The sequence below is a fragment of the Sporosarcina sp. QA0331 genome (genome assembly GCF_055808055.1).
Genome location: NZ_CM147850.1, coordinates 3,642,060 through 3,755,502, shown reverse-complemented (window position 1 = coordinate 3,755,502; position 113,443 = coordinate 3,642,060). Strand labels below are relative to the sequence as shown.

Genomic DNA, 113,443 nt, shown 5'->3' with positions numbered 1-113,443 from the left:
ATTGGCTGACAGGCATGAGAAGGAAGCTCGGCTTGTTCAATGAAGAAGAGCAGGATATAAAGCTCGTGAAGGACCTGTTGAATGTAATGAAAGACAATCAAGCGGATTATACGAATACGTTCCGTGCATTGACATTGGATGATCTGGATTTACTGCCGATGTGCAAGACACCGAAGTTTAACGAGTGGCACGAACGCTGGAAGGTGCGGCTTGAAAGACAGCAGAAGTCTGAAGCAGAAGTGAATCAACTGATGCGAAAAAGTAATCCATCCATCATCCCACGCAACCACCGTGTAGAGGAAGCGTTGGATGCAGCAATCGAGGGAGACTTTGGCGTAATGGGAAAACTGCTGAATGCACTTGAAAACCCTTATGCGTACACGGCTGAACAAGAAAAATATGTCGCACCATCCGCTGCGACTACGCCATACAGAACATTCTGCGGGACATGATGGCGGCTAAGTACTTATAAATCCGTATAAGTGCTCATAAATCGGAGCGTGCGCTCATAAATCCGAATAAGTGCTCATAAATCGGAGCGTGCGCTCATAAATTCGAATAAGTGCTCATAAATCGGAGCCGAGCGCTCATAAATTTGTACAAATGCTCATAAACCGGAGCTCATAACCTACAGGAATACGCTCATTAACTCCAAAAAAGGCCAAATCCATAAGCGATTTGGTCTTTTTTAACGAAACTAAAACCATTTTCTTCCGTATATAGAATAAGCAATCAAATGGGGGTGATCATTTGTCATATATAATTCTAATCTTTTCAGCAATCGCAATCCTGGTCACTATGCATTTACTGACGAAGAACAGAAAGTTGCGGAAGCAATTTCAGCGAGAATGGGAAACCGGATTGTTTAGTAGGCAACGCGAAGCTTCGGACTCCGTGTCCTCGTACTGGGAGAATAAAAAGAACAACACATCCAACTATGATGGTGTCGATTTGCTCACATGGCATGACCTATCGATGGACCAAGTTTTCCAAAAGATAAACTATACACAAACGAGCGTCGGATCTGAGTATTTAATAAATCAACTAAGGGATATCAAACTTTCCCTTGATCATGTCGAGGAAGATGAAAAACTGTACATAGCATTGGATAACAATCAAGAACTCCGTGAGGAAATCCTACTTACGTTGTCGAAGCTTGGTAAACGGGACTATACGAATTCCTCTTCGTGTTTCTATGGCAAATCCAACAAAGCACTTAAAAACCCTAATGTTTTTCTCTTTCTGGCACTCATGCCGGTTGCTTCGATCATCTTATTGTTCTTCCAATTGAAATGGGGCCTCCTTTGTCTATTTCTTTCATTTCTCGTGAATGCATTTACATATTACCGCAATAAAAACGCATTGGAATACGGGTTGCATTCGGTTACTTATGCCGCGAGCATTATCAATACGGGGAAGAAGCTGTCGACAATGCAATACGCATCAATTTCCGAATACACGAATCGGCTGAAAGCTAATTTGAAACCGCTCAAAAGGATTTTGTTTCTTACTAATTTTGTTTCGATCGGTAATAAAGGAAGCGGTGAATTCGATGTCATTCTCGAGTATATCCGCATTTTATTCCTCATCGATTTTATTTCCTATAGCAAGATTATTGACGCTGTAACGAAGCATAAAGAAAATTATCAGGAAGTTTGGCAAGTGATCGGGAAGCTGGATGCCGCGGTGGCGGTCGCTTTTTATCGTCACACGCTCACTTCCTACTGCACGCCGAGTTTTACCGATTCGGAGGAAATCTCCTTCACCAACATGGCGCATCCATTACTTGATGATCCGGTTACTAATAGTTCCCGGTTAGGAAAATGTACGCTTATTACCGGATCGAACGCGTCCGGAAAATCGACGTACAGCAAGGCGGTCGCCATCAATGCCATTTTGGCGCAAACGATTCACACTGCACTGGCGGAAGAGTGGTCAATGAAACCAAGCTTTGTTGCAACGTCAATGGCTGTGCAGGACAATGTGCTGCAAGGGGACAGTTACTTCATTGCTGAAATTAAATCGTTGAAGCGGATTATCAAGTTTCTTGAAGAAGGGAAACCATGCATTTCTGTAATTGATGAACTTCTGAAAGGGACAAACACTATAGAACGGATCGCCGCTTCCGCAGCTATAATGGAATGGCTTTCACAAAGCAAAGGGATCAATATTACAGCTTCACATGATATTGAATTGACCGAAATGATGAAGCGTACCTATGAAAATTATCATTTCACAGAGACATTCAAAGATGGCGATATTCATTTTGACTATAAAATCCGTTCGGGCCCGTCTACCTCAAGAAATGCGATAAAGCTTCTGGAAGTGTTAGTCTACCCGGAGGAAATCACCGATCAAGCAAACCGATTAGCCGAGGATTTCATGAATGAACGCGAGTGGGAAGTGCTGATGAATTGAAGGTATTACGATCTATTACGCCCGGGGATTTCCTCCGGGCAATTTTTTACATAATTTTTGAACCTTTTCAAGTTTACGCAGTCTAATGTGTAAGAAGGGGAATGAGGTGTTGGAAATGGACGGGAAAGAGATAAGTGAAAAAGCGATACGTGGGGACGATGAGGCCTTTCTAGCGCTCATGCAACTCCATAAAGAAGCTCTCCTTCGAACAGCGATTGCATTCTTGAAAAATGAGGCGGATGCGTTGGAAGCACTTCAAGAAATAACATATCGGGCGTATAAAAAGATTCATACAGTCAGAGAACCGGCGTATGTGAAGACTTGGCTTATCCGCATTATGATGAACTATTGCCAAGATCAGTTAAAGCGAGGAAAACGGTATGTCATAACTGCAGAAGTGGACGAAACAATTGGGAGGAAAGACGAATACCGATTAGAATTGGCTGAAGCGCTGGCCAAATTGAAACCAGACGAACAGCAATTGATTTATCTAAAATACTTTCAAGATGTGAAAATAAAGGAAATCGCGGAACTATCGAGTATACCGGAAGGCACGGTCAAATCGAGGCTGCATAACATATTGCGATCATTGCGAAGCCACTTCGGGGACAAAGGAGGAATCGATCATGTTTGAGAAGGAAGAAAGAAAACTATTGGAAATGAAAGATCAGTTGGATGAAATCCATCTCCCCTTAGACGATGCAGATGAAGCAATTCGCCGAGGCTTTGACCGAGCAAGACGTGATAAGGTGAAAGCCCGGAAAAAGCGTAACAAGATTTGGTCATTAGCTGTAGCCGCGCTTCTATTCTTCACATTTGTCACATCCATCCGTGTGTCTCCGGCATTTGCCAATGCGGTTGCGTCAATTCCAGGCATGGAGAAGTTCGTGGATTTGCTACAGTTTGATAAAGGATTGGAAGGTATTTTTAAAAATGACTATTACCAGAAAGTCGATACGGTTCAAACGAAAAATGGGCTGACGTTGACGATAGACGGTGCCATTTTGGATGAAACGGGGATTAATATATATTACACACTCCAATCAAAAGATAAGTTGAAGTCACTTTCTATGAGAACAGTTGATTTAAAGCATGAAGAGGGGATTCCGCCAGGCGGCATTTCTTATGGAGGTATAGATGTTGATGATAACCCTAAGGAAGTAGCTAATCAAGTTACGTACCACTTTCAAAGTCCCATAAAATTCAAGAAATTATTATTCACACTGGATATGGATGTTTCATTCCAAGGGGAAGATATTTCGTTTTCATTGCCATTCGAATTACGGGAGAACGTAAAGCCTGGGAAGACCTTCGTTTTGAACGAAGAAGCCGAGATTGAATCACAAAAATTAACGATTGAGGAAATTACCATTTATCCTTTACGTGTAGCCGTAAAAGTTGATTTTGATGAAGCAAATACGAAAAAAATCCTTCAATTTGAAGATATGCGATTGGAGGATGAAAATGGCGAAGTGTGGGGATCTATCATGAACGGCGTGTCGGCGAGGGGCAGCGAAACCTATTTTCTGCAAAGCAATTACTTTGAGCAACCTGAAAAGCTCTACTTGCGCATCAATAAAATGCAGGCGGTGGATAAAGATGAAGCGGTGTTGGTTGTCGATACGGTGAAAGGCGAGATCATCGACGGTCCAAAAGACGATAGGTTGCAGATCTTAGAGGCTAGGCAGTCGGGATTGCATCTTGTTATGTCGGACAGGGACGGGAATCCTATGCACACCTATGACATAATTTCTACAGGCAAAGATGCGAAAGGCAAAGAGGTCCGTATTTCATCAACAGGGATGTATGTGGAAGAAGGGACGCGGCATTGGGATATGATGTTTGGAGCGACCCATTATACGAACCCACTATCCTTTGAATTGACGCATTATCCGAACTACATTACCGGTAATGTAAAAATAGAACTGAAACAATAAGGTGTTCGGCAGGAAGAAGACCAAACCATAATGGATTTGGTCTTTTTCACCCACTGGAAACAAACGTATGTTCGTACCATCTCCAAAAAAAATTACTGCTTCCGCAAATATAAGGGATCGAAGAAAATTTCATACCCTTTATAGCTCGTCGAAACGCCGAAACGGGAGTGGTAATGAACAATGGAAGCCATCAAATAATCCTCCGTTACCTCAAGATGCGTGCACACTTCCTCAACGGTTTTAAAGCCTGATTCATAGCATTCGATCAATTTATCCAACGATACGATTTTTTCATATCCCCATCTCCTTGCAGCGAGTTCCAGCTTCAAATTCGTCAGTTTCTGAAGATCGGTAATATCACCGTACGTTGTTTCGTAATGACCGATTTCCTCCGCCAAAATACAATGTTTTTCGTAATGGCTCCTATTTTTATCAATAAGTACGACATTGTCCATATAAAGGCCCGCGAGCCCAGATGGAAGCGTTTTGACTTCCTTGATGACCAAGTGGGGGTATTGGGCAATCAGGGATTCATAGGTCATAGAACCACCTCACTTTCGTTGTGACTTGATGAATTGGATATATTTTTTTATTTCCGCCAGTTCTTCTTCCGTTAAATCATCGTCGATATGGGCAGCGATCGTTTCAACCGTTGACGGCTTTTCGGGCATATTCAAGCCGAGCATCTGATCCAATGATACGTGGAACGTTTCCGCAATCGCTTTGATCATCCTTGTTTTAGGTTCGATCGAATCAGATTCCCACTTCGATACCATCCCTTTCGTAATCGAGAGACCTATCTTTTGATTGATCCGCTCTGCAAACTCCTCTTGGGACAATTTGTTTTCAGTCCGAATCCTTTTAATTTCATGGCCTATAGAAGACATCATGCAACCCCCTGTTCGTTATGGACATTATATCCTATAGTTTCTCTTGTGACAACTTATTATATTCAAAGTAGTTGTAAATGAAACATTCCCATGATAAAGTATTGACTAATAAGTTTCATTAGCGACATATAGTTTCACTAGTGAAACGAAAATAAGGGGTGATTGTCATGATGAAGGAGGAAATGGAGCAATTATTGAAGGATTACCATTGGATGATCAACAGTGTCAAAGTCATTCGGGAAGGAATGAATGAAGTCAGCGAAGGGATGACAGCGCGCTACGGATTGGATGCGGCAATGCCAAAAGCGAGTGGCGGTCGCCCGAGCGATCCGATCCATAGGGAATTCAACAGAAGGGAAAGGCGAATGAAAAAAGTGTACGAGTATGAACGGAAAATCCATCTTGTGCAGGAGCGTATTCCGCTTATCACGGAGGACCGTGAAATCGAAGTGCTGCACTGGTTGCTGGAAGGGAAGAGTTTGAGGTGGATTGGCCGGCATATGCAAGTGTCGGATCGCCAAATCGGGAGGATGAAAGATTCCATTATTGATAAGATGTCGCAAATGTCGGACGTGCCGCAAATGTCGTAGAAATGACGAGTGAAATTCTTTTGGGTTACACTGGGTGCAGGCCAAGGAAATTGGTCAGGCGCAACATAACTTGTCGCAAATGTCGCATGTGCGGCAAATGTCGTAGAAATGACGAGAGGAATTTTTCCAGGTTACAATGAGTGCAGGCCAAGTAAATCGGCCACATGTAACACAATAAGAGGAATTTCAAAGGGGCGTCCAATGGGCGTTCTTTTTATTTTCCTGAAAAAAGGAGGATTGGCATGGCTATTAAAGAGCTGCTAGGTTATTTTTTGACACAGGGCCCGTTTGCCGTCCTGTTTGTATGGCTTTTTTGGTATCAAGTGAAAAGTAGTGAATCTAGGGAGAAGAGTTATCAGAAATTATTAGAAACGATGTCGGAAAAATACGACGTCATTGTAGAAGAAATACGAGAAGTGAAAGAGCGATTGCCAAAGAAATAGGCATCGCTTTTTTTATTGGCGAAGCGGATGGTTTGGAAGTCCCGAAGTGATCAAAACGAAGCAAAACTCACCAACGCCGAACGGAAAGGAGGTGATACCGGAAGAATACGACATCGAAAGGAGGTGGTTGTCATGTAGATGATCAAAAACGGCGGAATCGTATAGTCACGGAATAAAAAACTAAAAAACGAGAGGAAGATGAAAAATGGTTAAAATTTATATCGATCCAGGACATGGTGGAACAGACCCGGGAGCTTCTGCAAATGGTTTGAAGGAGAAAGATGTAACGCTCGCAATCGCAACGCGTGTCAAAAATATTCTCGTGAATGAATATTCTAATGCGACGGTGCGAATGAGCCGGACAGGCGATCAAACAGTCAGCTTGGCCCAGCGAACGAATGATGCAAATGCTTGGGGAGCCGCCTACTATTTGAGCATCCATATTAACGCTGGCGGTGGAACAGGATATGAGGACTATATCCATAATGCGCTGTCGGATTCTTCGACGACCGCCCAATTGCGAAATACGATTCACGCGGAAATCGTGAAATTGATTGATATGCCGAATCGTGGGAAGAAGAAAGAAAACTTCCATGTATTGCGTGAAAGCAATATGCATGCGATGTTGACGGAGAACGGGTTTATCGACAATGCGACTGATGCTGCAAAAATGAAAACATCTGCATGGCTTGACAAGGCAGCGAGAGGTCATGTGAATGGACTAGCCAAGGCACTTGGTCTGCAAAAAACAAGCAATCCGCCACCGACAGGCAATGTGTTATACCGCGTCGTCACCGGTTCCTTTACGACGAGAGCTAATGCGGATCAGCAAATTGCTGCACTCAGGGCAAAAGGATTTGACAGCTTCATTGACATCTTCGTCCTGAATGGTACAACTTATTACAGAGTTATCACCGGTTCATTTGCGGACAAGTCAAATGCGGACAAGCAAGTGGCTGATTTGAAAGCCGCAGGTTTTGATGCGTTTATCATTGTCGTTAATCTGTAACGGGAAAGTGGATTTTTATAAATCCAAAACAGACAAACGCCTGTGCAATCGATTCATGCACAGGCGTTTTTACATATTGGAATCAATCACCAAAATATTCATTCGTCAAATCACCGTTCACTCCAATCGCGGCTGCACTTCCGGATCCCGCAGCAATGACAAGCTGGGCAGGGACGATATGAGCGGCGTCCCCTGCAGCATATACATTCCACACATTTGTCCTGCCGTATTCGTCAGTTTGGATGCCGCCGTATTCATTCAGCTCACAGCCGAGCTCTTCCGCGAATTGATTGCTATGACTCCATAGAGGCGTAACGAATCCGCCAGAGCGGTCAATGAGAGTTCCATCTTCAAGACAGACACCTTTCAGCTGCCCGTTTTCACCTTCCAGTGCAGCGATGTTATCTTCGTAAACTTTGATACCTTTCTCGATCAATTTATTACATTCATCCGCCTCAAGCCGCCCTTCGCCATTCGTGAACACTGCCAAATCCTTGCTCCATACAAAAACTTCTTTCGCAAGTTTGTATACGTTTTTATCCGCAATGACGGCGAGCGGTTTATCACGTAGCTCCCAACCGTCACAATATGGGCAGCTGAACAGGCTTGTACCGTAGAATTTTTCGATGTTCGGGATATTCGGCTGTTCGTCCTTCAACCCTGTCGCCAAAATGATTTTTATCGTTTGAAAGCTGTTGCCTTCCGCTGTTTCCAGTTCAAAATGTATTTTATCTTGCTTTTTAATAGAAGCAACCTTTTCGCTTTTGATTTCTACAGATGGATAGCGGGCGATATCACTGCGAGCAAGGCGCCGAAACTCATCTGGCAAGATGCCGTCACGGGTAATGAACCCATGGGCCTCGCGCGTCACACGATTTCGGGCTTGGTTATCATCGAACAGCAACACCCTTCTTCTCGCTCTTCCAAGTACAAGGGCGGCATTTAGTCCAGCTGGTCCACCGCCGATAATGATACAGTCATACATCATGGAATGATTCATCCTTTTTAGTGCAAGTTTACCCTGACAGAATGAAAATAAGCTTCCTGCACAACGAACGACAAAATTTCATTTCATGAAAGAAGGTTGGCGAACCTATACTGAACTATGGAGGGATGGGGTGGAAAAAAGGATGGTAGAGCGAGGCATTGGCCTCGGATCTTGTTTAGCTGTCGTCATTTCTTGGAGTGTGCATAAATCAATACTTTGGGCTATTTTTCATGGAATCCTTGGATGGCTGTATGTTTTGTATTACGCGTTGACGAGATGATCCAAAGGTTTATGATGGACGCTTTTTTGGGAATACTATATGTATCAACTGAAGGAGTGATTATCATCATGAAAAGCTATGCTGGCGATAAAGACGAAAAGCCAAATGGGCTTCCGAAAGACTCTGCGGGACTGGCGAACGATGCGGCAAGAAAAGCGGAGGAGCAGTTAGAGTCGATCAAACAAGAAGCGCGTAATGAGATGAAAAGACAGCAGAAGGAATAGATTTCTAAAGGATGCCCGAGGATTTTGTGGGCATCCTTTTCATTTGTCGCAAACTTTGCGAGTTATGCTCGAGTTTAGGGTGGTTTTGGTGCAATCTCGGCAAGTTATGCGCGAGTTCGTGGAAGTTATGGCGCAATCTTTGCAAATTATGCTCATCTTGCGACCTTATGCCTAACGAATTGACGACATCCACCTCGAAAAATAATGAATGACTTTACCCTCCCCGTGTATTATGATGTTGCTAACTACACATAATAGGGGGTTAGGTCAATGAAACTTCGCGTTTCTGCTGTGCAATACCATCTGCATGCAATCAGCTCTTTCGAGGAGTTTGCGGCGCAATGTGAGCACTATATCCGCAATGCCCAGGAATACGGGGCGGAGTTTGTTTTATTTCCGGAATTCTTCACGACGCAGTTGCTTTCCATTGGTGATGAAAACGGAAAAGCGCTATCGATTGAGGCGCTGCCAGGCTTTACGAATCAATACATCGAATTGTTCACATCGTTAGCTAAAGAAACGAGCATGCATATTATCGGCGGCACTCATGTTGTCCAGCGTGAGGGGCGCCTTTATAATGTCGCTCATCTTTTCTTCCCGGATGGCACAGTGGAGGAGCAAGCGAAGTTGCACATAACCCCTTTCGAAATAGAAGGCTGGAATATGGCAGCAGGCGACGAGCTGAAAGTGTTCGACACGGAAAAAGGCAGGATCGCCATTTTGACGTGCTATGACATCGAATTCCCCGAAATCGTCCGGATGGTGAAGGCGGCGGGAGCGGATGTCATTTTCTGTCCATCTTGCACGGACGACCGTCACGGGTTTCATCGCGTCCGGTATACGAGCCACGCGCGAGCGATTGAAAACCAAGTATATGTCGTGTTGACGGGGACGGTCGGTTCCTTAAACACTGTCGATTTCATGCGCGCGAACTTCGGGCAAGCCGCAATCATTACACCGAACGACATTCCATTCCCACCGAAAGGGTTGGCAGCGGAAGGCGAGCTGAATCACGACATGCTCGTTACGGCGGACCTCGATTTGAGCCTGTTATACGAAGTGCGTGAGAAAGGTTCAGTGACCACTTGGCGTGATCGCAGAACCGATCTGTACACGGATTGGGGTACTACTAGCCCGGTCGGGAGTGAGAGCAGTGGCATATCGCAGTGAGGTGATGGTCTCCCATAATGGGAGCTTCATTCCTGTTGTCATCCGCAATTATACACATGCGGATTTCGATGCCATGATCGCATTGCAGGCGGAATGCTTTCCGCCACCTTTTCCGGAAGACCTATGGTGGAGTCGGGAACAGTTGGAGAACCATGTAAGCCTGTTTCCGGAAGGGGCCATCTGTGTTGAATACAACGGTCGGATCATCGGTTCCATCACGACGCTGCTTGTGAATTTTAATCCCGATGAACCTAAGCATACTTGGGAAGATGTGACGGATGGCGGGTTTATTCGCAATCATAACGCGTACGGGAATACACTTTATATCGTGGATATCTGTATTAGCCCTGAGTTCCGGAAAGCGGGGCTTGGCAAGTGGATGTTGCAGGCGGTTTATCAGCTCGCGGTCAAGCTTGATGTGGAACGGGTCCTTGGCGGGGGTCGCATGCCTGGCTTCGGAAAGGTCGCAGGGGAATTGACCGCGCAGCAATATGTCGATGAAGTTGTTAAAGGGACATTAAAGGATCCCGTCATTTCGTTTTTGCTTCGCTGCGGCCGTATGCCTGTCACGTTGATCGAAAACTATTTGGAAGATGAAGAGTCGCATAACTATGCGTTATTAATGGAATGGAAGAATCCGTTCAATAGGGGGAAATAGAGATGGAATTTATTCGCGTAAACAATATTGAAGATCCGCTATTTGCAAAAATGCACACATTATTAGGGGAGATTTTTCCGCCAGAAGAAGTTTTGGAGTTCGACTTATGGAAAGAACCGCTCGAAGACCCGAGCATCCGCGTTTTTGTTGCGGTTCATGAAGGGGAAGTCGTCGGTGCAACTGAATACCGTTATTATCCAGTCTGGAATATTGCGATGACCGATTTCACGATCATCGGGCAGTCGGGGCTCGGCATCGGTCGTTTCTTGGCGAAAAAGCGCGAAGAGGATCTACAGAGGCTGGCGCAAGAAAATGGCAAGACATTGTTCGGCATGTTCGCTGAAATCTACGATCCATATGAACGCGAAGATTTCGCTTTCGGTGGCGTGATGGCGATGAATCCGTACGTCCGGAGGGAAGTGCTCTCCCATCTCGGCTATAAGCGCCTTGATTTCACATATGTACATCCGTCGTGGAAAAACGATGGGGAAGCAGTGGAAGGCCTCGATTTCTGCTTCATGCCGACAGATGAGCAAGTGACGGAGATTCCCTCTAGTCTGGTCGTTGATTTTTTAAAGGATTACTATTCAGTCTTGCCGAATAAACCACAGCAATGGCTCGATATGGTAGATGCATTGGAACAAAAAGAGACAGTTGCATTGCGACCGTTATAAAAACGAAATAGACTGCCTAGGAAAGCCGTTGATAACGGACTTTCTACGGCAGTCAATTTTTATTATATAGGCACGAACGCCTCCCGCGTCCAAAGTGAGTCATCGCACGTCCAAAGCGAGTCACCGCGCGTCCAAAGCGAGTCGTCGCGCGTCCAAAACGAGTCGTCGCGCGTCCAAAGCGAGTCGTCGCGCGTCCAAAGTGAGTCGTCGCACGTCCAAAGCGAGTCATCGCGCGTCCAAAGTGAGGTGTCCCGCGTCCAAAGTGAGGTGTCCCGCGTCCAAAGCGAATCGTCGCGCGTCCAAAGCGAGGTGTCGTGCGTCCAAAGTGAGTCGTCGCGCGTCCAAAGCGAGTCATCCCGCGTCCAAAGTAAGGTGTCGCGCGTCCAAAGTGAGGTGTCCTGCGTCCAAAGCGAGTCGTCGCGCCCCCAAAGGATCGCTTACCAGATTTAACCCTTCATCATTACAAAACTCAAATGTCGTCCCGCTTTCTTATCTTGACGGTACGAGAAACCATCCGGACTAACATAGGTGCATGTCCGATCGATCGTAATCCGATTTTCTGGGACACCCGCGAGTTCCAATTGCTTCATCACTGTTTTCTGGTTGTCGATATGGTATTTATTCGTTGTTTCATTGAAATACATGAATTCATCCGCATAGCCGAGAGCCTTGAACTTTACATATACATCCTCGTCGACTTCGAACTTTTCTTGACTTAACGCCATCCCGATTTGCACATGGAAATCACCAGGCTTACATCCCTCAACATCTTTCAAATGCTCAAAGACCTTCAACGTGATTTCCTTGACGGTTCCTTGCCAGCCCGAATGAATGACGCCGATGAGATCGTTTGTTTCATTCCAAAAAATGACTGGAACACAATCGGCTGTGAAGCTGCAGAGCAACACATTCGGTTCAACGGTGTAAAGAGCATCAGTATTCGGAATCGCAGTCGCCCCTACTTCAGCGCCGCGTCCTTTGTCGGCAAGGGTCACCTTATGAAAATTCGCGCTATGTGTTTGGCTGGCGCTGACGAAACTCTCCAGCTCGCATTGCAGGGTGCCCGCCAATCGTTTTCGATTTACGAGGACGTTTTCGGGCTTCTCACATGCGTGAAACGCCATATTATTATGCTCGGGCAAACTTTCATCCCGCAATGTCGTCCCTGCAACGAATGTATCATTGTCAATATATATTTTTGTTTTCATATCATCACCTGTTCTTACTATACTCGATTACACTATGGACAACCATGACAACTGTTCCGTTTTCGATTAAGTTTTATTTTTTCAATGAAAACAATCAGTTATCTGTTGAATAGATGAAAGTATCTATCGAATCCGGAAAGTTATCTATTGAATAAGTAAACTTATCACCAAAACATGACTTTTCTACTGCGTGTATATGCTTTATCCACACTCCGTTTTAAATGACAGCAAACTAGTTATAGCCGCAGCATTTTCACTTCCCTACGATAGCCCGCAATGATTTTCGTAAAGAACACAATCCATACAAGGATACTAAGCGCTAAAAAGAAGCGTATGAAGCCTCTAAAGGACCATTCAAGAAAAGGATCATGCACTACCATAATGTTTACGTAGAGTGATTGAAAGCTGACGAGCAGGATGAAGGCTCCCATGCTTACATTCATGGCGAACGCCCTTCTTACATAGCGCACTTTTTCCTTCGGATCATAGCTGAATGCAGGGGCTTCTTCACCTTTCTCATACGGCATTGCCCAAATGGAATAATTGAGCCATGTAATATTTGATGTGAATTTTAGTTTCCACCCGATTTCTTGATGGAAAGAATAAAAGTCAGTATTCACTTTCGGCTCAAAATTCACTTCATAGCTGATGAGTTGAGCTTTCGTCTCCCGAAATGTAAAAACTGCTGCCGTGACGGATTCGAGTTCAAGTCCCTCTTTCGCCAATCTTTCGAGCCATTCCTTTGTTTGCAATGGCTGGTACATCCATCCGGGCCGCATTTTACGTACCTTGCGTCCATTGCTCATCTTTTCAATCTTCGCACCCATCTCTCTAACCTCAAATTTACGATAGGCTCGAAATATGAATATCGTAAGAGAAGCCAAAAACAAGAAAATAAGAAGGGGAATTAATATTGGCATTATGAGTAATTTCCCTGTCGACACGCTGCTGGCAATCCCCCAAATGAAAAAGAAAGGTAATTGGAGCGAAAGCCAAAGCGTTGTGAGCGTCAAAAAGACATATGCATGCAATCGAGTTCGTTTTAGGATAGCATCGCGCATTGGTCTGGAAGTGATATCCCGTGTTTCGTTCTTCAAAATCCTCCATTTTCCTGAGGTGGTTGCAACTTCCCACCCTGACGCGAGCAGCCCAGAAGTCATATCGCTTTTCTCATATTGCATGGCATATGTAGCTGCGGTACTCGGTCCTTCCTGGAATGAAAACACCCGTAACAACGGATTGATGCTAGTTAGATGATAGCCGTCCCTCGCCATTTGTGATAGCCATTGTTCGGTTTGGTCGATTCGATAACTCCAAAACAAACGAGTTCTTTTCATAAGAAGTCCCCCTCAAATCGCAATACATTTGCGTGCAATTCCTTTAGCCGTTCCATTTCAGCTTGCATGACTAGCTTTCCGCTAGCGGTTACTTCGTAAATTGTTTTCCGTTTTTCATCCGCAAAAACAGTTATCATTGAATCCTTTTGCATTTTAGTCAATGTGCCGTAAATGGTACCGGAACCAAGTCGAAGTCGGCCTTCCGTCAATTCCTCGACACGCTTAATAATCCCATATCCATGGCGAGGTTCAGTAAGAGATAGCAGTATGTAAAAGGCAGTTTCTGTCATGGGTACATATTTCTTTATTAACTTCTCCACGTAATTTCTCCAACTTTCACATCAATATGTCATGGCTCGACTATATCACGGTGCGACATATACATGCAACAGCTATTATTTCAATTTCGACAAAAGCGATCGCAGAATCATTTTCGAAGGCAATTTAAACGTATTTTTTATTTTCCATTAGAAATGAACTTTTTCACGGTATGATGACTCTTATAGGGGAGAGGTGAGGTCGTGAAGGTCGTTCGGTTAGTGAAGAAAGCAAAAAAGGGGAGCAAAGAGGCATTGCTTCAACTGATCATGGATCAGCGGGACGACTATTATCGTCTTGCCCTAACATATATGGGAAATGAAAATGATGCGATGGACGCGATGGAAGAGATGATTGTCAGTTTGTATATGAATATTCACCAGCTACAGAAGGATGTAGCGTTTTACAGCTGGAGCAAAACCATTCTTGTAAATAGCTGCAAGCAGATGCTGAAGAAGCGACAAAAAATTGTATTGTTGGATGAATGGGAACCTGAGGAGTCGGGTCATAATCCTTATTTCCAAAGTGAACAGCAAATGGAAATCCAAGAAATGCTCACGTTTGTGAATGAATATCAGAAAGAGGCAATCCAGTTGAAGTACTTTCACGATTTGGATTACGAGACGATTGCCGCACTGACGAATGTTTCGGTCGGAACGGTGAAGTCAAGAGTTTTTCAAGGATTGAAAAAAATAAGAGAAGCTTACAGGGGTGAATCCCATGAAAGATATTGAGAAACGATTGGTTGAGGAGCAGGAGCGTTTAAATAAAATAACCGCGCCAGTGGAATTGGAAGGGCGACTTAGGCAGGCGCTGGACACTGTCCCTCGTAAAAAGAAACGGAAGCCTATTTGGCCAATGGCTGTCATTGCACTCTTATTCTTATCTGTTGTCGGTTTTAACTATAATGGGTTTGCCTATTATGGAAAGAAAATAATGGGGTTCGATGAATTGATGAGTGGCACGCTTGCTAATTTAAATGAAGAAGGTCTGGGGCAGACAATAGGGGAGAGTGTTGTACTTGAGGACGGAACTGAGTTTACTGTAGACGGCATTATGACAGATGCGAATCAGTTGATTCTTTATTACACACTTTCGAATCTCGATGAAATTGAAGATATTCAGCTGCCAAGGATTACTGGTTTTTTAACAAATTCGCATAGGGGAAGCGGAACGTCCATCATCAATGAGAATGCTTCTGAAATAAAAGGAGAAATGTCTTTTGCTCCGGTTAGCCCATTTGCGAAAAAATTAACATTGGAATATGAAAAACGAGCAATGAACGGAAAATGGATGACAGGAAGTATTTCATTTCCTTATGATCCGAATAAAGCGATGCAAACCGAAATTAGACAAAAGATCAAGGAAACGGTGAAAGTCGACAAAGGAATAATCACATTCAAATCACTCACAGCTACACCTACAGTAACCATCATCAAAGGAACAATGGATGTGGAAAATTTTGATCGAATTCATCTTCCGTATGAAAAAGTGGAGTTGCATGCGAACGGAAAGGCTATTGATCTGTTAGGCAGCGGCAGTGGCAGCTCATTGCGCGGCTCTGAATTCGAATTGCGTTTTGATGCTTTGCCAAAGGACCTAGATACGTTAAAGTTGGTAGTTAAGGAATTTGTCGGCTATACGATCGTTGATGAGAAGATTCAGCTTAGCCAGATCAATGAACAACCTATCCTGCTCAAGGGTGAGGATATTTGGGTGAGGGATGTCTTGGAAACTGAAGATGGAGTCGAAATTACAATTGCTTCGGACGATGACGTCCTTTTTGACGGTGTAACAATTGAAGGCCAAGGAAGTTCATCCCCGCTTGTAACAACTGTGAGACAAGACTTTGAAAAACTTTATAACGGAAGGATTTTGAAGGTGCGCACATTGGTATTTTCATCGGAGACGCCACCGGAATATATGACAATTAAAGGAATGCATCATATGAAGCCGGTTGATTACGAGATTGAAATTCCTGTGAAGTAGGAAATGAATCGTCATAGATGGCGGTTATACAGCTCTCTGAAATCAGTCGGTTAATTTTCGACAGGTCGGGAAAACTGATTATAGATTGACGGAAAGGAGCGTTTTTCTATGAATCAGAAAAAGGAACCTCATGAAAGACTGACTGAAAGAAATAATGGCTTAAGCTCGACGCAAGAAGTGTTGTATGCAAAAGAGTTTAAAAGTGCCGACAAAGCTGCTAAAGAAGATGAGAATAAAAAACGTGAAAAAGAGCAATAATGAGATGGCCACGACTGATTGCATCCCCCCTGCAATCAGCCGTGGCTTTTTTTGTGCCGGGATTAGAAAAAAACAACTTGAATTATCGTCAAACTGAAAAACATTTTCTACAAAAAAATTAACTAACATTTACATATATAATCTCAATTTATTATCCGATATAATAAGAGCAGGCATATTGAATGCTGAGAGACTATAAAGGGAATGAGAAAAATAAAAATAAATTGGAAGAAGTTATTGGTTCTGTTTTCAACCGTCTTCCTAGTGATACAGGTCGCGGGCAGCTTCTTTTTCTATGAGCTGGCAGTGAAGCGCGGCCCGAAAGAGTACTTGCAGGGAAATGCCGATTTGGAAGTTGCGGATGAGACGATGGAGCTTTACTTGAACGGTGACTGGAAAAAGTGGGTCGCCGCTCAGAAGTTCGAAACACTCAATCTGACTTCGAGGGATGGCCTTAATTTAACGGGCTACTATTTACCTGCCTCCAAACCGACGAACAAGCTCGTCATTTTGACGCATGGCTATTTAGGTCATGCGAAGCAAATGGGGCTATTCGGACAGTATTATCATAATGATTTAGGTTATAACATCTTCATGCCGGATGCACGAGGACATGGAAAAAGCGAAGGTGATTATTATGGATTCGGCTGGCCAGATCGGTTTGATCTAATCGATTGGACGAATCTATTAGTGCAAAAGCTTGGTCCTAAGACGGAAATTGCATACCACGGTTTATCGATGGGAGCTGCGACAGTGTTAATGGCAAGCGGTGAAAAGGAGCTTCCGCGTCAAGTGAATGCCATTATTGCGGATAGTCCGTACCAATCCGTCTACCAATTGTTCACCTACCAAATGAACCGGATGTTCCATCTTCCGGCATTCCCTTTATTGGATAGCACGAGCGCATTGACGAAAGTCCGTGCCGGTTATTCATTCAGGGAGGCAAGCGCTTTGAAGCAAGTGAGAAAAGCGAGTGTGCCGATCTTTTATATCCATGGGATGAATGATACATTCGTGCCTACGGAAATGGCTGGAGAATTGGAACGCAACACTTCAAGTGATACAGATATATTCCTCGTTCCGAACGCGAACCACGGAGAGGCGTTTGCGCTTGCAGGTGAAACCTATAAAGTGAAGGTCGGTCATTTCCTTGACCATTATATGAAATGAAAAGCCGGTCCCCGTCATGGGAACCGGTTTTTCATTTACCAGTCGGCTTGTTAGCTTTTCTGATTTTCGCAGGGTCCGTGTCACTATATTGTGCAGTTTCTATACCGCCGGTGCGGGCAAGAACTTCCTTCACTTCATTGTAGCTTAGCCCCGAGTTTGCATTTTGTCGTTTGACTTCTTCGATATCAGTTCCGGCTTCAGTGAATTTTTTTGAAATCTTCATTGTCTCCACCTCCATTGCATTAGGATTCCTGACAAAGGGTTTTTTATTCTTTTGTCGAATTTTGTTATGACGTTGCTAATGTTTTCTTTGAATTCAGCAAGGGAAAACAAGAATGGAGGTGGTTGAAATGGATAAGACAATTTACATTGTTCGTCATTGCTCGGCAGAGGGACAGTCGCCGCATGCGGATTTGACGGCAGAAGGCATTGTGCAGGCCGAAAAGCTGGCGGGATTTTTTTCAGAGTTGGCAGTGGAACGGGTCATTTCAAGTCCGTTCGTTCGTGCCAGGAGGACAGCAGAAGCGATTGCTGACGAAAAAAAGATCCACATTGAAGAGGATAGCCGATTGGCGGAGCGGACGTTGAGTTCGCATGCATTTGAAGATTGGCTATTGAAATTGGAGGATACGTTCCTCGATGTCCATTTGAAATATGAAGGCGGAGAATCTTCCCACGAAGCGATGGAGCGTGTTTGTAATGTTGTGGAAGAACTGCCCGACGATTCAAGGGTTGTACTCGTGACACATGGAAATCTGATGACGCTTTTGTTGAGATGTTATGATGAGCAGATCGGTTTTCAAGAATGGCAGGCATTGACGAATCCGGACGTATATCGTGTCCGACTTACGAGTGATAGCGTACAAGTGGAACGGATGTGGAAGGAAGAAGCTTTGCAATGAGTGAATCCGTCGTTGAAAGAATTTTGGAATTATAGTATAATGAAATTCATCTGAAGAGGAAGGGAATGACGTGTGGACGATGTACAACTAATCTTGGAGTTCCGGAAAAAGAAAAGTTTTATTCTTACGGATAACAGGATTGGTCTGTCCATTTTAATGTCATTTCCTCAAACGGCGCACGCACGTCCCTATGTATAGGGGTTTTTTGAGGTTTTTTAAAATTGGATAATGTTTACCGATCCTTCCGTTATCATCCGGAGGGATTTTTTTATGCCCTCCACCAGGGGAGGAATCACTATGTTACTAGGAAATATTCATCATCTAACGTACTCGATTGGAGATACGGTCATTTTGGAACACGTTTCGGCGGAGCTTCGGGAAGGGGCTTGCATTGCGATTGTTGGTCCGAATGGAGCGGGGAAATCTACATTTATGTCATTGCTTGCGGGGGAATTAAAACCGACGTACGGCTCCATTGAATGGATCGGGAAGAAGCCAAGCATTACGTATTTCAAACAGGAGCAAGAAGATGAAGGCAACATTGACTGGGAACAGTCGGAAACATCTTTGTACCGCTCAAAATGGAATGTCCCGGAGCAAGCTGAATATGCATCTGCCAGTGGCGGAGAACGAATGAAGATGCGCTTGTCAGCTGCGCTCTCTTCGAAAAGTGCTGTTGTTTTACTGGATGAACCGACGAACCATCTTGATACGAAGAGTTTGGACGAATTAGTGAGGATCATTAATGACAAGAAAACGACATATTTAATTGTATCTCATGATCGGCATTTCATTGACCAGACGGCAGATTTTGTTTTTGAAATTGAACATGGAAAGCTGACGGTGTATACGGGGAATTACTCGGCGTATTGGAAGAAAAAAGAGATGAACCGAGCGATTCAAGAACAGCATTTCATTCAACAGCAACGGAAGATTGCAAAAGTGGAAGAGCAGATGGCACAGCTTGCGGATTGGTCCGAGAAAGCGCATCGGGAATCTACGAAAAAGGGCGGCGGTGCGATGGGTGCAAAAGAATATTGGCGAATGAAGGCGAAAAAGAGGGATGTTCAAATCCGTTCGAAGCGGACGCGGTTGGAGGCGGAGCTTGAGAAGGAAAGGATTGAGAAGCCGGAGGAAGAAGTGGCTGTCGAATTCGATGTGAAAGGGAAACGGAAAAAAGGACATCGTGTGATGGAATTGAAGGATGTGCAAAAGGCGTTTGGAAGCAATGATTTGTTCAAAGATGTGTCCTTCACCGTTCAAGCGGGTGAGCGGATTGCACTTGTCGGTATGAACGGAAGCGGGAAGTCGACGCTTTTCCGAATGATGATGGGGCAGGAGAATTTTGAAGGAGATCTATGGCTGACGAAGGGCATGTCGATCGGCTATATGAGCCAGGCTGTGCTCGATTTGCCGGATGATGTGACGATTGCAGACCATTTCCATGCAAATACATTCCAAGAGCAAGGGATGATCCGGACACAGTTGACGAATCTCGGTTTTGGCAAGAAGCATTGGCAGTTGCCGTTAGGGCAGTTGAGCCAAGGCGAAAAGGTAAAGGTGAAGCTCATGCAGTTCATACTCGAAGGGACGGATGTGCTGCTATTGGATGAGCCGACGAATCATTTGGATTTGCCATCGAGGGAACAGCTCGAAAAGACGTTGTCGACTTTTCCCGGAACGCTGCTCTTCGCCTCGCATGACCGTTACTTCACCGAGCGGATGGCGGATAGCTTGCTCGTATTTGAAAAAGGAAGCATCCGAAAATTACCGATGACACTGCAGGAATGGGAGGAGCAGAAGACCGCTCCGCCGAAGGAACCGTCCATCGATGATCGCTTGCGTCTAGAGACCGAATTGCAGGCTGTCTTAGGAAAATTAAGCATGCTGAAGCCCGGCGACAGGGAATACGCGAAATTGGATCAGAAATTTCAAGAGCTTAGCAGGAAATTGAGAGAGCTGAAATAATGCAAACCCGCTTCGGACACATGCCGGAGCGGGTTTTATTATAGGGTACTTTTAAAGATGTAGCGTTATCTATTGAATGTGGAGAGTTATCTATCGAGTTCACAAAGTTATCTATTGAATAAATGAATTTATCACCAAAAAGGGACTTTCCTCCCGAACCGAAAAATGCTTCGGAAGTGAAGATCGCATTGTTTCGCAACCCGGCAACAAGGGCATTGACAATAAAAAGCCGCGCAATGTTTAGGTGGTCTGTCAATGCAGCAAAATGAAAGTAGGAGGCGATCTGTATGCTATTTGAAATTAAATCAGTAAAGCATGAGCATGACCTAATTTCATTCACATGGAATGACGTCGGTGGATTTTACAATGTGTATAAAGATGGCGAGCATTTGTATGAAGGGTCCTATCCAGAATTTCAGGATGGTGACTTTAAACATGGCAAGCTATATCACTATATGATTGAGCGGGTTGAAAATAATCAAGTCGTCGATGTGATTGCAATGCAGACATCGGCTTTCGCGGAAGAGAAAAATGTCGAAAACCCGTTGCAATTGCTTGTAATGACGACGATCGTCGCGCGGACGCAAATTGCGCTGGCGTGGGAGGGAATAAAAGACGTCACGGAGTATGAAATTTACCGGGACGGAGAATTTGTCGCGGAAATTGACACGAATCGCTTTATCGACCGTGACATCGATGTGGATCAATCATACGTCTATACAATTCGATCAAAGCGTCCGTTGAAGAAATCCGAAGAACGAATGACATCCGTGAAATCTGCACTTTCCAACCTATTTGGCATGTTGAATCCCGCTACGTCTACGTCAGAATCAGCTGTTGAGTCGTTCACGACGGTTAAATCAATCGGCAAAATAAGTGAAATGCTGAAGCCGATCAATGAACGGGAGCGGGAAATTTCGAATGTTGACCGGTGGAAATTCCGCTATACGACGTTTCTAAAGGATGAGTGGATCCGCAATCCAAATCCGCTGTCGCCGAATCATTTTTTCAAAGGGGACGGTCGGGGGTTCGATCCAAACGGAGAAAACTTCCGAACACGTGTGGACATTGAGTTGGCCTATGATGAAAAAGGAGAACCGATGACCTTCACGAAAGAAGTCGGAATGACCGTCGCTTATAATCATTTGAAACACTTCAAGGAAAAAGCGAGGGCTTCCGCTGACGGCATAACGATGAAGAGAACTGACCACAAAAAAGGAGAAAGTGGTTTTCTGCTGGAGCATACTGTCGGCAATCCGTTGGCCACTGCGCCGAAAATTGACTATGAAGTAAATGCCGTCTTCAGGAGGCATGGCACATTCGACATGTCGGGCTATTTCGATCCGGCTCCCCATCACGAAATTTATTTGATGAGAGGGAGAGGAGAAGCATGGCAGCCTATTATTCAAGTCGAAAGCAGGGGGCTTGCGTTTATGTCGGAGGCGATTGCCTACCATTATTGGCGCTGCTCGAATTTTGAATGAAACATCGTTTTTGACAACATAATCTGGTTCTGTTATTATTATCTTGAATTCGAGATATAGTGGGCAACAGTTTATATTGCCTCTGCGATAAATTTGTGAACGGTTAAGGTCTTCATTCACATAATTCAAGATATTAGGGGGAAAAATTATGAAACATATTTTCAAGCAAGGTACTGACAAGTCTAAGCCGACCCTTCTTCTGCTTCATGGTACAGGTGGGACGGAACAGGATTTATTGCCGCTTGCGGGATTGATCGATCCGGACGCTTCTGTATTAAGTGTACGGGGGAATGTGCTGGAAAACGGAATGCCGCGGTTTTTCCGTCGCCTTGCGGAAGGTGTTTTCGACGAGGAGGACTTGATTTTCCGAACGGAAGAATTGCACACATTTCTAGACGAGGCAGCGGAAGAGCATGGGTTTGACAGATCGAACATTGTCGCTATCGGTTATTCGAACGGGGCCAATATCGCAGGAAGCCTGTTGTTCCATTACGCAAATTCGTTGAAAGGTGCCATTTTGCATCATCCGATGGTGCCAAGACGAGGAATCAGACTGCCTGATTTGGCGGGAATTCCGGTGTTCATCGCAGCAGGGAAGAATGATCCGCTTTGTTCAGCACAAGAGTCGTCGGACTTGCAGGAGTTGTTAGCTGGAGCTGGCGCTTTGACAGAAGTTCATTGGGAAATGAACGGACATTCGTTGACGCGTACAGAAGTGGAAGCGGCTGCGGAATGGTATCGTAAGAACTTTTAATGTGAAAAAAGCCGATCCTCTATGGGTCGGCTTTTTGGATTTATGCGTGATTTTCTCATATTATGCGGGTTTCTTAGTGTTTATGGACTTTTATGAGGAGTTATGCGTTTCTGTGGGGAGTTATGAGCTTTTGCTGGATTTTATGCGTTTTTGAGCCGATTTATGCGTGATTACAATGAAATATGCGTTTCTGAAAGCCGTTCCTCTTAAATGGAACGGCTTTTTGGTGGTCGCGGCCATATGAAATAGGAAACGGAGATGGCGAAATCGATTCCGAGGACAATCGCCCATACTTTCAACATGCCGGAGAGGGCTTCCGTTTTGGATGGATCATCGATCAGGTAAATCATCAGGAACAAGAAAGTGCCGCCAATGATGAATGCAAGCACATGCTGCAGCGAGCCTTTCATCGAGTGTTTTGCATAGGCGAGCCCATATTTCCGAACCGGTTTCGAGCCTTGCTTTTTGACATAATACAAAAATCTTTCGTCCGCCCAGCGGATCATGCTCTTTCCGAATGCGATTGAAACGCCAAGGTAGATGGCGGCGATCCCATGGACTTGCGTGGCGGTGGCGCCGTTGTAAAGATCGTTCGCCGTGACGATTAGCAATAGAAGATCAATGACTGGAGTTAAGGCGAGAAAAAATAGACCGAGACGTTTTTTATTAAAGATATACCGTGTGACAAGCCCAGCAGCAATGACAACCCAAAATCCGATTTCACAAGCAATGATGATCCAAGCAATAAAATTCATAGAAACACCTCTTTTTAAAATCCGTTAAATTAATTGTATCGTACCATAGAATGGAAAATTTGTATTTCTAACATATGTGGAGTAGAGGAGAGATTTGTCTGGAAAGAGAAAAAAGGTCTGCCAATCGGTTGTTTCCCGGTTGACAGACCGTGTTCATTGTTGAGATAGGCTCCATAACAAACTCATTCATTCGGCAGCTCAATCTTGAATTTCGTCCCTGCGCCTTTTTCACTCTCTACGGCAATTGTTCCACCGTGCAACGTGACCAATTGTTTTACGATTGATAATCCTAACCCGAACTCGCCATACGGATTCGTCGTCCGTGAGTCGATCGCTTTGTAGAAACGGCTCCAAATCTTCTCGATTTCACTTGGATCCATCCCAATACCTGTGTCCTCGATTTCAATGATTGTGCTCTCCTCCGACGTATAGCCCCGGAGCCAAATTGTACCGTTTTCTGTGAATTGGATGCTGTTCTTTGTAATGTTGATGAGCACTTGGGTGAGTCGATCATAATCGGCGAAGACAGTAGCTTTTTCATCGACCTCGACGATAATTGCATCTGCCCGCTCGGCGGCAGCTTCCTCCAATTGATCTTGAATGATACTGAGCAGCTCCATTAGTTGAATCTCCTGTTTCAAAAGAGTCACTTGGTTGGAGCGGATTTTTTCGTAATCGAGATTTTCATTCACGAGGCGGATGAGGCGCATCGTTTCGCTGCTTGCAAGCTGGAGGCCTCGCTCTTTTTCTGATTCTGAAATCATGTCATTTCGTAATCCTTCGATAATGCCGCGGATTGTTGTGAGCGGCGTCCGGAGTTCATGCGATACGTCCGCCATGAATTGCCTCCGGCGATTTTCTAGACTTTCGATTTCTTCTGCTGATTTTTCGAGCTTCTCGACCATCTTGTTGAAGTCCCCTGCAAGCTCTCCAATTTCATCAACACCCGCTGTCGGAATCCGTACGGAATAGTCGCCTTGAGCTACATTCGCCGTCGCTGAACGAAGCCGATTGATGCGTCTTCCGTGGAACGTCGATAGAAGGCCGCTCAATAGCAATGTAATTGCGAGGGCGATGAAGGTCGTATAGATTAAATAGCTGTTCATTTGCGAAATGACTTCCCGAGATCCTTTGATCGGGGAGGTTAATAACACACCGCCGACGAACTGGTTTCGGTGGAAATAGGGGAGAAGGACGAAAGTGACTGCCTGTTCGAAACGTTTGTATTCTTGTTTCACAGTAATCGTTTTTCCGTTTTGTAATTCACGCCATTCTTCCTCATTCAATTCGATCAAAGGCGTTTTCAGACCTGTTGAATAAATGATGGCTGACTTTTCGTCGAATAAAGAGTATTGGATATCTCGGCCTTCCAATACATATCCGTATGATTTTAAAATGGACCGTGAATTCCTTTGATCCTGCTCGATATCGGTCAATATCGATTGCCCGTATGAAGCGAGTTCCTCGGTTTTATTGTCATAGACGAATTGCTCGACGAAGTGTGAAAACAGCAGGCTAAGGATTAGAAAGGCGATGATGATGACACTGATATGACTTGCCAGTTGCTGATGGAAATATTTGATTTTCATTCTGCATCACCGGTCGTTTCGTCAAATCGATAGCCGACACCCCATACTGTATGGAAAAATGGTTGATCTGCTTTCGAGACCTTCGATCGTAGTCGTTTAATATGCACGTCTACCGTCCGGTCATCGCCGTAAAAATCGTAGCCCCACACTCGATCCAACAGCTGTTCACGCGAAAACACCTGCTTTGGATGTTGGATGAAAAATTGGAGCAAGTCGAATTCCTTCGGCGTCAAGTTCGGTACAGGCTTGCCGTCCAATAGGACTTCGCGAGTCGCTATGTTGATCGTGAAATGATTCGTCTTAAGCGTATCACTATCGAAGTCGTCATCTTTTTTAACGGCATAACGCCGTGTAACAGCTCTTATACGTGCCATGAGCGCAAGTGGGCTGAACGGCTTCGTCACATAATCATCCGCGCCCATTTCGAGCCCAAGAACTTGGTCGGATTCACTATCTTTCGCTGTCAGCATGATGATCGGCACAGCAATCTCAGCTTGCCGCAATTTCCGGCAAATCGTCACACCATCCATCCCGGGCAGCATCCAGTCGATGATCAGGCAATCCCAACTTCCCGACATTGCCCGCTCAAACCCTTGAAGACCGTCTTTTACGAATTCGCCGTGAATCCCTTCTTTTTCAAAAAACAGTTCAATCATGGAAGATACGCTTTCATTGTCTTCGATTACGAGGATTTTCATTTGCTGTCCTCCTAAGTACAAGTTTCTCTATCTCTAATTATAACGGAATGCAAAAGAAAAACCCGCTTAGCAATCTAAACGGGCTCGATAATTATTCGTCTACTTTAATTGTTTTTAGTTCAATAGATGCGCCATACGGGTGGATGATCACACCTTTAACATTCGGCTTTTGCAAGTATGCTTTTCCTTCAAAGTATAATGGACCTAATGTGCCGTCATCAACGAGCATCAATTTTTCGGCATCTATCAACATTTGAAGGCGTTTGTCTTCATCTGCCTCGACAAGGGCACTGTCGATCAACTTCTTATACTCTTCGTTATAGTAGTTCCCGCGAAGGCCACGTAGCGGTTCACCGATCCACAGGCTTAAAATATCCATCGCATCATTATAATCCGCGCCCCAGCGAGAGATTCCCATTTGGAATTCGTTCGCTCGCATTGCATCCAAGCGGCCGCTGTACGGTTTCGTATCAATTTGCACATCGATGCCTAGATTCTTTTTGAATTCACTTTGCAGGAAAATTGCTGTGTCTTTAGCGATCGTATCGTCAGCAGTTAGTATCTTAAGCGGTGGCAATTCACCAACTTCGGCGATTCCTTTTTCCAAGTATTCTTTCGCTTTTTCAACATCCATTTTGATATGGTCTCCGCTCAACTCACGGAATGTCTTATCGCCGTTACCGTGTACGCCAGCAGCGACTAAACCATAGGCAGGTGCAGATCCGTTATTCAATACTGTTTTTGTCAATGTCTCCGCGTCATATGCGAGTTGGAAAGCTTTACGGATATTGACATTATCGAATGGCTTCTCGAGGAAGTTGAACTGCAAGTACCAAGAAATGAATTCAGTTTCAGTGCCGAATTCCGGGCTGTCCTTGTAGGAATCAACATCGGATGACGCCAAGTATACCCGGTCCAATTCTCCAGCTTCATACAAGTTCAATGCGGTGCTTTGTTCTTTAATAACTTTCATCGTTACTTTATCGACGTCTACATTGTCGAAATCCCAATACTCTTTGTTCTTCACTAATGTAACGCCTTGAGCTTGATTGTATTCAGTCAATACGTATGGCCCGTTATAAAGAATTGCATCCGCTGTCAGCGCGAATTTATCTTCTCCAACTTCGTTGATGAATTTCTCATTTAAAGGGAAGTATGTGACAAAAGCCGTCAACCCGAGGAAGAACGGTGTCGGTGCTTTCAAAGTTACGACAAGTGTTTTCTCGTCGGGCGTTTCAATCGCAACTGCAGATGCGTCAGCTTCGCCATCGACAAACTCCTGTCCCCCTACAATATAATCGGACAAGATATTTGCGTAGCCGCCCGCTGTATCAGGGTGCATTGCTCGCAGCCATGAATATTTGAAGTCTTCCGAAGTGACAGGATCGCCATTGCTCCATTTGATGCCATCACGTAAATGGAATGTATACGTCAATTTATCGTCGGAGACGTCTACGCTTTCCGCCATAGCGGGCTGGGGTTCGTTGTTTTCATCCAAACGGTAAAGCCCCTCCATCACGTTGTTTAGCACGGAAAATGATATGCCATCCGTCGTCAATACTTGGTTCAAGTCAGGGATATCATTCGCAAGGCTCAAGTTGACGACTTTTTCCTTTTTGTCATTCGTCTCGCCAGTCTTTTCACCGTCGTTGTCTTTCGAGTCGGTGAAGCCGCAGCCGCTTAAAATGACTGCCATGACCAAAGAGAGTACGAGTAAAAAATTGAATTTTGTTTTCATTGGAATCCTCCTATTCTACTTATGTCTTACGAAAGTACTTCTTCCTCTTGAGAATGCGGTAGAGCCTTCCTGCCTGGACGATGGTCGAGGAAGTTCTTATATGCAAACCCTTTCACTTCATCCTCGCTATACTTTTTCAACAGCTCATTAATCAGATTTGGTTGCATTGAGGCATCTTCAAGACCGATGATTTTTTCAGAGATGCCGTCGAAATCCGATCCTAACCCAATTTGGCTGACTCCTCCAAGGGAGCAGAAGTGATCGATATGAGCGATGAGGTCTGATATGGATGCATCTCCTTTTTCGATTACAAAAGGTGGGTTGTATACGACGTGGATCAGCCCATTCTTTTTGAATAAATGCATCGCCTGCTCATCTGTCAAGTTCCGTCGATGATTGCAGATCGTTTTCGAGTTGGAATGACTCGCTATCGGATAATGAGCTAAATCCATAACATCCCAAAAAGCCTTTTCACTTAGATGGGAAACATCTGAAAGAATCAGATTTTCATTGCAAAATTCGATAATTTCTTTTCCGAAAGACGTTAAGCCCGCCCCGCGTTCTTCTCCGACACCGTCAGCAGCTAAATTCGCATTATTCCACGTCAACCCAATCGAAAGGACGCCTAATTCACGGAGGATCGACAGTTTTTGCATGTCATTCCCGATGCAGTCGACTCCTTCAAGCGTAAGGAAAGCTCCGATTTGCCCTGCTTGTAATTGATCAAAATCATCCCAAGTTTTTAATGCTTTCATATTCGGATTTTTGCCAATCACTTCGGTGTAAAAATAATGGATTTGATCGAGTGCAGCTTGGAATTTATAGTCCGACTTCATGGATGGTGATATGAAAATGGCGAACGTCTGTATTCGAACGCCGCCTTGCTTCAGTTTGTCGTAAGTGACATCGAACTCATTGGAATCTTTGAATGAAATTTTTCCTTCCGCCTTATGCAGTCTATATAAGACGTCACAATGCAAATCAATGATATTCAATTGCTCCCATCCTCTCTAGACAAGCATTCATGTAAGCCTTGAATAAGCGTACGGAGAACTGGTCGGCATTTTCCATCAAAGCCTCGGGATGCCATTGCACACCGACGACGAAATGGTGATCTGGGCTTTCAATTGCCTCTACAATGCCGTCACTTGCTTTACCCGAAACGATAAGCGGAGAGGGGATATCCTTCAACGCTTGATGATGAAACGAATTCACCATGATTTTTTCTGAAGCCGCGATGGACTCTAGCAATGTGCCTTTTTCAAGGTGAACCGCATGTGATTGGTGATCCCTTTTCGCTTTTTGGTCATGCTGTAATAAAGCACTTACGCTTTGTGAGTGAATGTCCTGGTATAGTGTTCCGCCAAAAGCTACATTCAGAACTTGGTGTCCTCTGCATATACCGAGGATTGGTTTATCCAAAGAGAGCATATGCCTTACAAGCTCCAATTCAGCCGTATCTCTTTCAGGAGTAACGTTTCCAAGCTGTGGAAGAGGCTCTTCATTGAAGAGTTGAGGATTCATATCACCTCCGCCTGAGATAAGCAATCCATCTAGCAGCTTAGTAATCTGTTGTGCATCTTTTTCCACCCCTGTTGGTATGACAACGGGTATGCCTCCACCAGTGATGACCGCCTGGATGTACGTGTTTTGAATCGAGTGAGTAGACGAATCTATGTTGGAAGTAATGCCAATGACTGGTTTCAATTCTCAATCCCCCTTTTTTATTTGTGAGTAGAACATAACTTCACCACCCATCAGAATAGTCTGACGAATAAGTTGTTATAACCTTATCAAACCTGAAAGAACCTTTCAAGATGTTTTTAAACTATTTTATTTATTTTATTTAATTCAAATAGATCGTTATGCAGAAAGTTAAAATTAATTAAATAAAGTGGTTGAAATAAGTTGTTTTAAGCTTTATACTTGTTTGAAAATAAAGTGAATTGGAGTGTTATAAAATGTCTGAGCTGCTTGTCGCAGTAGAGCGAGGTCGATTGGTAGAAAGTATACATAGAGGCGACATCGCAATTGTCGATTCGAAGGGAGAGGTGATTTCTTCCGTTGGCGATATCGAAAAAGTCATTTTTGCGCGTTCTTCTATGAAGCCACTGCAAACGATTCCGATTATCGAGACGGGTGCAGCCGATCGTTATCATTTCGACGATGGAGATTTGGCATTGGCATGTGCTTCCCATAATGGCGAAAAGCAGCACACTGAACGAGCTGCATCGATTATAAGCCGATTAGGTTTGGAAGTGGGTCATTTGAAATGTGGCATGCATCCTCCAAGGCGGCAGGAGGCGTATGAAGAACTTATAAGAAGTGGGGGAAATGTTACGCCGATCCACAATAACTGCTCTGGAAAACATAGCGGAATGCTTGCGACTGCGAAACATATGAATGAAAGTGTGGACGACTATTACAAAATCGACCATCCTGTACAACAGCGAATCCTTATGGTCATTAGTGAGTTGACGGATGTGCCGATGGAAGATATCCAAATCGGCATAGACGGTTGCGGTGTTCCCGTCCATGGGATTCCGTTACGGAATTTGGCGCTTGGGTTTGCACGAATGGCTGATCCGAGCGAACTGGAAGAATCGCGACAGCAATCCATCCGCCGGGTGACAACAGCTATGATGAATGCACCGGAAATGGTCGGTGGCACATCCCGTTTCTGTACAGATTTCATGAAGCATTTGAGTGGAAAAATGTTCGGCAAAGTTGGTGCAGAAGGGGTTTATTGTGTTGGGGTGCCAAAAGCGGGGATCGGGATAGCCGTAAAAATAGAGGATGGCAATGCACGCGCCACTTCCGCTGTCATCATGGAAATCCTTAGCCAGATGGATTTGCTCGATGAACAGGAAGCGAATGCTCTTGAATCATATCATTATCCTCCTCTATTGAATGCAAGGAAAGAGTTGGTAGGTATGTTGAAGCCTATGTTCAGCATTTATAAGACTGTGAGATAAATATGAAACTCGCGCGAAGGGGTGAAAGGGATGAAGAAATTCTTATTCGTCAGGGTCATCAATATCATCTTGACACTTGTTGTCATTGCGACCGCTACGTTTTTTCTGATGAAATTATTGCCGGGTTCGCCTTTTGATGAAGAAAGGCTGGCCGCACTGACGGAAGAGGCGAGGACTGAGTTCTATGCCAAGTACGGACTCGACAAACCTATAATCATGCAATATGGAATCTATATGGGGAACTTGGTGAAGGGCGATTTGGGAACGTCCTTTTATTTTAAAGGGCAAAAGGTTGAATCGCTCATCAAAGATAGGATCGGACCTTCCGCATTGCTAGGCTTGCAAGCGGTGATCTTAGGGATGTCAATCGGTCTCATTCTCGGAATGGTTGCCGCATTCAGGCATAATACCGCGTGGGATTACTTCACGATGTTCATTGCCGTCATTGGTGTTTCGATACCGAACTTTGTTTTTGCGGCATTGCTGCAATATTATATCGGGTTGAAATGGGGGATTCTTCCCGTCGCTTTCTGGGAGAGCTACAGCAGCTCGGTGCTGCCGACAATCGCTTTAGCGATGATGGTTATCGCCCTTATTGCACGATTCACGCGAAATGAAATGCTTGAAGTGTTGCAGCAAGATTATATATTGACTGCAAAATCAAAAGGGCTTTCAAAATGGAGTGTCGTTTTTAACCATACGCTCAGAAATTCACTTATCCCGATCATTACTATTTTAGGGCCAATTACGGTCAGCTTGCTTACAGGCTCTCTCGTTATTGAAAATATTTTCGGCATACCGGGAATCGGAAGCTTGTTTGTTGACTCGATCAAAGTGAATGACTATACGACAATCATGGGGTTGACGTTGTTTTACAGCGCGTTTTACATTTTGACGATTTTGGTCGTCGATTTATTATATGGGATCATTGATCCGCGAATACGTTTGACAGAGTCGAAGGGGTGAGGATGATGGCAAACAATAGCGTAAAAGAATATGAAGCCCGGCCGGTTGAATTGGTTGAAATGGATTTCGAGGAAAATTCCTTTGAAGTCGTCGGCTATCAAAAAGATGCACAGGAAGTCATCACTCGACCGCAAATGAGTATGTTCAAGGAAAGTTGGATACGCCTTAAGAAAAATAAAGGCGCGATGCTAAGCTTGGTCATTTTATCTATTATCATTGTCATGGCGATTATTGGGCCGCATCTTAACGAGTACTCCTACGAGCAGACCGATTACGATAAAGTGTTCCAGAAGCCGAGCAGCGAGCATTGGCTCGGAACGGACCGTTTCGGCCGAGACCAATGGACGCGGATTTGGGAAGGGACAAGAATATCTTTATACATCGCATTTTTAGCGGCTACTCTCGACTTGATCATCGGAGTTATGTATGGAGCTATTTCCGCTCTATTAGGCGGGCGAGTCGATAACGTCATGCAACGGATCATTGAAGTGTTAGTTGGCATTCCGAATCTTATTTTAATCATCTTGCTTATTATGCTTATGAAACCGGGGATTGTCACAATTACAATTGCGATGGTCATTACGGGATGGGTAAATATGGCGAGGCTTGTAAGATCACAAGTGTTCAAACTGAAAACCCAGGAATTTATCCTCGCCTCAAGGGCGTTAGGAGCATCGAACGGCAGGCTCATTAAAGAGCATTTCATTCCGAATACAGTCGGTTTGATTATTGTCAATATGATGTTTACGATTCCTGCAGCGATTTTCACAGAAGCATTTTTAAGTTTCATCGGGCTTGGGCTACAAGAGCCGCTCGCTTCTCTTGGTGTTTTAATAAACGACGGATTCCAAGCAATGAGAAACCATTTCTACCTCTTATTGTTCCCGGCATTGGTCATTGTTGGACTAATGGTCTGCTTCAACTTGTTGGCGGACGGTTTAAGGGATGCGCTCGATCCGAAAATGAAAAAATGATGTGTTGGTTGTACTGGATATATTGAACAAGGGGGGGATTTCGATGAAGCCATTACTGGAAGTGAAAGACTTACATGTATCATTTCATACCCAGGCGGGGGTCGTTAAAGCCGTCCGGGGTGTCAATTTTACGATAAATGAAGGAGAAACTTTGGCGATTGTAGGGGAATCGGGTTCAGGCAAATCGGTCACGTCCAAAGCGATCATGAAGTTGCTGCCGGATAAAATCGCTACATATGATGACGGACAGGTTCTATTCGATGGTCAAAACTTGCTTGAAGTACCTGAGAAGAGAATGGAAGTTGTCCGCGGTTCGGAAATCGCCATGGTGTTCCAAGACCCGATGACGGCACTGAATCCTACGATGACCATTGGAAAACAAGTCGCAGAAAGTGTCATTAAGCATCAAGGGTTATCGAAAAAAGAGGCGCAGATACGAGCAATTGAAATTTTGGAGCTGGTCGGCATACCGGAGCCGGCAACGCGCATACATCAGTATCCCCATCAGTTTTCGGGCGGAATGAGACAGCGTGTCGTCATCGCGATTGCTATTGCGTGTAATCCGAGGCTCCTCATTGCAGACGAACCAACAACAGCCTTGGACGTAACAATTCAAGCGCAGATATTGGATTTATTAAAAGACATTCAAAAGCGAATGGGCACGGCAATCATCCTCATCACCCATGACTTGGGCGTTGTTGCAAATATGGCGGATAAAGTCGCAGTCATGTATGCAGGCAAAATCGTTGAAGAGGGGACGGTCAATGAAGTCTTTTATGAATCCCAGCACCCTTATACATGGGGGCTATTGAAATCGATTCCCGATTTGGATGCGGATGAGGAGCTCTACTCCATCCCTGGTTCGCCTCCCGATTTATTGCACCCGCCAGTAGGGGATGCATTTGCTGCGCGAAACGAATTTGCCTTGGCGATCGATTATAAAACCCAGCCGCCGATGTTCAAAGTATCGGACAGCCATTATGCAGCTACTTGGATGCTGCATCCGAAGGCTCCTGATCTATCGACGGTCATTCAAGTGAAAGAAAGGGAAAGAGTTGCAGTAGCAAAAAAGAGGAAAAGTAAAATAGGGGATGCGTCCCCAATCATCCAAGTGAAGGATCTACAGAAGCATTTCCATCTTTCCGGCAACAAACAATTGCGCGCTGTTGATGGCGTTTCTTTCGATATAAAGAAAGGGGAGACGCTCGGCTTGGTCGGCGAGTCGGGATGCGGGAAATCGACAACCGGAAGAACAATCATCCGTTTATATGAACCTACAGGCGGAGAAGTGTACTTTGACGGCGAGCCTATTCATGGCCAGTTGAAAAAGGGACAGGAAAATCGAATGAAGCAAAAGATACAAATGATTTTCCAAGACCCATATGCTTCTCTTGATCCGCGGAAAAAAGTGCTCGATTCTGTTGCGGAAGGCATCGATATCCATCGATTGGCGGCTAGTCCAAAAGACAGAAAAGATATTGTGCAAAACCTTCTTGAAATCGTAGGATTGAATAAGGAATTTATGAATCGCTACCCGCATGAGTTTTCGGGAGGTCAAAGGCAAAGGGTTGGAATTGCCCGTGCGTTGGCGGTAAACCCGGAAGTGATCATTGCGGATGAGCCGATCTCTGCGCTAGATGTATCGATCCAAGCTCAAGTCGTGAATTTGCTGAAGGATTTGCAGTATGAGAAAGAACTGACGTATTTATTTATCGCGCATGATATTTCTATGGTGAAGTATATAAGTGATCGTATTGGTGTTATGTATTTAGGGAGTCTTGTCGAGCTTGCTCCTACAAAAGCGATCAGTGAAAATCCTCTTCATCCTTACACGCAAGCTTTAATGTCTGCAGTTCCGGTTCCGGATCCTATGGAAGAACGGGGCAGGGAACGCATCGTGCTAACGGGGGATCTTCCGAACCCGATGAATCCACCGACTGGATGCCGTTTCCGGACACGCTGTCCGTTTGCAATGGAAAAATGCAAGGAGACACCCATTTGGAAAGAGGCTGAGAAGGACCATTGGGTTGCCTGTCATCTCATCGATTGAATGAAGCGATTCTGCTAGCGAAACAGTCTATATACCTAGTCATTATGGTATGATAGAAACTGAATTAGTGGATGGATAAGGGAAGATGAGGAGAAAGAATGAAAACCAAAATTCATATCATCTCGATACAAGAAGGCTATTTAACGATAATTTACGAGCAACTAGAGCTTATATTTGGTGATAAGGCGATTATTTCGAAATTGGTTGTCAAGGATTTGGATGGAGACAGCATCTCCAAGGAGGATATTGTTGTTTTATCCAGATCGATTCTGACGGGAGTCATCCGCCCCTTCATTCCGAAAGAATGCAAGACGATCATCGGCCATCGGGAAGTGAATATCGCGAACACAAAGCGATTGATTGATTTGCCTGCGGGACAAAAATTATTAGTTGTAAACGATACACTTGAGAACGCCCAGGAAACTTTGGATTCCTTAAAAAATATTTTCTTTACCCATATGTACTATTTGGATGATGAAAACAATCCCGATCAAGCAATTCCTTCGGATATCGATTACATTGTCACTCCAGGAGAGATGGAATTCGTCCCAAGCAGATATTCAAATGTCATCGATATTGGCGATCGGTTGTTATCGTATGGCACGATATGGGCAATTGCTGAGGCGTTGGAAGCAGGGTTCACTCACGAGCAAATGGTGAATCGTTATGTAAAATCCCAAGTTTCACTTGCCGATCCTAATGCCGTCGAGTATGAGTCGGAAAAGGACTCCTATGCAGAAGGTGCAAACCTATCGCAAAGTGAGATACAGTCCATTAACAAGAAAATTGAAGAGCATGGCTTTCTGAAGGAAAGCATAAAAATATTAACCATTTATGCTGAAGGGAAAGCTCAGCTAAAAACATTTGGACGGGTAAAGCTGAAAAAGCTTCTTGAGGAACATGATGTTTATTTATCCGAACAGCAAATCCGCTTGCGTTTGGAAGTGTTGCAAGAGCTAGGGCTTTTGAACGCCCGCCAAGGAAGAAGCGGAACAACAATCACGAATTTAGGGGAAAGCTATTTGCAGGCAGAAAATTTGATTCAATCATAAATAAACACCTCCGCCACAACTGAAAATGGCAGAGGTGTTTATATTTTTTATTCTACTGATGAATTGCTTGTCAACGTCAATTCGACTGTCCGTTTTTGCGAGCCTGTGTAGACGGTGAAAGTCGCTTTGTCTCCAATGGAAAGCTCGGAATAAAGGAATTTACGCAGTTCCATTGAATTGTTAATGGCGGTTCCGTTAATTGCAGTAATGACGTCCTGCTCTTTTAAACCGGCCTTGCCTGCGGAGGATGTCGGGTCAACGCTTGCGACCATTACGCCGCCTTTCACTTCTTGCGGCAGGTTCTGCACATACATATATGGCACGTCAGCAAGATCTGCGAGGCCGATGCCGATATAAGGGCGTTCGATTTTGCCGTTTTTCGTAATTTGTTCAAGCAATGGAACGACTTCATTGCTCGGGATTGCGAAGCCAAGGCCTTCTACGCCGTTTTCCGCGATTTTCAGACTGTTGATGCCGATCAGTTTGCCGTCAGTCGTCAATAGGGCGCCGCCGCTGTTGCCGGGATTGATCGCTGCGTCAGTTTGGATGACGTTCATTTCCCAGCTGCCCGCGGTCGTATTCACGTCGATGGAACGTGAAGGCGCACTAATGATACCTTGTGTGACTGTGCCGGAGAAATCTAGACTGAGCGGATTTCCGATTGCGACGACCGGGTCGCCTGCACGCAATTTATCGGAATCACCAAATTCAAGAGCAGTATCGACTTGTTTGCTGCTGATTTTCAAGACTGCCAAATCGGTCAATGCGTCGCTTCCGATCAGTTCAGCAGTTTCCTTTTCTCCGCCTTGCAATGTCACTTCGATTTTACCAGCACCTTCGATGACGTGGTTATTCGTCACGATATAGGCGCTTTCTCCGTCAATTTTATAAATGACGCCAGATCCTGTTCCATACTCCGAAAGCTCCGAGTTGCCGGCGAATCGGTTGCCGTTAGATTTGAAATTCGATACACCGACAATCCCTTTTGATGCATGCTCCACCATATCGGATAGCGTTGCAGGGGAATCCGCCGACGTTTGAACGATATTCGGACTTGAGGAAGAATTCCCCGTCACAGCAGACGCCGTCTCTTCCTTATATGTTTTTGTCTGTAAAATATCAGTATTTGCCACGACTCCCAACGTAAGCGCTGAGCCGAGAATGCCCGCCCCGACTGTCGAAACGAAACGTTTGCCAAATGAACTTGCCATAATAAAAACTCCTCTCTTGTACTCGTTGTTTTCATTGTAAAAGGAAAGTATGAACAAATTATTACGGAGGAATGAACAAATGGTAAACGATGGACGACTATAAGACCTTAGTAGACGGTGATAAACTATCTAACTTGCAATAGTTTGTATAGTCAGATAGAATGAATTCACAGACTCTTCATTCTTAATAACCGCATCAAATGTAAGCGTATTCAATAGGAATGGCACAACAGACTCGCGCATATGGTGGCTTTGTGTGCAATTTTTGCACTTACTATAGCAATCTATAAAGAATAGGGAGGAATGGAACATGGTACAAGCTGTTGAGAATCACGTTTATGCATTTCCGAACACAGAAGGGGCAAAGGTGAATTTCAAGGAACGCTATGATAATTTTATCGGCGGAAAATGGGTTGCCCCGGTGAATGGTCAGTACTTCGACAACCCGACTCCAGTCACAGGCAAAGTGTTTACACAAGTGGCGCGTTCGACTGCTGAAGACATTGAGCTAGCGCTGGATGCGGCACATGCTGCAAAAGATGCTTGGGGTAAAACATCCGTCACGGAACGGGCGAATATCCTGTTGAAGATCGCTGATCGAATGGAAGCAAATCTTGAAATGCTTGCCGTTGCGGAAACGTGGGAAAACGGAAAAGCAGTTCGTGAAACATTGAATGCCGATCTGCCGCTCGCGATCGACCATTTCAGATATTTCGCTTCGGCAATCCGTGCGCAAGAAGGCGGAGTCAGCCAAATCGATGATAATACAGTGGCGTACCATTTCCACGAGCCGATCGGGGTCGTAGGCCAGATCATCCCTTGGAACTTCCCGCTGTTAATGGCGGTTTGGAAGCTTGCTCCTGCGCTCGCTGCAGGGAACTGTGTAGTGCTGAAACCAGCAGAACAAACACCGTCATCCATTTTAGTATTAATGGAATTGATTGAGGATTTATTGCCTGCTGGAGTCGTTAATGTCGTTAATGGTTTCGGATTGGAAGCGGGCAAACCGCTTGCGTCAAACCCTCGGATCGGAAAAATCGCATTCACGGGTGAAACGACGACGGGCCGCCTCATCATGCAATATGCATCACAAAACTTGATTCCTATGACGCTTGAGCTTGGCGGGAAATCGCCAAATATCTTCTTCGAGGATGTTATGGCGGAAGACGATTCATTCCTTGATAAAGCGATCGAAGGCTTCGTCATGTTTGCGCTGAACCAAGGGGAAGTGTGCACATGCCCTTCACGTGCATTAATCCAGGAGTCCATTTACGACAAGTTCATTGAGCGTGCGATTGAGCGCGTCAAGGCGATCAAGACTGGTAACCCGCTCGATCCGACAGTCATGATGGGTGCACAAGCTTCGACAGAGCAACTGGAAAAAATCCTTTCATACCTCGATATCGGTAAACAGGAAGGTGCCGAGTGCCTCGTCGGTGGCGAGCAGAATAAACTAAGCGGCGAATTGGCGGACGGATATTATGTCAAACCGACCGTCTTCAAAGGGAATAATAAAATGCGCATCTTCCAAGAGGAGATCTTCGGACCAGTCTTGTCTGTCACGACGTTCAAGACGAAAGAAGAAGCTTTGGAAATTGCGAACGATACATTATACGGTTTAGGGGCAGGCGTTTGGACTCGTGATATGAATACGGCGTATCGCTTCGGACGGGGCATTGAAGCAGGACGCGTCTGGACGAACTGCTACCATGCATATCCTGCGCATGCCGCTTTCGGAGGCTACAAAGCGTCTGGAATCGGACGAGAAAACCATCTGCAAATGCTTGCTCATTACCAACAGACAAAAAATATGCTCGTGAGCTATAGCGAAGAAAAACAAGGATTCTTTTAAGAAACACTTGATTGTTGAGTGAAAAGGAGGAATGCCGATGCCAGAACGCGTTCTTGCAACGGACGCTGCTTTGGAATTGATTGAACTATTAAAGGGTAAGCATGGCCCATTGATGTTTCACCAATCGGGAGGGTGTTGCGACGGCTCTTCTCCGATGTGCTATCCGGAAGGCGATCTGATCATCGGTGATCAGGACGTCCTTCTTGGGCATATCGGCGGCACGCCTTTCTACATGCATAAAAACCAATTTGAATATTGGAAGCATACACAGCTGATCATTGACGTCGTGGATGGAAGGGGAGGCATGTTCTCCTTGGAGGGAGTGGAAGGGAAGCGATTCCTCACACGGTCCCGCGCTTTCACGACGGAGGAGAATGAAAGGCTCAAACAAGCTCCTAAAGCATAAGAAAAAGGTTCCGGGCACCCGGAACCTTTTTCTTATTATTTAATCGTTAAGCTTAACAAGTTCGTCAATAGACTCGCAGCAAATGCGCGCGTCGCTGGTTCAGTTGGATGGAAAGCCCCCTCCTCCAACGAGATGACGCCAAGTCCGCTCATTATTGCAATTGCTTGGACCGTTTCTGCATCATAGTCTCCCATATCAGCAGGTGGTGTGAATGTATTGGAATCAGGGATATCGCCCCCAAGCTCATTCTCTGCTACGCGCCATACCATTAGTGCTAACTGTGCACGTGTTACATTTTCAGTCGGCTTGAATTGACCGTCCTCCCCTTTGACGAGGCCACTCGCAAAGGCAGTTTGAATATCAGTCTGCGTTTCTGCTGCATAATCGCTAATATCATCGAATGGAGAGGCGACATCAGCTGCTGGCAACTGCAATGCACGTACGAAGATTGAAGCCGCTTGCGCCCGCGTCAATGCATTTTCAGGTTTGAAAGATCCATCCGCATAGCCGTTGAAAATTCCAAGTGAAGCAGCTTGCTCAATTGCATCCTCAGCCCAATGACCTTTAATGTCGTTGAATAACGCGACTGCAGCTTCTGTCGTCACTGTTAAGGAAGGTGACTCCTCGCTGCTCGTGCCGTTTTCATCTACTGCCACGATGGAAAACGTATACGATTGATCTTCTTCCAATTCTTCAACCGTGAATGAATTCACATCGCTTTCAACGGATCCGATCTTTTCATCCCCGAGATAAATATCATATGTCGCAATCTGCCCCTCAGATAGTGCAGGCTTCCATGCGAGTGTGATGGCATCTGTTGAAACTTCTTCAGCTACGAAAGCATCAACCGGAATCCAAGGATAATCAGCTTGTACTTTATTCCAGAATTGTTCCGCTACTATTTGATACCCTTCAGGACTCAAGTGGATATTTTGTGGATTTGGCAAGTTCACCTTGAAATCTTTTGCGACAGCATCAGCAGTTTGAATCCAATCAACATTCGGCAATTGTGCTGCCGTCTCAATTGCTGTATTCACACCCGCCAACAACTGCGCGAGCAAAGGTTGAATCTCTGCCGGCAAATGTGGATAAGGATTGTAATAGCCCATCACATAAACTTGCGCGTCAGGATTGAGCTTATGGATTTCTGTAATGATCTTCATCAAGTTCATACCGACTTGCTTAATCTCCATTTGGAGTGCCTGCTCGTCATATGTGACAGCAAACGTCTTCGGGTCAATCTTCACATGCGCAAGGACATCATTTGCACCCGCACTGATCGTAATCAAACCTGCATCAGCAATCGCGTCATGAAGCTTGACGGAATTGCCATCAGCATCTTCCCGCATCGCATTTTCTTCGATATCTTTCAGCACATCCTTTGTTGTATAGCCAGGCACAGCAAAGGATTTATTGAATGAATCCAATAGCCCTGTTTCTTCCATAGTGCCTGCAAGGTAATCGGCATAGCCGTCACCCATTTCCCCAAGATGATCCATTCCCGCAGCAAGTGAATCCCCTAAAGCAAGATAACTCGCGGAAGCGACCCAAGTTGGAGCGGCAATTTCAGTTGTACTCTCATTAACCGTTGTGTTAGCGCTTACAATTTGAAGAGGTGCAATCCCTGCATAAAGCAAGAGCGCCAATACAGCAAACAACTTACATATAAACTTTTTTCCCATATTTCCTCCCTTTGGAACTGTTTTTCTACATTTTACCTGACAATTATGAAATATTCAACATAGTAAGTAAGACCTTGTTGGACAAACATCTTGCTACTCCCAAATGTATGTCTGCTTCAAAAAATTTATATGCAAAACAAAAAAGGAGCCTCTCATAAAAGGAGAAGCACCGGAATATTGTTAAATAAATCGTTTCCTTTCCTCGGGGGAAGGGAGCATGCATGCACCTTCGTTTTTGCCGAACCAGCGATAACGGTTGCGCGCAAAATAATCGTAAAAGCCGTCACGGATTTTACGTGGGACGAGTATAAATAGAAACAAGAGGTGCCATAAGCCATCTAGCTTTTTAGCAATATGAAGGGCTGCGGAAGATTTCGTGTACGCCTTTCCGTTTTCGATCAAAACAATGCTATCGACATCATCCGGAATGTTATATTGCTTCACATACTTTTCACCGGTTTCACTTTGTAATGAAGAAAAAAGGAAGTGGGCGGCAGGATCCCGTTTTATAATGAACTGTACGCTTGAATTGCAAAAATTGCATTCTCCATCGAATAACACAATCCGTTTCATCATCGTGTCTCCTTCCAACTTGCTTCTTATTATTATATCCTGTTCGAATGAAACAAAACACAATCTGTGATTCTTTTATTTATACAGAAAATTTGGTATAATAATAGTAGTAAAAGAGGATGCTGCGATTTTTCTTACGTCTTCATTTCCCGTCACATTTGCCTAAGGTAACATGAGAAGGAGAGTGATTTGAATGGAACGCGTATTCATTGATCCGTACGAAATGGAATTAAGACGGGACCCTGATTTCATCGCATCATTGGAGATGATTGATGAAGGTTCACCTGTCCATTATCCGCAGTACACGAAGAATTTGAAAGAAGCTGCGGGCTTTAATCCGGATGAATTGCCGCAAGCCTATCAATAACAAAATTGGACTGCCGATCTCTTTGAGAAAGGCGGTTTTTTTATTTCCTATCTTTTCATGGTCGCTCGCCCGTATGTCCCGTCCATTTTCACATGTAATAGAACGAGGGGGTGAGTGAAGATGATGATGCACCATGGGCACTGTGGAGGACATTGTGGAGGTCGATGCGGAGGGCATTGTAGAGGAAACCAAACGATGCCAATGAGCCAATTGCAACCAATCGTTTGCCCGACACAATGCCGTTTCAATGACCAATTTTTCCCGGTTGAGCAACCATTTATTCATCCGATTGTCAACGTCAATAGGCAGCATCCTGTTATCACGCCGCGGCACTATTTTACCGAGACAACGGAAAATGTAATTGGCGCGCCGGTATTCCCTGGACAAGGGCCTGGTTTCGGTAGAAGGGGCAGAGGCTTCTTCGGCTTCGGGAGAAGACCATTTTAAAAGTAATACCGCTGTCTCCGGCGTCGAGCAAATCGACAATGGGACAGCTTTTTTGTTTTTTTGATCAAAAAAGTCGCCCCGCATAGGAGGCGACCCCAATCTTCAATCTACATTAAAATACCGTGCATCCGGATGCGCAAACACGATGGCCGACACCGATGCCTCTGGCTCCATCATGAATTCCTCGGTCAAATGGACGCCGATGTCTTCCGGTTTCAGCAAACCGAACAGTTTCGACTGGTCCTCGAGGTTTGGACAAGCCGGATAGCCGAACGAGAAGCGCTGGCCTTGATACTTGGCCGCGAACCGGTCGCGCATCGTGAAGTCGATGGCGTCCGGGAAGCCCCATTGGTCGCGGATTTCCTGATGAACCCGCTCAGCGAAACCTTCCGCGAGTTCAAGCGCAGTTGCTTGGAACGCGTGGCTCTCAAGGAATTTCCCTTCGGCTTTCAGCTTATTCGCATAGTCCCGCACGCCGTGACCCGCTGTCACTTGCATAAATGCGACATAGTCCATTTCCCCGCTGTCCACCGTCTTCAAATAGTCGGCAAGGCAGAGGAACGGCTCCTTGCTTTGACGAGGGAACGTGAAACGTTCGATTTCCGTCTTCCCGTCTTCCGGATCATAAATGATGACGTTGTCTCCATCCGCCTGCGCAGGGAAGAACTGGTACATGCCGGAAGCGGATAACTGTCCCGATTCTAAGAATCCAGTGACCATTTCATGAAGCTGCACCGCTCGCTCTTCTCCATTTGCAAGCATCTTATCGACATTGCCGCGCAAGCCTAAATGATGCCCGATCAACGTTCGCATATTAACGTACGGATATAAATGCGAAACGGAATAATCTCTTAGAACACGTCTACGAAGATCCGATGGTACGAATACAGGTGCATCCTCCCGTACTGTCTTCACAGGCCTTGGCAATACTGCAACCGCAGTATCCCGTGTCGCTCGGATCGCCTCCGACTCAAGCCGCTTTTCCTGCTTCTCAACAAGTTCATTCAACAAAGCCTCTTTATCGCCGCCTTGCAATCGGTTCGCCAGTTCAAGCCCTTGCATCGCATCCTTTGCATAAATGACTGGTCCATCATATTCCGCGGCAATCTTCGTTTCCGTAAATCTACGGGTCAACGCAGCTCCTCCAACCATGACAGGCGTATCAATACCTGCTGCCTTAAAATCCTGAGCGGTTATCACCATTTGCTGCGCCGATTTCACAAGTAATCCGGACAACCCGATAATATCCGGCTTTTCTTTCCGGATGACATCGATGAGCGTCGCCGGCGTCACTTTAATGCCGATATCGATGACGCGATACCCGTTATTGCTCAAAATGATATCGACGAGGTTTTTCCCGATGTCGTGGACGTCGCCTTTTACGGTCGCCAAAATGATTTTCCCTTTGCCGGAATCATCCTCTTTCTTCTCCATGAACTGTTCGAGGAATGAAACGGAAGCCTTCATCACTTCTGCGCTTTGCAAAACTTCCGCAACGATCAGCTGGTTATCGTTGAATAGGCGGCCGACTTCGGACATCCCTTCCATCAAAGGTCCGTTAATGACATCGAGCGGCGTATCATACATCTTAAGCGCAGCCTCTAAATCGGGGATCAACCCTTCCTTCGTTCCTTCAACGACATAATACGCAAGCCGCTCAGGTACCGTCTTTGGAATATCGTCTTCGGTTTTCTCCTTTTTCTTATCCCGGTAGAAATCAGTGAAATCTGCTAGCGTCTGATCTGTCGTATGGAATAGAAGATCGTTCGCAAGGTTTATTTCGTTCTCGGGAATCGATGCGTAACGTTCCAACTTCTCTGTATTGACAATCGCGTAATCGAGTCCCGCCTGGGTGCAATGATACAAATACACCGCGTTCAGCACTTCCCGGCCGACAGGGGGAAGTCCGAAAGAGACGTTGCTTACACCTAGCGTCGTCAACGACCGCGGCATTTTCTCTTTGATCAGCCGGATGCCTTCGATTGTTTCAACTGCCGACCCGATGTATTGCGCATCACCTGTTCCGACAGGGAACACGAGCGGATCGAAAATGATATCTTCAGGAGCGAGTCCCCATTTGTTCACAAGCAAGTCATAGGAGCGTTCGGCGATTTCTAGTTTCCGTTCCCGCGTCACCGCCATCCCGACTTCGTCGATTGTCCCGACGACGACGGCAGCGCCAAATTTTTTCACGAGAGGAAGCACCGCGTCGAACCGTTCTTCGCCATCCTCCAAGTTGATGGAGTTGATGATTGCTTTCCCTTGGGAGAATTTCAACGCCTCTTCAATCACTTTTTCATCAGTCGAATCGATAACGAGAGGCACCTTCACCTTTTTAACGACTTCCTGCATGAAATTCTTCATATCCTCAAGTTCATCTCGGTCCGGGTTTGCAAGACAAATGTCGAGGACATGGGCACCGCCGCGCACTTGAGCACGTGCAATCTCGGAAGCTTCTTCGAACTTCTCTTCAACGATCAACCGTTTGAATTTCCTCGACCCGATGACGTTCGTCCGCTCACCGATTAACAAGGGGCGCATCGATGGGTCGTACAATAAAGGTTCGATACCCGAAACGGCATGATCATGCCCGTTCTCCGGCTTTTGTCGTGGAGCGAGTCCGTCCACCGCCTCGCGGATTGCACGAATATGGTCAGGCGTCGTTCCACAACATCCGCCAACCATGTTTAGCCATCCTTTATCCGCAAATCCTCTTAGCTTTTGCGATAACGATTCAGGCGATTCATGGTAATGGCCTTCTTCATCCGGCAGCCCGGCGTTCGGATAACAAGTGACAAAGCTCGTTGCAAGATCTGAAAGCGAGCGCAGATGATCTGTCATGAATTCCGGACCTGTCGCACAGTTCAACCCTACTGAAAGCGGCTTAATATGCTCGATGGAAATATAAAACGCTTCGATGCTTTGACCGGCCAATGTCGTTCCCATCGGCTCGATCGTCCCGGAGATCATAACGGGCAACTCAATGCCTGTTTCGTCGAATGCCCGCTTGATTCCGATCGTTCCGGCTTTTACATTGAGCATATCTTGGCTCGTTTCCATCAATAGAAGATCAGCGCCGCCTTCAATCAACGCCTTCGCCTGAACGTAGAAGTCCTCGGAAAGCTTATCGAATGTAATCCCTCCGGTGACGGACAGAGTCTTCGTAGTCGGACCGATAGCACCGGCGACGAAACGCGGCCGCTCAGGTGTCGAGTAATCGGCTGCGCACTGTTTCGCGATTTCCACAGCCTTTTTGTTGATTTCAGAAGCGCGGTGACCGAGGCTGAATTCGTCCAGTACGAGGGGAGTGCCCCCAAATGTATTTGTACAGATGATATCTGCACCCGCCTCTAAATAGGCGCGGTGGATTTTATCAAGAATATCAGGGCGGAGGATGTTCAAGTATTCATTGCAGCCTTCGTATTCTTCGCCGCCGAAATCGTCCGCGGAAAGGTCTTCCGCTTGCAGCATCGTGCCCATCGCACCGTCTATGATGAGAATTCTGTTTTTCAGTTGTTGTTCGATTGGATGTTTAGGCATGGACGATATTCCTCTCCTTCTCCGCATCAAGCTGCTTTATATGATTGATCAGTTCCAATGACATGTCATAGCGGAGGAATGGCGTAATAATGTAGATGCCGTTGAATAGCTCGGCGGCAGTGTCGATCAGTTCCTTCGCGATATTGATGCCTTCCTGAGTCGCTTTTTCACGGTCATCCCCGCAAGCGGCCATCCTTTCGAGCACCTCTTCGGATAGCTTAATGCCAGGCACTTCATGGTGCAGGAATTCCGCATTCCTTATATTCGTAAGCGGCATGATGCCGATGAAAATCGGTGTATCCAAATGCTTCGTCGCTTCGTAAATGTCGACGATTTTCTCTTTTGTATAGACGGGCTGGGTAATGAAATAATCGGCCCCACATTCAATTTTCTTTTCAAGCCGCTGAACGGCACGGTCTAGAACACGGACATTCGGATTAAATGCAGCGGCGACCGAGAATTTCGCTTTTTTGCGAAGCGGCTTGCCTGTGAAGGAAATTCCTTCGTTCAATTGTTTAATAAGCTGCAACAGCTCCATGCTTGATACATCATAGACGCTTGTAGCGCCTGGGAAGTCGCCAACCTTCGTCGGGTCGCCAGTAACAGCAAGGATGTCATGGATTCCTAGTGCATCAAGCCCCATCAAATGAGATTGCAAACCGATCAAGTTATGGTCGCGACACGTCAAGTGGACAAGCGGCCGTACGTGATGCTCATGCTTCAAAATTGAGCCCATCGCCATGTTGCTAATGCGAGGGGAGGCAAGGGAATTGTCCGCCATTGTGACGGCATCTACACCGGCTGCATATAATTTATTCGCTCCTTCGAAGTACTGCTCGGTTTCCAAATGGCGAGGGGTGTCGAGCTCTACGATGACCGTTCGCTCTGTCTTCGCTTTTATGTGAAGCGGTTCGTGTTTTGCAGGCTCCGCTTCCCGGATGACGATTGGCTTTTGTGGCGTGACGGTCTTTTCCGTTATCGGCGGCAATCCCGCCAATTGCTTTTTCGCAGCTGCAATATGTTTCGGCGTAGTTCCGCAGCATCCGCCGATGAGACGTACACCCTCTTCACGAAGAAACGTTGCTGCACGACCGAAATAGTCTGCTTCAGACGCGTAGACGATCCGGCCTTCCTCGACGTCGAGCAAGCTTGCATTCGGGGCTGCTGATAAGAATGCCCGCTCTGGAATTGTCACTTTTTCAAAAGCTTGAATCGTATGGTACGGGCCTAGCCGGCAATTAACGCCGACAATATCTGCACCTATTGATTCCAATTGGTGAAGGGCATCATTCAGATTCATCCCATTTTGCAAGATGCCGGGCTCATCCATTGCCACTTGTGCAATGAGTGGAATATCCGTCAGCTTTCGCAATTCAGTGACGACGGCCGATAGCTCTTCAAAATCATAATATGTTTCCAACAACAGTCCGTCGGGATCGCCGGAAAGCAAAACATCTGCCTGTTCGCGCATCATCGTCAACACTTCGGCGATAGAAGCGTCGCTTTTCCGGATGCCGCGCAGTCCTCCGATTGTCCCGAGCACATATTGATTGCCAGGAGTTGCTGCACGCTTTGCAATCTGAATCGCTGCCTCGTTGAATTCCTTCACTCGGTGCTCTAAACCGTAGCGGGCGAGCTTAAGGGAATTGGCGCCATATGTATTCGTCTGAATCACATCCGCCCCCGCGTCGATATACTCTCGATGGATCTTCTCAATGATTTCCGGCTTTTCAACGTTCAATTCCTCATAACTAAAGTCAATGCCATATGAATAAAGCAGCGTCCCCATTGCGCCATCTGCCACTAGTACATAATCTTTCAACCGATCAAGCAATCTCATCAGAATCATCCTCTCTTCAACTCTGCATATTCTTATACAAAAAATTTCGACAGCAATGAAAAATAAAAAAGCCTTCGCTAAAAAAGAAGGCTTTACAAGTGAAATCTCGCTCCTTCTCATCTGTCAGGCCGAAATGAACCCGCTGGAATTAGCACCTGACCGAAAACGGCTGGTTGCTGAAGCTTCGACGGGCCAGTCCCTCAGCTTCTCTTGATAAGAATTTGATATGCAGTTGTTTGAATAATTTAAAACATCATATCGTTAAATGTCTGCTACGTCAATAGGTGAATTGTGATAGAATAGGCGTATGAACAAAAAGTAGAAGGTGAATTCGTTGAGGATCTTCAAATTTTCCATTCCGATTGCACTCCTTGTCGCTGGAATTTCATGGTGGATGCTCCATAAGGATCATCAAGAAGTGCCGGGGATGTCAAGAGTGTGGATTACGGTAGGTGCAGCTATCTTAAGCGGCTTGATTGCCCATTTTTTATTTCCGAAAAGTGAAGACAAGAAGCGTTAATACAGAAATCGATAGCGACTCATGCTGTCGGTTTTTTTATTTATTTGATTTAGGTTAACTTAATTGAAAATGAAGTTGACACATTTTGAGTTAACTTATATTCTATAGTAGATAACTCAAATTACGAGGTGGATTATGACAACAGCTTCAGTGAAAACGAAAAGCGGGATGAGTGCGCTCAGTCTCGTCTACTGTGGGATGTTTGCGGCATTGATGATGATCGGGGCAAATATTACTACGTTCGTCCCATTTCTAGTAATTGGTGGGGTGCCGATCACTTTACAAACATTTTTCGCCGTGTTGGCGGGACTTCTGCTCGGTAGCCGGCTTGGGGCAACTGCGATGACGGTCTATATGATCGTCGGCTTGGCGGGGGCGCCTATTTTTTCAAAATTCCAAGGCGGGTTCGGCTTCATTCTAGTACCGACCTTTGGCTTCGTCGTCTCGTTCATATTCGTTGCGTATATTGCGGGGAAAATTGTTGAGAGGAACGGAAGTTTGCAGAGCTATGTCATTGCCGCTTTGGTTGGTATGAGTGTGAATTATCTGTTCGGAACGAATTGGATGTATGCCGCTTATAAACTTTGGGCTGCGGCGCCTGACGCCTTCACCTATAAGGTGGCTTGGATCTGGATGGTACCGCCGTTGCCGAAAGACATACTTCTGGCGATTTTAGCTGGGATTTTCGGCCACCGGATGTATAAGGTGTTGAAAGTGAGGCGTACGCGTTGACGAACTATGAGGAGTTGGCAGACCGTGTTCTTGCAGGTGATGTCTTATCAAACGTAGAAGCACGTACAATTCTGGATAGCCCGGACGATGAGCTGCTTCCATTGCTGCATGCGTCCTATAAAATTCGAAAGCGTTATTTCGGGAATAAAGTGAAACTCAACATGATCATTAACACCAAATCCGGCTTATGCCCGGAAAACTGTGGATATTGTGCACAGTCGATCGTATCAAAAGCACCAATTGAAAAATACGCAATGATGAAGCAGGAAGAAATTGTGGCGGGTGCAGAACGGGCGGTGTCCTTGAATGCGGGTACGTATTGTATCGTTGCAAGCGGGAGGGGACCGGTCAACCGGGAGCTTGAAATCGTCATTGATTCCGTCAAGGAAATTAAGGCGAAGCATAGCAATATGACTGTATGCGCTTGTTTGGGCATCTTGAAACCTGAACAGGCAAAACGTTTGAAAGAAGCTGGCGTCGATAGGTATAACCACAACATCAATACATCTGCCGCGCATCATAAAAGCATAACGACGTCTCACACGTATGACGACCGTGTGAATACGGTGGAACTGGCGAAGGAAGCAGGGATCTCGCCTTGTTCAGGCGTGATTATCGGCATGCGGGAGACGAAGGAAGACGTTATCGCGATGGCGCGCAGCTTGCATGCGATGGATGCCGATTCGATTCCTGTGAACTTCTTACATGCGGTGGATGGGACGCCCCTCGAAGGAACGAATGAGCTGACGCCGCGCTATTGCTTAAAAGTGCTTTGCTTGTTCCGCTTTATGAATCCGACTAAGGAAATCAGGATTTCGGGTGGACGTGAAGTGAATTTGCGCTCACTTCAGCCATTCGGCCTCTATCCTGCAAATTCAATATTTGTTGGAGACTATTTGACGACGGCCGGTCAGGAAAGTGACCGGGACCGGCAAATGCTCGAGGACCTTGGATTTGAAATCGACATGGCGCCGTTGGTGAAACAACCGGTTACGAATTGATTATATTAGTAAAGGGCGATCCTTCAAGTTGATGAGTCTCAACTTGGTGGGTTGCCCTTTTTCATTGATGGCGGCTGCCATAAAGAAAAGTCCTCTTGCTGCATGAAATACTCCTTCACCGAAATCGAACCGTCAAAAGGTATTGCTTCAATCGTTTCGAGCATGTCGTCAAACTGAGCTTCTGTTACTGTGGAAATGTTTCTGTTCGTTATTCGTGCAGGAAGTTGATGTTCCTTAATCGTTTTAACCCATTCTTCCAGCGATGGCTCACTGATGATGACCGTCTCGGAATATTTCATATTCCCATTTTCCTCTCGATATCGATAAAGAAGACGTGCTCCGATATAATCGTTTTTCCTTCCTTTGAACCCGGGATTCGTCCATAGGCCGATAAGCAGATCGGTTATTTGGTCGTAGCGGAAAGTGATGGATTTCGTTTCGCCGGTCCACTCATTGGCGAAATAAAGTGTGTAGCCATCTCGTTCCTCCACCTTTGTGAACGTTGTCGGCCCTTTTTGCCGGGGCAGCTTTAGAAGTTGAATGCATATCCATCCGATGAATAGGGAAATGCCGCCGAGCAGGGCTGCCAGTAGCCACTCTCCATCCAAAAATGTATCTACGGCCAAGTATAATAGAACGATGCCAAACGCTCCGAAGCCGATAAGGGCTAGATAATAATAAACTTTTTTAGCTGCTGACATTTTGCCTGGCAGCTTATCGGTGCTAAAAACATTCGTCTGCATAATAACTCAACTCCTTTCTCTCATATCTTGTACGGAAGTTCGGGGCGGTAGGATTCAAAAACTTGGTCAAAAAGATGAATCGTTTCGCTGCTTCATCCGTATAGTTAGGGGAGATTAATTTTTAATAGAAAAGAGTGTTCACATGATAAATTTACTGCTATTTTCAATTGTCGTCGGTATCGTTTCCGCGATGGTGATCGTGCCGTTCACGTCGGTTTCTAAAGAAGGGAAGCCAGCCTTTAATCGAATTGGTGCATTGTCAGCAACCGTAGTGCTCATGGCGGTTCTCACATTCGCCCTTTATTACGTCACGAATCTGGATAGGAATTGGACGTCGTTGTGGGCGTTATTCCTTGTCGTAACTGTAGCGGGAGTCGTGCTTGCAACTGGGAAGGAACGAAGCGCCAAAATTGTCCTGTTATTGGCTGCGTTAGCGGGAAGTGCGTTCATCCTTAGTGCGCCGCTATTCAATGCAAATCAAAAATATAAAGCGGTCGAAATGGATCAACAAGTGGAAATTAAGGCGTTTGATGAAACGAAGACGCCTGCAAGTGTACCACCAAAATTTGCTCGAAATAAAATGAAGAAAGCATTCGGCCAAGTGCCGAATACGAGTTATTATGAGCTTGGCAACTTGCAGATTCAAAAAGTGGATGGAAAGTTTGTCTATATCGCGCCTGTCGAGTTTTCGGGATTCTTCAAATGGATGAATGGGAAGACGACACCTGGCTACTTCACGATGAGCGCGACCGATTCGGCAGACAATCCGAAGTTCGTGAAAACAGAAATGGCTTATACACCTTCATCGTACTTCCACAAACAAGTGGAGCGACATATGCGGATGGCGGTGCCGGATCTCATCTTTTATGGTGATGTGCAGCTTGAAATTGATGATGATGGAAAACCACATTATATACGTTCCTATGGGGAATTCATTACAGCGAGAAACGGTTTTGATGTCCAAGGGGTCGTCATGGTAGATCCGGGTACGGGTGAAGTGAGCCAATATCCGCTTTCGAACGTCCCTGAATTTATCGATGGGGCGGTTTCACCCGAAGCGGTCAGCTTGCAAAACAGCTACTTCGGAAAATACGTCCACGGATTCTGGAATTCAGTCGTCGGGAAGAAGGATGTGAAGCTGCCTTCAGATGAAGGGACGGAGTCGAATGTCAGTCCGGTGTTCGATGAAAATGGCCATATGTATTATTTCACTGATTTCACAAGCCCGAAAGAAGGCGTCGACTCGATGCTTGGCTATGCATTGACGGATGGCCGCACGGGCGAAGCGACTTACTATACCGGTAATCTGGAAGAGTCGTATATGGACTCGCAAGGTACGCTTCAAATTATCGAAAAGAAATTTATCGAGAAGAAATGGACCGGAGAAATGCCGGTGCTCTATAACTTTTACGGGGAAGCGAGCTGGTTGACGCCGGTTCTTGACTCAAACGGCTTCCTGCAAAATTACTTCATCGTTTCGGCAGCAAACCCAGAAATCTCCGTATACGCCAATTCACCGAATGAAGCATTGAGGCTTTACAAAACAGCCTTGCAACGGGGCGGAAGCACAGTCGACGGCAACTCGAACGCCGAGGAAGGAAAAGCGTCTGTCAACGTCGTTAGGGTCTATAAGGAACGCGCTGGCGACGCCACAATTGTGTCGATCCTTGCCGACGACGGACAGAACTATATCGTTTCCACAGAATCTGTTCCATTGGCAATCTACATTCAGGAAGGAGACCACCTTGCCATCACCTATTACGAAACGGGCGAGCTCTTCCTGCCGGTTAAGGAACTAAAAAACGCTACGATTGAATAAAAAAGGCAGCTTCCGAAATATCGGAGGCTGCCTTTATACGTTTATGAGCGATTACGCCGAATTATGAGCCGTTCGTAGCGTTTATGCGCGTCTACTTCGGGTTATGGACTTTTACAACGTTTTATGGACATTTCTAGCGATTTATGAACTTTTACGACGGATTATGAGCTTTTCTGGCAATTTATTATTGGGAAAGGGTGTAAGGAGTTTGTTCAAAAGGGCAGACTGCACCTATGCGAAAATAACAGCCGTTTGCCTCAACTGTTACGGACCACCCTTTCGAACAGAACCCACGAAGAGGAAGAAGAGGTCAGACAAAATCCTCAACTACCTTATTACCCTATTTTTTAAACCTTAAACATTAACAGCTGACAAATTTACTAGCTGTTAATTGAAGCGAAAGGCGGCGACTCCTGCGAAAGCCGTTACGAAGAACGGCTTTTTCGAGTAAAAGCGTAGCATTACGAGCAGGGACGCCCGCGTCCGCCTGAAGCGAAAATCAACTTTTTCTGTTAATTTGCATATAAATTGCACGCAAGATGTATTTTCATGTACAATTAAGTCAAAGATAGTCAAAGTCAATGGCTTAGCACCGAGAGAAAAGAGGTGACATCATGCGAAACATTTCTGACATTATTGAAGGGTATTTAAAGGCGATTATCGAAAAAGAAGATAGCGGGACTGTGGAAATCAAACGGAGTGAAGTCGCGGAAAAATTTCAATGCGTACCTTCGCAAATCAATTATGTCATCAACACCCGCTTCACCGTCGAACGCGGATACGCAGTCGAATCAAAGCGCGGAGGCGGTGGATACATCCGGATTTATCGCGTCCAGACGAATTCGCATAAGGAATTACTTGAACATATTTTAGAAGGAATACAACATGGCGCGACATATGCAATGGCTGAAGGAATCATCTACAGGCTGTTGAACGAAGAAGTCATTTCGGAGAGGGAGTCTAGGCTCATTTTAGCTGCGGTGGACCGGACGACGCTCTACTACCCACTACCGGAGCGCGATCTTATCCGGGCGCGGATTTTGCAGGCGATGCTAACGACCCTGATCTATAAACAGCTTGAATAGAGAATTCGACGAATACGAGGTGCAAAATATGCTATGCGATAATTGCAAAGAACGACCGGCTTCTGTGATCTTCACCCAGGAAGGCATGGGCGGGTCTACGGAACGTCATCTATGTGAGAAATGTGCGTTCCAAACACAAATGTTTCATTTTGACCCGAATCAGGAACCGTTGTCGATCCAACAATTCCTTTCCCACTGGTTTGGTGGAAGTGAATCAATGCAGCCTTTTCAGCAGTCAAGGGAAAGTACGCCGGAAGGACCAACATGCCCCGACTGCCAATTAACGTTCAGGAAATTCCTCGATATCGGCAAATTCGGTTGTCCAACGTGTTATGACTCGTTCAGGGAGTATTTGCCACGAGTTTTCAGCAAGCTCCATAACGGGCATACGACGCACGTCGGAAAAATACCGGTCTCCTTCAATGAACGATTTGCTTTGAAAAAGAAAGTCGAGGAAATCAGGCTGAAAATGCAGGAAGCGATCGAGGAGGAACGGTTTGAGGATGCCGCCGCATTGAGGGATGAAGCGAATGCACTGAAAGAGCGTTTAGCGGAATGCGGCAATGGAGGTGGAGACAGCGATGTCGATTAATAAATTCATGAAAGGTGCTGTCACTGGATGGATGACGTCGCATGGAGAGCATGCGGATATCGTCATGTCGACAAGGATCCGCTTAGCCCGGAATTTAAGAGGATATCGATTCCCGATTGCGTTCACAATTGAAGAGGCACAGAAAGTAGACTCGCAAGTTTCGGCCGCCTTGCTTACTTCCGACGAAAAAGGGTATGCCTATATGAAGATGTCGGAACTTCCGGCGACAGAAAGACAAGTGCTCGTTGAAAAGCATTTGGTCAGCCCGCAATTGACAGACCCGAAGCGCCATGGAGCGGTCGTACTGTCGGAAGACGAGACGTTGAGCATCATGTTGAACGAAGAGGATCATATCCGCATTCAATGCATCTATCCGGGATTCCAGCTTGAAAATGCCTATGAGCATGCAGACTCTGTCGATAACTATTTGGAAGATAAACTTCCGTATGCTTTCGATGAAGATTTCGGCTACTTGACGAGCTGTCCGTCAAATACGGGCACAGGAATGCGGGCATCGGTCATGATGCACTTGCCTGCTTTGACGATTACAAAGCAAATTGAGCGTATCATTCCGGCCATATCAAGGCTCGGCATGATTGTCAGAGGCAGCTACGGAGAGGGAAGCGAAGCGCCGGGCAATATTTATCAGGTTTCGAATCAGACGACTTTGGGCAAACCGGAGAAAGAGATTCTTTCCGATTTGAAAAATGTAGCGCTCAGGCTTATCGCCCACGAGAGGCGTTCGCGTGAACTTCTTCTTTCCAAATCGCGTATTGCACTAGAAAACAAGCTTTTCCGCTCGCTTGGCATCATCTCGTATGCGAGATTGCTGCCTTCCGGGGAAGCGGCGCGCTGTCTATCAGACGTTCGTCTAGGCATTGATTTGGGAATTATCGAAGATGTCGACATGTCCATATTGAATGAATTAATGATTTTCATGCAACCTGGATTCCTTCAGCAATATGCAGGGTCGGAATTGACCGCGGAAGAAAGGGATATATTTAGAGCTAATCTATTCCGTGAACGTTTGCGGTCGGAGCAACAAAGGGAAGAAAATAATAAAGAAAACTGAGCAATACTTTTGCAACGGACTTTTCTTTTTATTATACTTACGTCAAAGATAGTCAAAGTCAATTTATTGGAATTGGATTGCTACCTGATCTATTGGAATAGAGTAAGAGGAATTCCTATTCTTCATTTTCAATAGTGGGATAGGATAGACGTTATCTATAGAAGGAGTGGAAGAATATGATGTTCAATCGTTTTACACAGCGGGCTCAAAAAGTCCTGCAGCTTGCACAAGAAGAAGCGATCAGACTGAAACATGAATCCATCGGCACTGAGCATATCTTATTGGGTCTCATACGGGAAGGCGGCGGCATCGCTGCGAAAGCATTGGAAGCGATCGACGTCAGTTTCGAAACGATTGAAAAAGGCGTGGAGAGCCTTGTCGGTTCCGGTTCGAAGGAAGTCGGGCCGATTGTCCATTACACGCCAAGAGCGAAAAAGGTCATCGAGCTTTCTGTCGATGAATCACGGAAGCTCGGCCATTCCTATATCGGGACGGAGCATATTCTATTAGCGCTCATTCGCGAAGGTGAAGGAGTGGCTGCCCGCGTATTGAATAATGCGGGTGTCAGCTTGAACCGTGCGAGACAGCAAGTACTCCAATTGCTCGGAAGCAATGATAACGCTGTCGGCAATCAAGGAGCTTCCTCATCCGCTTCTACACCGACGCTTGATAGCCTGGCTCGTGACTTGACGGAAATAGCACGGGAAGGAACGCTTGACCCGGTTATCGGACGCAGCAAGGAAATTACTCGAGTGATCGAAGTGTTGGCGCGCCGTACAAAAAACAACCCTGTATTGATCGGGGAGCCGGGTGTTGGTAAAACAGCGATTGCGGAAGGGCTCGCGCTTCAGATCGTAAACAATGAAGTGCCTGAAATCCTGCGTGATAAGCGCGTTATGACTTTGGATATGGGAACGGTCGTCGCGGGTACGAAATACCGCGGTGAATTCGAGGACCGCATGAAAAAAGTGATGGAGGAAATCCGTCAGGCGGGTAATATTATTCTATTCATTGATGAATTGCATACACTTATCGGGGCTGGCGGAGCTGAAGGGGCAATCGATGCATCCAACATCTTAAAGCCGTCTCTAGCGCGTGGAGAGTTGCAATGCATCGGTGCGACGACGCTTGATGAATACCGTAAATATATTGAAAAAGATGCTGCGCTTGAAAGACGTTTCCAACCGATCCAAGTCGATGAACCGACTGTCGAAGAAACAGTCTTAATCATCAAGGGCTTGCGTGATCGATATGAAGCGCATCACCGTGTAAAAATTACGGATGAAGCGATCGATGCGGCTGCAAAAATGTCAGATCGCTACATTTCGGACCGTTTCCTTCCGGACAAAGCGATTGACTTGATCGACGAAGCGGGATCGAAAGTGCGCCTCCGTTCGTACACGACTCCGCCGAATTTGAAGGAGCTTGAAGCGAAGCTTGAAGCAATTCGCCACGAAAAAAATGCCGCGGTGCAGAGCCAGGAATTCGAAAAGGCGGCATCATTCCGCGATAAAGAGCAAAAAATGAAAGAAGAGCTCGAAACGACGAAGACGGAATGGAAAGAGAAGCAAGGCAAGCAGGAATCAGAAGTGACAGTAAATGACATTGCAGAAGTCGTTGCGATGTGGACGGGGATTCCGGTCGCGAAAATCGCAGAGACGGAAACTGCAAAACTGTTGAATATGGAAGAGCTGCTGCATGAACGCGTCATCGGGCAGAAAGAAGCCGTAACGGCCATTTCAAGAGCGATTCGGAGAGCCCGCGCCGGATTGAAGGATCCGAAGCGTCCGATCGGTTCATTCATCTTCCTTGGGCCGACGGGTGTCGGTAAAACTGAGCTTGCGAGGGCGCTTGCAGAAGCGATGTTCGGTGATGAAGATGCGATGATCCGCATCGATATGTCCGAGTATATGGAGAAGCATGCGACTTCGCGACTCGTCGGCTCACCTCCAGGATATGTCGGTTATGACGAAGGTGGCCAGCTGACTGAGAAAGTCCGTAGAAAACCGTACTCAGTCGTCTTATTGGATGAGATTGAAAAAGCGCATCCGGATGTCTTTAATATTCTCTTGCAAGTGCTTGAGGATGGAAGATTGACGGATTCCAAAGGCCGCACAGTCGATTTCCGCAACACTGTCGTCATCATGACATCCAACGTAGGAGCGGAAACGTTGAAGCAGAACCGCTATGTCGGCTTTAATTTGCAAGATGGGGAACGCGATTATGAAGACATGAAATCAACGATGCTTGAAGCGTTGAAAAAAGCGTTCCGTCCAGAGTTCCTGAATCGTGTGGATGAAATGATCGTCTTCCACTCACTCGAGAAGGAGCACTTGCGAGAAATTGTCACCCTCATGTCGAACGAGTTGATGAAACGACTAGCCGAACAGGATATTACACTTGAGTTGACAGATGAGGCGAAAATGAAAATCTCCGAAGAAGGTTATGATCCTGATTACGGTGCACGTCCGTTGCGCCGGGCTTTGCAAAAGCATGTGGAAGACCGTCTATCGGAAGAGTTGTTGGGCGGAACCGTTCTGACGGGCGGAAAAGTCATCGTCGATGTAGAGGATGGCGAGTTCGTTGTCAAGACAGACCGCGTTCCAGTGGCAGAAAATCAATAATAGGATGGCCCTCCCGTAGAGTTAGCTATCTACGCGGGTGGGCTATCCTTTTCGTATATGGAGGTAAATATGGCGAAACGGAAAACAAAATTCATGTGCAGAGACTGCGGCTATGAATCTCCGAAGTGGATGGGGAGATGCCCCGGATGTGGTGAATGGAATACGATGGATGAGGAAGTTGAAATCGTAAGCAAAGGTCCGCGTGGCGCCTTCAAGCATACAGAGACGGTTCAGCAGAAAGCGATGCCAATCAGCTCGATCGAGACGATGGAGGAGCCGAGAGTCAAAACGGAGCTTGGTGAATTGAACCGAGTGCTCGGCGGTGGGATTGTACCGGGTTCGCTTGTTTTAATCGGCGGTGATCCGGGCATAGGAAAATCAACGCTGTTGCTGCAAGTGTCTTCGCTACTTGCGAATCAAAAGCAACGTGTTCTTTACATATCAGGTGAAGAATCAATCAGGCAGACGAAGCTGCGCGCCGAACGTCTTGGTGTTGCGTCAGATGAGCTATTCATCTACGCGGAGACCGATTTGGCAAAAATACATGAAACGATCAATGAGGTGCAGCCGAAATTTGTCATTGCGGACTCGATTCAGACGATTCATCATCCCGAGGTGACATCCGCGCCAGGGAGTGTTTCGCAAGTTCGGGAATGTACAGCTGAACTGATGCGTATCGCAAAGACACAAAATATAGCTATTTTTATCGTCGGCCATGTGACAAAAGACGGACAAATTGCAGGTCCGCGCCTTCTTGAGCATATGGTGGATACTGTCCTCTACTTTGAAGGGGAGCGACATCATACGTATCGGATATTGAGGAGCGTGAAAAACCGCTTTGGCTCGACGAATGAAATTGCGATCTTTGAAATGCTGCAGTCGGGATTGAAAGAGGTTTTGAATCCATCAGAGCTGTTCCTACGAGAACGTTCACAGGGAGGAGCAGGATCGACTGTCGTTGCCTCCATGGAAGGAACCCGTCCGATCCTCGTCGAAATCCAAGCGCTCGTAACGCCTTCGAGTTTCAACTACCCGAAACGGATGGCGACCGGGATTGATCAGAACCGTGTCTCTTTGTTGATGGCTGTGCTGGAAAAACGGATGGGGATGTTATTGCAAGCGCAAGATGCCTATATTAAGGTTGCAGGCGGCGTCAAGCTTGACGAGCCTGCTATCGACTTGGCGGTCCTCGTGAGCATTGTGTCAAGTTATCGTGATGCAGCTGCGGGCGCAACGGATTGCTTTATCGGTGAAGTAGGCTTGACGGGTGAAGTGCGCCGTGTTTCCCGCATTGAGCAGCGGGTGACGGAGGCGGCGAAGCTTGGATTTGAGAAGGTTGTCATTCCGTCTTCGAATATTGGCGGATGGGATTTTCCGGAAGGGATTCAAGTGGTCGGTGTCGAAACGATCAGTGAAGCATTAAACATTGCGTTTTCGTGAAAAATGCAAGGATATGGGACTTTTATAGGGAGTTCCATATCCTCAGTTTTTCTATATGAGGAACTTCACCGACTTTTCTTCTGTCCTATATTTGTCTGGGGTACATCGATTCCGATGCCTCAAAACGGTGAAGGATATGGAAAACATGTATAGTTGTTAGTAATGAAATGGAGGTGTTGTACATGTTGAAAAGAGTGGTTCAGATAGGACTTTTGCTGATCGGAGGAACACTCGGCGTATTATTTTTACCGTATTTATTCACATTATCTTCTTTTACTTCAAAGCCGATGATTGATAATCCTTACGTAGCTGCTGTCCTAGGAGCGATCGTGTTATATTTGCTAAGTCTTTTCATTGCAGACCCGATCGTGAATTTCATTAAGTGGATGGAAGACCGTCTATTGAAGGCTCCGATTTTCGATTTGTTGTTCGGAACAATCGGCCTGATGGTCGGATTGAGTGTTGCTTTTCTCGTCAGTTTTGGGCTGAGCAGTGTGGAGATTCCAATTATCACGTCCATTCTGCCTGTGCTTCTTTCGATACTTCTTGGATATCTCGGTTTCCAAGTCGGTTTTAAGAAACGAGAAGAGTTTTCAAACGCCATTTTTGCGGCGAGGAACAGCAACCCGAAAAAAAGAGAAAGCGTGGAGGCTGTAAGCCAGCCGGATGCTAAGCTCCACAAGATTTTGGATACAAGCGTAATTATCGACGGAAGGATTGCAGACATAGCGTCGACAGGATTTCTGGAAGGGCTGCTTGTCGTCCCTCAATTCGTCTTGACGGAACTCCAGCATATTGCGGATTCGTCCGATTCATTGAAGCGTACAAAAGGACGGCGGGGACTCGATGTGCTGAAGCGGCTGCAGACGGATGACGGGCCGAATATTTTCATTACAGATGAAGATTTCGCAGACGTTGCGGAAGTTGATCTGAAACTTGTCCGTCTTGCAAAAAGCATGAATGGCCAGGTTGTTACGAATGATTTTAATTTGAATAAAGTGGCGGATCTGCATGGTGTAGCTGTATTAAACATTAATGATCTAGCAAATGCGGTGAAGCCAGTCGTCATACCGGGCGAGGAAATGCATGTCGCCGTCATCAAGGATGGCAAGGAGCATAACCAAGGCGTCGCCTATTTGGATGATGGTACGATGATCGTCATAGAAGATGGTAGAATGCATATAGGCAATGCAATCGATGTCATCGTCACGAGCGTATTGCAGACTTCTGCAGGACGGATGATCTTCGCTAAGCCGAAGAACGGTAAAACGGCAAAGGCGTATTAGAAGAAAGCTGAGGAACAACGATGGAGACATATACAGTAATGCTCCCTGCGGCGGGAAGCGGTCGGCGGATGGGAGCGGGATTCAACAAGCTGTTTTTAGAGATGGCAAGCAAGCCCATTCTCATCCATACATTGGATGTGTTCGAACAGGATCCGGCCTGCTCGGGAATGATCCTTTCCGTGAAGGGCGAGGAAAAGCCGCAAATTGAAGAAATGCTGGAACGGTTTGGTATTACGAAAGTGACTGCGCTCGTCGAAGGCGGAACAGAGAGGCAGCAAAGCGTAGCGGCTTGCATACGTACGCATCAATCGGGAGGAATAGTTCTTGTACATGATGCGGCAAGACCTTTCATCAAACAAGAAGTCATACATGAGCTCGTTGAAGTTGCACAAGAGCATGGCGCTGCAATTGCGGGCGTTCAAGTGAAGGATACGATGAAATATGCACCGGGCGGCGTTGTCGAGGAGACGGTGGATCGGTCGAGAATTTGGGCGATCCAGACTCCGCAAGCGTTCCGCTACGAGCTGCTAAAAGAGGCGTCCGAAAAAGCGGAAGCCGAGGGATTCCTCGGAACGGATGAATCGATGATCGTCGAGCGTCTAGGACACCCGGTGAGAGTTGTAGAAAGTACGTATGACAATGTTAAAATGACGACGAAGGAGGACCTCCTATTTGGAGAGGTCCTCTTGAAGCAGAGAAGGCAGGAGGATTTCTGATGATTCGCATAGGACAAGGTTTTGATGTACATCAGTTTGAGGAAGGGCGGCCATTAATCATCGGCGGCATTACGATTCCGCATGAGAGAGGGTTGACGGGGCATTCCGATGCGGATGTCTTGTTGCATACAGTGACTGACGCTGCACTAGGCGCCATCGGAGAAGGGGATATCGGCAGGCATTTCCCTGACACGGATGAGGCATTCAAGGATGCGGATTCTGCAGTCCTTCTTCAAAAAGTGTGGGAGATCGTAGAATCGAAAGGTTACCGGTTGGGCAATGTCGATTGCACGATTATGGCACAAAAGCCGAAAATGGCGCCGCATATCGAAACGATCCGTGCTCGAATTGCGGAATTGCTGAACGCAGACGTGTCCCAAGTGAATGTAAAAGCGACAACAACTGAAAAACTGGGCTTCGTAGGAAGGGAAGAGGGTATCGCCTCAATGGCGACAATTCTCCTTTTAAAATAAAGGCGGCAGTGTTAAAATAACACAGGAATAACAACGAACGGAGATGCACTCAAATGACAACAGAAGTACGTGTACGTTATGCGCCAAGCCCGACCGGCCATTTACATATCGGCGGAGCTCGCACAGCATTATTCAATTACCTATTTGCACGCCATCATGGCGGCAAATTTATTATCCGCATCGAAGATACTGACACGGAACGTAATATTGAAGCAGGCGAACTGTCCCAGCTTGATAACTTAAAATGGTTAGGGATCCATCATGATGAGTCCGTCGACGTTGGCGGAGACTATGGTCCTTATCGTCAAATGGAACGTCTAGACTTGTATACGAAATATGCGCAAGACATGCTCGATGGAGGGCATGCTTACAAATGTTTCTGTACGACGGAAGAGTTGGAGGCCGAGCGTGAAAAACAAAAGGCTTCCGGCATTGCTGCACCAATGTACGCGGGGACTTGCCGTCACCTGACTGCTGAAGAAGTTGCTGAAAAGGAAGCTGCTGGCATGTCTTATACGATTCGCATGCGAGTGCCTGAACAAGTCACTTATAAAGTGGATGACCTTGTCCGCGGCGAAGTGGCATTCGAATCGAAGGATGTTGGGGACTGGGTGCTTGTGAAAGCGAATGGCATCCCGACTTACAACTTTGCGGTTGTCATCGATGATCACTTGATGAAAATCTCCCACGTATTCCGCGGCGAGGAGCATTTGACGAATACACCGAAACAATTGATGGTGTACGATGTGTTCGGCTGGGAATCCCCACGTTACGGACATATGACGTTAATCGTCAATGAAGAGCGGAAGAAGCTTTCGAAGCGGGATGAATCAATTATTCAGTTCATTTCCCAATACAAGGATCTCGGCTATTTGCCGGAAGCGATGTTCAACTTCTTTGCATTGCTCGGCTGGTCTCCAGGCGGGGAAGAAGAAATCTTCACGCATGATGAATTGATTAAGCTATTCGACGAAAGCCGCCTATCCAAATCACCTTCTATGTTTGATAAAACGAAGCTGACGTGGATGAACAACCAATACGTTAAGAAGCTCAGCTTGGACGAAGTGATCGAATTGACGTTGCCGCATCTTCAGGCTGCTGGGCGTGTGAGCGAACAGATGACAGAAGAGGAACGCAATTGGGTGCATGACTTAATCGCCCTGTATCAGGCTCAGTTAAGCTATGGTGCAGAAATTGTCGAATTGACTGCCCAATTCTTCAACGACCATATTGAATATGATGAACAATCCCAAGAAGTTCTTTCGGGGGAGCAGGTGCCGGAAGTAATGGCATCCTTCCAACGTCAGTTGACTGAGCTTGAGTCATTCGATCCTGCATCAATCAAAGCGGCGATCAAAGAAGTGCAAAAGGAAACGGGCCATAAAGGGAAGAATCTATTCATGCCGATCCGCGTCGTCACAACTGGACAGACGCACGGTCCTGAATTGCCGGACTCCATTGCATTGATCGGTAAGGAAAAGACGATTGAACGAGTTTCAAAATTCGCCGAGGCGTAATTTGATTAGTTGACTTTAGGCATTATCGATGTACAATTGACGTACATTCATTAAAAAACGAAAGCTTTGATAAGGAGAAGTACACATCGCATGCTCTTCAGAGAGGATCATCACCGGCTGAAAGTGATCCGTGCCTCTGCAATGTGGAAATGCCCCTTTGAGCGCCGTGCCGAACGATTAGTAGGCCGGACGCATCGCCAGCGTTACAGGCGTCAAGCGGGAAGGGGTCAATCTCCTTTCAAGCGGAGTGGAACCGCGCATTCAATGCGTCTCTGTCTAATTACGGACAGGGGCGCTTTTTGTATTGATATGGAAACTAAGAGTGGGAGGTCGAAAACAGTGTTTCGTAGGATGAAGGAAGATATCCGTTGCATATTTGAACAAGATCCTGCAGCGCGTAGCACGTTCGAGGTGGTGCTTACGTATTCCGGCCTCCACGCGGTGTGGGCGCATCGGATAGCGCATGCGTTATATAAAAAGAACTTGCTGTTTCTTGCGCGGTCTGTGTCACAGATCAGCCGCTTTTTCACAGGCATCGAAATCCATCCGGGTGCGACGATCGGCAGGCGCCTATTTATTGACCACGGCATGGGGATCGTCATTGGCGAGACGTGCGAAATCGGCGATGATGTAACACTGTACCAAGGTGTAACGTTGGGAGGAACGGGCAAAGAAAAAGGTAAACGCCACCCGACTCTTGGCAATAATGTACTTGTCGCTTCAGGAGCGAAAGTACTCGGTTCCATTACAATCGGCGAAAATAGCAAGATCGGGGCGGGTTCGGTCGTTTTGATTGATGTGCCTGACGATTCAACTGTCGTCGGTATTCCGGGCAAAGTCGTCGTGACGAACGGCGTACGGGTGAAGGATAAACACGACCATCGGAATTTGCCAGACCCAGTCGCGGACACGTGCAACCGCCTAGAAGAGGAAATTGCATTTCTAAAAAGACGGATTGAAGAACTTGAGAAGAAGGAAGGGAAAACCGATGAGTATTCAAATTTATAATACGTTGACACGGAAGAAGGAGCCTTTCATTCCGCTGGAGGAAGGGAAAGTGAAAATGTATGTGTGCGGACCGACAGTCTACAACTACATTCATATCGGCAACGCGAGACCGGTCATCGTTTTTGACACAGTTCGCCGGTATTTGGAATATCGAGGCTATGACGTCAATTACGTGTCCAACTTCACAGATGTCGATGACAAAATCATTAAGACGGCGAATGAACTAGGTGAAGAGGTCGGAGAATTGACTGACCGTTTCATTAACGCTTATTTCGAGGATGTTGGAGCTCTCGGCTGCGGCAAAGCGGATGCCCATCCACGTGTTACGGAGCATATCGACGACATTATCGCTTTTATCCAAGTACTCGTAGATAAAGGGTTCGCTTATGAAGCGCAAGGGGATGTCTATTACAGAACGCGCAAGTTCGACGGCTACGGCAAACTGTCACACCAGTCAATCGATGAGCTGAAAGTGGGGGCTCGTATAGAAGATAGCGGCATTAAAGAGAATGCGCTCGACTTCGCTCTTTGGAAAGCAGCGAAGGAAGGGGAGATTGCTTGGGAAAGTCCGTGGGGTCCTGGCCGGCCTGGTTGGCATATCGAGTGCTCTGTCATGGCGAGAGAGCATTTAGGCGATACGATCGATATCCATGCGGGTGGGCAAGATTTGACATTCCCGCATCATGAGAACGAAATCGCGCAGTCCGAGGCGATGACTGGAAAGCAGTTTGCTCGATACTGGATGCATAACGGCTATATTAATATCGATAATGAAAAGATGTCAAAATCACTCGGGAATTTCATCCTTGTTCATGACATCCGTAAGCAGATCGATCCGAGAGTGCTCCGTTTCTTCATGCTATCCGTCCATTATCGTCATCCGGTGAACTTCTCTCAGGAGCTTGTCGAAAGCGCGTCGAATGGATTGGATCGCATTCAAACTGCGTATAACAATTTGAAGCACCGTTTAAGCACGTCCGCCGATTTGGGCGACCAACAAGATATATGGACGCATAAAGTGGATGAGATCGTCCGTCAGTTTGAAGTTGCGATGGATGATGATTTCAACACTGCGAACGCCATTGCTGCCATCTTTGAACTTGTGAAAACGGCCAACGTTTATTTGTTGGAGAAAAACACTCAAACAGCCGTACTTACTTATTTCATTTCCACGTTTGACCGAATGATGGAAGTGCTTGGCTTGCCATTCAGCGAGGAAGAGCTATTGGATGATGAAATTGACGGGTTGATTGAGGAGCGATTGAATGCCCGCCGTGAACGGAATTTCAGCCGTGCAGACGAGATTAGGGATCTTCTGAAGGAAAAAGGGATCATCCTGGAGGATACCGCTCAAGGAACGCGGTGGAAGAGAGGATGAGCGACGTATATACATTGCGTGACGTCGACGTAAAGCAACTGAACGCATTGGCGCTTGCCTATATGGGGGATGCGGTTTACGAGCAGGCGGTCCGTGAGCATTTGCTGCGCTCGGGCCGCGTGAAGCCGAACATACTCCATAAGGAGGCTACCCGCTATGTATCCGCCAAAGCCCAGGCGTCCGCTGTCAAGATAATGCAGGAGACGGCTTTCCTGACCGATGAGGAGGAAGCCGTCCTGCGGCGCGGGCGGAATGCGAAATCCGGTTCGGTTCCGAAGAATACTGATGTCGTTACGTATAATTATAGTTCGGGATTCGAAGCTGTCCTTGGCTATTTATATTTGCTTGGCAGAAATGAACGGCTGGAAGAAATCATCAGTAAGACAATGCGGTTCATTGAAAATTCGAAAGAGGAGGGCGCATCATGACAAATCAGGAATCGGAATTGATCGGCGGTAAAAACCCGGTCGTGGAAGCACTCCGTTCCGGCAGGGAACTGAATAAGATCTGGATTGCCGAAGGATTGAATAAAAAAAGCATCGGAGAGATCTTGTCGCTGGCGAAAAAATCAGGCGTCATTGTCCAAGCTGTGCCGAAGCAGAAGCTGGATGGCATGCTTGACGTAAACCACCAAGGCATTATCGCCTCTGTAGCCGCCTATTCCTACGCGGAGTTGGATGATTTGTTCGCACTCGCGAAAAACCGAGGCGAAGATCCGTTCTTCCTCATCCTTGATGAATTGGAAGACCCGCATAATCTTGGGTCTATCTTAAGAACGGCGGATGCGACAGGCGTACATGGCATCATCATTCCAAAGAGGCGTTCGGTCGGTTTGACGGGAGTCGTCGCGAAAGCATCGACGGGTGCTATCGAGCACATACCTGTCGTCCGCGTGAACAATCTTTCGCAAACGGTGGAAGAATTGAAGAAAGCGGGTGTCTGGATCGCGGGAACGGACGCGCGAGGCTCGCAAGACTACCGTTCGATGGACGCAACATTGCCTCTCGCTATCATCATTGGAAGCGAAGGAAAAGGAATGTCCCGCATTTTGAAGGAGAAATGCGACTTCCTTTATCATTTGCCGATGATCGGGCACGTGACATCGTTGAACGCCTCCGTCGCCGCGTCTTTGCTCATGTATGAAGTGTTACGTAAACGCAAGCCCCAAACATCTGGGTCATGAAAAAAGACATATTGCTCGTCGATGGATACAACATCATCGGGGCATGGCCGGAACTGAGAAAGTTGAAGCAAGAAAGTCTCGCTCAAGCCCGCGACCGGCTCATCGAACGAATGGCGGAATACAAGGCGCATACGGGCTGGCGTGTCATCGTTCTGTTCGATGCGCACTTGATGCGGGGAATCGAAAAGAAGGATTGGAAACATAAAGTCGAAGTCGTTTTCACCCGTGAAAATGAAACCGCTGATGAGCGAATCGAAAAAATGGTGTCCGAATTAAGTGGGCGCAAAGTCCAAATTCACGTTGCCACATCTGATTTAACGGAGCAATGGGTCATTTTTGCACAAGGCGCACTTCGGAAATCGGCTCGCGAGCTAGAAATTGAAATGGATGAAATTGATAAACTGATTACGAAAAAAGTGAAAGAAATCCAAGAGGAACGACCGTTTTCGAAGATTCAATTGTCTGACGAGGTGGCAGAAATATTTGAAAAATGGCGTCGAGGAATGAAATGAACGGTTGACGCAAAAATTTTCCATACGGTATACTGATTGAAATGGCAATAACGAATCGGGGTGTGGTGATTGGCGGGAAATGTATACGTTCAAGGGGGTATTACTGATTTCACCGGGCTATCCGATGAAGAGCTTTTAGTTCGTATCCATGAGGGCAGCACGGACGCGCTTGATTTCCTTATTACCAAATATCAAACTTTCGTAAAAATGAAAGCGCGCTCATATTTCATGATGGGCGGCGATCGGGAAGATATCATTCAGGAAGGAATGATCGGCCTCTATAAAGCAATCCGTGACTTCAGGATGGATCGTCTTGCTTCGTTCCGGGGATTTGCGGAATTATGCATCACAAGGCAAATCATTACAGCTATCAAGACGGCAACGAGACAAAAACACATTCCGCTGAATACGTCGGTATCTTTGGACAAGCCTGTGTTCGACGAGGAATCCGATCGCACTTTACTGGATGTCATTTCAGGCTCCGTTCTCGATGATCCTGAAGATCTGATAATCCACAAAGAAGATTTCATCCATATGGAAGGGGAAATCAATAAAGTGCTTAGCGGGCTGGAAAAGCAAGTGCTATCACTCTATTTGGAAGGGCAGTCTTATCAAGAGATATCAGATGAATTGAATCGGCAAGTCAAATCCGTAGATAATGCGCTCCAACGCATCAAACGGAAACTCGAACGACATATGCAACTGGATGTTGTTCATTGAGGTGCGTGAAGGTTGCCAAACAATTTCCATCGTGTTGACATCATGAATATTAGGTGTTACTCTTTAGCAAGACAATGACGATGTAATTAGACTATCGACAATAGTTGCACGACGGAATTCCAAGGTGAAAAAATGTCTAAAAAACTGATTTTATGCTGTGATCGCTGTGGGTCAAGAAACTATGTCATCCCCGCGGGGAATAAACAGCCAACGGTCCGGTTCACAGTTAAGAAGTTTTGCAATCAATGTAATACACATACAGAACATAAACAAACAATCTAGTTGCAGCAATATACTTAGTATTCGGAGGTCTACGATTGAATGGGTAAGGTAACCGGTTTTTTTAAAGATGTCGTCTCTGAAATGCGGAAGGTCAGCTGGCCGAAGCGAAAAGAATTAACACGCTATACGATCGTTGTCATTAGTACGGTCGTTTTCATGGCAGTTTATTTTGGTCTTGTCGATTTGGGCATTTCAGAAGTAATGGAATGGTATCTTGCGTTATAATAAGACAGCATGAATATCCTTGTTGAAAAATATCCCGTCTTGTTACATGAACGGGTTTTTTCATTTTTCGGAAATATAAAGTGTAATCGGCTTATATACGGGGAATTTATTAGTGAGACTTTTAATGAGTTGTGAGCGCTGAAATCAACAGCTATTTGAAAAAAGGAGGGACGGACACACAGTCCTACGTCATTATGGAAATGGAGAAAAATTGGTACGTCGTCCACACATATTCAGGTTATGAAAACAAGGTAAAAGCCAACCTGGAAAAACGTGTCGAGACGATGGGAATGCAAGATAAAATATTCCGCGTCGTCATCCCGGAAGAGCAAGAAACGGACTTCAAAGACGGCAAAAAACGGACAGTCATGAAAAAAACATTCCCTGGATACGTCCTTGTGGAACTGATCATGACAGACGACTCTTGGTATGTCGTCCGTAACACGCCTGGCGTCACAGGGTTTATCGGATCCTCAGGCGGAGGTGCGAAACCGACACCGCTCTTGCCGGAAGAAGTCGATTTCATCCTCAAACAGATGGGCGTCAAAGAACGGAAATCTGAAGCTGACTTTGAAGTTGGCGAAGTGATCGAAGTGCTGGAAGGGCCTTTTGCTCATTTCCAAGGGAAAGTGGAAGAAATCGATCAGGACAAAGGAAAAGTTCGCGTTTCCGTCGATATGTTTGGTAGAGAAACGATTATGGAACTTGACTTTGGACAAGTTGAAAAAATATAAGAGATTACTACTTGCAAGAACAGCATAATAGTGGTATCATTTCAAAGGTCAGACTGTAAACAGAACAGTCTGGACGGATTAACCAAATTCTACCGGATGAAACCGGCAGGCACATATTGAGTGGGAGGGGCAACCCAATTACCACATCACGGACTTAAGGAGGTGTGTCTCGTGGCTAAAAAAGTAACCAAAATCGTGAAATTGCAAATCCCAGCAGGTAAAGCTAACCCAGCTCCACCGGTTGGACCAGCACTAGGTCAAGCAGGTGTTAACATCATGGGATTCTGTAAAGATTTCAACGCACGTACAGCAGATCAAGCAGGCTTAATCATTCCTGTTGAAATAACTGTATTTGAGGACCGTTCATTCACATTCATTACAAAAACTCCACCAGCAGCAGTATTGCTGAAAGTTGCAGCTAATCTTCAAAAAGGTTCAGGCGAACCGAACAAAAAGAAGGTAGCTACTGTGAAACGTGATAAAGTTCGCGAAATTGCAGAACAAAAAATGGAGGACCTAAACGCAGCATCGGTTGAAGCGGCGATGGCAATGGTTGAAGGTACTGCGCGCAGTATGGGAATCACGATCGAAGACTGATCGCGATTATAACCAAAGGCGGTTCTTTGTAGTGGGGGTTGCGCTTGTTCCTGTTCCTTGGAGCACGCAACCCTTATTCGTGGGAGGTTCAATCCGTTAAAACCACAAACGAGGAGGAAATTTTAATGGCTAAAAGAGGTAAAAAGTTCACTGAAGCGGCGAAGCTTGTAGATCGCACGCAAGTGTATGACTTGAAAGAAGCGATTGAGCTTGCTAAGAAAACAAGCACAGTCAACTTCGATGCAACTGTTGAGGTCGCATTCCGTCTAGGAATCGACACTCGTAAAAACGACCAGCAAATCCGTGGAGCTGTTGTGCTTCCAAACGGAACTGGTAAAACTCAACGCGTTCTCGTTTTCGCTAAAGGCGAAAAATTGAAAGAAGCGGAAGCTGCAGGTGCAGACTTTGCAGGCGATGCAGAGTACATCACTAAAATCCAACAAGGCTGGTTCGATTTCGACGTTATCGTTGCAACTCCGGATATGATGGGCGAAGTTGGTAAAATCGGTCGCGTATTGGGACCAAAAGGCTTAATGCCGAACCCTAAAACAGGCACAGTAACATTTGATGTTGCTAAAGCTGTTGCAGAAATCAAAGCAGGTAAAGTTGAATACCGTGCGGACAAAGCTGGTATTATCCACGCTCCAATCGGAAAAGCTTCTTTCGACAACGAAAAGCTTGAAGAAAACTTCAAAACTGTTTTTGAAACGATCCAAAAAGCTAAACCAGCTGCAGCAAAAGGAACTTACATGAAGTCAGTGAACGTCACGACTACAATGGGTCCTGCGGTCAAAATTGATCCATCGTCTGTAGTTATTAAATAAAAAACATTGACAAGCTTGAAATCTTATAGTAAGATTTCGTTTGTTGTAAACTAAATCATTTGTACCGTAGACAGCAGGGGCTATTACAGCTTAATCATCCTGCCGAGGACAAGACGCTCTTTATGTTAAAGATGACGACTTTTCTGCCCTCGTGGTCTACTTTGTGGATTGCGAGGGCTTTTCATATCGGTATGAATGACCCGAATTCTTACAGGAGGTGTCAAGATGAGCAAAGTATTAGAAGCTAAACAAGCGGTAGTTGAAGAGATCTCAGGAAAATTGCAATCAGCGGTTTCCGTTGTCGTAGTCGACTATCGTGGTCTTAACGTGAGCCAAGTTACGGAACTTCGTAAACAGCTTCGTGAAGCAGGCATCGACTTCAAAGTTTATAAAAACTCAATGTCTCGCCGTGCTGCTGAAACAGCTGGACTTGAAGGGTTGAATGAGCATTTGGTAGGTCCGAACGCAATCGCGTTCTCTACTGAAGATGTTGTTGCTCCTGCTAAAATCCTTAACGACTTCGCTAAGAAGAACGACAAGCTTGAAATCAAAGCAGGCGTGATCGAAGGGAATATCGCTTCTGTTGAAGATATCAAAGCATTGGCGGAACTTCCATCCCGCGAAGGACTTCTTTCCATGCTACTCAGTGTTCTACAAGCTCCAATGCGCAACTTCGCGCTTGCAACAAAAGCTGTTGCAGAGCAAAAAGAGGAACAAGGCGCTTAAGTTTACTCAAGCGGCCTGAACAAAAATCTGCGGGATAATTCCCGACAAACTAAAACCTATTTAGGAGGAAAACATAATGACTAAAGAACAAATCCTTGACGCGATTAAAGAAATGACAGTTCTTGAATTGAACGACCTTGTAAAAGCTATCGAAGAAGAATTCGGCGTAACTGCTGCAGCTCCAGTAGCAATGATGGGCGGAGCAGGTGCTGGTGAAGCAGCTGCTGAGCAAACTGAATTCGACGTAGTTCTTGCATCTGCAGGAGACCAAAAAATTAAAGTTATCAAAGTCGTTCGCGAACTTACTGGCCTAGGCTTGAAAGAAGCGAAAGAAGTAGTTGATAACGCTCCTAAAGCGATCAAAGAAGGCGTTTCTAAAGAAGAAGCTGAAGAAATGAAAGCTAAACTTGAAGAAGTTGGCGCTGGCGTAGAAGTTAAGTAATTTCTTGATAAATGAAGGAAGGCTCGTCGAATTTGGACGGGCTTTTCTTCGTTTTTTTATCTAAACGACAACTTTTGATCTTGTATTTAAAAAGAAAAATAAATGGGTAACCTTTCGGAAGGAAGGAGGATCAGTATGTCCGAACATTACTACTCTAAAAATCCAGCAGTAAAAAGTGATCCGAAGGAATGGCAAGCGACATTGCGCAACAACCGTCTGCGTTTCAAAACAGACGCGGGTGTATTCAGCAAAGGGGAAGTGGATTTTGGTTCGCGCCTGTTAGCGGAAACTTTCACAATGCCTACTGTTGCAGGTGATGTGCTAGATGTCGGCTGTGGATATGGACCTATCGGATTATCGATCGCCGCATCTTTTCCGGATCGGAACATTCAAATGGTCGATGTCAACGAAAGAGCGATGGCTCTTGCAAATGAAAATGCTGAACTGAACGGCATTCGAAATGTGTCTGTTTATCCGAGCGATGCGTTGTCGGCTGTAGAGGCGGATGGATTCGCCGCAATATTGACGAACCCGCCAATCCGGGCAGGAAAAGAGACGGTATTCAAAATCTATGACGGTGCTTTTTCCAAATTGGCTTTCGGTGGAGAGCTGTGGGTTGTCATTCAGAAGAAGCAAGGTGCTCCTTCCACGATGGCGCATTTGACGGAGGTTTTCGGAAATGTGGAAACCATGGAAAAGAAAAAAGGATATTTCATACTCAGAGCCAAAAAGTCTTGACCTGAGAGTTTCGTTGTGCTAGTATTGTAAAATGCATAAATAATATAATGCGGTCGTGTGCCCTTTTGCATAAGTTTTGGAAATCTAAGGCATACTGGCAATGGATAAAAGATTGTTAAACCGAAAATGAGCTCTTGCCAGAACTCGTTTTCTTTTTGTTTTTTCGATATCATACACTATTTTTATGATTTCGCAAAGGACTAATATTGTTTTGAGGGGTGAAAGAGTTGACAGGTCATTTAGTTCAGTATGGTCAACACCGTCAGCGCAGAAGTTTCGCGCGGATCAATGAAGTTCTCGAGCTGCCGAATTTGATTGAAATCCAGACGGCATCTTACGAGTGGTTCTTGGAAGAAGGATTGCGGGAAATGTTCCGCGATATTTCTCCGATCCAGGATTTCACAGGTAATCTTTCGTTGGAATTCATTGATTATCAACTTGGTGAACCGAAATACCCTGTTGATGAATCAAAAGAGCGTGATGTTACGTATGCAGCACCGCTCCGCGTAAAAGTGCGCTTGCATAACAAGGAAACAGAAGAAGTGAAGGAACAGGACGTTTTCATGGGTGACTTCCCACTTATGACTGAGAACGGAACATTCATTATTAACGGTGCGGAACGGGTTATCGTATCACAGCTCGTTCGGTCCCCAAGCGTCTACTTCAATGATAAAACGGACAAGAATGGGAAGCGCGGTTTTGCGGCGACTGTCATTCCGAACCGTGGTGCATGGCTCGAGTATGAAACCGATGCGAAAGATGTTGTCCATGTCCGGATCGATCGTACCCGTAAATTGCCGATTACAGTTCTTCTTCGTGCACTTGGGTTCTCGACGGATCAAGAGATCATCGATTTGATCGGTGATAACGAATACTTGCGCAATACGCTTGAAAAAGATAACACGGAAACGTCGGAAAAGGCATTGCTTGAAATCTATGAGCGTCTTCGTCCTGGCGAACCACCGACATTGGATAGCGCGAGAAGCCTGCTATATTCCCGCTTCTTCGACCCGAAAAGATATGATTTGGCGAATGTCGGCCGTTATAAAATGAATAAAAAGCTTCATCTGCAAAACCGTCTATTCAATCAAACGGTTGCAGAAACACTTGCAGACCCTGAAACAGGTGAAATTTTACTTGAGAAGGATCAACTGATCGATCGGAGAACATTGGACCGTCTATTGCCGCATCTTGAAAAAGGCGTTGGCATCCAAGAATTGTCGCATGTCGGCGGAGTTTTGGAAGAAGACATTACAATCCAAACGATCAAGATCTATGCTCCGAAGAGTGAAGAGAAGCAAGTGATCAATGTCATCTCGAATGCAAGCATCGACGAGTCGGTGAAACACGTGACACCTGCAGATATCGTTGCATCCATCAGCTATTTCTTCAACTTGCTTCATGGAGTTGGAAATACGGATGATATCGACCATCTCGGTAACCGTCGCCTACGTTCAGTCGGTGAGTTGCTGCAAAATCAATTCCGTATCGGTCTATCTCGTATGGAACGTGTCGTTAAAGAACGTATGTCCATCAATGACACTCAATCGATCGTGCCTCAACAATTGATCAATATCAGACCGGTTATCGCTTCCATCAAAGAATTCTTTGGCAGCTCGCAGCTGTCTCAATTCATGGATCAGACGAATCCACTTGCCGAATTGACGCATAAGCGACGTTTGTCTGCGCTCGGACCTGGTGGATTGACTAGGGAACGTGCGGGCATGGAAGTTCGTGACGTCCACTATTCCCACTATGGACGTATGTGTCCGATTGAAACGCCGGAAGGTCCGAACATCGGATTGATCAACTCCCTGTCGACGTTTGCAAGAGTAAATAAGTTCGGTTTCATTGAAACGCCTTATCGGAAGGTTGACCCTGAAACTGGACGCGTCACTCACCAAATCGATTACTTGACTGCAGATATCGAGGATAACTATGTCGTTGCACAGGCGAACGCGCCGCTCAACGAAGATGGTTCCTACGTAAACGAAGAAGTCGTCGGCCGTTTCCAAGGGGATAATACAGTATTCAAACGTGAGCAGATTGACTATATGGACGTGTCTCCAAAACAAGTTGTATCTGCGGCGACTGCTTGTATCCCATTTCTTGAAAACGATGACTCCAACCGTGCCCTAATGGGAGCGAACATGCAACGTCAAGCTGTACCTTTGTTGAATCCTGAAGCTCCATTTGTCGGTACTGGGATGGAACACGTTTCAGCGCGTGACTCCGGAGCTGCAGTACTTGCCAAATACCATGGTATCGTTGAGCACGTCGAAGCGAAGGAAATTCGTATTCGACGCATTGAGACTGTGGATGACAAAGAAGTCAAAGGCGACTTGACGATTTACAGACTTGAGAACTTTATCCGCTCCAACCAAGGGACTTGCTATAACCAACGTCCGATTGTCAGTGTCGGTGACCGTGTGAAACCGCGCGATATCCTTGCTGACGGTCCTTCGATGGATCAAGGGGAACTTGCTTTGGGCCGGAACGTCCTCACAGCCTTCATGACGTGGGACGGTTATAACTATGAAGATGCGATCATCATGAGCGAACGTCTCGTGAAGGATGACGTCTTTACTTCAATTCATATCGAAGAATATGAGTCGGAAGCTCGGGATACGAAACTTGGACCTGAAGAGATTACAAGGGACATCCCGAACGTCGGTGAAGAAGCTCTTCGCAACCTTGACGACCGCGGTATCATCCGTGTCGGTGCAGAAGTTCGCGATGGCGATATCCTCGTCGGAAAAGTGACGCCTAAAGGTGTTACTGAATTGACAGCTGAGGAAAGACTTCTTCATGCAATCTTCGGTGAAAAAGCACGTGAAGTGCGCGATACATCTTTACGAGTTCCTCACGGTGCAGGCGGAATTGTCCTTGACGTGAAAGTGTTCAACCGTGAAGATGGCGACGAATTGCCACCGGGCGTCAACCAGCTCGTTCGTGCGTATATCGTACAAAAACGTAAAATCTCCGTCGGGGATAAAATGGCTGGACGTCACGGAAATAAAGGGGTAATTTCGCGTATCTTGCCTGAATCTGATATGCCATACCTTCCAGACGGAACACCGATTGATGTCATGTTGAACCCACTTGGTGTACCATCCCGTATGAACATCGGACAGGTATTGGAAATGCACTTAGGAATGGCTGCACGGAATCTGGGCATTCATATGGCTTCGCCGGTATTTGACGGAGCGAATGAAGAAGATGTCTGGACGACAATGGAAGAAGCCGGCATGAACCGTGACGGTAAGACGATCCTTTACGATGGCCGTTCAGGTGAACCGTTTGATAGCCGCGTATCCGTTGGTGTCATGTATTTGATCAAACTTGCGCATATGGTCGACGACAAGCTACACGCTCGTTCGACTGGACCATATTCACTCGTTACTCAACAGCCGCTCGGCGGGAAAGCCCAATTTGGCGGACAGCGTTTCGGGGAGATGGAAGTTTGGGCACTCGAGGCCTATGGTGCCGCTTATACGTTGCAAGAAATCCTTACTGTCAAATCGGATGATGTTGTCGGCCGTGTGAAAACATACGAAGCAATCGTCAAAGGTCAAAGCGTTCCTCAGCCGGGCGTGCCTGAATCGTTCAAAGTATTGATCAAAGAACTTCAGAGCCTTGGTTTGGATGTTAAGATGCTAACGGAAGAATTCGAGGAAATCGAAATGCGTGATCTCGATGACGACGATGATATGCAACCGACAGATGCATTGAATCTTATGGCTGAAGAGGTCTGATGAAGTAATAATTTATACAATTGGATAGGGGAGCTGTCATATGCTCCCCTATTTTTAAACGATAATGATGAGAGTCCATCGCGGAGATAAGATAAGAGGGAGGTAGGCTCCTTGATAGATGTAAATAATTTTGAGTATATGAAAATCGGCCTTGCTTCACCGGATAAAATTCGTTCTTGGTCTTACGGTGAAGTGAAAAAACCGGAAACGATCAACTATCGTACGTTGAAGCCCGAGAAAGACGGTCTGTTCTGTGAACGGATCTTCGGACCTACAAAAGACTGGGAATGTCATTGTGGTAAATATAAACGCGTCCGTTACAAAGGTGTCGTCTGTGATCGATGCGGTGTTGAAGTAACTAGGCAAAAAGTGCGCCGTGAACGTATGGGGCATATCGAGCTAGCAGCGCCGGTCACTCACATTTGGTATTTCAAAGGCATACCAAGCAGAATGGGCCTTATTCTCGACATGACGCCACGTGCGTTGGAAGAAATCATTTATTTCGCGTCTTACGTAGTTATCGATCCAGCGGACACACCGCTAGAACGGAAACAGTTGCTTTCTGAAAAGGAATTCAGACTGTACCGTGAAAAGTACGGCTCGAAATTCCAAGCGCTTATGGGTGCTGAAGCAATTGAACAGCTACTAATGGCAATCGATTTGGATAAAGAAACGGAAATGTTAAAGGAAGAGTTGAAGACAGTACAAGGTCAACGTCGTACTCGTGCGATCAGACGCTTGGAAGTTGTCGAGTCTTTCCGTAACTCTGGAAACCGTCCAGAATGGATGGTTCTTGAAGTGTTGCCGGTCATTCCTCCAGAATTGCGCCCGATGGTACAGTTGGACGGCGGCCGTTTTGCAACATCCGACTTGAACGATCTTTACCGAAGAGTCATTAACCGTAACAATCGGTTGAAGCGACTTCTTGACCTTGGTGCCCCTGGCATCATCGTACAGAATGAAAAGCGTATGTTGCAGGAAGCTGTCGACGCGCTAGTAGATAACGGTCGACGCGGACGACCGGTTACAGGACCAGGGAATCGTCCGTTGAAATCCCTCTCTCATATGTTGAAAGGGAAGCAAGGTCGCTTCCGTCAAAACCTATTGGGTAAACGGGTCGATTATTCCGGCCGTTCGGTAATCGTTGTTGGACCAAACTTGAAAATGTATCAATGCGGTCTCCCGAAAGAGATGGCTATTGAATTGTTCAAGCCTTTCGTTATGAAAGAATTGGTCGAACGTGGACTTGCGCATAATATTAAGAGCGCGAAACGTAAAATTGAGCGTTTGCATTCCGAAGTGTGGGACGTCCTCGAAGACGTCATTAAAGAGCATCCGGTCTTACTAAACCGAGCTCCTACTCTTCATAGACTTGGTATCCAGGCATTCGAGCCGATGTTGGTGGAAGGCCGTGCCATCCAGCTTCATCCACTCGTATGTACGGCATATAACGCCGACTTTGACGGAGACCAAATGGCTGTTCACGTTCCGCTTTCGGCAGAAGCTCAAGCTGAGGCGCGTCTACTTATGCTTGCCGCGCAAAACATTTTGAACCCGAAAGATGGAAAACCGGTTGTTACTCCATCTCAAGATATGGTATTGGGCAACTACTACCTCACGTTGGAAAGAGCAGGATCCATCGGCGAGGGAGCGATCTTCAGCAATATGAACGAGGCATTGATTGCATATCAAACAGGCCACGTCCATCTGCATACAAGAATCGCAATTCAAGCTGGTTCGCTCAAAAACCCGACATTTACAGAAGAACAGAACAGCAAGCTGTTATTAACAACGGTCGGAAAGCTTATCTTTAATGAGATCCTTCCGGAAACATTCCCGTACATCAATGAGCCGACGAATCATAACTTGCAAATTGAAACGCCGGATAAATACTTCATCGAAGGTACGGTCGATGTTAGAGAGCATATTAAAAATGCCGAGATTGTACTTCCATTCCGTAAAAAAATTCTCGGGAATATCATCGCGGAAATCTTCAAGAAGTTCCATATTACGGAGACTTCAAGAATGTTGGACCGCATGAAAAACCTAGGTTTCAAATATTCAACTCGTGCAGGCATCACGGTCGGTATCTCGGATATCGTCGTATTGCCGAACAAAGATGAAATTTTGCAAGAGGCGCAAGATAAAGTGGATAAAGTGACACAGCAATTCCGCCGTGGTTTGATTACGGAAGAAGAGCGTTATGACCGTGTCATTTCCTACTGGAGCAATGCGAAAGACATCATTCAGGATAAACTGATGGACTCTCTTGAAAATACAAACCCTATTTACATGATGAGTGACTCAGGTGCCCGTGGTAACGCGTCCAACTTCACGCAGCTCGCGGGAATGCGGGGCTTGATGGCCAACCCGGCTGGTCGAATCATCGAGTTGCCGATCAAGTCTTCCTTCCGTGAAGGTTTAACCGTACTCGAGTACTTCATTTCCACGCACGGTGCCCGTAAAGGTCTTGCGGATACAGCATTGAAAACTGCTGACTCGGGTTACTTGACACGACGTCTCGTAGACGTTGCGCAAGATGTCATCGTACGTGAGGATGATTGTGGAACGGACAGAGGTCTACTTATCTCTGCTCTTACCGAAGGAACGGAAATCATCGAAACATTGGAAGAGCGTATCGAAGGCCGTCATACGAAGAAGACGATCCGCCATCCGGAAACGGGCGAAGTGATCGTTCCGAAAGATGGTCTTGTCACTGCTGACCTTGCAAATGCAATCGTAAGTGCTGGCATTGAATCGGTTACGATCCGTTCTGCGTTCACTTGTAATACAAAACATGGTATTTGTAAGAAATGTTACGGCATCAACCTTGCGACAGGCGAAGCAGTCGAAGTCGGCGAAGCAGTCGGTATCATTGCTGCGCAATCGATCGGTGAGCCTGGTACACAGCTTACGATGCGTACATTCCATACAGGTGGGGTTGCCGGGGATGACATCACATCCGGTCTTCCACGTATCCAAGAGATTTTCGAAGCCCGTAATCCGAAAGGGCAAGCGGTCATTTCTGAAATCAAAGGTGAGATCACCGAGATTGATGAAATCCGGGAAGGTCAGAAGGAAATTACGATTCAAGGGGAAGTCGAGACGCGCAAGTATCTCGCACCATATAACGCCCGCTTGAAAGTACAAATTGGCGATTCTATCGATCGTGGAGACAGCATTACTGAAGGTTCCATCGATCCGAAAGAATTAATCATCGTTAAAGACGTAGCCACTGTACAAGAATACCTTCTTAAAGAAGTTCAAAAAGTATACCGTATGCAAGGTGTTGAAATCGGGGATAAGCACGTTGAAGTAATGGTTCGCCAAATGCTTCGCAAAGTGCGTGTCATCGAAGCTGGCGACACGGATCTTCTTCCGGGCTCGCTGCTCGATATCCACCAATTCTCCGAAGCGAATGCTGAAGTGTTGAAGATCGGAAGAGTACCGGCTACATCACGTCCAGTCATTCTCGGTATTACAAAAGCATCGCTTGAGACGGAATCCTTCCTATCAGCAGCCTCTTTCCAAGAAACGACTCGCGTCTTGACAGATGCGGCGATCAAAGGAAAAACGGATGAGTTGCTAGGATTGAAGGAGAATGTCATCATCGGTAAACTAGTTCCAGCTGGAACAGGCATGCAACGCTATCGTCAAATTCAAATGGAACAAGATGAAGAGGCGACAGCAGCAGTTGTCGAATAAACAATAATTGAAATGGGGAGAGAAAAATCCTCTCCCCATTTTTTATTTATTGTTGACATGTTTCTTTCCAGATGATAATATACAAAAGGTTGATAGTTGAATGTCTGTACTTTGGAGGATGTACGAATGTCTTATGAAAAAGTCGAGCAGGCAAAGAAGACGATCATCGGTACAAAGCAAACAGTGAAAGCGATAAAGTCTGGCGTGGTGAGAGAAGTCGTCATTGCGAGAGATGCCGAAGAAAAGCTGATTGATCCCATAGTCGGAGAAGCAGCGCGTCACGGCATTCAAGTAAGTTATGTCGATTCGAGGGAAAAACTCGGTCAGGCATGCGGCATTCAAGTCGGTGCGTCCGTCGTCGCCATTACTGTATGATGGTTTTTGTGTGAATAAACACAAAGACTTTGTTTTTACCCCAAAAATGAACCACCTGGATGTGTGGTCTTACAAAAAAGCACAGTGAAAGGAGGAAATCCGATGCCTACAATTAACCAATTGGTCCGTAAACCTCGTCAATCGAAATCGGACACTTCCAAGGCACCAGCACTCGGAAAAAGCTATAACAGCTTCAAAAAGTCGATGACAAATGTCAACTCGCCACAAAAAAGAGGTGTTTGTACTCGTGTGGGTACAATGACTCCGAAGAAACCGAACTCGGCTCTTCGTAAATATGCGCGTGTTCGTTTGACAAACACTCTAGAAGTGAACGCATATATCCCTGGTGAAGGTCACAACCTTCAAGAGCACAGCGTTGTTCTTATCCGCGGAGGACGTGTAAAAGACTTACCGGGTGTTCGTTACCACATCGTACGTGGAGCGCTTGATACTGCTGGAGTTACTGGCCGTATGCAAAGCCGTTCACAATACGGTGCGAAAAGACCAAAAGAAAAGAAAAACTAATAACGGAATGATTATTTCGAAAGGAGGAAAACAATATGCCTCGTAAAGGTCCTGTTGCAAAACGTGACGTACTACCGGATCCGATTTACAATTCGAAGCTTGTCACTCGTCTTATCAATAAAATGATGGTGGACGGTAAAAAAGGTACATCTCAAAATATCCTCTATGGTGCGTTTGAACTTGTGAAAGAACGTTCAGGTAAAGACGCTCTAGAAGTATTTGAAGCTGCATTGAACAACGTTATGCCAGTTCTTGAAGTACGTGCTCGCCGTGTCGGTGGCGCGAACTACCAAGTTCCGGTCGAAGTTCGTCCTGAACGCCGTACAACTCTTGGATTGCGTTACCTAGTGAACTACTCTCGCTCACGCGGTGAGAAGACAATGGAAGAGCGTCTTGCGAATGAAATCCTTGATGCTTCCAACAACACAGGTGCATCTGTGAAACGTCGTGAAGAAATGCATAAGATGGCGGAAGCGAACAAAGCATTCGCTCACTATCGCTGGTAAGATCGGACGGTTTATCTTTATTCAGCAGAAGGTTGCCGCCTCTAAAGGTATCGAGATGCATGCAATTTTGTATACTGCTTAGCAGGTGTTGAGATTCAGCTGAACAAAGATAAAAGCCTCCGGCGGATGTCAAGGATTTTCAAGGGTGGTAAGGATGGCAGTCTAAGTGTGCGACATCATGTCGCACCACCTGCATGACCTACATCTATATCGTGTAGGCCTCAAGCTCGAAAAAATCCTGACGCAATCACGCCGAGGCGTGATTGATTGACACCTTAATCCGAAACGGAAGGAGATATACAAAATGGCTAGAGAGTTCTCCTTAGAGAATACTCGTAACATTGGTATCATGGCTCACATCGACGCCGGTAAGACGACGACAACTGAGCGGATCCTTTTTTACACAGGTAAGATCCATAAGATTGGTGAAACGCACGAAGGGGCATCCCAAATGGACTGGATGGAGCAGGAGCAAGAGCGTGGAATCACGATCACATCTGCTGCGACAACAGCTGCATGGAAAGGCCACCGTGTAAACATCATCGATACTCCAGGACACGTAGACTTCACAGTTGAAGTTGAACGTTCACTACGTGTATTGGATGGTGCAGTAACTGTACTTGACGCTCAATCGGGCGTTGAGCCACAAACTGAAACAGTTTGGCGCCAAGCGACAAACTATAAAGTTCCACGTCTTGTTTTCGTTAACAAGATGGACAAAACAGGTGCGGACTTCCTTTACTCTGTAGGCACTCTTCATGATCGTCTACAAGCGAATGCGGTTCCTATCCAACTTCCGATCGGTGCTGAAGATAATTTCAGCGGCATCATCGACCTCGTTGAAATGAAAGCTACTTTGTACGGTAACGACCTCGGAACGGATACGACAGTTGAAGATATTCCGGCAGAATACCGTGAGCAAGCTGATGAGTACCGTGAGAAATTGGTCGAAGCGATTGTAGACTTCGATGAAGATCTAATGGAAAAATATCTCGGCGGCGAAGAGCTGACAGTAGACGAAATCAAAACTGCAATCCGTAAAGCAACACTTGCGGTAGAATTCTACCCAGTTGTTTGTGGTACGGCTTTCAAAAACAAAGGTGTTCAATTAGTCCTCGACGCAGTTGTTGACTACTTGCCATCACCGATCGACATCCCTCCAATGGTAGGTGTCAACCCGGATACAGAAGAGGAAGAAGAGCGTCATTCCAGCGACGAAGAGCCATTCTCGGCTTTAGCGTTCAAAGTAATGACAGACCCTTATGTTGGTAAGCTTACATTCTTCCGTGTTTATTCTGGAGTCCTTCAATCAGGTTCATATGTACAGAACTCTACAAAAGGCAAGCGTGAGCGCGTAGGACGTATTCTACAAATGCACGCAAACAGCCGTGAAGAGATTTCTGAAGTACATTCAGGCGAAATCGCAGCTGCGGTCGGTTTGAAAGATACAGGAACAGGTGATACGCTTTGTGACGACAAAGCACCAATCATTCTTGAGTCCATGGAATTCCCAGAACCAGTTATCTCTGTTGCTATCGAGCCTAAGACAAAAGGCGACCAGGACAAGATGGGTACAGCTCTTGCGAAACTTCAAGAGGAAGACCCGACTTTCCGTGCGCACACTGACCAAGAAACAGGAGAAGTTATCATCGCAGGTATGGGTGAGCTTCATCTCGACATCATCGTTGACCGCTTGAGACGTGAGTTTAAAGTAGAAGCGAATGTCGGAGCACCACAAGTATCTTATCGTGAGACATTCCGTAGCGCTGCGGAAGTTGAAGGTAAGTTCGTACGCCAATCTGGTGGTCGTGGTCAATACGGTCACGTTTGGATCGAGTTCTCGCCAAACGAAGAAGGAAAAGGTTTCGAATTCGAAAACGCTGTCGTCGGTGGGGTTGTTCCTCGTGAATATATCGGATCCGTTGAAGCGGGTGTTCGTGACTCCCTGAATAATGGTGTTCTTGCAGGTTATCCGTTGATCGACGTAAAAGCACGTCTATTCGATGGTTCTTACCATGACGTCGACTCCAACGAGATGGCGTTCAAGATCGCTGCTTCCATGGCACTAAAAAATGCAGCTGCAAAATGTAACCCTGTTCTTCTTGAGCCGATGATGAAAGTTGAAGTCATCATTCCTGAAGAGTATATGGGCGACATCATGGGTGATATTACATCACGCCGTGGTCGCGTGGAAGGTATGGACGCTCGCGGTAACGCACAAGTTGTCCGTGCAATGGTTCCACTTGCAGAAATGTTCGGCTATGCAACAGCACTTCGTTCGAATACACAAGGTCGTGGAGTATTCTCTATGACATTCGATCACTATGAAGATGTTCCGAAATCAATTGCAGAAGAAGTCATCAAGAAAAATAAAGGTGAATAATTAAATTTCATCCTTGTTTCCATCTTTGATTACTTGTAAGATATGGATAGTTGGAGGGAATTGCTTCTCCAGCATCCATGCTTATAAAAAATAAAACATTCATATTTTTAAGGAGGAATTCCACAATGGGTAAAGAGAAATTCGATCGCTCCAAGGAGCATGCTAACGTTGGTACAATCGGTCACGTTGACCATGGTAAAACAACTTTGACTGCTGCAATCGCAACAGTTCTTTCAAAAAGAATGGGTGGAGAAGCGAAATCTTACGCTGACGTAGATAACGCTCCAGAAGAAAAAGAGCGTGGAATCACGATCAATACTTCACACATCGAGTATGAAACTGACAAGCGTCACTATGCACACGTTGACTGCCCAGGTCACGCTGACTACGTTAAAAACATGATCACTGGTGCTGCTCAAATGGACGGCGGTATCCTAGTTGTATCTGCAGCTGACGGCCCAATGCCACAAACACGTGAGCACATCCTTCTTTCTCGTCAAGTAGGTGTTCCTTACCTAGTTGTATTCATGAACAAATGTGACATGGTTGACGACGAAGAGCTTCTTGAACTAGTTGAAATGGAAATCCGTGACCTTCTTTCTGAGTACGAATTCCCTGGCGACGACATTCCAGTCATCAAAGGTTCTGCTCTAAAAGCACTTGAAGGTGAAGCTGAGTGGGAAGAGAAAATCGTTGAGCTTATGAACGCTGTTGACGAGTACATCCCAACACCACCACGTGACACTGACAAGCCATTCATGATGCCAGTTGAGGACGTATTCTCAATCACTGGCCGTGGTACAGTTGCTACTGGACGTGTTGAGCGTGGAGTAGTTAAAGTCGGAGATGTTGTTGACATCATCGGTTTGACTGAAGAACCAAAATCTACAACTGTAACAGGTGTAGAAATGTTCCGTAAGCTTCTTGACTATGCAGAAGCTGGAGACAACATCGGTGCACTTCTTCGTGGGGTAGCTCGTGAAGACATCGAACGTGGACAAGTACTTGCTAAGCCAGGTACAATCACACCACACACTAAATTCAAATCAGAAGTTTATGTTCTTTCAAAAGAAGAGGGTGGACGTCACACTCCATTCTTCTCTAACTACCGCCCTCAGTTCTACTTCCGTACAACTGACGTAACTGGAATCATCTCTCTTCCAGAAGGCGTAGAAATGGTTATGCCTGGCGACAACGTTGAAATGACAGTTGAACTTATCGCTCCAATCGCGATTGAAGAAGGTACTAAATTCTCAATCCGTGAAGGTGGACGTACAGTAGGCGCTGGCGTTGTAGCTACAATCGAAAAGTAATAAACTTTTAAATCCCGCACTCGTGCGGGATTTTTTCTATTAGTAATGCTTTTAGATGGATTAAAGGCATTTGGCGCGATTAGAAAAGAGGGATCATGAAATGTGGCCGCGTCCAAAGAAAGGCATCCCACATCCAAAGAGTGTCGTCGCGCGTCCAAAGGAAGGCATTCCACGTCCAAAGAGTGTCGTCGCACGTCCAAAGGAAGGCATCCCACGTCCAAAGAGTGTCGTCGCGCGTCCAAAGGAAGGCATATCACGTCCAAAGAGTGTCGTCGCGCGTCCAAAGGAAGGCATCCCACGTCCAAAGAGTGTCGTCGCGCGTCCAAAGGATGGCATTCCGCGCTCAAGGCAAGCTGTAGCGCGCTCAAAGAAGCCGATCTCGCTCTCAAGAAGTGACATCCGCGATCAAGACAAGCCTCCCCGCGCTCAAGAATCGATTCCCACGCCTAAAGCAGCGACTCCTGCACCACAGCAAGCACCACTGCAATAGCATCCTTTATTACGAATTAATTTTCATAGCATTTTAGATATCCGAGGAATCATTTAGACTCCACAAGCCACGCTATTACAAAAAGCCGCACGCTTCGCGAAAAACCTCACTATTTTTCATGTAATATCCCACAAAACAGTTGAATTATAAGCAACATCCTATTATAATTAAAAAGCTGAGAAAAGAATTTCGCGAAAAGGGTTGCGAGATTCTTTTTCCTTGTGTATAATGTTGAATGTTGGTCTTTGACTGCGATGAAGCGGGAGGTTGCCGACACACCCGGCCGCTTTGCCATGGCACGTGTGTGGGAAATTTCCGTGGAGAATGTCTAGAAAATAGGCGAGAAGGAGGGAAAGTAATGGCAAAACAGAAGATTCGTATCCGTTTAAAAGCATATGATCACAGAATTCTTGATCAGTCAGCTGAAAAAATCGTAGAAACAGCAAAACGTTCAGGTGCAAGCGTATCAGGTCCGATACCTCTTCCAACTGAAAGATCTGTTTATACAATTCTTCGTGCGGTACATAAGTACAAAGATTCGCGCGAGCAGTTCGAAATGCGTACGCATAAACGTCTTATCGATATCGTCAACCCGACACCACAAACTGTCGATGCATTGATGAAACTCGATTTACCATCTGGCGTTGACATTGAAATCAAACTTTAATCGATAAAATAAAACTAATTAATTCAGGAGGTGTGACAAATGACCAAAGGAATCTTAGGGAGAAAAGTTGGCATGACGCAAATTTTTGCTGAAAACGGCGATCTCATTCCAGTGACTGTGATTGAAGCTGCTCCAAACGTTGTTCTTCAAAAGAAGACAAACGAAACAGACGGCTACGAAGCAATCCAGCTTGGATTCGACGACAAACGTGAGAAGCTTGCAAACAAACCTGAAAAAGGACACGTTGCAAAAGCTGAAACGGCACCTAAGCGCTTCATTCGCGAATTCCGCGGAGTAGACGTAGCTGGGTATGAAGTTGGTCAGGAAGTCAAAGTCGATACATTCGCAGAAGGCGATATCGTCGATATTACAGGAGTATCAAAAGGTAAAGGGTTCCAAGGTGTTATCAAACGCCACGGATTCTCACGCGGACCAATGAGTCACGGTTCTCGTTTCCACCGTGCACCAGGTTCACTAGGTGCGGTTGACGGACAACGTGTATTCAAAGGTAAAAAATTGCCAGGACGTACTGGTGGAGACACTGTTACGATCCAAAACCTTGAAATCGTACGAGTTGACGCTGAGCGTAACTTGTTGCTAGTAAAAGGTAATGTTCCAGGAGCACGCAAATCACTTATTACAGTGAAAAGCGCAATCAAAGGGAACTAATTCTTAAAGGAAGGAGGAAACAAAAATGCCTAAAGTATCCGTACTAAGTCAGACAGGTTCTTCAGTTGGCGATATCGAATTGAACGAAGCGATCTTCGGAATCGAGCCAAATGAAGCTGTCCTATTCGAAGCATTGGTTCAACAACGCGCATCTTTGCGTCAAGGTAACCATAAAGTAAAAACTCGTGCAGAAGTTGCTGGCGGTGGTCGTAAACCATGGCGCCAAAAAGGAACTGGACGTGCTCGTCAAGGGTCGATCCGTTCACCACAATGGCGTGGAGGCGGTATCGTATTCGGTCCGACTCAAAGAAGCTACAGCTACAAACTTCCTAAAAAAGTTCGTCGTTTAGCTCTTCTTTCAGCGCTTTCAACAAAAGTGCGCGATGAAGAAATCATCGTATTGGACGCTCTTACATTCGAAGCTCCAAAAACAAAGGAATTCACGAAGGTCCTTGCAGATCTTTCAATCAATAAAAAAGCATTGTTCGTAACAGCTGACCTTGATGAAGCAGTGGCATTGTCCGCTCGTAACATCCCTGGAATCAGCGTCGTTACAGCAAACGGCATCAACGTTCTCGACATCGTCGCTCATGACAAACTTGTCGTAACAAAAGATGCAGTTCAAAAAATTGAGGAGGTGCTTGGTTAATGGAAGCACGTGATGTACTAAAACGTCCGGTCATTACCGAGCGTTCTTCAGAACAAATGGAACTCAAAAAATACACTTTCGAAGTAGATACGCGCGCTAACAAAACACATGTGAAGCAAGCTATCGAAGAAATCTTCGGAGTGAAAGTTGAAAAAGTCAACGTACAGAACTACAAAGGTAAGTTCAAACGTATGGGCAAACATGCTGGTTACACAAACAAACGCCGCAAAGCGATCGTAACTTTGACTGCTGATTCAAAAGACATCGAACTTTTCGAAATGTAATTAACTCGTAAATAAACGAAGGAGGGAACACCAATGGCGATTAAGAAATATAAACCTACCTCCAACGGACGTCGTAACATGACTTCTTCAGACTTCTCTGCTATTACAACAGATAAGCCAGAAAAATCATTGCTTGAGCCACTTAAGCGTAAAGGCGGACGTAACAACCAAGGTAGGATGACTGTTCGTCACCAAGGTGGAGGCCATAAGCGCCAATACCGTGTCATCGACTTCCAACGTCGGAAAGATGGCATTCCAGGACGCGTTGCTACGATCGAATACGATCCAAACCGTTCTGCAAACATCGCCCTAATCAACTATGCTGATGGGGAGAAACGTTACATCCTTGCACCAAAAGGATTGGAAGTGGGCATGACTGTTATGTCAGGACCTGAAGCGGACATCCGCGTAGGGAACTCTCTTCCACTAGAAAACATTCCAATGGGTTCTACAATCCATAACATCGAATTGAAACCTGGTAAAGGTGGACAATTGGTACGTTCTGCTGGTACATCCGCACAATTGCTCGGACGTGAAGGCAAATACGTAATCATCCGTCTACAATCAGGCGAAGTTCGTATGATCCTATCAACTTGCCGCGCAACAATCGGTCAAGTAGGTAACGAGCAACACGAATTGATTAACATCGGTAAAGCAGGTCGTTCACGCTGGATGGGCAAACGTCCAACTGTACGTGGATCTGTCATGAACCCTAACGATCACCCACATGGTGGTGGTGAAGGACGTACTCCAATCGGCCGTCCGAGCCCAGTTACACCTTGGGGCAAACCAGCTCTTGGTTACAAAACTCGTAAGAAAAACAACAAATCCGACAAACTTATCGTTCGTCGCCGTAAAAAATAATGTGATGACACTGCGGTTCGGTGAGTGGACCGTAGTACAATCATCACGGAGGGAGGTTTTTCCATGGGCCGCAGCTTGAAAAAAGGACCTTTTGCAGATGATCATCTAATGAAAAAGGTCGACGCTCAAAAAGATGCACAAAAGAAACAGGTCATTAAAACTTGGTCTCGCCGTTCCACAATCTTCCCATCCTTCATCGGATTGACGATTGCTGTATACGACGGACGTAAGCACGTACCTGTCTATGTGACTGAAGATATGGTTGGTCACAAACTCGGTGAATTCGTACCTACGCGCACATACAAAGGTCATGGCGCTGACGATAAGAAAACTAGACGTTAATTGAGAGGAGGTTAATCTGATGCAACAAGCAAAAGCTACTGCCCGCACAGTCCGTATTGCTCCTCGCAAAGTCCGTTTGGTCGTTGATCTTATCCGGGGCAAGAAAATCGGTGAAGCTGTCGCGATTCTACGCCTGACGCCAAAAGCGGCATCTCCGGTTGTAGAAAAAGTATTGAAATCAGCAATCGCTAATGCTGAACACAACTATGAAATGGATGTTGAGAACATGATCGTCAGCGAAGTATTCGTTGATGAAGGTCCAACAATGAAACGTTTCCGTCCACGTGCACAAGGTCGTGCAAGTGCGATCAACAAACGTACTAGCCACATTACAGTAGTGGTATCCGAAAAGAAGGAGGGGTAATTCGTGGGTCAAAAAGTACATCCTAATGGTTTGCGGGTTGGCATCATTCGTGATTGGGATTCGAAATGGTATGCAGAAAAAGACTATGCGAACCTTCTACACGAAGACTTGAAAATCCGTGAGTACATCGAAAAGCGCCTAGTTGACGCTGCAGTTTCCAAAGTGGAAATCGAGCGTGCTGCAAAGCGTGTCAATATTACAATCCACACTGCGAAGCCGGGCATGGTGATCGGTAAAGGCGGTTCTGAAGTTGAAGCACTTCGTAAATCGTTGAACGATATCACTGGCAAGCGTGTACACATTAACATCGTAGAAATCAAACGCGCTGACCTTGACGCGAAATTGGTTGCAGAATCAATCGCACGTCAATTGGAAAGCCGTGTATCATTCCGTCGTGCTCAAAAACAAGCAATTCAACGTACGATCCGTTCTGGAGCAAAAGGAATCAAAACACAAGTATCCGGACGTCTTGGCGGTGCTGACATCGCTCGTGCGGAACACTACAGTGAAGGTACTGTTCCTCTTCATACATTACGTGCAGACATTGATTATGCACACGCAGAAGCTGACACTACATATGGTAAGCTTGGCGTAAAAGTATGGATTTACCGGGGAGAAGTCCTTCCAGTGAAGAAGAACTCTGAGGAAGGAGGCAACTAATTATGTTAATGCCTAAACGCGTTAAATATCGTCGTGTGTTCCGTGGTAAAATGCGCGGAGCTACAAAAGGCGGAGCATCTGTTCAATTCGGTGAGTTCGGCCTACAAGCGACTGAGTCAGGTTGGATCACTAACCGTCAAATCGAATCTGCTCGTATCGCAATGACACGTTACATGAAACGTGGCGGTAAAGTTTGGATCAACATCTTCCCACATAAGCCATATACGAAAAAGCCTCTTGAAGTCCGGATGGGTTCCGGTAAAGGTGCTGTAGAAGGCTGGGTAGCAGTAGTAAAACCAGGTCGTGTAATGTTTGAAATCGCAGGTGTGTCAGAAGAGGTTGCCCGTGAAGCACTTCGTCTCGCATCTCACAAACTGCCCGTGAAGAGCAAGTTTGTAAAACGTGAAGAAATTGGTGGTGAGTCTAATGAAAGCTAAAGAAATCCGTGACTTAACAACTGCAGAAATCGAGCAAAAAGTGAAATCACTGAAAGAAGAGCTTTTCAACCTTCGCTTCCAATTAGCGACAGGACAATTAGAAAACACTGCACGCATCCGTGAAGTTCGCAAATCGATTGCGCGCATGAAAACTGTAATACGTCAAAGAGAGATCAGTGCAAATAACTGATGAAGGAGGTTGCAGCCATGACTGAGCGTAACCAGCGCAAGGTATATACAGGCCGTGTAGTATCCGACAAAATGGATAAAACGGTTACCGTAATGGTAGAGACACATAAAAAGCACGCTTTATACGGCAAACGTGTAAAGTATTCGAAGAAATTCAAGGCCCATGACGAATTGAATGAAGCGAAAATCGGCGATGTAGTTCGCATTATGGAAACACGTCCACTTTCAGCTACAAAGCGTTTCCGCCTCGTCGAAGTAGTCGAAAAAGCGGTCATCATCTAATAACGTTCGGAAAGAAAATTCCGAGAGGAGGTAACCTCAATGATTCAACAAGAGAGCCGTATGAAAGTTGCCGATAACTCAGGAGCACGTGAAGTTCTAACAATTAAAGTGCTTGGCGGAACAGGCCGTAAAACTGCGAATATCGGTGACATCGTTGTTGTAACAGTGAAAAAAGCAACACCAGGTGGCGTTGTCAAGAAAGGCGACGTTGTCAAAGCAGTTATCGTTCGTACGAAGAGCGGAGTGCGTCGTAAAGATGGCTCCTACATTACGTTCGACGAAAACGCATGTGTTATCATCCGTGATGACAAGAGCCCACGTGGAACACGTATTTTCGGACCAGTTGCACGCGAATTGCGCGACAGCAACTTCATGAAGATCATTTCCCTAGCTCCAGAAGTTCTTTAATCACATGACAGTGCCAATCAAGGAGGTGCGATGAAATGCACGTTAAAAAAGGCGATAAAGTTATGGTCATCACCGGAAAAGACAAAGGTAAGACCGGAGTAATCTTAGCTGCTTTCCCTAAAAAGGATCGCGTACTTGTGGAAGGCGTCAACATTGTAAAAAAACATACTAAGCCTAACCAAGCGAACCCTCAAGGCGGAATCGTCAGCCAAGAGGCAGCTATCCATGTATCCAACGTCATGCCAATCGATCCTAAAACAGGTGAGCCTACTCGCGTAGGATATAAATTCGAAAATGGCAAAAAGATTCGTATTGCTAAAAAATCCGGTGAAGCGCTGGACAAATGAGTAATGGATGAAAGGAGGTCCAACTGATGAGCCGTTTAAAAGAAAAGTTTTCGAAAGAAATCACACCTGCTCTCATGAGCAAGTTTGAATATACTTCAGTAATGCAAGTACCAAAAGTAGAGAAAATCGTCATCAACATGGGTGTTGGTGATGCTGTTCAAAACTCTAAAGCGCTAGATGCAGCGGTAGAAGATCTAACAATTATTTCAGGTCAAAAGCCGGTTGTAACAAAAGCGAAAAAGTCAATCGCCGGATTCCGTCTTCGTGAAGGAATGCCGATCGGTGCGAAGGTAACACTACGCGGCGAGCGCATGTATGAATTCCTGGACAAGCTGATCTCAGTTTCACTTCCACGTGTTCGTGACTTCCGAGGTGTTTCGAAGAAAGCATTCGACGGTCGCGGTAACTACACACTTGGTGTGAAAGAACAGCTGATTTTCCCTGAAATTGACTACGATAAAGTATCTAAAGTACGAGGAATGGATATCGTCATCGTTACGACTGCTAACTCCGATGAAGAAGCACGCGAGTTGCTAACGCAGTTCGGCATGCCGTTCCAAAAGTAAACTAAAGGGAGGCGAAAACGTGGCTAAGAAATCAATGATCGTTAAACAGAAACGTACTCCAAAGTTCAAAGTTCAAGAATATACACGTTGCGAGCGCTGTGGTCGTCCGCACTCCGTATATCGTAAATTTAAACTTTGCCGTATTTGTTTCCGAGAACTCGCATATAAGGGACAAATTCCTGGCGTTAAAAAAGCTAGTTGGTAATCCCCTAACTTGGGAAGGAGGTTAATGGAATGACAATGAGTGATCCTATCGCAGATATGCTTACACGCATCCGTAACGCGAACATGGTTCGTCACGAGAAGCTTGAGGTACCTGCTTCAAACATGAAAAGAGAAATCGCTGAAATCTTGAAACGTGAAGGTTTCGTACGCGATGTTGAATATGTGGAAGATAGCAAACAAGGCATTATCCGCATTTTCCTTAAATATGGTCAAAACAACGAGCGTGTTATCACTGGTCTTAAACGTATCTCAAAACCTGGTCTTCGTGTTTACGCAAAAACAAATGAAGTTCCTAAAGTTTTGAATGGCCTTGGTATCGCCCTTGTGTCCACGTCAAACGGTCTCCTTACTGATAAGGAAGCTCGTGCAAAACAAGTAGGCGGAGAAGTCGTCGCTTACGTTTGGTAATCTGTAACAATTGAATGGAGGTGCAATAGAATGTCCCGAATTGGTAAACGCCCGATCGAGGTTCCTGAAAACGTGACAGTTACTATCGCTGATAATAACGTTGTCACTGTTAAAGGCCCTAAAGGCGAACTTACAAATACATTTAATACTGATATTAAAATCGAGCAAGAAGGCAACATCATCACTTTGACTCGTCCTTCTGACTCTAAAGAACACCGTTCCATCCACGGAACAACTCGTTCACTTCTTGATAACATGGTAACTGGTGTTTCAAAAGGTTTCGAACGTACACTTGAACTTGTTGGGGTTGGGTATCGTGCTCAGCTTCAAGGCAAGAAACTTGTATTGAACGTAGGATACTCTCACCCGGTTGAATTCACGCCGGAAGATGGAGTTGAAGTTGAAGTTCCTGCAAATACGAAAATCATCGTTCGCGGTATCAATAAAGAGCGCGTCGGTGCTTTGGCGTCGAACATTCGTCAAGTACGTCCACCTGAACCGTACAAAGGAAAAGGTATTAAGTATGAAGGCGAACAAATCCGTCGTAAAGAAGGAAAAACAGGTAAATAATGCCGCGTAAAGGCATTCGGAAGGAGTGACCACGATGATCACGAAACAAGATAAGAACGCTGTCCGCAAAAAACGTCATGCACGTGTTCGTACGAAAATCAGCGGATCTCCAGCGCGTCCACGCTTGAATGTTTATCGTTCAAACAAACATATCTATGCACAACTAATCGACGATGTGAATGGCGTTACGATTGCAAGTGCTTCCACTATGGATAAAGGGTTCGAATTGGACTCTAAAGCGAATGCTGAAGCAGCAGCTAAAGTCGGCGAGATGATCGCGAAGAAAGCCGTTGAAAAGGATGTCAAATCGGTTGTTTTCGACCGTGGCGGATACCTATTCCATGGCCGTGTGAAAGCTCTTGCAGACGCAGCACGCGAAAATGGACTGGAATTTTAATTAAGAAGGAGGGACATATTTCATGCGTCGTAATGATCAGAATAGAAGTGAATTCGAAGAACGCGTAGTAACGATCAACCGCGTAGCGAAAGTGGTAAAAGGTGGACGTCGTTTCCGCTTCACAGCACTTGTCGTTGTCGGAGATAAAAACGGTCGCGTCGGTTTTGGAACAGGGAAAGCGCAAGAGGTTCCTGATGCAATCCGTAAAGCTATCGAAGATGCGAAGAAAAACTTGATCGAAGTGCCAATGGTTAAAGGAACGACTCCACACGAAATTATCGGACGTTTCGGTGCAGGGCAAATCCTTATCAAACCGGCAGCACCTGGTACAGGAGTAATCGCCGGAGGACCTGTCCGTGCGGTACTTGAACTTGCAGGAATCACGGATATCCTTTCAAAATCCCTAGGATCAAGCACACCAATCAACATGGTTCGTGCAACAATTGAAGGGTTGAAGAGTTTGAAACGCGCTGAAGAGGTTGCTAAATTGCGCGGCAAATCCGTTGAAGAACTGTTAGGTTAAGGGGGGAAACACAATGGCAAATAAACTTGAAATCACCCTTACGAAAAGTGTAATCGGCGCTAAGCCGGCACAACGTAAAACAGTTGAAGCTCTCGGTCTGCGTAAATTGAATCAGACAGTTGAACATCAAGACAACGTAGCAATTCGTGGCATGATCAGCAAGGTTAGCCACTTGGTCACTGTTAAAGAACAATAATGCACATTTTCGAAATAAGGAGGTGCCGATAAGATGAAATTACACGATATGAAGCCAGCTGAAGGCGCACGTAAAGCACGTAAACGCATTGGTCGTGGAATCGGTTCCGGTACAGGTAAAACTTCCGGTAAAGGTCACAAAGGTCAAAACGCTCGTTCCGGCGGCGGTGTTCGTCTTGGATTCGAAGGTGGTCAAATTCCACTATTCCAACGACTTCCGAAGCGTGGATTTACGAACATTAATCGTAAAGAATATGCGATCGTGAACTTGGACGTACTTAACCGTTTTGACGAAGGTACTGAAGTTACGCCTGAATTGCTAATTGAAACTGGAATCGTGAGCAATGAAAAATCAGGAATTAAGATTCTTGGAAATGGGACTCTTGAGAAAAAGATTACTGTCAAAGCTCATAAATTCTCTGCTTCTGCTAAAGAAGCTATCGAGAAAGCGGGCGGGCAAGCAGAGGTGATTTAATGTTTCAGACAATCTCCAACTTTATGCGCGTTAGAGATATTAGGTCTAAAATCATTTTCACACTATTAGTGCTCATCGTATTTAGACTCGGCACATTCGTCCCAGTCCCTAACGTTGACGCGACGGCTTTGCAACAATCAAACAACCAATTCATTGGATTTCTAAACATATTCGGCGGTGGCGCGTTAGCGCAGTTCTCCATTTTTGCAATGGGAATCATGCCTTACATCACCGCTTCCATCATCGTGCAATTATTGCAGATGGATGTCGTTCCGAAATTCACTGAATGGGCGAAGCAAGGGGACGTCGGAAGACGAAAGCTTGCTCAATTCACAAGATATTTCACAGTCGTCCTCGCCTTCATTCAAGCGATCGCCATGTCATTCGGTTTCAACCAAATGTTCGGCGGTACGCTCATAGTCGGCGAAGGAATTTCCACTTACGTGATGATTGCGATTGTCTTGACTGCCGGTACATCATTCCTGCTTTGGCTTGGTGAGCAGATCACCGCAAAAGGAGTCGGTAATGGTATTTCCATTATCATCTTCGCGGGTATCGTCGCAGCTATTCCAAACGCAGTGAACCAACTGTATGCAACACAAATTCAAGATGCGGGAGATGCTTTGTTCATTCGCCTTGCTATGATGGCATTGTTGTTGATCGTCATTATCGCGATCATCGTCGGAGTTGTTTACGTACAAGAAGCGCTCCGTAAAATTCCAATTCAGTATGCAAAACGTATGACAGGTCGTCAACAGACTACGGCCGGACAACAAACGCACTTACCATTGAAATTGAATGCTGCAGGGGTAATCCCGGTAATCTTTGCTGTGGCATTTTTCATTACACCCCAGCAAATCGCTACATTTTTCGGCGAGAACAGCGTAACGAAGTTCATTACTCGAACGTTCGATTACAATGAACCGGTCGGAATGATTCTTTATGTAGCTTTAATCCTTGCTTTCACATATTTCTACGCATTCATTCAAGTGAATCCGGAAAATATGGCAGACAATCTGAAAAAGCAAGGCGCGTATATCCCAGGCATCCGTCCGGGGCAAAACACGCAAAAATATTTAACAAGCACTTTGTATAGACTGACTTTCGTTGGCTCGATCTTCCTTGCCGTCGTAGCGGTCATGCCGATTTTCTTCATCAATTTGGCGAACCTTCCACAGTCCGCTCAAATTGGAGGAACGAGCTTGCTTATCGTCGTCGGGGTTGCCCTTGAAACGATGAAACAGCTTGAATCACAACTTGTGAAAAGGCACTACAAAGGGTTCATGAAATAATATTCTTAATAGGTATACCCCTTGGTTAACTCCTGTTTTGAATAATGATGGAGGGCAAGACGTATGAATATCGTATTAATGGGTCTGCCAGGTGCCGGAAAAGGTACGCAAGCAGATAAAATTGTCGAAAAGTACGAAATCCCTCATATTTCTACAGGCGATATGTTCCGTGCTGCAATTCAGGAAGGCACGGAACTTGGAGTCAAAGCAAAATCGTTCATGGATCAAGGTGCTCTTGTTCCTGATGAAGTGACAATTGGCATCGTTCGTGAACGACTAAGCAAATCCGATTGTGATAATGGATTCCTACTCGATGGGTTTCCACGCACAGTTCCTCAAGCAGAAGCATTGGATGCATTGCTTTCGGATATGGGCCGGAAAATTGAGCACGTGCTCAACATCAAAGTAGAAAAAGATGAACTTATCGCAAGATTGACCGGTCGCAGAATTTGTAAAGTATGCGGCACATCCTACCATTTGCAATTCAACCCGCCAAAGGTTGAAGGCAAATGCGATAAGGATGGCGGGGAACTTTATCAGCGAGCGGATGACAATCCGGAAACTGTCACGAACCGTCTGGAAGTAAATATGAATCAAACAGCACCACTATTGGCGTTTTATAACGACAAGGGCGTGCTGAAGAACATAGATGGACAAAAAGACATCAATGATGTTTTCAAAGACCTGGACGCTATCTTACAAGAGAGTGGCCAGTGATCCTTTCCGGACGCAATTCATGCACGCCATATTGTGGGCAGCATCGCACTGTTGCACGGAAAGAGCGTATGATTAACGAGCTGCAAAAGCATATGGTGCCCGGTATAGGAACTGGTGATAATCCATTGGCGGCACTGTTTTGGGACGTCGTAAATGCAAATGCCTGCCGAGGTGGGTATAATGTAAAGGATGTCCGAAACTCTGTGGCAAGGATGGAACGCACCAACGGCAATCCTGTCGTTAGTGTCTTTTCCGATGCGATTTTCCACAACAAAAGTCGGGGACTGACTAACGGGAAACGAAGTGTGACAGACGTCTTTCGAACATCACTCATGCAATCCGGACATATGTTGAAGGAAGCTTTGAAGGCGACTGTTGCCGCTCGATGGTTAAGACCTTTATTGGATATAGAAGGGAGACAGGATTGATGGCGAAGGACGACGTAATTGAAGTTGAAGGTACCGTAGTCGAAACGTTGCCGAACGCAATGTTCAAGGTGGAATTGGAAAATGGTCATACGATTCTTGCACATGTTTCAGGCAAGATCCGTATGCACTTTATCCGTATCCTGCCTGGCGACAAAGTGACGATGGAACTCTCACCTTATGATTTGACACGCGGTCGTATCACATACCGTTTCAAATGAAACTTTTGCAACTCCGGAATATTGAAGGAGGTTGGGTAAGATGAAAGTAAGACCATCTGTAAAACCGATCTGCGAAAAATGTAAAGTTATTCGCAGACGCGGCCGAGTAATGGTAATCTGTGAAAATCCAAAACATAAACAAAGACAAGGCTAATACAAAGGGAGGTGCACAATCTATATGGCACGTATTGCTGGTGTAGACGTACCGCGCGATAAGCGCGTTGTCATTTCATTGACATACATTTTCGGAATTGGTAAAACAACTGCACAAAAGATCCTTGCTGGTGCTGGCGTTTCTGAAGAAACTCGCGTTCGCGATCTTACTGATGCAGAACTTGATAAAATCCGTGAGCAAATCGACGGTTTGAAAGTTGAAGGGGACCTTCGTCGTGAAACTTCCCTCAACATCAAACGTTTGATGGAAATCGGAAGCTTCCGTGGAATCCGTCACCGTCGTGGACTACCTGTTCGTGGACAAAACACGAAAAACAATGCACGTACACGTAAAGGTCCTAAACGGACAGTAGCTAACAAGAAGAAATAATAGGTAAAGGAGGTTTTCGTACATGGCACGTAAACAACAAACTCGTAAGCGTCGTGTGAAAAAGAATATTGAAACTGGTATTGCACATATCCGTTCGACGTTCAACAATACAATCGTAACAATCACTGATAGTCACGGTAATGCACTTTCATGGTCAAGTGCTGGTGCACTAGGATTCAGAGGTTCTCGTAAATCGACTCCGTTTGCTGCACAAATGGCTGCTGAAACAGCTGCTAAAACTGCTATGGAGCATGGCCTGAAATCTTTGGAAGTTACTGTTAAAGGACCAGGTGCTGGTCGTGAAGCTGCAATCCGTTCACTACAAGCAGCAGGTCTAGAAGTAACTGCAATCAGAGACGTAACACCGGTTCCACATAACGGATGCCGCCCACCGAAACGTCGTCGTGTATAATGGTTTGTTCTCCATTTGATTGAAAAGCACAATTTTTGGTAAAACTAAATTGTGTGATTGCATTTTGATTTCTTTTGATAATCGATTTCAATATGGAACGGCCTATATACTAGACGTTTTGAAGGAGGGTAAATGAATGATCGAGATTGAAAAACCGAAGATTGAAACAGTTATGATCAGCGAAGATTCCAAGTTCGGTAAGTTTATTATTGAACCATTGGAGCGTGGATACGGAAACACTTTAGGGAATTCCTTGCGCCGCGTGCTTCTTTCCTCATTGCCAGGAGCTGCCGTGACATCTATCCAGATCGACGGAGTTCTTCATGAATTCTCTACAATTGAAGGTGTCGTTGAAGACGTTGCAACAATTATTTTGAACGTGAAGAAACTTGCTCTCAAAATCTACTCAGATGATGAGAAAGTGATTGAAATAGATGTAAAAGGCGAGGGGACGGTCACTGCTGCTGATATCACTCATGACAGTGATGTCGAAGTGCTGAATCCGGATCTTCAAATCGCTACTCTAGGCAAGAATGGTCATCTGCGTATGCGCATGTATGCTGTTCGTGGCCGAGGGTATGCACCTTCCGATCAAAACAAACGTGAGGATCTTGCGATTGGTGTTATTCCGATCGACTCTATTTACACTCCAGTTTCACGCGTCAATTTTCAAGTCGAGAATACTCGTGTAGGTCAAAGCACCAACTTTGATAAGTTGACGTTTGACATTTGGACAGATGGCAGCATCGGTCCGAAAGAAGCTGTTTCGCTCGGAGCAAAAATCCTGACGGAGCATCTGAATATTTTTGTCGGTATGACTGACGAAGCACAAACTGCTGAAATTATGGTGGAAAAAGAAGAAGACCAGAAAGAGAAAGTACTTGAGATGACTATCGAAGAACTTGATCTATCTGTTCGTTCTTATAACTGCCTGAAACGCGCAGGCATCAATACCGTTCTTGAACTTGCTAATAAGTCTGAGGATGAAATGATGAAAGTGCGCAACCTTGGCCGTAAATCGCTTGAAGAAGTAAAGGCGAAATTGGATGAGTTGAACCTCGGGTTACGCTCGGAAGATTAATCAACTAGATTGAAGGAGGGAAACTTCTATGGGTTACAGAAAACTTGGACGTACAAGTTCACAACGTAAAGCAATGCTTCGCGACTTGGCGACAGACCTAATCGTGCATGAGCGCATCCAAACAACAGAAGCGCGTGCGAAAGAATTACGTTCAGTCGTTGAAAAGATGATCACGCTTGGTAAACGCGGTGACTTACATGCACGTCGTCAAGCAGCACAATTCATTCGTCGTGAGCTAGTAACAACTGCGGATGAGGAAGGCAATGAAAAAGAGATTTTTGCACTTCAAAAATTGTTTGATAACGTGGCACCACGCTACGCTGACCGCCAAGGCGGATACACTCGTATTATGAAAATGGGACCTCGTCGTGGAGACGGAGCACCTGTTGTAGTAATCGAATTAGTTTAATTACTAAATATAAACAACCAAGGGTGTGTCTGGCATACGCACAGCCACGCCCTTTTCTTATCTAAATGATTTATACGACAAATATTAAAAGCTGAGTGTTATGATCGACGGTTTAGCCGATCGGTCTAGCTCTACGCATCTCATCCGCTGATCTGGATTGAGCACCCAGCATCAGAATAGAATGGAGCGCATTTCTTCGGATGAGGTGCGCGCTTTTTTTATTTATATCGAGAAAAAATTGTAGAATTCAGTTGTTTCATACATAATCAGAAAAACCCGGAGGTGAAAGTTGTGAAGGAAATTTTGTCATTGGATCATGTGTCCTATTCCTATGAGTCGGAAGAAGGCGAAATACGCAGAGCAGTGGATGATGTCAGTTTCACTGTCAGGGACGGAGAATGGATTGCCATTGTAGGTCATAACGGATCGGGCAAATCGACGTTGGCCAAGCTGATGATTGGTCTTTTATTTCCGGAGGAGGGCAAAGTGAAAGTCTTTCTCGAGGAGTTGAACGCAGATAACCTTTGGGAAATTCGCTCGGACATCGGTATCGTCTTTCAAAATCCGGACAATCAATTCGTTGGTTCGACTGTACAGGACGATGTTGCATTCGCTTTGGAAAACAACGGCATCCCTTTTGAGGAGATGGTGCCACGTGTACACGAGTCACTTGCACAAGTGAAGATGGAAGGATTTCTGGATCATGAGCCTCATCATCTATCTGGCGGACAAAAACAGCGTGTGGCAATTGCAGGAGCACTTGCCATGCGTCCCAAGCTGCTCATTTTGGACGAGGCGACTTCCATGTTGGATCCGCAAGGACGCGATGAAGTGATCCAAGTAGTCGATGAGCTGAAGCGGGCGGCGGGACTCACGGTTATTTCCATTACACATGATTTAGAGGAAGTGCTCCTAGCGGACAAAGTCCTTGTGATGAATAATGGGAAGCTGATGATGACCGGCAATCCGGAGGAAATTTTTGCGCATGGGGACGAGCTGGAGGCGATCGGACTGGATCTGCCTTTTGCGGCGAGATTGTCGCGGGCTCTTCGCCAGGAAGGTGTCGCAATACAAGGGGAACATATGACGGAAGAAGAGTTGGTGAATGAATTATGGACATCTCACTTCAACAAGTAGGCTATTCATACGCAAAAGGCACGCCTTTTGAAAAACGGGCCCTCTATGAGGTGAATGCTTCAATTAAATCTGGATCATATACGGCGGTCATCGGACATACCGGGTCTGGCAAATCTACGCTGCTCCTTCATTTGAACGGCCTTCTAAAGCCGACTGAAGGTTCAGTGGGTATCGGAGAGATCAACATTACTTCCGATACGAAGGCGAAAGAGCTAAAAAAAATCCGAAAGCATGTCGGCATCGTCTTTCAATTTCCCGAGCACCAGCTCTTCGAGGAGACCGTTGAGAAGGATATTATGTTCGGACCTTTAAACTTCGGGATTCCCGAAGAGGAGGCTAGACGGCGAGCCCATGAATTGATCAAGCTTTTAGGCTTGCCAGAAGACGTCGCACAGAAGTCGCCGTTCGATCTATCTGGCGGACAGATGCGACGTGTCGCGATAGCTGGCGTTCTCGCATTCAAACCGTCCGTCCTTATATTGGATGAACCGACGGCCGGGCTCGATCCACGTGGTCGTAAAGAAATTATGGAGCTTTTCAACAAGTTGCATAAAGAGGAAGGTTTGACGACGATACTCGTCACGCATAGCATGGAAGATGCAGCGAGATATGCGGATCAAATCCTTGTCATGCATGAGGGGCGCTCTGTAATGTCCGGAACGGCTGAAGAAGTATTCGAGGATGCAGAGCAACTAAAGTCATTCAGGCTTGGCCTGCCGCGTTCTGTGGCGTTTCAGCGGGATGTGGAGAAACTGTTTGGCAAGCAGTTTGGGAAGCTTGCACTTACTGAAGAGCAGCTTGCTAGCATCATAGCCGACGCTTTGCAGGAAGAAGGTGAGCAATAAATGCTTGAGAAGATGATCTTTGGTCGATACGTGCCGGGCGATTCATTTGTCCATCGACTTGATCCGAGGTCGAAGCTGTTGTTCGTCTTCATGTTTATTATCGCGGTGTTTTTAGCGAATAATACGGTCACTTACGCTTTACTGCTGGCTTTTACATTGCTTGTCATATTCATTGCAAGGATTCGTCTTTATTTCTTGTTCAATGGACTAAAACCGATTCTCTTCCTCATCGTTTTCACTTTGCTTATGCACTTCATTTTCACGAAGGAAGGCGCGCTGCTAATCGACTGGAAATTCATTAAGATTTATGAAGAGGGGGTCAGGCAGGGGATTTATATTTCCATTCGGTTCCTCGTACTTGTCCTCATGACGACTATATTGACATTGACGACGTCTCCCATTTCTATCACGGATGGAATGGAGACGCTGTTAAATCCGTTGAAGCGCATTAAATTGCCGGTCCATGAACTTGCTTTAATGATGTCGATTTCACTTCGCTTTATTCCGACATTGATGGATGAAACGGATAAGATATTGAAAGCGCAGCTCTCCCGTGGCTCCGATTTAACGAGCGGCACTATTAAGGAAAGGATACAGGCAGTTGTACCGTTGCTTGTCCCCCTTTTCGTCAGCGCATTTAAACGGGCTGAGGATCTTGCTATTGCGATGGAAGTGAGAGGCTATCGCGGTGGTGAGGGAAGGACGAGGTACCGCCAGTTAAGTTGGCAATGGCGTGATACATTGATCATCATCCTATTCCTCGTATTAGTCGCTGCTCTTATTTGGCTGAGAGGGGGGAACTGATATGAAACGAGTCAAGGCAACCGTCGCTTACGACGGTACAGACTATGCAGGATACCAGTTCCAGCCGAATATACGGACAGTGCAATCCGTCATCGATAAAGCCCTTGTGAAGCTTCACAAAGATCAGTCCATCTACTCTGTCGCGAGCGGTAGGACAGATGCAGGTGTGCATGCTTTTGGACAGGTGATCCATTTCGATACGCCATTGGATCTTCCGCCTGACCGGTGGCGGATGGCGCTGAATGTTTTATTGCCTAAGGATGTAAGAATTATGAATGTGGAGTTTGTGGATGAAGAATTTCATGCACGCTATTCCGCAACAGGAAAGACTTATATGTACAAATGGTCGTCGAGCGAAATCCAAAGCCCTTTCGAACGGAATTATGCCGTGCATTTAGGGAAGTGGAAGCCTGATATCGAGCGGATGCGCGAGGCTGCCCAGTATTTCATCGGCACGCATGATTTCACAAGCTTCTGTTCATCGAAAACGGCGACTGCAAATAAAGTGCGGACCGTACGGGAACTAACGCTTGTCGAGCAAGGCGAAGAGCTGATCATGACGATTGAGGGCGATGGTTTCCTGTACAATATGGTGCGGACAATTGCAGGTATGCTTTTTGCGGTCGGCATAGGTTGGAACGAGCCGGTGAATATGAAGGAAATGATCGAAGCAAAAGACCGGAAAAAGGTCGGGAAAACAGCGCCAGCACACGGTTTGTACTTGATGAATGTGACATACGATGACTGAGTCAACTTTTCCAGGTGTTTTCTAAGAAAACGCTTGACTTATGATCACTTTCAATATAAGATGATAAATGGTATTTCAATAACCCCACAATAAGCCCCGGAAAGTTTATTTGTGTTTAGGGATAGAGAAAACAACGGAACAGATTGATAATTTTAGGAGGAAACAATACATGCGTACAACATTCATGGCTAAAGGTCACGAAGTAGAGCGTAAATGGCTCGTTGTCGACGCTGAAGGACAGACGCTTGGTCGTCTAGCTTCTGAAGTTGCAGCAATTTTGCGCGGCAAAAATAAACCTACGTTCACACCACACGTTGACACTGGCGATCACGTCATCATCATCAACGCTGAGAAAATCCAATTGTCTGGGAATAAATTAAAAGATAAAATCTACTATCGCCACACAGGCTATACAGGTAATATCAAACAACGTACAGCTCTTGAAATGCGTACAAACTACCCAACTAAAATGTTGGAACTTGCGATTAAAGGGATGCTTCCAAAAGGTCCTCTAGGTCGTCAAACAATCAAGAAACTTCATGTCTATGCTGGACCGGAACATCCACATACGGCACAAAAACCAGAAGCATACGAGCTTCGCGGATAATTAAGAGGAGGAAACACTTTTGGCACAAGTACAATATATCGGCACTGGCCGTCGTAAAAGCTCAGTAGCTCGTGTACGTCTCGTACCTGGCGAAGGTAAAATTGTCGTCAACAACCGTGACGTAGAAGACTACGTACCATTCGAAACACTTCGTGAAGTGATCAAGCAACCACTTGTAGCTACTCAAACACTTGGCAGCTATGACATCCATGTAAACGTCCACGGTGGCGGTTACACTGGTCAAGCAGGCGCAATCCGCCACGGCGTAGCTCGTGCTCTACTTACTGTAGACCCTGACTTCCGCGGCACATTGAAAGCTGCAGGATTGCTTACTCGTGACTCCCGCATGAAAGAACGTAAAAAATACGGTCTTAAAGGCGCGCGTCGTGCACCTCAGTTCTCAAAACGTTAATCAATTCCTTATTGCATCAACGTTTACAAAGGTTTTTTGGTTCGAGTTGGCGCAAATCAGCTTGTACCTCATAAAGAACTCAACAGATTTAAAGCATCGGCATCTTGCTGGTGCTTTTTTTCTGGCATTAATTCAAGATAATTAATTTGTGTGGTTTATATATTTATGTGTCCTAAACGTTTCGATACATAGCAATATCTATATCTTGGGCAAATAAAAACGATGCATGAGTGTCTTTTAAACCGTGAAACGTTGTTTTCTTAATATCTAATTTCTTCAATACTCCGCTAATTGATCAGACTGTTTAAAACCGCCAAAGCTGAAAATATAATCATTCTCTTTAACAGAAATTTTACGAATGAGTTCGTATACTTCTCTGTTAATAGAAACATCACGTTTTGCATTTTGTGTCTTTAACGAAGTGTCATCAGAAGTAGGAATGATTGAATGTCTAACTTTCATCCGTATTCATAAAGACTCTCTGGGCGTATTGCTAGCAATTCTCCACGTCGCATCCCCGTTTCTAATGCAAGCATACAGGCAAGTTAGATTCGTCTTCTGGATGCTGTAAAACGTAATTACAAAGCTTTTTAAAATCAGTGATAGATAATGCTTTAGTACGTTTAGGTGGATTCTCTCCACGTGCTTTTAATAAACGAGCAAAATCATTTGCAATATAGCCACGAGCATATGCATCAAGTAAAGATGTTTTTATTTTAAGAAGATGTACTTATCGTTTAATAAATGAAGGCTTTGGCAGTAATGTTATTAAAGTTAACGTATCTTATAGAAAAGTAATTTTATTCAACAAGATTCTCAAAGCTTGTTCAACTATCGGTGAAGTTTAGTGGAACAAGGGACTATTTGGTGAAGTTACAGGAAAGACCAATTTCTCGATTTTAATACTGAGGAATTGGTCTTTTCATATTGAGTTTTTTTATGTTAAAAATCCTTATTTTCCTGCGGTTTAATTTGGCTTAATTCCAACAAAATATTTAATCCTTCTTTTAATTGCTCAAATGACGCATAGGCATAGGAAAGACGAATATGATGTAAATCTCTTGTTTCATAAATATAACCTGGGTTAATCAAAACATTTTGATTAAGTAAATTTAGAAATAACGCCTTAGTTACAATAGGTTCATGAAACCTGAGCCATATATAAAAACCACCCTCAGACTTTTTCCACGTAGCAATATTTTGGAATTGTTGTTCCAATATTTCTTCTACAAACGTAGCTCTTTTTAGCAATTGTTCACGGAGTTTAATTACATGCTTTTCATATAGACCAGTTGATATCCAATGTGCGACGATTCCTTGAGAAAAGGCACTTGAACCATAATCCGTTTGCATTTTAATATCAGCTAGTCGCCTAATAACAGGTGAAGGTGCTACAACCCAACCAATTCTTAATCCAGGACTTAGCGTTTTGGATACACTGCCAATATAAAGGACTTGACCCGATGTATCAAACGCCTTTATAGCAGGTGGAGAAGCTTCAAATAACAATTCGTGGTACACATCATCTTCAATAATTGGAATTTGAAGTTCTTTACAAACACTGTAAAAGTTTTTTCTTTCTTCTACTGACCAGTTTTTTCCTGTTGGATTGTGTAATGTTGGTACACAGTAAAATAAAGATTGTCTTTTTCGTTTAAGTGTCCGTAAGTTATCTGCTAAATGTATATCTCGCAAAACTGAAATCATTCGCATTCCAGAAGATTGAAAGGGATGGACAGAATTTAAATACGAAGGTTGTTCTTGAAAGACGATAGAACCTTCTTCTAATAATCCAATTGCAATTAATTGAAGTGCTTGCAGAGCACCTGAAACAATTAAAATGTTCTCTGGATCCGTTTGAATACCTCTTTTTTTTAAATAATTACACAAGATTCCCCGAAGTTTTTTACTTCCTTGTGGTGATGAATAGCCAATTTCTTTTGAATCAAAGGATATCGCCTTCAATGACTGTTCAATTTGCTTTGTTGGTAGTAATTCTGGTGATAATTCACCTGTTCCAAGACGGATAATATGATCCATTTGCTCGTATTCATTGATGAGTTGAATCGTATGGTAGTTTGGTTTATGAATACTTGATTTAATGTGTTGCTGCCAATTCGGTTGAGCTCGGTTCAAAAGTACATTCCACGAATTATTAGCTACAAATACCCCTGACCCCATTTTTGATTCGAGAAAACCATCTGCCTTTAATTCATCTATTGCAAGCTGCACGGTGCTTCGATTTATATTAAACTCCATTGCGAGTTGGCGTTGTGTTGGAATCCTTGTGCCAACAGACCAATCACCTCGTTCAATACGAGATTTTATCCAATCTACAATTTGCTCTTGAATGGTCAAATGAGAATGACGATTTGGTTTCCACTGCATATAATACCCCCTTAAGAAAATTGGATGGATATAAAAACATCCAATTGGTTGTTTTCCTTTAGTTTTATCATAGTACGATAGTATTTGAAAGGGAGTTGACTATATGGAAGCCATTCTTCATGGAATAATCTTAGCATTCGGGCTCATTTTACCTTTAGGAGTACAGAATGTATTTATATTTTCACAGGGGGCCACACAGCCAAAACTAATTCGAGCACTTCCAGCGACTATTACAGCTGCACTGTGCGATACATTTTTAATCCTTTTAGCTATCTTCGGGCTATCTGTAATCGTCTTACAATTCGAATGGCTACGGGTTAGCCTAATGATTGTGGGGATTTTATTTTTACTTTACATGGGCTATGCTATTTGGCGTTCTGAACCAACAACTAAAACGAATAAAGCACTACCAACCCGTCAACAGATCATCTTCGCTTTATCAGTTTCTTTATTAAATCCTCATGCCATTTTAGATATAGTCGGTGTTATTGGGACAAGTGCACTAAAATATGTAGGAACAGAACAAGTCTTATTTACAATTGCATGTATTATAGTATCTTGGTTTTGGTTCTTTGGGCTAATGTTGGCGGGCTCAATTATGAAGAAATTAGACGGTACAGGGGGGGTAATGAGTATATTCAACAAATGCTCCGCCCTATTTATCTGGGGAACAGCCATTTATCTTTTTATAGGATTAATGTAACGTACCATATATGATGTTTTTGGCATGTTGAGCTAAATAAGCAGTTAAATTTAATACATTATTGAAGTTAATGTAATAGCTTGGGTAAGAGTAAGATATAAAGGAATAATTAATATTGTATTCAACTAACATCTATCATTGGTTCATGTTGGTTCAAGTCAAATGATTTTCCATACCTATTTATACTTTCTTATCCAATTATAACTTTGTCGGTTATTGATATAAAAGGATTTTTAAGGAGTGGGTATCCTTAGAATTAGAGAGTATATTTCTCAAAACGTTAATCTACGATTATGTACAGCCCTTTCCCGATTATGTCGGGGAAGGGTTTTTTGTTCTGTAAAATATGAATTAAGTAATACGGCATTGAGGTTTAAAGAATTTTCTATACCTTGAAAGCGTAAACACGAAGAATGAGTTGTCTAAATAAAATAACATTCGTCTTACCATTGACTGTATAAAAGTTTCTATGTTATAAATGTAAAGTGAAAAAACAGCTTCACAAACTGCGCAATAATTTCATTTAAATAATAAATGTATATGCTTGGGAATATGGCCCAAGCGTTTCTACCTGGTAACCGTAAACTACCGGACTACATGAAAAACTAACTGGAAACATTACTTTTCCATTATTTTTCGTGAATCGGCAAGCCGGGTAGAATCTATCCGGTTTTTTTGCATTTCATCCAGAAAAGGAATTGCCGGAAGAAGCATATGAATAGCTTTCCGCTAACAACGGGAGACTAATCGATATTGATTCAAACAATATTTATTGTGGAGGATGGGACAGCATGACAAAGAAACCTATTTATTTCAACCACGACGGTGGAGTTGACGATCTTGTATCATTATTCCTTTTGCTTCAAATGGATAATGTTGAATTGACAGGTGTATCGGTCATACCAGCCGATTGTTATTTAGAGCCGGCTGTATATGCAAGCCGGAAAATCATCGATCGCTTTGGAGAAGGCGTCAGCCTTGATGTAGCCGAATCAAATTCGCGAGGAAAGAATCCTTTCCCGAAAGACTGGAGAATGCATGCATTTCTTGTAGATGCACTGCCAATTTTAAATGAATCCGGGAAAGTTGTTACTCCAGTAGCAGAAAAGCCGGCACATCTTCATATGATCGATGCGATTCGAAATACTTCTGAGAAGACAACTTTATTATTCACAGGACCACTTACTGATCTAGCTCGTGCATTGGACGAGGCGCCGGATATTGAAGAGAAAATCGAAAGACTCGTTTGGATGGGCGGTACTTTCCGTGAGGATGGAAATGTTCATGAGCCTGAGCACGATGGAACAGCGGAATGGAATGTGTTTTGGGATCCGGAAGCGGCGGCTCGCGTTTGGGAAACAAATATAGAAATTGATTTAGTCGCGCTTGAAAGTACAAACCAAGTACCTTTGACGTTGGACGTTCGTGACCGCTGGGCGAAGGAGCGCAGCTATATCGGGGTTGATTTTCTTGGTCAATGTTATGCGATGGTGCCACCGCTCGTACATTTTAAAACAAATTCCACGTACTATTTATGGGACGTGTTAACGACTGCCTTTATCGGCAAAACAGATCTTGTTGAAGTAAAAACAGTCAATAGTTATGTCATTCCTGATGGACCGAGTCAGGGCCGCACAGTAGAAACACCCGATGGGCGCCCGGTCAACGTAGTATATGATGTGAATCGGGACGCATTCTTCGATTATATTACGGAATTGGCGAAGCAAGTGAGCGGAGAAAACTCCAAGTAATCATAAAAAATCCATTCAATTTTAAAATGACGGGAGAGTTACTATGCAATACATCTGGGGAATTTGCGGCATCATCGGTATTTTAGCAATTGCATGGGCCTTATCGACAGCACGTAAATCCATTAATCTGAGAACTGTTTTGGGCGCTTTAGCGATTCAACTCGTTTTTGGTTTTGCCGTATTGAAATGGGAATTCGGAAGAAAAGCATTAGAATATATTTCAGGAATTGTCCAGAAGATTATTGATTCATCCAATGAAGGGATTCAATTTTTGTTTGGAGGCGTATTGGGTGCGGAAGGCGCAGGCTTCACCTTTGCGTTTCAAGTTTTGCCGATTATTATTTTCTTTGCTTCCTTAATATCGGTCCTTTATTATTTAGGCATTATGCAGTTTGCGACGAAAATCGTTGGTGGTCTTTTAGCAAAAGCTCTTAAGACAAGTGAGACTGAATCAATGTCAGCTGCTGCCAATATCTTTCTTGGCCCGACAGAAGCTCCGTTAGTCGTAAAACCTTACATCGAAAAAATGACTAAATCAGAATTATTTGCAGTAATGGTAGGAGGGATGGCCTGCGTATCGGGCGCTGTTTTAGGCGGGTACGCTATGCTTGGCGTTCCTATAGAATATTTGTTAGCTGCAGCTTTTATGGGGGCGCCGGGCGGATTGTTATTCGCGAAAATCATCGTCCCTCAAACTGAAAAATTGAACACAGCTGAAAAAGTTCAAATGGTGAAAGACACGGAATCGAGAAACGTAATCGACGCGGCATCTCGCGGAGCGATGGATGGATTGAAAATAGCTGTTGGCGTAGGTGCAATGTTAATTGCGTTTATCTCTCTCATCTATTTGATCAATCTCATTACTGGAGCAATTGGCGGGATCTTCGGATTTGAATCGCTGACACTTGAACAAATCTTAGGATATCTATTCTCCCCACTCGCTTTCCTCATTGGAATTCCGTGGGATGAAGCATTACAAGCAGGTTCATTTATTGGACAAAAATTTGTGTTGAATGAATTTGTCGCGTACACTTCCTTTGCTCCTGAAATAGCCAATCTATCACCGAAAGCCGTCGTTATGATCAGTTTTGCGTTATGCGGCTTTGCCAATCTCTCAGCGTTGGCTATGCTAATCGGTGGTTTAGGAGGAATGGCTCCTTCGAGAAGAAATGATATTGCTGAAATGGGATTGCGCGCAATCGTTGGAGGAACGCTCGCCAATCTGATGAGTGCCGCCATTGCGGGGATGTTAATATAATAAGATTTTTACTACAGTTAAGACCTTTTCCAACTTCATGGAAAGGGTCTTTTTATGTTTGAAATTAATTATATGAATTTCGACGTTTTCAGAAAAAGATGAAAAAGTGATTGACAATGGTAATGAGAACCATTATCATCTTTAATGAGATTGAAAATCATTATCAATTAGATAGGAGAGATAATAAAACATGGCTGTAAAGGGGAAGAGTTTGAAAAAGTATTATGCGATTTTACTTGCCGCTGTGCTTGCCTTGTTGACTGCGTGTACTTCGAATTCGACGGAGGATGCTAGTAAAGAAGAAACGGATAAAGAACTAAATGAGAATAAGACGGTGGCACATGAGCCAGTTGAGGAAAAAGACGAAGGGTTGACTTTAGAAAATGATGGCGTTGACGAGGAGAAGTTCAAAGAAGCGCTAAGCCAATTTTCAAAAGAAGTTCCTGAACGGATCATAACTACTTCGGTTCCAATAACAGAGATGCTGCATCTTCTTGACATAACGCCAGTAGGGGTGCCGACGTCTACGAACCCTATTCCGAAAGACTTCGAGTCAATCGACAAAATCGGTTCTCCAATGGCGCCAGATCTTGAGGTCGTCACAAACTTAAAACCAGATTTGATCCTTGGAGCTGAATCACTTCGCAGTACATTGGAGAAAAACCTGGAAGGCATGAATATGCCAACAGCTTACTTACGCACTGATTCATTTGATGATTTAAAACGGAGCTTTAAAGTATTAGGAACGTATTTCGATAAGACAGATAAGATGAATGAAAAAATGCAAAAGATATTGGATAAGGAAAATGAACTAACGAAGTTGGCGGACGGTAAAGAATTGCCGACAGTTATGCTTATGATTGGAACGTCTGATTCATTTATGGTGATGAATGAAAAATCATATCTTGGGAGCTTAGTACAGCGCCTAGGTGCTGATAATATTGCCACATCTGTATTGAAAGCAACGGAGACGTATTCTGCCATGAATATGGAGGAAGTTGTCGTTGCAGATCCAGATATTATTCTTGTTCTTGCCTCAGGGGATCATGGTGCCTCTGAAGAAATGTTCCAAAAAGAAGTGGAAAGCAATGACACATGGACAAAGCTATCTGCGTATCAAAACGATAAAATTCATATTTTGGATTATGACATCTTTGGTGTAACGTCCATAAGTAATGTGGAGCAAGCGTTAACAGAGATTGCTAGTTACTTCTTTGAATAAATGAGGATTTTGGAATGACGAGAAAAGTAAATAGTGGAACAATAATCATCATTACGTTTGCCCTTACAATTGTCATGGCTATTGTTGCCATTGGATTAGGTAGTGTCAGAATTCCTATTCCTGATATTTTACAAACAATTTTTGGAACGACATCAGAGAATGTACATAATACAATCATCTTTGATATTCGAATGCCGCGTGTGCTGCTTGCGATGATCATCGGCGCAAATATAGCGATTTCCGGAGCTCTGTTGCAAGCGGTCATGGGAAACCCCCTTGCTGATCCCGGCTTGACCGGTGTAACGAGCGGGGCGGCTGTATGTGTACTTGTTATTATGCTGGCATTGCCGGAGTACACGAATTTCATTCCGATTGCAGCGTTTATCGGCGGGCTTCTCGCGGCATTAATCGTATACTCACTTGCTTGGAAACGAAATGGGATATCACCAATTACGATTATTTTATCCGGGGTCGCTGTAAATGCATTAGCGGGTGGTGCAATGGGTTATTTATCAATTATGTATAGTGATCGGTTGCCGGCTGCCGTTCAATGGATGAATGGAAGTTTGGCTGCAAAAGGAAACAACTCCTTATACATGATTCTGCCCTATGCCATTGTCGGTTGGATTGCGTCTATCTTTGCGATTCGAAAAGCAAATATCATTCGAATGGGCGACCAAGTTGCTTCAAACCTTGGAGAAAAGGTGAACCGCATACGAATTTTGCTGTCATTGATAGCGGTATTCTTAGCCGCCATTTCCGTTGCGACAATCGGCATGATCGGATTTGTAGGGTTGATTGTACCGCATATGGCGCGATTTTTAGTCGGGTCGAATTATAAGTATTTATTGCCGATGAGCATGGCTCTCGGTGCACTCGTTTTACTCGTAGCAGATACGGGTGGACGAACATTATTTGCACCGATGGATATCCCAGCGGGCATTTTGATGGCTGTCATCGGCGGCCCTTATTTTCTATATTTAATGAGAAGGAGAGGCTTTTAAATGTTTACGGTTGACTCCATATCGGTTCGGTATGATCAAAAGACGACAATTCAAGACTTCTCGTTCTCTGTAAAAAAAGGCGAGGTATTGTCCATCATCGGTCCGAACGGCTCGGGCAAATCGACGCTGTTAAAAGCAATTTCAGGCTTCACGCCGTATTACAAAGGCACTGTCATGCTTGAAGGAACAAATATTAAATCGATGAAATCCAAACAAATTGCACAGAAAATGTGTATGCTAAGCCAAAAAAATCAGGCGCCGAATGATATGAGTGTGAAGGATCTTGTATCGTACGGAAGGTTTCCGCATAAACGGTGGTTTGAAAGATTGAATGATGAAGATATGGAAATTATTGATTGGGCACTTAGCAAAACGTATTTAACGGAATATCAGGATCGCCCTGTCTCTTCACTGTCCGGTGGTGAATCACAACGGGCATGGATTGCTATGGCATTGGCTCAAAGCCCGAAAATATTACTTCTCGACGAGCCGACTACGTATTTGGATATTGCCCACC

At 45.3% G+C, this 113,443-nt stretch carries 127 protein-coding genes, 2 riboswitches and 2 other annotated features (2 of these 131 only partly in view); of the genes, 106 read left to right on the top strand and 21 right to left on the bottom strand.

Annotated elements, in window-relative coordinates; genetic code table 11:
• From AC0L13_RS19135 to AC0L13_RS19120, 4 genes are all read left to right on the top strand, one after another.
• On the top strand, nt 1–452 hold the final stretch of the coding sequence (locus AC0L13_RS19135) for a protein adenylyltransferase SelO (RefSeq protein ID WP_473642327.1). Its footprint begins 1,009 nt before the window's first position; 452 of the gene's 1,461 nt are visible here — the last part of the coding sequence; its start codon lies off the left edge, out of view; the stop codon is at nt 450–452.
• 298 nt (nt 453–750) lie between these two features.
• On the top strand, nt 751–2,418 hold the full coding sequence (locus tag AC0L13_RS19130; RefSeq protein ID WP_473642326.1) for a MutS-related protein: 1,668 nt from the start codon (nt 751–753) through the stop codon (nt 2,416–2,418).
• Between the two features lie 115 nt (nt 2,419–2,533).
• Complete coding sequence (locus AC0L13_RS19125; RefSeq protein WP_473642325.1) at nt 2,534–3,052, top strand: sigma-70 family RNA polymerase sigma factor; 519 nt, start codon at nt 2,534–2,536, stop codon at nt 3,050–3,052.
• On the top strand, nt 3,045–4,355 hold the full coding sequence (locus AC0L13_RS19120) for a DUF4179 domain-containing protein (RefSeq protein WP_473642324.1): 1,311 nt from the start codon (nt 3,045–3,047) through the stop codon (nt 4,353–4,355). The genes AC0L13_RS19125 and AC0L13_RS19120 overlap by 8 nt, the downstream gene beginning before the upstream one ends.
• Nucleotides 4,356–4,447: 92 nt before the next feature.
• Here the strand turns inward: AC0L13_RS19120 and AC0L13_RS19115 are convergent, their stop codons facing one another.
• Both AC0L13_RS19115 and AC0L13_RS19110 read right to left on the bottom strand, forming a co-directional pair.
• Nucleotides 4,448–4,897, bottom strand: a complete 450-nt coding sequence (locus tag AC0L13_RS19115; protein ID WP_473642323.1) for an ImmA/IrrE family metallo-endopeptidase — start codon at nt 4,895–4,897, stop codon at nt 4,448–4,450.
• A 9-nt stretch (nt 4,898–4,906) separates the two neighbouring features.
• Nucleotides 4,907–5,242, bottom strand: a complete 336-nt coding sequence (locus AC0L13_RS19110; RefSeq protein ID WP_473642322.1) for a helix-turn-helix domain-containing protein — start codon at nt 5,240–5,242, stop codon at nt 4,907–4,909.
• A gap of 170 nt (nt 5,243–5,412) precedes the next feature.
• On the opposite strand from AC0L13_RS19110, the gene AC0L13_RS19105 reads away from it, so the two are divergent.
• The 3 genes from AC0L13_RS19105 (at nt 5,413) to AC0L13_RS19095 (ending at nt 7,287) form a co-directional block, all read left to right on the top strand.
• Nucleotides 5,413–5,835 (top strand): helix-turn-helix transcriptional regulator, encoded by a 423-nt coding sequence (locus tag AC0L13_RS19105; protein WP_473642321.1) that lies wholly within the window; start codon nt 5,413–5,415, stop codon nt 5,833–5,835.
• A 242-nt stretch (nt 5,836–6,077) separates the two neighbouring features.
• Nucleotides 6,078–6,278 carry a BhlA/UviB family holin-like peptide gene (locus tag AC0L13_RS19100; RefSeq protein ID WP_473642320.1) on the top strand — a complete coding sequence of 67 codons (201 nt, stop codon included), beginning with the start codon at nt 6,078–6,080 and terminating at the stop codon, nt 6,276–6,278.
• 205 nt (nt 6,279–6,483) lie between these two features.
• Nucleotides 6,484–7,287, top strand: coding sequence for an N-acetylmuramoyl-L-alanine amidase (locus AC0L13_RS19095; RefSeq protein ID WP_473642319.1), 804 nt, complete (start codon nt 6,484–6,486; stop codon nt 7,285–7,287).
• A gap of 82 nt (nt 7,288–7,369) precedes the next feature.
• Here AC0L13_RS19095 and AC0L13_RS19090 read toward each other — a convergent pair whose 3' ends face one another.
• Entirely contained in the window at nt 7,370–8,275 is a 906-nt protein-coding gene (locus AC0L13_RS19090) for an NAD(P)/FAD-dependent oxidoreductase (RefSeq protein ID WP_473642318.1), read from the bottom strand.
• 130 nt (nt 8,276–8,405) lie between these two features.
• Between AC0L13_RS19090 and AC0L13_RS19085 the strand changes: the two genes are divergently transcribed.
• The 5 genes from AC0L13_RS19085 to AC0L13_RS19065 all read left to right on the top strand — a co-directional run bounded on the left by AC0L13_RS19085 (nt 8,406) and on the right by AC0L13_RS19065 (nt 11,281).
• A complete protein-coding gene (locus tag AC0L13_RS19085; RefSeq protein ID WP_440498879.1) occupies nt 8,406–8,555 on the top strand; it encodes a hypothetical protein in 150 nt (49 codons plus the stop codon).
• 68 nt (nt 8,556–8,623) lie between these two features.
• The gene (locus AC0L13_RS19080) at nt 8,624–8,779 is read left to right on the top strand and encodes a hypothetical protein (RefSeq protein ID WP_473642317.1); all 156 of its coding nucleotides are present in this window, start codon (nt 8,624–8,626) and stop codon (nt 8,777–8,779) included.
• A 270-nt stretch (nt 8,780–9,049) separates the two neighbouring features.
• The gene (locus AC0L13_RS19075) at nt 9,050–9,949 is read left to right on the top strand and encodes a carbon-nitrogen hydrolase family protein (RefSeq protein ID WP_473642316.1); all 900 of its coding nucleotides are present in this window, start codon (nt 9,050–9,052) and stop codon (nt 9,947–9,949) included.
• Nucleotides 9,950–9,953: 4 nt separating this feature from the next.
• A complete protein-coding gene (locus tag AC0L13_RS19070; protein WP_473647133.1) occupies nt 9,954–10,607 on the top strand; it encodes a GNAT family N-acetyltransferase in 654 nt (217 codons plus the stop codon).
• A gap of 2 nt (nt 10,608–10,609) precedes the next feature.
• Nucleotides 10,610–11,281 carry a GNAT family N-acetyltransferase gene (locus AC0L13_RS19065; protein ID WP_473642315.1) on the top strand — a complete coding sequence of 224 codons (672 nt, stop codon included), beginning with the start codon at nt 10,610–10,612 and terminating at the stop codon, nt 11,279–11,281.
• A gap of 52 nt (nt 11,282–11,333) precedes the next feature.
• Here the strand turns inward: AC0L13_RS19065 and AC0L13_RS19060 are convergent, their stop codons facing one another.
• The 4 genes from AC0L13_RS19060 to AC0L13_RS19045 all read right to left on the bottom strand — a co-directional run bounded on the left by AC0L13_RS19060 (nt 11,334) and on the right by AC0L13_RS19045 (nt 14,116).
• Nucleotides 11,334–11,636 carry a hypothetical protein gene (locus AC0L13_RS19060; RefSeq protein ID WP_473642314.1) on the bottom strand — a complete coding sequence of 101 codons (303 nt, stop codon included), beginning with the start codon at nt 11,634–11,636 and terminating at the stop codon, nt 11,334–11,336.
• 91 nt (nt 11,637–11,727) lie between these two features.
• Nucleotides 11,728–12,489, bottom strand: a complete 762-nt coding sequence (gene pgeF / locus AC0L13_RS19055; RefSeq protein ID WP_473642313.1) for a peptidoglycan editing factor PgeF — start codon at nt 12,487–12,489, stop codon at nt 11,728–11,730.
• A 236-nt stretch (nt 12,490–12,725) separates the two neighbouring features.
• A complete protein-coding gene (locus tag AC0L13_RS19050; protein WP_473642312.1) occupies nt 12,726–13,826 on the bottom strand; it encodes a DUF2812 domain-containing protein in 1,101 nt (366 codons plus the stop codon).
• Complete coding sequence (locus tag AC0L13_RS19045; protein WP_473647130.1) at nt 13,823–14,116, bottom strand: PadR family transcriptional regulator; 294 nt, start codon at nt 14,114–14,116, stop codon at nt 13,823–13,825. The genes AC0L13_RS19050 and AC0L13_RS19045 overlap by 4 nt, the downstream gene beginning before the upstream one ends.
• A 231-nt stretch (nt 14,117–14,347) precedes the next feature.
• Between AC0L13_RS19045 and AC0L13_RS19040 the strand changes: the two genes are divergently transcribed.
• The 4 genes from AC0L13_RS19040 (at nt 14,348) to AC0L13_RS19025 (ending at nt 17,561) form a co-directional block, all read left to right on the top strand.
• A complete protein-coding gene (locus tag AC0L13_RS19040) occupies nt 14,348–14,878 on the top strand; it encodes a sigma-70 family RNA polymerase sigma factor (RefSeq protein WP_473642311.1) in 531 nt (176 codons plus the stop codon).
• A complete protein-coding gene (locus AC0L13_RS19035; RefSeq protein WP_473642310.1) occupies nt 14,865–16,133 on the top strand; it encodes a DUF4179 domain-containing protein in 1,269 nt (422 codons plus the stop codon). Before AC0L13_RS19040 ends, AC0L13_RS19035 begins: the two co-directional genes overlap by 14 nt.
• Nucleotides 16,134–16,241: 108 nt before the next feature.
• Complete coding sequence (locus AC0L13_RS19030; protein WP_473642309.1) at nt 16,242–16,391, top strand: YfhE family protein; 150 nt, start codon at nt 16,242–16,244, stop codon at nt 16,389–16,391.
• A 204-nt stretch (nt 16,392–16,595) separates the two neighbouring features.
• The gene (locus AC0L13_RS19025) at nt 16,596–17,561 is read left to right on the top strand and encodes an alpha/beta hydrolase (RefSeq protein ID WP_473642308.1); all 966 of its coding nucleotides are present in this window, start codon (nt 16,596–16,598) and stop codon (nt 17,559–17,561) included.
• 31 nt (nt 17,562–17,592) lie between these two features.
• On the opposite strand, the gene AC0L13_RS19020 is transcribed toward AC0L13_RS19025, so the two are convergent.
• Entirely contained in the window at nt 17,593–17,784 is a 192-nt protein-coding gene (locus AC0L13_RS19020) for a gamma-type small acid-soluble spore protein (protein WP_473642307.1), read from the bottom strand.
• A gap of 127 nt (nt 17,785–17,911) precedes the next feature.
• Between AC0L13_RS19020 and AC0L13_RS19015 the strand changes: the two genes are divergently transcribed.
• The 4 genes from AC0L13_RS19015 (at nt 17,912) to AC0L13_RS19000 (ending at nt 22,669) form a co-directional block, all read left to right on the top strand.
• Nucleotides 17,912–18,463, top strand: coding sequence for a histidine phosphatase family protein (locus AC0L13_RS19015; RefSeq protein WP_473642306.1), 552 nt, complete (start codon nt 17,912–17,914; stop codon nt 18,461–18,463).
• A gap of 297 nt (nt 18,464–18,760) precedes the next feature.
• Nucleotides 18,761–20,431 carry a ribosomal protection-like ABC-F family protein gene (gene abc-f / locus AC0L13_RS19010; protein ID WP_473642305.1) on the top strand — a complete coding sequence of 557 codons (1,671 nt, stop codon included), beginning with the start codon at nt 18,761–18,763 and terminating at the stop codon, nt 20,429–20,431.
• Nucleotides 20,432–20,718: 287 nt separating this feature from the next.
• Nucleotides 20,719–21,915, top strand: coding sequence for a DUF3238 domain-containing protein (locus tag AC0L13_RS19005; RefSeq protein ID WP_473642304.1), 1,197 nt, complete (start codon nt 20,719–20,721; stop codon nt 21,913–21,915).
• Between the two features lie 148 nt (nt 21,916–22,063).
• Complete coding sequence (locus AC0L13_RS19000; protein WP_473642303.1) at nt 22,064–22,669, top strand: alpha/beta hydrolase; 606 nt, start codon at nt 22,064–22,066, stop codon at nt 22,667–22,669.
• A 206-nt stretch (nt 22,670–22,875) separates the two neighbouring features.
• Here the strand turns inward: AC0L13_RS19000 and AC0L13_RS18995 are convergent, their stop codons facing one another.
• From AC0L13_RS18995 to AC0L13_RS18970, 6 genes are all read right to left on the bottom strand, one after another.
• Entirely contained in the window at nt 22,876–23,424 is a 549-nt protein-coding gene (locus tag AC0L13_RS18995; protein WP_473642302.1) for a hypothetical protein, read from the bottom strand.
• Nucleotides 23,425–23,606: 182 nt separating this feature from the next.
• A complete protein-coding gene (locus AC0L13_RS18990; RefSeq protein ID WP_473642301.1) occupies nt 23,607–25,013 on the bottom strand; it encodes a HAMP domain-containing sensor histidine kinase in 1,407 nt (468 codons plus the stop codon).
• The gene (locus AC0L13_RS18985) at nt 25,010–25,711 is read right to left on the bottom strand and encodes a winged helix-turn-helix domain-containing protein (protein ID WP_473642300.1); all 702 of its coding nucleotides are present in this window, start codon (nt 25,709–25,711) and stop codon (nt 25,010–25,012) included. The genes AC0L13_RS18990 and AC0L13_RS18985 overlap by 4 nt, the downstream gene beginning before the upstream one ends.
• A gap of 91 nt (nt 25,712–25,802) precedes the next feature.
• Nucleotides 25,803–27,449 (bottom strand): peptide ABC transporter substrate-binding protein, encoded by a 1,647-nt coding sequence (locus tag AC0L13_RS18980; protein WP_473642299.1) that lies wholly within the window; start codon nt 27,447–27,449, stop codon nt 25,803–25,805.
• A 26-nt stretch (nt 27,450–27,475) separates the two neighbouring features.
• The gene (locus tag AC0L13_RS18975) at nt 27,476–28,444 is read right to left on the bottom strand and encodes a dipeptidase (protein ID WP_473642298.1); all 969 of its coding nucleotides are present in this window, start codon (nt 28,442–28,444) and stop codon (nt 27,476–27,478) included.
• Nucleotides 28,431–29,156, bottom strand: a complete 726-nt coding sequence (locus tag AC0L13_RS18970; RefSeq protein ID WP_473642297.1) for a gamma-glutamyl-gamma-aminobutyrate hydrolase family protein — start codon at nt 29,154–29,156, stop codon at nt 28,431–28,433. The genes AC0L13_RS18975 and AC0L13_RS18970 overlap by 14 nt, the downstream gene beginning before the upstream one ends.
• A gap of 254 nt (nt 29,157–29,410) precedes the next feature.
• On the opposite strand from AC0L13_RS18970, the gene AC0L13_RS18965 reads away from it, so the two are divergent.
• The 5 genes from AC0L13_RS18965 to AC0L13_RS18945 all read left to right on the top strand — a co-directional run bounded on the left by AC0L13_RS18965 (nt 29,411) and on the right by AC0L13_RS18945 (nt 35,466).
• Nucleotides 29,411–30,424 carry an asparaginase gene (locus AC0L13_RS18965; RefSeq protein ID WP_473642296.1) on the top strand — a complete coding sequence of 338 codons (1,014 nt, stop codon included), beginning with the start codon at nt 29,411–29,413 and terminating at the stop codon, nt 30,422–30,424.
• 30 nt (nt 30,425–30,454) lie between these two features.
• The gene (locus tag AC0L13_RS18960) at nt 30,455–31,390 is read left to right on the top strand and encodes an ABC transporter permease (protein WP_473642295.1); all 936 of its coding nucleotides are present in this window, start codon (nt 30,455–30,457) and stop codon (nt 31,388–31,390) included.
• Nucleotides 31,391–31,449: 59 nt separating this feature from the next.
• Nucleotides 31,450–32,364, top strand: a complete 915-nt coding sequence (locus tag AC0L13_RS18955; RefSeq protein WP_473647127.1) for an ABC transporter permease — start codon at nt 31,450–31,452, stop codon at nt 32,362–32,364.
• Nucleotides 32,365–32,407: 43 nt separating this feature from the next.
• The gene (locus tag AC0L13_RS18950; RefSeq protein ID WP_473642294.1) at nt 32,408–34,414 is read left to right on the top strand and encodes an ABC transporter ATP-binding protein; all 2,007 of its coding nucleotides are present in this window, start codon (nt 32,408–32,410) and stop codon (nt 34,412–34,414) included.
• A 98-nt stretch (nt 34,415–34,512) separates the two neighbouring features.
• Nucleotides 34,513–35,466 (top strand): winged-helix domain-containing protein, encoded by a 954-nt coding sequence (locus tag AC0L13_RS18945; protein ID WP_473642293.1) that lies wholly within the window; start codon nt 34,513–34,515, stop codon nt 35,464–35,466.
• Between the two features lie 47 nt (nt 35,467–35,513).
• Here the strand turns inward: AC0L13_RS18945 and AC0L13_RS18940 are convergent, their stop codons facing one another.
• Entirely contained in the window at nt 35,514–36,677 is a 1,164-nt protein-coding gene (locus AC0L13_RS18940) for a S1C family serine protease (protein WP_473642292.1), read from the bottom strand.
• A gap of 310 nt (nt 36,678–36,987) precedes the next feature.
• On the opposite strand from AC0L13_RS18940, the gene adh reads away from it, so the two are divergent.
• A complete protein-coding gene (gene adh / locus AC0L13_RS18935; RefSeq protein WP_473642291.1) occupies nt 36,988–38,529 on the top strand; it encodes an aldehyde dehydrogenase in 1,542 nt (513 codons plus the stop codon).
• Between the two features lie 37 nt (nt 38,530–38,566).
• Nucleotides 38,567–38,935, top strand: coding sequence for a DUF779 domain-containing protein (locus tag AC0L13_RS18930; RefSeq protein WP_473642290.1), 369 nt, complete (start codon nt 38,567–38,569; stop codon nt 38,933–38,935).
• Nucleotides 38,936–38,970: 35 nt separating this feature from the next.
• Here AC0L13_RS18930 and AC0L13_RS18925 read toward each other — a convergent pair whose 3' ends face one another.
• Nucleotides 38,971–40,617, bottom strand: a complete 1,647-nt coding sequence (locus tag AC0L13_RS18925) for an S-layer homology domain-containing protein (protein WP_473642289.1) — start codon at nt 40,615–40,617, stop codon at nt 38,971–38,973.
• Nucleotides 40,618–40,797: 180 nt separating this feature from the next.
• Complete coding sequence (locus AC0L13_RS18920) at nt 40,798–41,190, bottom strand: thiol-disulfide oxidoreductase DCC family protein (RefSeq protein WP_473642288.1); 393 nt, start codon at nt 41,188–41,190, stop codon at nt 40,798–40,800.
• 193 nt (nt 41,191–41,383) lie between these two features.
• Here AC0L13_RS18920 and AC0L13_RS18915 point away from each other — a divergent pair, with 193 nt between their 5' ends.
• Together AC0L13_RS18915 and AC0L13_RS18910 are read left to right on the top strand one after the other, a co-directional pair.
• Nucleotides 41,384–41,557, top strand: a complete 174-nt coding sequence (locus AC0L13_RS18915; protein ID WP_473642287.1) for a hypothetical protein — start codon at nt 41,384–41,386, stop codon at nt 41,555–41,557.
• Between the two features lie 120 nt (nt 41,558–41,677).
• Nucleotides 41,678–42,004, top strand: a complete 327-nt coding sequence (locus AC0L13_RS18910) for a hypothetical protein (RefSeq protein ID WP_473642286.1) — start codon at nt 41,678–41,680, stop codon at nt 42,002–42,004.
• 102 nt (nt 42,005–42,106) lie between these two features.
• Here AC0L13_RS18910 and metH read toward each other — a convergent pair whose 3' ends face one another.
• Nucleotides 42,107–45,544 carry a methionine synthase gene (gene metH / locus AC0L13_RS18905; RefSeq protein WP_473642285.1) on the bottom strand — a complete coding sequence of 1,146 codons (3,438 nt, stop codon included), beginning with the start codon at nt 45,542–45,544 and terminating at the stop codon, nt 42,107–42,109.
• Entirely contained in the window at nt 45,537–47,384 is a 1,848-nt protein-coding gene (locus AC0L13_RS18900) for a bifunctional homocysteine S-methyltransferase/methylenetetrahydrofolate reductase (protein ID WP_473642284.1), read from the bottom strand. Before AC0L13_RS18900 ends, metH begins: the two co-directional genes overlap by 8 nt.
• A gap of 113 nt (nt 47,385–47,497) precedes the next feature.
• Nucleotides 47,498–47,604, bottom strand: a riboswitch (SAM riboswitch).
• A 114-nt stretch (nt 47,605–47,718) separates the two neighbouring features.
• On the opposite strand from AC0L13_RS18900, the gene AC0L13_RS18895 reads away from it, so the two are divergent.
• The 3 genes from AC0L13_RS18895 to bioB all read left to right on the top strand — a co-directional run bounded on the left by AC0L13_RS18895 (nt 47,719) and on the right by bioB (nt 49,637).
• Nucleotides 47,719–47,904, top strand: a complete 186-nt coding sequence (locus tag AC0L13_RS18895) for a histidine kinase (protein ID WP_473642283.1) — start codon at nt 47,719–47,721, stop codon at nt 47,902–47,904.
• Between the two features lie 135 nt (nt 47,905–48,039).
• Nucleotides 48,040–48,636 (top strand): biotin transporter BioY, encoded by a 597-nt coding sequence (locus tag AC0L13_RS18890; RefSeq protein WP_473642282.1) that lies wholly within the window; start codon nt 48,040–48,042, stop codon nt 48,634–48,636.
• A complete protein-coding gene (bioB, locus tag AC0L13_RS18885; RefSeq protein WP_473642281.1) occupies nt 48,633–49,637 on the top strand; it encodes a biotin synthase BioB in 1,005 nt (334 codons plus the stop codon). The genes AC0L13_RS18890 and bioB overlap by 4 nt, the downstream gene beginning before the upstream one ends.
• 38 nt (nt 49,638–49,675) lie before the next feature.
• Here the strand turns inward: bioB and AC0L13_RS18880 are convergent, their stop codons facing one another.
• The gene (locus tag AC0L13_RS18880) at nt 49,676–50,380 is read right to left on the bottom strand and encodes a hypothetical protein (RefSeq protein ID WP_473642280.1); all 705 of its coding nucleotides are present in this window, start codon (nt 50,378–50,380) and stop codon (nt 49,676–49,678) included.
• A 142-nt stretch (nt 50,381–50,522) separates the two neighbouring features.
• Here AC0L13_RS18880 and AC0L13_RS18875 point away from each other — a divergent pair, with 142 nt between their 5' ends.
• The 68 genes from AC0L13_RS18875 to rpsI all read left to right on the top strand — a co-directional run bounded on the left by AC0L13_RS18875 (nt 50,523) and on the right by rpsI (nt 104,600).
• Nucleotides 50,523–52,199 carry a hypothetical protein gene (locus AC0L13_RS18875; RefSeq protein ID WP_473642279.1) on the top strand — a complete coding sequence of 559 codons (1,677 nt, stop codon included), beginning with the start codon at nt 50,523–50,525 and terminating at the stop codon, nt 52,197–52,199.
• 614 nt (nt 52,200–52,813) lie between these two features.
• The gene (locus tag AC0L13_RS18870) at nt 52,814–53,284 is read left to right on the top strand and encodes a CtsR family transcriptional regulator (protein ID WP_473642278.1); all 471 of its coding nucleotides are present in this window, start codon (nt 52,814–52,816) and stop codon (nt 53,282–53,284) included.
• A 28-nt stretch (nt 53,285–53,312) separates the two neighbouring features.
• Nucleotides 53,313–53,876: a UvrB/UvrC motif-containing protein gene (locus tag AC0L13_RS18865; RefSeq protein WP_473642277.1), complete on the top strand. Its 564-nt coding sequence runs from the start codon at nt 53,313–53,315 to the stop codon at nt 53,874–53,876.
• A complete protein-coding gene (locus tag AC0L13_RS18860; RefSeq protein WP_473642276.1) occupies nt 53,866–54,948 on the top strand; it encodes a protein arginine kinase in 1,083 nt (360 codons plus the stop codon). The genes AC0L13_RS18865 and AC0L13_RS18860 overlap by 11 nt, the downstream gene beginning before the upstream one ends.
• A 176-nt stretch (nt 54,949–55,124) precedes the next feature.
• Entirely contained in the window at nt 55,125–57,572 is a 2,448-nt protein-coding gene (gene clpC, locus AC0L13_RS18855; protein ID WP_473642275.1) for an ATP-dependent protease ATP-binding subunit ClpC, read from the top strand.
• A gap of 69 nt (nt 57,573–57,641) precedes the next feature.
• On the top strand, nt 57,642–59,012 hold the full coding sequence (radA, locus tag AC0L13_RS18850; protein ID WP_473642274.1) for a DNA repair protein RadA: 1,371 nt from the start codon (nt 57,642–57,644) through the stop codon (nt 59,010–59,012).
• A 182-nt stretch (nt 59,013–59,194) separates the two neighbouring features.
• Entirely contained in the window at nt 59,195–60,298 is a 1,104-nt protein-coding gene (locus AC0L13_RS18845; RefSeq protein WP_473642273.1) for a PIN/TRAM domain-containing protein, read from the top strand.
• A 20-nt stretch (nt 60,299–60,318) separates the two neighbouring features.
• The gene (ispD, locus tag AC0L13_RS18840; protein ID WP_473642272.1) at nt 60,319–61,014 is read left to right on the top strand and encodes a 2-C-methyl-D-erythritol 4-phosphate cytidylyltransferase; all 696 of its coding nucleotides are present in this window, start codon (nt 60,319–60,321) and stop codon (nt 61,012–61,014) included.
• Entirely contained in the window at nt 61,014–61,487 is a 474-nt protein-coding gene (ispF, locus tag AC0L13_RS18835; protein ID WP_473642271.1) for a 2-C-methyl-D-erythritol 2,4-cyclodiphosphate synthase, read from the top strand. Before ispD ends, ispF begins: the two co-directional genes overlap by 1 nt.
• Before the next feature lie 53 nt (nt 61,488–61,540).
• Nucleotides 61,541–63,004 (top strand): glutamate--tRNA ligase, encoded by a 1,464-nt coding sequence (gene gltX / locus AC0L13_RS18830; protein ID WP_473642270.1) that lies wholly within the window; start codon nt 61,541–61,543, stop codon nt 63,002–63,004.
• 57 nt (nt 63,005–63,061) lie between these two features.
• Nucleotides 63,062–63,281: a binding site (T-box leader), on the top strand.
• Nucleotides 63,282–63,343: 62 nt separating this feature from the next.
• Complete coding sequence (gene cysE / locus AC0L13_RS18825) at nt 63,344–64,012, top strand: serine O-acetyltransferase (RefSeq protein WP_473642269.1); 669 nt, start codon at nt 63,344–63,346, stop codon at nt 64,010–64,012.
• Nucleotides 63,993–65,390, top strand: coding sequence for a cysteine--tRNA ligase (gene cysS / locus AC0L13_RS18820; protein ID WP_473642268.1), 1,398 nt, complete (start codon nt 63,993–63,995; stop codon nt 65,388–65,390). The genes cysE and cysS overlap by 20 nt, the downstream gene beginning before the upstream one ends.
• The gene (locus AC0L13_RS18815) at nt 65,387–65,818 is read left to right on the top strand and encodes a Mini-ribonuclease 3 (RefSeq protein WP_473642267.1); all 432 of its coding nucleotides are present in this window, start codon (nt 65,387–65,389) and stop codon (nt 65,816–65,818) included. Before cysS ends, AC0L13_RS18815 begins: the two co-directional genes overlap by 4 nt.
• Entirely contained in the window at nt 65,815–66,573 is a 759-nt protein-coding gene (gene rlmB, locus AC0L13_RS18810) for a 23S rRNA (guanosine(2251)-2'-O)-methyltransferase RlmB (protein WP_473642266.1), read from the top strand. Before AC0L13_RS18815 ends, rlmB begins: the two co-directional genes overlap by 4 nt.
• Nucleotides 66,570–67,085, top strand: coding sequence for an NYN domain-containing protein (locus tag AC0L13_RS18805; RefSeq protein WP_440498974.1), 516 nt, complete (start codon nt 66,570–66,572; stop codon nt 67,083–67,085). Before rlmB ends, AC0L13_RS18805 begins: the two co-directional genes overlap by 4 nt.
• 69 nt (nt 67,086–67,154) lie before the next feature.
• Nucleotides 67,155–67,805 (top strand): RNA polymerase sporulation sigma factor SigH, encoded by a 651-nt coding sequence (gene sigH / locus AC0L13_RS18800; protein ID WP_473642265.1) that lies wholly within the window; start codon nt 67,155–67,157, stop codon nt 67,803–67,805.
• Nucleotides 67,806–67,937: 132 nt separating this feature from the next.
• Nucleotides 67,938–68,087, top strand: a complete 150-nt coding sequence (gene rpmG, locus AC0L13_RS18795) for a 50S ribosomal protein L33 (protein WP_473642264.1) — start codon at nt 67,938–67,940, stop codon at nt 68,085–68,087.
• Between the two features lie 39 nt (nt 68,088–68,126).
• Nucleotides 68,127–68,312, top strand: coding sequence for a preprotein translocase subunit SecE (secE, locus tag AC0L13_RS18790; RefSeq protein ID WP_473642263.1), 186 nt, complete (start codon nt 68,127–68,129; stop codon nt 68,310–68,312).
• Nucleotides 68,313–68,512: 200 nt separating this feature from the next.
• Entirely contained in the window at nt 68,513–69,046 is a 534-nt protein-coding gene (nusG, locus tag AC0L13_RS18785; protein WP_473647123.1) for a transcription termination/antitermination protein NusG, read from the top strand.
• A 171-nt stretch (nt 69,047–69,217) separates the two neighbouring features.
• Complete coding sequence (gene rplK / locus AC0L13_RS18780; RefSeq protein ID WP_191693394.1) at nt 69,218–69,643, top strand: 50S ribosomal protein L11; 426 nt, start codon at nt 69,218–69,220, stop codon at nt 69,641–69,643.
• A 125-nt stretch (nt 69,644–69,768) separates the two neighbouring features.
• Nucleotides 69,769–70,467 carry a 50S ribosomal protein L1 gene (gene rplA / locus AC0L13_RS18775; RefSeq protein WP_440498978.1) on the top strand — a complete coding sequence of 233 codons (699 nt, stop codon included), beginning with the start codon at nt 69,769–69,771 and terminating at the stop codon, nt 70,465–70,467.
• A gap of 46 nt (nt 70,468–70,513) precedes the next feature.
• Nucleotides 70,514–70,660, top strand: a sequence feature (ribosomal protein L10 leader region).
• Between the two features lie 32 nt (nt 70,661–70,692).
• On the top strand, nt 70,693–71,193 hold the full coding sequence (gene rplJ, locus AC0L13_RS18770) for a 50S ribosomal protein L10 (protein ID WP_473642262.1): 501 nt from the start codon (nt 70,693–70,695) through the stop codon (nt 71,191–71,193).
• A 76-nt stretch (nt 71,194–71,269) separates the two neighbouring features.
• On the top strand, nt 71,270–71,635 hold the full coding sequence (rplL, locus tag AC0L13_RS18765) for a 50S ribosomal protein L7/L12 (RefSeq protein WP_473642261.1): 366 nt from the start codon (nt 71,270–71,272) through the stop codon (nt 71,633–71,635).
• A 135-nt stretch (nt 71,636–71,770) separates the two neighbouring features.
• Nucleotides 71,771–72,373 (top strand): class I SAM-dependent methyltransferase, encoded by a 603-nt coding sequence (locus AC0L13_RS18760; RefSeq protein ID WP_473642260.1) that lies wholly within the window; start codon nt 71,771–71,773, stop codon nt 72,371–72,373.
• A gap of 218 nt (nt 72,374–72,591) precedes the next feature.
• Nucleotides 72,592–76,128 carry a DNA-directed RNA polymerase subunit beta gene (rpoB, locus tag AC0L13_RS18755; RefSeq protein WP_473642259.1) on the top strand — a complete coding sequence of 1,179 codons (3,537 nt, stop codon included), beginning with the start codon at nt 72,592–72,594 and terminating at the stop codon, nt 76,126–76,128.
• Nucleotides 76,129–76,239: 111 nt separating this feature from the next.
• A complete protein-coding gene (gene rpoC / locus AC0L13_RS18750; protein WP_473642258.1) occupies nt 76,240–79,833 on the top strand; it encodes a DNA-directed RNA polymerase subunit beta' in 3,594 nt (1,197 codons plus the stop codon).
• Nucleotides 79,834–79,959: 126 nt separating this feature from the next.
• Nucleotides 79,960–80,208: a ribosomal L7Ae/L30e/S12e/Gadd45 family protein gene (locus AC0L13_RS18745; RefSeq protein WP_440498984.1), complete on the top strand. Its 249-nt coding sequence runs from the start codon at nt 79,960–79,962 to the stop codon at nt 80,206–80,208.
• 102 nt (nt 80,209–80,310) lie between these two features.
• Nucleotides 80,311–80,733 (top strand): 30S ribosomal protein S12, encoded by a 423-nt coding sequence (gene rpsL, locus AC0L13_RS18740; protein ID WP_473642257.1) that lies wholly within the window; start codon nt 80,311–80,313, stop codon nt 80,731–80,733.
• Nucleotides 80,734–80,768: 35 nt separating this feature from the next.
• Nucleotides 80,769–81,239, top strand: a complete 471-nt coding sequence (gene rpsG, locus AC0L13_RS18735; protein ID WP_060203405.1) for a 30S ribosomal protein S7 — start codon at nt 80,769–80,771, stop codon at nt 81,237–81,239.
• Between the two features lie 304 nt (nt 81,240–81,543).
• Nucleotides 81,544–83,622, top strand: a complete 2,079-nt coding sequence (gene fusA, locus AC0L13_RS18730) for an elongation factor G (protein ID WP_473642256.1) — start codon at nt 81,544–81,546, stop codon at nt 83,620–83,622.
• 125 nt (nt 83,623–83,747) lie between these two features.
• Nucleotides 83,748–84,935, top strand: coding sequence for an elongation factor Tu (gene tuf / locus AC0L13_RS18725; RefSeq protein ID WP_473642255.1), 1,188 nt, complete (start codon nt 83,748–83,750; stop codon nt 84,933–84,935).
• Nucleotides 84,936–85,035: 100 nt separating this feature from the next.
• Nucleotides 85,036–85,425: a hypothetical protein gene (locus AC0L13_RS18720; RefSeq protein WP_473642254.1), complete on the top strand. Its 390-nt coding sequence runs from the start codon at nt 85,036–85,038 to the stop codon at nt 85,423–85,425.
• A gap of 358 nt (nt 85,426–85,783) precedes the next feature.
• Entirely contained in the window at nt 85,784–86,092 is a 309-nt protein-coding gene (rpsJ, locus tag AC0L13_RS18715) for a 30S ribosomal protein S10 (protein ID WP_042478628.1), read from the top strand.
• 39 nt (nt 86,093–86,131) lie between these two features.
• Nucleotides 86,132–86,761: a 50S ribosomal protein L3 gene (gene rplC, locus AC0L13_RS18710; protein ID WP_440498988.1), complete on the top strand. Its 630-nt coding sequence runs from the start codon at nt 86,132–86,134 to the stop codon at nt 86,759–86,761.
• 25 nt (nt 86,762–86,786) lie between these two features.
• Nucleotides 86,787–87,410 carry a 50S ribosomal protein L4 gene (rplD, locus tag AC0L13_RS18705; RefSeq protein ID WP_473642253.1) on the top strand — a complete coding sequence of 208 codons (624 nt, stop codon included), beginning with the start codon at nt 86,787–86,789 and terminating at the stop codon, nt 87,408–87,410.
• Nucleotides 87,410–87,694 carry a 50S ribosomal protein L23 gene (rplW, locus tag AC0L13_RS18700; protein WP_440498990.1) on the top strand — a complete coding sequence of 95 codons (285 nt, stop codon included), beginning with the start codon at nt 87,410–87,412 and terminating at the stop codon, nt 87,692–87,694. Before rplD ends, rplW begins: the two co-directional genes overlap by 1 nt.
• 33 nt (nt 87,695–87,727) lie before the next feature.
• A complete protein-coding gene (gene rplB, locus AC0L13_RS18695; protein ID WP_060203419.1) occupies nt 87,728–88,558 on the top strand; it encodes a 50S ribosomal protein L2 in 831 nt (276 codons plus the stop codon).
• 63 nt (nt 88,559–88,621) lie between these two features.
• Nucleotides 88,622–88,900, top strand: coding sequence for a 30S ribosomal protein S19 (gene rpsS, locus AC0L13_RS18690; protein WP_060203421.1), 279 nt, complete (start codon nt 88,622–88,624; stop codon nt 88,898–88,900).
• 19 nt (nt 88,901–88,919) lie between these two features.
• Entirely contained in the window at nt 88,920–89,264 is a 345-nt protein-coding gene (rplV, locus tag AC0L13_RS18685) for a 50S ribosomal protein L22 (RefSeq protein ID WP_060203423.1), read from the top strand.
• Between the two features lie 3 nt (nt 89,265–89,267).
• A complete protein-coding gene (rpsC, locus tag AC0L13_RS18680; RefSeq protein ID WP_440498992.1) occupies nt 89,268–89,924 on the top strand; it encodes a 30S ribosomal protein S3 in 657 nt (218 codons plus the stop codon).
• Nucleotides 89,925–89,926: 2 nt separating this feature from the next.
• Nucleotides 89,927–90,361: a 50S ribosomal protein L16 gene (gene rplP / locus AC0L13_RS18675; protein ID WP_473642252.1), complete on the top strand. Its 435-nt coding sequence runs from the start codon at nt 89,927–89,929 to the stop codon at nt 90,359–90,361.
• Nucleotides 90,351–90,551 (top strand): 50S ribosomal protein L29, encoded by a 201-nt coding sequence (rpmC, locus tag AC0L13_RS18670; RefSeq protein WP_009499049.1) that lies wholly within the window; start codon nt 90,351–90,353, stop codon nt 90,549–90,551. The genes rplP and rpmC overlap by 11 nt, the downstream gene beginning before the upstream one ends.
• A gap of 17 nt (nt 90,552–90,568) precedes the next feature.
• Entirely contained in the window at nt 90,569–90,832 is a 264-nt protein-coding gene (gene rpsQ / locus AC0L13_RS18665; RefSeq protein ID WP_473642251.1) for a 30S ribosomal protein S17, read from the top strand.
• A gap of 39 nt (nt 90,833–90,871) precedes the next feature.
• Complete coding sequence (rplN, locus tag AC0L13_RS18660) at nt 90,872–91,240, top strand: 50S ribosomal protein L14 (protein ID WP_060203431.1); 369 nt, start codon at nt 90,872–90,874, stop codon at nt 91,238–91,240.
• Between the two features lie 35 nt (nt 91,241–91,275).
• Nucleotides 91,276–91,587 carry a 50S ribosomal protein L24 gene (gene rplX, locus AC0L13_RS18655; RefSeq protein ID WP_381441645.1) on the top strand — a complete coding sequence of 104 codons (312 nt, stop codon included), beginning with the start codon at nt 91,276–91,278 and terminating at the stop codon, nt 91,585–91,587.
• A gap of 26 nt (nt 91,588–91,613) precedes the next feature.
• Nucleotides 91,614–92,153 (top strand): 50S ribosomal protein L5, encoded by a 540-nt coding sequence (rplE, locus tag AC0L13_RS18650; protein WP_440498994.1) that lies wholly within the window; start codon nt 91,614–91,616, stop codon nt 92,151–92,153.
• 19 nt (nt 92,154–92,172) lie between these two features.
• Complete coding sequence (rpsN, locus tag AC0L13_RS18645) at nt 92,173–92,358, top strand: 30S ribosomal protein S14 (RefSeq protein ID WP_066366377.1); 186 nt, start codon at nt 92,173–92,175, stop codon at nt 92,356–92,358.
• A 29-nt stretch (nt 92,359–92,387) separates the two neighbouring features.
• Complete coding sequence (gene rpsH, locus AC0L13_RS18640; protein ID WP_060203437.1) at nt 92,388–92,786, top strand: 30S ribosomal protein S8; 399 nt, start codon at nt 92,388–92,390, stop codon at nt 92,784–92,786.
• A gap of 30 nt (nt 92,787–92,816) precedes the next feature.
• Complete coding sequence (gene rplF / locus AC0L13_RS18635) at nt 92,817–93,356, top strand: 50S ribosomal protein L6 (protein ID WP_473642250.1); 540 nt, start codon at nt 92,817–92,819, stop codon at nt 93,354–93,356.
• A 34-nt stretch (nt 93,357–93,390) separates the two neighbouring features.
• A complete protein-coding gene (rplR, locus tag AC0L13_RS18630) occupies nt 93,391–93,753 on the top strand; it encodes a 50S ribosomal protein L18 (protein ID WP_252504706.1) in 363 nt (120 codons plus the stop codon).
• A gap of 22 nt (nt 93,754–93,775) precedes the next feature.
• Nucleotides 93,776–94,276, top strand: a complete 501-nt coding sequence (rpsE, locus tag AC0L13_RS18625; RefSeq protein WP_440498996.1) for a 30S ribosomal protein S5 — start codon at nt 93,776–93,778, stop codon at nt 94,274–94,276.
• A 13-nt stretch (nt 94,277–94,289) separates the two neighbouring features.
• A complete protein-coding gene (rpmD, locus tag AC0L13_RS18620) occupies nt 94,290–94,472 on the top strand; it encodes a 50S ribosomal protein L30 (protein WP_224654333.1) in 183 nt (60 codons plus the stop codon).
• Nucleotides 94,473–94,505: 33 nt separating this feature from the next.
• Nucleotides 94,506–94,946: a 50S ribosomal protein L15 gene (gene rplO / locus AC0L13_RS18615; RefSeq protein WP_060203448.1), complete on the top strand. Its 441-nt coding sequence runs from the start codon at nt 94,506–94,508 to the stop codon at nt 94,944–94,946.
• The gene (gene secY, locus AC0L13_RS18610) at nt 94,946–96,238 is read left to right on the top strand and encodes a preprotein translocase subunit SecY (protein WP_473642249.1); all 1,293 of its coding nucleotides are present in this window, start codon (nt 94,946–94,948) and stop codon (nt 96,236–96,238) included. Before rplO ends, secY begins: the two co-directional genes overlap by 1 nt.
• Before the next feature lie 63 nt (nt 96,239–96,301).
• Complete coding sequence (locus AC0L13_RS18605) at nt 96,302–96,955, top strand: adenylate kinase (RefSeq protein ID WP_473642248.1); 654 nt, start codon at nt 96,302–96,304, stop codon at nt 96,953–96,955.
• A 68-nt stretch (nt 96,956–97,023) separates the two neighbouring features.
• Complete coding sequence (locus AC0L13_RS18600) at nt 97,024–97,383, top strand: hypothetical protein (RefSeq protein WP_473642247.1); 360 nt, start codon at nt 97,024–97,026, stop codon at nt 97,381–97,383.
• A complete protein-coding gene (infA, locus tag AC0L13_RS18595; RefSeq protein ID WP_060203457.1) occupies nt 97,383–97,601 on the top strand; it encodes a translation initiation factor IF-1 in 219 nt (72 codons plus the stop codon). Before AC0L13_RS18600 ends, infA begins: the two co-directional genes overlap by 1 nt.
• A 40-nt stretch (nt 97,602–97,641) precedes the next feature.
• Nucleotides 97,642–97,755 carry a 50S ribosomal protein L36 gene (gene rpmJ, locus AC0L13_RS18590; protein ID WP_076758849.1) on the top strand — a complete coding sequence of 38 codons (114 nt, stop codon included), beginning with the start codon at nt 97,642–97,644 and terminating at the stop codon, nt 97,753–97,755.
• Nucleotides 97,756–97,779: 24 nt separating this feature from the next.
• Nucleotides 97,780–98,145, top strand: coding sequence for a 30S ribosomal protein S13 (gene rpsM, locus AC0L13_RS18585; protein ID WP_473642246.1), 366 nt, complete (start codon nt 97,780–97,782; stop codon nt 98,143–98,145).
• 22 nt (nt 98,146–98,167) lie between these two features.
• The gene (gene rpsK / locus AC0L13_RS18580) at nt 98,168–98,557 is read left to right on the top strand and encodes a 30S ribosomal protein S11 (protein WP_009499031.1); all 390 of its coding nucleotides are present in this window, start codon (nt 98,168–98,170) and stop codon (nt 98,555–98,557) included.
• Between the two features lie 136 nt (nt 98,558–98,693).
• Nucleotides 98,694–99,638, top strand: coding sequence for a DNA-directed RNA polymerase subunit alpha (locus AC0L13_RS18575; RefSeq protein WP_251627903.1), 945 nt, complete (start codon nt 98,694–98,696; stop codon nt 99,636–99,638).
• A gap of 28 nt (nt 99,639–99,666) precedes the next feature.
• Complete coding sequence (rplQ, locus tag AC0L13_RS18570; protein WP_060203464.1) at nt 99,667–100,047, top strand: 50S ribosomal protein L17; 381 nt, start codon at nt 99,667–99,669, stop codon at nt 100,045–100,047.
• 291 nt (nt 100,048–100,338) lie between these two features.
• Nucleotides 100,339–101,184 carry an energy-coupling factor ABC transporter ATP-binding protein gene (locus AC0L13_RS18565; protein ID WP_473642245.1) on the top strand — a complete coding sequence of 282 codons (846 nt, stop codon included), beginning with the start codon at nt 100,339–100,341 and terminating at the stop codon, nt 101,182–101,184.
• Nucleotides 101,160–102,029: an energy-coupling factor ABC transporter ATP-binding protein gene (locus AC0L13_RS18560; protein WP_473642244.1), complete on the top strand. Its 870-nt coding sequence runs from the start codon at nt 101,160–101,162 to the stop codon at nt 102,027–102,029. Before AC0L13_RS18565 ends, AC0L13_RS18560 begins: the two co-directional genes overlap by 25 nt.
• Nucleotides 102,030–102,833 carry an energy-coupling factor transporter transmembrane component T family protein gene (locus AC0L13_RS18555; protein ID WP_473642243.1) on the top strand — a complete coding sequence of 268 codons (804 nt, stop codon included), beginning with the start codon at nt 102,030–102,032 and terminating at the stop codon, nt 102,831–102,833. It begins immediately after the preceding gene.
• Between the two features lies 1 nt (nt 102,834).
• Nucleotides 102,835–103,581 carry a tRNA pseudouridine(38-40) synthase TruA gene (truA, locus tag AC0L13_RS18550; RefSeq protein WP_473642242.1) on the top strand — a complete coding sequence of 249 codons (747 nt, stop codon included), beginning with the start codon at nt 102,835–102,837 and terminating at the stop codon, nt 103,579–103,581.
• Between the two features lie 169 nt (nt 103,582–103,750).
• The gene (gene rplM, locus AC0L13_RS18545) at nt 103,751–104,188 is read left to right on the top strand and encodes a 50S ribosomal protein L13 (protein ID WP_440499005.1); all 438 of its coding nucleotides are present in this window, start codon (nt 103,751–103,753) and stop codon (nt 104,186–104,188) included.
• A gap of 19 nt (nt 104,189–104,207) precedes the next feature.
• On the top strand, nt 104,208–104,600 hold the full coding sequence (rpsI, locus tag AC0L13_RS18540) for a 30S ribosomal protein S9 (protein ID WP_147057408.1): 393 nt from the start codon (nt 104,208–104,210) through the stop codon (nt 104,598–104,600).
• Between the two features lie 942 nt (nt 104,601–105,542).
• Here the strand turns inward: rpsI and AC0L13_RS18535 are convergent.
• Complete coding sequence (locus AC0L13_RS18535; protein WP_473642241.1) at nt 105,543–106,988, bottom strand: aminotransferase-like domain-containing protein; 1,446 nt, start codon at nt 106,986–106,988, stop codon at nt 105,543–105,545.
• A 103-nt stretch (nt 106,989–107,091) separates the two neighbouring features.
• On the opposite strand from AC0L13_RS18535, the gene AC0L13_RS18530 reads away from it, so the two are divergent.
• From AC0L13_RS18530 to AC0L13_RS18505, 6 genes are all read left to right on the top strand, one after another.
• Nucleotides 107,092–107,691 carry a LysE/ArgO family amino acid transporter gene (locus AC0L13_RS18530; RefSeq protein WP_473642240.1) on the top strand — a complete coding sequence of 200 codons (600 nt, stop codon included), beginning with the start codon at nt 107,092–107,094 and terminating at the stop codon, nt 107,689–107,691.
• A gap of 514 nt (nt 107,692–108,205) precedes the next feature.
• A riboswitch (purine riboswitch) is annotated at nt 108,206–108,307 on the top strand.
• A 175-nt stretch (nt 108,308–108,482) separates the two neighbouring features.
• Nucleotides 108,483–109,442, top strand: coding sequence for a nucleoside hydrolase (locus tag AC0L13_RS18525; RefSeq protein ID WP_473642239.1), 960 nt, complete (start codon nt 108,483–108,485; stop codon nt 109,440–109,442).
• 43 nt (nt 109,443–109,485) lie between these two features.
• Complete coding sequence (locus tag AC0L13_RS18520) at nt 109,486–110,700, top strand: NupC/NupG family nucleoside CNT transporter (RefSeq protein WP_473642238.1); 1,215 nt, start codon at nt 109,486–109,488, stop codon at nt 110,698–110,700.
• 211 nt (nt 110,701–110,911) lie between these two features.
• Nucleotides 110,912–111,922, top strand: a complete 1,011-nt coding sequence (locus AC0L13_RS18515) for an ABC transporter substrate-binding protein (protein WP_473642236.1) — start codon at nt 110,912–110,914, stop codon at nt 111,920–111,922.
• A 14-nt stretch (nt 111,923–111,936) separates the two neighbouring features.
• The gene (locus tag AC0L13_RS18510) at nt 111,937–112,926 is read left to right on the top strand and encodes a FecCD family ABC transporter permease (RefSeq protein ID WP_473642234.1); all 990 of its coding nucleotides are present in this window, start codon (nt 111,937–111,939) and stop codon (nt 112,924–112,926) included.
• Nucleotides 112,927–113,443, top strand: the 5' portion of a protein-coding gene (locus tag AC0L13_RS18505; RefSeq protein WP_473642231.1) for an ABC transporter ATP-binding protein. Its footprint extends 260 nt past the window's final position; only the first 517 of its 777 coding nucleotides appear in the window; it begins with the start codon at nt 112,927–112,929; its stop codon lies beyond the right edge, outside the window.

What these genes read in the sequence shown, in the direction of transcription:
- AC0L13_RS19125 (WP_473642325.1), top strand. Translation starts at nt 2,534, where the DNA reads ATGGACGGGAAAGAGATAAGTGAAAAAGCGATACGTGGGGACGATGAG.
- AC0L13_RS19120 (WP_473642324.1), top strand. Translation starts at nt 3,045, where the DNA reads ATGTTTGAGAAGGAAGAAAGAAAACTATTGGAAATGAAAGATCAGTTG.
- AC0L13_RS19115 (WP_473642323.1), bottom strand. Translation starts at nt 4,897, where the DNA reads ATGACCTATGAATCCCTGATTGCCCAATACCCCCACTTGGTCATCAAG.
- AC0L13_RS19110 (WP_473642322.1), bottom strand. Translation starts at nt 5,242, where the DNA reads ATGTCTTCTATAGGCCATGAAATTAAAAGGATTCGGACTGAAAACAAA.
- AC0L13_RS19105 (WP_473642321.1), top strand. Translation starts at nt 5,413, where the DNA reads ATGATGAAGGAGGAAATGGAGCAATTATTGAAGGATTACCATTGGATG.
- AC0L13_RS19100 (WP_473642320.1), top strand. Translation starts at nt 6,078, where the DNA reads ATGGCTATTAAAGAGCTGCTAGGTTATTTTTTGACACAGGGCCCGTTT.
- AC0L13_RS19095 (WP_473642319.1), top strand. Translation starts at nt 6,484, where the DNA reads ATGGTTAAAATTTATATCGATCCAGGACATGGTGGAACAGACCCGGGA.
- AC0L13_RS19090 (WP_473642318.1), bottom strand. Translation starts at nt 8,275, where the DNA reads ATGATGTATGACTGTATCATTATCGGCGGTGGACCAGCTGGACTAAAT.
- AC0L13_RS19080 (WP_473642317.1), top strand. Translation starts at nt 8,624, where the DNA reads ATGAAAAGCTATGCTGGCGATAAAGACGAAAAGCCAAATGGGCTTCCG.
- AC0L13_RS19075 (WP_473642316.1), top strand. Translation starts at nt 9,050, where the DNA reads ATGAAACTTCGCGTTTCTGCTGTGCAATACCATCTGCATGCAATCAGC.
- AC0L13_RS19070 (WP_473647133.1), top strand. Translation starts at nt 9,954, where the DNA reads ATGGTCTCCCATAATGGGAGCTTCATTCCTGTTGTCATCCGCAATTAT.
- AC0L13_RS19065 (WP_473642315.1), top strand. Translation starts at nt 10,610, where the DNA reads ATGGAATTTATTCGCGTAAACAATATTGAAGATCCGCTATTTGCAAAA.
- AC0L13_RS19060 (WP_473642314.1), bottom strand. Translation starts at nt 11,636, where the DNA reads ATGACTCGCTTTGGACGCGCGACGACTCACTTTGGACGCACGACACCT.
- pgeF (WP_473642313.1), bottom strand. Translation starts at nt 12,489, where the DNA reads ATGAAAACAAAAATATATATTGACAATGATACATTCGTTGCAGGGACG.
- AC0L13_RS19050 (WP_473642312.1), bottom strand. Translation starts at nt 13,826, where the DNA reads ATGAAAAGAACTCGTTTGTTTTGGAGTTATCGAATCGACCAAACCGAA.
- AC0L13_RS19045 (WP_473647130.1), bottom strand. Translation starts at nt 14,116, where the DNA reads ATGACAGAAACTGCCTTTTACATACTGCTATCTCTTACTGAACCTCGC.
- AC0L13_RS19035 (WP_473642310.1), top strand. Translation starts at nt 14,865, where the DNA reads ATGAAAGATATTGAGAAACGATTGGTTGAGGAGCAGGAGCGTTTAAAT.
- AC0L13_RS19030 (WP_473642309.1), top strand. Translation starts at nt 16,242, where the DNA reads ATGAATCAGAAAAAGGAACCTCATGAAAGACTGACTGAAAGAAATAAT.
- AC0L13_RS19025 (WP_473642308.1), top strand. Translation starts at nt 16,596, where the DNA reads ATGAGAAAAATAAAAATAAATTGGAAGAAGTTATTGGTTCTGTTTTCA.
- AC0L13_RS19020 (WP_473642307.1), bottom strand. Translation starts at nt 17,784, where the DNA reads ATGAAGATTTCAAAAAAATTCACTGAAGCCGGAACTGATATCGAAGAA.
- AC0L13_RS19015 (WP_473642306.1), top strand. Translation starts at nt 17,912, where the DNA reads ATGGATAAGACAATTTACATTGTTCGTCATTGCTCGGCAGAGGGACAG.
- abc-f (WP_473642305.1), top strand. Translation starts at nt 18,761, where the DNA reads ATGTTACTAGGAAATATTCATCATCTAACGTACTCGATTGGAGATACG.
- AC0L13_RS19005 (WP_473642304.1), top strand. Translation starts at nt 20,719, where the DNA reads ATGCTATTTGAAATTAAATCAGTAAAGCATGAGCATGACCTAATTTCA.
- AC0L13_RS19000 (WP_473642303.1), top strand. Translation starts at nt 22,064, where the DNA reads ATGAAACATATTTTCAAGCAAGGTACTGACAAGTCTAAGCCGACCCTT.
- AC0L13_RS18995 (WP_473642302.1), bottom strand. Translation starts at nt 23,424, where the DNA reads ATGAATTTTATTGCTTGGATCATCATTGCTTGTGAAATCGGATTTTGG.
- AC0L13_RS18990 (WP_473642301.1), bottom strand. Translation starts at nt 25,013, where the DNA reads ATGAAAATCAAATATTTCCATCAGCAACTGGCAAGTCATATCAGTGTC.
- AC0L13_RS18985 (WP_473642300.1), bottom strand. Translation starts at nt 25,711, where the DNA reads ATGAAAATCCTCGTAATCGAAGACAATGAAAGCGTATCTTCCATGATT.
- AC0L13_RS18980 (WP_473642299.1), bottom strand. Translation starts at nt 27,449, where the DNA reads ATGAAAACAAAATTCAATTTTTTACTCGTACTCTCTTTGGTCATGGCA.
- AC0L13_RS18965 (WP_473642296.1), top strand. Translation starts at nt 29,411, where the DNA reads ATGTCTGAGCTGCTTGTCGCAGTAGAGCGAGGTCGATTGGTAGAAAGT.
- AC0L13_RS18960 (WP_473642295.1), top strand. Translation starts at nt 30,455, where the DNA reads ATGAAGAAATTCTTATTCGTCAGGGTCATCAATATCATCTTGACACTT.
- AC0L13_RS18955 (WP_473647127.1), top strand. Translation starts at nt 31,450, where the DNA reads ATGGATTTCGAGGAAAATTCCTTTGAAGTCGTCGGCTATCAAAAAGAT.
- AC0L13_RS18950 (WP_473642294.1), top strand. Translation starts at nt 32,408, where the DNA reads ATGAAGCCATTACTGGAAGTGAAAGACTTACATGTATCATTTCATACC.
- AC0L13_RS18945 (WP_473642293.1), top strand. Translation starts at nt 34,513, where the DNA reads ATGAAAACCAAAATTCATATCATCTCGATACAAGAAGGCTATTTAACG.
- AC0L13_RS18940 (WP_473642292.1), bottom strand. Translation starts at nt 36,677, where the DNA reads ATGGCAAGTTCATTTGGCAAACGTTTCGTTTCGACAGTCGGGGCGGGC.
- adh (WP_473642291.1), top strand. Translation starts at nt 36,988, where the DNA reads ATGGTACAAGCTGTTGAGAATCACGTTTATGCATTTCCGAACACAGAA.
- AC0L13_RS18930 (WP_473642290.1), top strand. Translation starts at nt 38,567, where the DNA reads ATGCCAGAACGCGTTCTTGCAACGGACGCTGCTTTGGAATTGATTGAA.
- AC0L13_RS18925 (WP_473642289.1), bottom strand. Translation starts at nt 40,617, where the DNA reads ATGGGAAAAAAGTTTATATGTAAGTTGTTTGCTGTATTGGCGCTCTTG.
- AC0L13_RS18920 (WP_473642288.1), bottom strand. Translation starts at nt 41,190, where the DNA reads ATGAAACGGATTGTGTTATTCGATGGAGAATGCAATTTTTGCAATTCA.
- AC0L13_RS18915 (WP_473642287.1), top strand. Translation starts at nt 41,384, where the DNA reads ATGGAACGCGTATTCATTGATCCGTACGAAATGGAATTAAGACGGGAC.
- AC0L13_RS18910 (WP_473642286.1), top strand. Translation starts at nt 41,678, where the DNA reads ATGATGATGCACCATGGGCACTGTGGAGGACATTGTGGAGGTCGATGC.
- metH (WP_473642285.1), bottom strand. Translation starts at nt 45,544, where the DNA reads ATGCCTAAACATCCAATCGAACAACAACTGAAAAACAGAATTCTCATC.
- AC0L13_RS18900 (WP_473642284.1), bottom strand. Translation starts at nt 47,384, where the DNA reads ATGAGATTGCTTGATCGGTTGAAAGATTATGTACTAGTGGCAGATGGC.
- AC0L13_RS18890 (WP_473642282.1), top strand. Translation starts at nt 48,040, where the DNA reads ATGACAACAGCTTCAGTGAAAACGAAAAGCGGGATGAGTGCGCTCAGT.
- AC0L13_RS18880 (WP_473642280.1), bottom strand. Translation starts at nt 50,380, where the DNA reads ATGCAGACGAATGTTTTTAGCACCGATAAGCTGCCAGGCAAAATGTCA.
- AC0L13_RS18875 (WP_473642279.1), top strand. Translation starts at nt 50,523, where the DNA reads ATGATAAATTTACTGCTATTTTCAATTGTCGTCGGTATCGTTTCCGCG.
- AC0L13_RS18870 (WP_473642278.1), top strand. Translation starts at nt 52,814, where the DNA reads ATGCGAAACATTTCTGACATTATTGAAGGGTATTTAAAGGCGATTATC.
- AC0L13_RS18865 (WP_473642277.1), top strand. Translation starts at nt 53,313, where the DNA reads ATGCTATGCGATAATTGCAAAGAACGACCGGCTTCTGTGATCTTCACC.
- AC0L13_RS18860 (WP_473642276.1), top strand. Translation starts at nt 53,866, where the DNA reads ATGTCGATTAATAAATTCATGAAAGGTGCTGTCACTGGATGGATGACG.
- clpC (WP_473642275.1), top strand. Translation starts at nt 55,125, where the DNA reads ATGATGTTCAATCGTTTTACACAGCGGGCTCAAAAAGTCCTGCAGCTT.
- radA (WP_473642274.1), top strand. Translation starts at nt 57,642, where the DNA reads ATGGCGAAACGGAAAACAAAATTCATGTGCAGAGACTGCGGCTATGAA.
- AC0L13_RS18845 (WP_473642273.1), top strand. Translation starts at nt 59,195, where the DNA reads ATGTTGAAAAGAGTGGTTCAGATAGGACTTTTGCTGATCGGAGGAACA.
- ispD (WP_473642272.1), top strand. Translation starts at nt 60,319, where the DNA reads ATGGAGACATATACAGTAATGCTCCCTGCGGCGGGAAGCGGTCGGCGG.
- ispF (WP_473642271.1), top strand. Translation starts at nt 61,014, where the DNA reads ATGATTCGCATAGGACAAGGTTTTGATGTACATCAGTTTGAGGAAGGG.
- gltX (WP_473642270.1), top strand. Translation starts at nt 61,541, where the DNA reads ATGACAACAGAAGTACGTGTACGTTATGCGCCAAGCCCGACCGGCCAT.
- cysS (WP_473642268.1), top strand. Translation starts at nt 63,993, where the DNA reads ATGAGTATTCAAATTTATAATACGTTGACACGGAAGAAGGAGCCTTTC.
- AC0L13_RS18815 (WP_473642267.1), top strand. Translation starts at nt 65,387, where the DNA reads ATGAGCGACGTATATACATTGCGTGACGTCGACGTAAAGCAACTGAAC.
- rlmB (WP_473642266.1), top strand. Translation starts at nt 65,815, where the DNA reads ATGACAAATCAGGAATCGGAATTGATCGGCGGTAAAAACCCGGTCGTG.
- AC0L13_RS18805 (WP_440498974.1), top strand. Translation starts at nt 66,570, where the DNA reads ATGAAAAAAGACATATTGCTCGTCGATGGATACAACATCATCGGGGCA.
- rpmG (WP_473642264.1), top strand. Translation starts at nt 67,938, where the DNA reads ATGTCTAAAAAACTGATTTTATGCTGTGATCGCTGTGGGTCAAGAAAC.
- secE (WP_473642263.1), top strand. Translation starts at nt 68,127, where the DNA reads ATGGGTAAGGTAACCGGTTTTTTTAAAGATGTCGTCTCTGAAATGCGG.
- nusG (WP_473647123.1), top strand. Translation starts at nt 68,513, where the DNA reads ATGGAGAAAAATTGGTACGTCGTCCACACATATTCAGGTTATGAAAAC.
- rplA (WP_440498978.1), top strand. Translation starts at nt 69,769, where the DNA reads ATGGCTAAAAGAGGTAAAAAGTTCACTGAAGCGGCGAAGCTTGTAGAT.
- rplJ (WP_473642262.1), top strand. Translation starts at nt 70,693, where the DNA reads ATGAGCAAAGTATTAGAAGCTAAACAAGCGGTAGTTGAAGAGATCTCA.
- rplL (WP_473642261.1), top strand. Translation starts at nt 71,270, where the DNA reads ATGACTAAAGAACAAATCCTTGACGCGATTAAAGAAATGACAGTTCTT.
- AC0L13_RS18760 (WP_473642260.1), top strand. Translation starts at nt 71,771, where the DNA reads ATGTCCGAACATTACTACTCTAAAAATCCAGCAGTAAAAAGTGATCCG.
- AC0L13_RS18745 (WP_440498984.1), top strand. Translation starts at nt 79,960, where the DNA reads ATGTCTTATGAAAAAGTCGAGCAGGCAAAGAAGACGATCATCGGTACA.
- rpsL (WP_473642257.1), top strand. Translation starts at nt 80,311, where the DNA reads ATGCCTACAATTAACCAATTGGTCCGTAAACCTCGTCAATCGAAATCG.
- rpsG (WP_060203405.1), top strand. Translation starts at nt 80,769, where the DNA reads ATGCCTCGTAAAGGTCCTGTTGCAAAACGTGACGTACTACCGGATCCG.
- fusA (WP_473642256.1), top strand. Translation starts at nt 81,544, where the DNA reads ATGGCTAGAGAGTTCTCCTTAGAGAATACTCGTAACATTGGTATCATG.
- tuf (WP_473642255.1), top strand. Translation starts at nt 83,748, where the DNA reads ATGGGTAAAGAGAAATTCGATCGCTCCAAGGAGCATGCTAACGTTGGT.
- AC0L13_RS18720 (WP_473642254.1), top strand. Translation starts at nt 85,036, where the DNA reads ATGTGGCCGCGTCCAAAGAAAGGCATCCCACATCCAAAGAGTGTCGTC.
- rpsJ (WP_042478628.1), top strand. Translation starts at nt 85,784, where the DNA reads ATGGCAAAACAGAAGATTCGTATCCGTTTAAAAGCATATGATCACAGA.
- rplC (WP_440498988.1), top strand. Translation starts at nt 86,132, where the DNA reads ATGACCAAAGGAATCTTAGGGAGAAAAGTTGGCATGACGCAAATTTTT.
- rplD (WP_473642253.1), top strand. Translation starts at nt 86,787, where the DNA reads ATGCCTAAAGTATCCGTACTAAGTCAGACAGGTTCTTCAGTTGGCGAT.
- rplW (WP_440498990.1), top strand. Translation starts at nt 87,410, where the DNA reads ATGGAAGCACGTGATGTACTAAAACGTCCGGTCATTACCGAGCGTTCT.
- rplB (WP_060203419.1), top strand. Translation starts at nt 87,728, where the DNA reads ATGGCGATTAAGAAATATAAACCTACCTCCAACGGACGTCGTAACATG.
- rpsS (WP_060203421.1), top strand. Translation starts at nt 88,622, where the DNA reads ATGGGCCGCAGCTTGAAAAAAGGACCTTTTGCAGATGATCATCTAATG.
- rplV (WP_060203423.1), top strand. Translation starts at nt 88,920, where the DNA reads ATGCAACAAGCAAAAGCTACTGCCCGCACAGTCCGTATTGCTCCTCGC.
- rplP (WP_473642252.1), top strand. Translation starts at nt 89,927, where the DNA reads ATGTTAATGCCTAAACGCGTTAAATATCGTCGTGTGTTCCGTGGTAAA.
- rpmC (WP_009499049.1), top strand. Translation starts at nt 90,351, where the DNA reads ATGAAAGCTAAAGAAATCCGTGACTTAACAACTGCAGAAATCGAGCAA.
- rpsQ (WP_473642251.1), top strand. Translation starts at nt 90,569, where the DNA reads ATGACTGAGCGTAACCAGCGCAAGGTATATACAGGCCGTGTAGTATCC.
- rplN (WP_060203431.1), top strand. Translation starts at nt 90,872, where the DNA reads ATGATTCAACAAGAGAGCCGTATGAAAGTTGCCGATAACTCAGGAGCA.
- rplX (WP_381441645.1), top strand. Translation starts at nt 91,276, where the DNA reads ATGCACGTTAAAAAAGGCGATAAAGTTATGGTCATCACCGGAAAAGAC.
- rplE (WP_440498994.1), top strand. Translation starts at nt 91,614, where the DNA reads ATGAGCCGTTTAAAAGAAAAGTTTTCGAAAGAAATCACACCTGCTCTC.
- rpsH (WP_060203437.1), top strand. Translation starts at nt 92,388, where the DNA reads ATGACAATGAGTGATCCTATCGCAGATATGCTTACACGCATCCGTAAC.
- rplF (WP_473642250.1), top strand. Translation starts at nt 92,817, where the DNA reads ATGTCCCGAATTGGTAAACGCCCGATCGAGGTTCCTGAAAACGTGACA.
- rplR (WP_252504706.1), top strand. Translation starts at nt 93,391, where the DNA reads ATGATCACGAAACAAGATAAGAACGCTGTCCGCAAAAAACGTCATGCA.
- rpsE (WP_440498996.1), top strand. Translation starts at nt 93,776, where the DNA reads ATGCGTCGTAATGATCAGAATAGAAGTGAATTCGAAGAACGCGTAGTA.
- rpmD (WP_224654333.1), top strand. Translation starts at nt 94,290, where the DNA reads ATGGCAAATAAACTTGAAATCACCCTTACGAAAAGTGTAATCGGCGCT.
- rplO (WP_060203448.1), top strand. Translation starts at nt 94,506, where the DNA reads ATGAAATTACACGATATGAAGCCAGCTGAAGGCGCACGTAAAGCACGT.
- secY (WP_473642249.1), top strand. Translation starts at nt 94,946, where the DNA reads ATGTTTCAGACAATCTCCAACTTTATGCGCGTTAGAGATATTAGGTCT.
- AC0L13_RS18605 (WP_473642248.1), top strand. Translation starts at nt 96,302, where the DNA reads ATGAATATCGTATTAATGGGTCTGCCAGGTGCCGGAAAAGGTACGCAA.
- AC0L13_RS18600 (WP_473642247.1), top strand. Translation starts at nt 97,024, where the DNA reads ATGATTAACGAGCTGCAAAAGCATATGGTGCCCGGTATAGGAACTGGT.
- infA (WP_060203457.1), top strand. Translation starts at nt 97,383, where the DNA reads ATGGCGAAGGACGACGTAATTGAAGTTGAAGGTACCGTAGTCGAAACG.
- rpmJ (WP_076758849.1), top strand. Translation starts at nt 97,642, where the DNA reads ATGAAAGTAAGACCATCTGTAAAACCGATCTGCGAAAAATGTAAAGTT.
- rpsM (WP_473642246.1), top strand. Translation starts at nt 97,780, where the DNA reads ATGGCACGTATTGCTGGTGTAGACGTACCGCGCGATAAGCGCGTTGTC.
- rpsK (WP_009499031.1), top strand. Translation starts at nt 98,168, where the DNA reads ATGGCACGTAAACAACAAACTCGTAAGCGTCGTGTGAAAAAGAATATT.
- AC0L13_RS18575 (WP_251627903.1), top strand. Translation starts at nt 98,694, where the DNA reads ATGATCGAGATTGAAAAACCGAAGATTGAAACAGTTATGATCAGCGAA.
- rplQ (WP_060203464.1), top strand. Translation starts at nt 99,667, where the DNA reads ATGGGTTACAGAAAACTTGGACGTACAAGTTCACAACGTAAAGCAATG.
- AC0L13_RS18560 (WP_473642244.1), top strand. Translation starts at nt 101,160, where the DNA reads ATGGACATCTCACTTCAACAAGTAGGCTATTCATACGCAAAAGGCACG.
- AC0L13_RS18555 (WP_473642243.1), top strand. Translation starts at nt 102,030, where the DNA reads ATGCTTGAGAAGATGATCTTTGGTCGATACGTGCCGGGCGATTCATTT.
- truA (WP_473642242.1), top strand. Translation starts at nt 102,835, where the DNA reads ATGAAACGAGTCAAGGCAACCGTCGCTTACGACGGTACAGACTATGCA.
- rplM (WP_440499005.1), top strand. Translation starts at nt 103,751, where the DNA reads ATGCGTACAACATTCATGGCTAAAGGTCACGAAGTAGAGCGTAAATGG.
- AC0L13_RS18535 (WP_473642241.1), bottom strand. Translation starts at nt 106,988, where the DNA reads ATGCAGTGGAAACCAAATCGTCATTCTCATTTGACCATTCAAGAGCAA.
- AC0L13_RS18530 (WP_473642240.1), top strand. Translation starts at nt 107,092, where the DNA reads ATGGAAGCCATTCTTCATGGAATAATCTTAGCATTCGGGCTCATTTTA.
- AC0L13_RS18525 (WP_473642239.1), top strand. Translation starts at nt 108,483, where the DNA reads ATGACAAAGAAACCTATTTATTTCAACCACGACGGTGGAGTTGACGAT.
- AC0L13_RS18520 (WP_473642238.1), top strand. Translation starts at nt 109,486, where the DNA reads ATGCAATACATCTGGGGAATTTGCGGCATCATCGGTATTTTAGCAATT.
- AC0L13_RS18510 (WP_473642234.1), top strand. Translation starts at nt 111,937, where the DNA reads ATGACGAGAAAAGTAAATAGTGGAACAATAATCATCATTACGTTTGCC.